Consider the following 115,343-nt stretch of genomic DNA (forward strand, 5'->3'; position numbering starts at 1 on the left):
TTTTGGGGTTTCATTGGCCCCAGTTGGGCCGTTGACGGTTTTGGTAGTCATTGGTTGGAATACGATTTTAAACGATTGACAAAAACACGGATAACGGCCACGGTAGCCAGGTAGAAAAACAGGTGAAACACCAGTAAAAGAATGGCCAGGACTGGAAACCAAAGTGGCGCAAACAGCCAGAACCAGGAGACATCAATGAAGGCTAACGCATTCAGTAGAATCGCTACCAAAAAGGCGAATTCCAATCCGCCCAGGATCAACAACGTTTTAAAATTCATAGCACATAAAAAGGATTAGAGGGATCGTTTTTCGGCCGCCGAACGTGGCCCGATTCAACCGGCGCGACGTACAAATCGGAAGTGTAGTAAAGCGGGAAGACCGTGGCCGAAGCCTGGGCGTTCAGGCAGTTTCGGAGTTCGGCGGCTTTTTCGTGGCCAGCCGCCAGGGCGTTACTGCGGATGATGTTCAGCCGTTCACCCGTTAGGGCGTTTTCGTTCACAATCCCATCCGTTTCCGACACCAGGCGCAGATCCGTATTCATGTTCAGATACGGAACCGCCAGAGCGAAACCAAACTGAACCACGGCTTTCCGGGCCAGCGCCAGCACTTCTTTTTCTTCGGGCGAAAACAGCACTTCCGGAGCCGCCAGTTTTCCCTTCAGGTAATTTTCAAAGGCCGCGCCCAGCACCGGCCGGATAAACTCTTCTTCGGCGGCATTGAAATAATCCCGAATCGACAGATACAACCGGCGGCTTTTCTGGATGGCCGGAAAATATTTCGTGGCTTCGCTGGCCGAACTGATCAGCTGGCTTTTCTGGATCAGGAACGAAGCGGATCCCTTCCAGGTCGGAAACCAATCCGCCTTCCATTCCAGCCAGGCCAGGGCCGCTTCCAGGTAGCGATCCGCCTTTTCTTGGTGGCTTTTGACCGTGGCCACAAACAACCATTTGGGCATAGCCTGGGTATTGGGAACCGAATTCATCACCATACCGCCGTCGCCCGTTACTGTGATCAGCGACGGCATGGCATCCAGGTACGCATACCAGGCCAGCGCCATCCGAAGTTTATCCTTCAGCTGTTTCTGGGCCGCATCCAGGCCCGCCGTGGGCTGGGAAAGTTCATCGTACAACTCCTGGCCGATGGCCGGAATGATAAACGTCAGTTCCGCCCCGGCCACGAACGGCTTCCAGGTCTTCCAGTCCATTGTTTTCTGGATCCCGCCCAGGTACTCTTTCAGGCCGCCTTCATCGCCGACCGTTGCAGTGTTGTTAAACAGCATCTTCTTTGTCGTTTTCGGTGGTGGAAGATTTGGATGAATTCGGATTTTGACCCGCCCCGCCTGGCGTCACATCGTAGGTATAGAGCGAAATATTACGGATATCGAAATCCATTTCGGCAGGCCAGCCGTTGATCCGTTTGGTGATGTAGAGCACCTGAAGCAAAACCAGCCGATCGACGTACGTTAAAAAACCTTGCTGGTAATTGGCGGCCGCTTCCAGTTCTTTCCCCGATCCGCCCAGCTTGCCGCCCGTATCGATCCCCGCCAGCGTTGGAAGGACACCGTGGCCGCTGGCCTGGGCTACGTTGGCCGTGTTAAACAGGCTCATGTAGGCATCATCCGACATGGTGTTTTTCAACGGCGTAATGATCACCCCGACCATCGGCTGGCCGGTTAAATTGCTGGCGTGAAACGTAAACAGGGCTTTTTCGGCGTTGTCGGTTCCCGCCAGGCTTTCTCCCATTTCCTTCAAAACCGATTCCTTCAGCGCGTCTTTTTCTTCGTCGGTCAAGCCATCCTTATCGAAATACGTGTCCGGGATCGAAATGTGGTATTTGATATTGTACCCATTGTCCAGGCCGTTATCGTGAAATTTCGGGATCTTGTTGGCCACCTTGGCCCAGGTTTCGGTGGACCACCATTCCGGAAACGAATAGTAATCCTGGCCGGGCATTCGATCCATCAGCTGGAGAATACAAACCGGATACTTCGTCGGATCTTTCGGATCGAAAGCCGGAATGGTTTTCGTATCAGCCGCTTTATAGGCCTTCGTTCCGAAGTTGGGATTCACCAGGAAGGCCGACTTCTTCAATTCGCCCGCCTTCAGTTTGCGAACCCGGCATTTGAAGGCGTCGATCATTTCCACCCCCACCAGCTTCTTCGATACATCCAGCGTCAGCTGAAGAAAACCGTTCGCACAAAACGAATACTGGAGTGCCAGCGAAACAAATTCCAGATCCCAGCCCACCAGCTCTTTCCATTCCAGGAATTCCGGAAAAACCACCGGTTCAAACCGCGTCGGCTGGCCTTTGATCTCCTTTCCGGCATGGGTGTAAACGCCCAGGCCGGTCGTAAAATCCCGGCGTGTTTTGATCAGCCGCCACTTGTTGGGCGATTCGCTGGCCAGCTTGTGCATTTTGGTTAGCTGATCATCCTTCGCCCCCCAGGGAACGTACTCCGATCGGGACTTAAACCCCGCCCCGGCCGTATGCGTTGTTATGTCCGCTTCGCCGAACGTCACCAGGGCCGCTTCTTTTTTTGATCCGAACGATACCGTATACACGTTACCGGCCAGCTTGCGAATGTTGGACATCGTTAGTAGTTGTGAAAAATTGTATAGCCATTGTACGCCACCAGCAATTCGATTTTGACTTCAAACGTGTGGCGATTTTTGCAGTCGTAGAGCAGCAGCGCCCCGGCCTGGTTCATGTTCCGGCGAATCGAATGCAAATCCTTTTTCTGGCCGCCGTCAGCGGATCCAGTGGGAACCGTGGCCTTCGTTGGGTTTTTCTTCACCTGGCCTTTGAAGCTGATCGATCCATCCAGCTTCCGAAACTTCAGGCTGAAGACGGTTCCGGCTTCCTGGATTTCGTGCAGTACGGTTTTGAGGGTAATTGTCTGGTTTGCCATCGGCTTTTCTAAGTCGATACAAGGATAAACCACCGAATTGATAGCGGATAGGACACTTTTTCCCCATTTTGTGGCCCCCGAAAACGGGTTTTGCAGTCACAAAAAAGGCGATCCGCCTGATACAAAATCAGTTAGATCGCCTTTGAGCCAAAAAATGGTGTTCTGTTTCCCGATGGCCCATACCGCCCTTTACCGCCGACCGCCGTGGCGGTATCAGAAAAACGGAATATAACTTCGTAAACTCACCCGGATCGGGCTGGTTCTGCAACAATCCCGTACGAATTCGCGGGATAAATTGGAAGGATTAACCCCGATACACGAACAACTGGTTTTGCTGTTTGGGGTGGCTGTTGGGCATCAGCTTTCGATACTTGCCCCAGATCAGGTAATCGAAAGCGTCGGTTCCATCGGTGGCATACTCCCGAATCTTGGCGCTTTGTTCGCTCGACTTGTCCTTCTTGAAGTCGCCTTCAACGGGTGCCATCTGGGTTGCAATGATCAGCGCCTTGTTGTGGTTCTGATTGAAGCGGATCTTCGGCGTTCGCTCGCTCGCTTCTTCAAGCAGGTAGTTGATCAGGATATACTTGTCCTTGTGGCTGGGGTACGTGAAGCGTAGATATTCGCGTCTGACCTTCCAACCCTTCTTAATGAGTACATCACAGAACTGATCGAAGAAGGGCTTGTTTTCTAATGAGGTGGCCGCTGATCGGGAGCGCCCACTAGGATCCCCCCATACAGCCACCTCTTTCCCAGGGTGCTTTTCGTACGTCTGATCGAAGGCTTCGGCCAGCTGGATCAAGAGGTTTTTATCGATGTTCAGAACGGGCTTCCGGAACAGGCTGTTTATTACTCTTAATTCAGCCCCTACTTCCTGGGCGATCACCATCCAGCAAATGGCCGCGTTAAAATCCAGGCTTACTTCCAGTAATTTCCCATCCCGATAATCGTTCGACAGGTGCAAATGCAATTTGGTTTTATCGTCGTATTCGTACCGAAAGCTTTCAAAATAGCAGTGTTTCAGGGTGGAAAAGGCGAAATAAAAGCCGTTCGGCAGACGGCCAAACCGGCGATTGAATACTTCCACATCCAGCGTAATCGGATCCAGGCTTTCTTCCAGGGTCTTCAAATAGTTCGGCGGAAGTACGTCCTGATTGTCTTCAAAAGTCGATTCCAGGAAAAGTGTTTCGGGTGGCGTCAGGTCTTTTTCAGAATCGCTCATCCGGCCGCGTTTCTCCAGATCGGCCTTCCACTGGTCTTCCGTTTCGTAGATCCACATCCCTTCCTGGCTCCAGGCCGCCGACGAAAAATCGTAGTACGCCAGGTGCAAATGGGATTTGGCAAAACCGGCGTAACGGTTGGCCCGTTTGGCCGGTAGCAAAACGGTTTTGATGAATTCGTGTTTCATCGTGGCCGATTCATCCACCAGGATCCCATCGCTGTTTATTCCCCGCTGGGATTCGGGTCGATCCTGGGAAACCAGTTGAATCGTAAAGCCATTAATGAAGCAAATACAATACTGCCAGCCGCGTTTTCCGGGACTGGAGTAGGGTTTGTACCAGTGATCAGGCGGAATCTGGCCGATCACGTAAACGCCCGCTGGATCTACCTTCGAATATTCCCGGTAGCCCATACGGGAAAGGGCGTTTTTCACTTCCGGTAAAACGATCAGATCCAGCTGGATATACGTCAAACCGGCCAGCACCACTTTGGCCCTGGGCAAGTGCTCGAACATCATTCCGGCCACGTTGCCCAGGGTTGTCGTTTTGCCCGATCCCCGGCCACCCTGGAAGGTCTTCCGGTTGGCCCTGGAGCGCAGGAACTTCAACTGTTTGGCGTTGGCGTAGATCTGGCGCGATGTGTCGGATTTATTCATCGTCGGCGCGTTTTTGCTGATTGATCAAAACGTTGATATTGTCCGTAAAGACGAATTTGGCCGCCCGTAAGAAATCATCCGGATTCAGTCCGATCTTATCATCTTCGTGTAGGCCTTCCAGTTTGTCCGCCCGTTCCCAGGCTCGGCTGGCCGCTTCGATATCGCCGTTCGCCCTGGCGATGTTCGACAAAAGGCGGTAATAGTTGGCGCTGGCCATTTTCTTCGCCTGTTTGTCGATGGTTTGAACGTGGCCGAAGATCAGGGCAGCTTCGGCGATGATGTACCGCGCCTGGCGTTCCTGAATCTGGTAATCCTTCATCAGCATGGCCAGCGCCATTTCGTACGTCCGGCCCAATGATAGAAAGCTCCAGGCCTTCCGGTACTTCTCCAGCATCAACTGATCATCCTTCGATAAGGCCGTATTTTCGTGGTAGTACGCCAGGAATTTATCCAGCTTGTGTTCATCAATTTTCAGGGATTTCTTCATCCGCTGAAGCGCCGTGGTTTTTGCCATTTCTCCAGAAAAATTTTCCGTTTTGGCAATGATAATCCCGGAAAAACCGGGTTGGTAGGACGTAAAAAAGCCCGATCCATTGAATCGGGCCTAATGTTCGATTGACGTTAATATTATTTTTTCTCCCCAAAGACCTAGAAAACACTTAATTTAAAGCATCCTGCTTATCTACTTCCCAGCCATCATACGTATCTACTGAACAATAATTGGCTAACTCATTAAACGCAAGATTTCTCCGATGAAGCTTATCAGGGGTTAGTACCTCTATTTTGCTTACCTTCAATTGCCAAAGGCCATCCTCCGTTTCATTGAGATAATCCAAGTGGTAAGAATGGTCTTTTAACTCTGCATAAACGTCTTGAAGTTCTCCGCTATTGGTATGTACAAAATAAAAACTCCATTTTAAAGGGCTTTTAGTATTAAACCCCTCCAATTCCATTTTTTGGAAGTACTCCTCTACTCGATGTAAATAAAATCCCATATTGGTCTGACTAAGACATTACGAACCCAAATTACACAAATTCACTTGTTTAACTTCATGTGTATAGAGCCGAAAGATAAAACCCACATTTCTCCAGAAAAATTTTCCGTTTTGGCAATGATAATCCCGGAAAAACCGGGTTGGTAGGACGTAAAAACCCGATATGGCAGATCTGGTTTTCGATTGGGTCTAAAAATAATATTCACTTCAAGAACTTTCGTGAGATATTTTAAATAAATTATGTGTAACTACCTAAAAGAAAAAGCTTTGAGAATGTCCCGTTACTTACTGAAATCCAACCTGATAAACTTACTTGGCTATGTAGGCACTTTAATATCAATGAATATTTCCCTTTCCATCGCCAAACTCAACAGTGCCTTTTTAACTCACTTAAATGAAGTCTTCTATTCGATTGCCGATCTTGTTTCGATAACATTCGTGGCCGTGATTTATACTTCTGTTTTTTGGCTTCCAGCTTTATTACTGCTTTGGGGGTTTGATAGTTTGTTGATGCTTGAGTTTGGTTTTAAAAGAAGATCAGCCCTGTTTATTGAGTGGGTAATTATCTGCATACCCCTGATTTTATTATTCATTGACGATTTCACGACCGATTCGTATGCTAGATGGATACCTTACCCATTTTTGATAGTGGGCTTTGCAATCTCTCAATTTTACAAAGGCAAATACCTTAAAAAGGTCAGCGACCTACCATAAATAAGACTCTCCTACGCCAGCGCCGACAACTGATTTTTAGCCAGATCCACGGCCGCCTGGCACTTTGCCACCTCTTTCCGGTAGTGGGCGATCCAGATTTCCGTTTTCGCTTTCTCCAGGCCTTTCTTCGCCCGCCACAGCTTCGGCTTAAGCTGATTCACCAGTAGCTTGTTCAGATCGTACCGATCGGCGGGCAAGTTGGCCAGGAAGGCCGATTTCATGGCATCTGAACCATGATCGGCCACAGGATCGGCCGATGGCTGGGGAAGTCTGCCGTTTAGGCGCAAATAGGCTATTTTCTCCGCCACGGCGTTCCGCTTCGCCTTCCATTCTTGGATTTCATTCACCAGATCCTTCAGATTCGTTTCATCCGGATAATCGCCCAGGCGATTCGACCGTAAACACATTTGTTTTAAGGCTTCGTGGCGCTCGATCGTCAGATCTTCGATCAACTGGGTAAATTCCGAAACGGCCATCGCAGGAATCACCACGGCGGCCACCGTGGCTACTGGCGTACGACCTTCCTGGGCTGGCACACTGGCCAGCATCGGATCGGGTTTATAATCCCGCAAGGCTTCGTAAATCCGTTTAGCTTCAGCCACTTCGTCGGCCGTGGCCCGATTGGCCTTCAGATACATTTTCTTCAGCTCGTAACTGGCCAGGGCTTTGTTTCGCTGGGCTTTTAGATCCTGTTCATTCATCATCGACATCGATTGAAATTCGTTCAGAAAGCGGGTAAATCTTCGGCAACAACGCCAGGAAGTCATTCACCGTTTTTTGCATATCCATCACTTCCAGCCATTCGATCGGGTGTTCATACTGATCATAGTTCAATTCGACAAACTGGCGAAACGATTCGGCGTACTGTTCGAGTGCCTGGTGAAGCTGGGCCGGATCGATTTCCAGGCGATCCAGTTCATCATTTAAGGCGGGAATAAAATTGATCTTCATAAGGCGAATCAATAGCAAAAGGCGGCCTGAATCCAGACCGCCTTTTGTTCATAAACTGGCTTATTTATTGCGCCGATCGGGCTGGGCTTCCTGAGTTTCTTTCACGGCCTTAACGACTCGCAAAACCGAATCCAGCTTCATTTCCATTAATTCCCGGCTGGCGGATTTTCGGATCCGGATCGTTCGTTCCATATCTTCAATCAATGATTCTTCATCGGGCGTTTCTTCAGCTTGATCCGCTTCCGGTTCCACAGCGGGCGAATCCACGCCGGGCGTGTTGGCTTTCGATCGCTCTTTTAGCTGATCCAGTTCGGCCTGGGCGTTCTCCCGAATGCGGGCCGCCCGCTGGGCTTCTAGTTCATCGATTTCTTCTTCAGCTGATTCCGGATCCAGGGTTTCAGATTCTTCCGGATCCGTGGCCGGTTCATTCGGCTTTGGCAAATTGTCCACCGGCTTTCCGGCTTCTTTTAGGGCTTTGTCGGCCGCTCGTTGTGCTTTGGTCAGTCCCATCAGCTGAAGGGTTTAAATCGTTGGAAATTTCTTGAAAGTACGGTAAGCCAGCGGCCATTAATGCTTCCGCTTGCTGGTCGGTTAGTCGATGGTCGATCCGTACCCGAACGCCATCCAACAAATGATCCACGCCCCCGCTGGGAACGTGGATCAGGGTATACTTCGTAAGCATCGAAGGGATCTATTCTTCGTCTTCAGCATCAGGCAATAAGACCAGCGCCGTTACTGCCGTTTCTTTCAGCGGCAGAATGCCCCACATGAAGCCATCCTGTTCGCCTTTCAGCGTGTAGCCCCGTTTATCTCCGCCTTTCTTACCCGACTTAAAACCGGGCTTAATGAAGATCGGGTTATCGGAAGATCCGCCCACGACGTGCTGGCCGTCGTTATGTTCCAGGATTACCACACAGCCCGCGTTCAGGTGTTTCCTTACTTCGGCGGCCAGTTCCTTGCTGAAGCCCGCCATCATCAGATCCAGCGAATGCTTATAGGATTGAAAGCCCGGATCCCCACCCGCGTCATCATCCAGCGAACACGTTCCGTCCGGGAATTCATATTGCGCCCATTTTTTGCCCGTCACCATTGTCGGGCCGGTTTGAATCTCACCGTCCACGATCAGGCTTTCCTTCGGCCAGATCCCCACGATATCTTTCCGAAGGGCAATCAACAACTTCCGGATCCCGCCAGGGTTGGGCTTCTGGTAACTGGTGGCGTCGATGTTGGCCAGGCTCACCAGGCCGACCGTTACCGCCGTGGGCGAAACCAGCACATCCTGGAGAAACGCCAGGCTATCGACCGACGAAACGGCCAGCGCCACCTGATCGGGAAACACCACAAAGGCCAGGGTGGCCAGGGCAAAAACGGCATACTTCAAAAACGACTTCATAGAAAAAAGAAATTAAAGGATGAATGAAAAAAGTGAATGGTACACTTGAAAAGGATCGGGAAGCCCATCCGAACCGAATGGCTTCCCGATGGTCTAAACGCCGTCGTTGGTCCAGATCCGGCTGGGCTGGGCAATGCCCGTACCCACCTGGGCATCCATCAACCACGCCAGATCCCGCGTCCGCTTTTGGTAATCTACTGCCAGCGAATCCGATCCATCCATATCATCATACAGATAGACCAGGTTGCCCTTCGGCGTGAACAACGGCCGGGCAAAACCCGACAGACCCGGTTCGACCACAAACCGGATATTCGTTCCCACGATCACATTCTTACTTTGCCCATCGTTGTACGGAAGCGTACCGTATAGGGCGCGGTAATTCAGTTCGTAGAACGTCTTCAGCTGGCGCGAGGTGACACAAACCAGATCGCCGTAAAGTTCAGCATCGGGTAAAGCCGCCACAATCTTCTCGAATTCCGCCACCGCATTACTGACCGTAATTACGGCCGTATCGATGATGTTTCCCGATGGAATCCCACCGCTCGTAATTTCGGCCAGAATCTGGGTACGAATCCCATCCATCACATCCAGTGGCGTCGTTCCGGCGGCATTATAAACCCCGTTGAACAGCGTTTTTACCCGAATATTTTCCCGGTATTTGGCCAGGATCCCCGCCGTAATGTATTCTTCCAGCGGCACTTCTTCGGGATTGATCCGCTTCGCTTTCACCTTGCCCAGCCACGATTTGTAAAGCGCCATAATCTTCGTGTGGCTGAAAAGCACATCGATTTTTACCTGGCGAACCTTTCCGATCCGGGCGTTCGGCTTGACCGCGTTAATGGTCGGATTAAACGTATCCTTCCCGCCTGGCTGGGCCACGTCGCCGATTTCCAGTTCCGACAAAACCACTTCGTCCGACGTCTGGATCGACGTCATGTAATCATCGATTGGCACAATGGCCGATCCTTCCACGCCCTGATCCACGCCTGGGATCATGGCACGACCATAAATGTTGTCGTAATTTTCGCGGGCGTAAGCTTCCAGCGATCCCGACAGGTTAGTAAGATTTAATGAATCTGCCACTAGTGTAAATGAAATTAAAGGATGAATGAAAGATTGAACGGGTAAAACGTTGAGAAACAGAATAGATAAAGCGATTTGATCAGACGTTTTTCACGCCTTTTCCGTACGCTTCGGAAGCCTTCTTATTCCACGGTTGTTCCGATACCGACGAACCCGTTTTATCGTGTTGCGTCGAAGTATCTTCTTTGCCGGGAATGTTGGCCCCGGCGTCCTGCATGGATTTGTGCCAGGCGGTCAGGGTGGCAAACTGGCCTTTGTTTTTATTCCACTCGGCGGCATCGGCTTTCATTTTTTTCAACTCGGCCGCATTGATGCCCACCTGGCCCGCTTTTAAGATGCCCGCCGACTTTGAATCCGTTTTGCCGGTAGTGGAGTCGGCCGCCGTGGATTCCGTTCCTTCCGATTCGGTTTCGTCTGATCCATCAGACTCCGTTTCGTCGGCCGCCGTGGATTCCGTATCGTCCGTTTCGGCCACGGGAACGGTTGTTTCTTTTTTTTCGTCTTCGGCCTGTTTACGGGCGAAGCTTTTCAACGTTTTGGTAGTCATTATATGAAAATTAAAGGATGAATGAATACAGTTTTAAGCCGCCAGCGCCAGCCGATCGGCTTCGGCGATGGCATCGCCCAGGAAGCCAATTTTATCGGCCATTTTCAGCGCCAGGGCGTCGCGGCCGATGTACATCTTTCCGGAAAAAACATCTTCCGAAATCCCCGGCCGCCCTGCTTTTACTTTGTCCACGAACGTTTCCCGAATCGCATCCAGGATTTGTTTCGTTTCGGCCAGTACGGTTTCGGATAGCGGTTCGATGGAGTTAAACAGGGCTTTATCCGTGGATCCGGTAGCCCTTACGATCGTGACTTTGTAGCCCTCTTTTTCGTAGGCTTTGGAAGCATCTACGTGCATCGCCAAAACGCCGATGGATCCCACTTCTGAACTGGTGGCCGATTCCATCACGATCAGCTTCGCCTGGCTGGCGATCCAGTAAGCCGCCGAAGCCGCCATTCCGGCCACAAAGGCCACGATGGGCTTCTGGCTCTGGCGGATCACTTCGCCCAAAAATTCGGTTCCGTCCACCTGGCCACCGGGCGAATTCAGTTCCAGCACAATCGCCGAAATGGAAGGATCATCGTTCGCTTCCAGGATCCAGCTGGCATAATCTTCGGATCCATACGTGCAGTAATCCCCGTACCGGCTCATCGTTCCCAGAATGGGCAGCACCACGATCCGGCCGGATTCGGCTTTCGGTTTGTAAAGCGATCCGTACGCCCACGATTCAGCCACTTTCGGCTGGGCGGGATACATCGAAACGAAGTAGGGTTCTTTCCGATTCCGATCGACACCTTCAGCCGTGGCCGCGAAGGGTGTATGGCCGCTTAAAACCCGATCCAGGGCGATCTTTCCCATCCGATCGTGGAAGGTTGGTTCCAGCGCCCACTTTGCATTTAAGTACGTTTCTAGCATTACCTGAAGTCGAATAAGTCTTACAAGGTTATTCGACGGTTTGGCGCTGGCATAGGACATAAAAAAGCCCGAACAACTAATCGTTCGGGCTTCTTCAACTCCAGTCGTCTTCCTTAATTCACCCACCACCCGCGGGCAAACCACCGACAGGCCAAATACATCAATCGGTTCCGAAGTTTACGTTTGGGTTCGGCCTGGTCCATCCGGATCCAGTATTCCAGATCGGCCAGCCGACGGGCTTCTTTTTCGCCCCATTGGGCCACACCCAGGCGGTTATCGTACCAATAATCGTGGAGCAAACTACCCCGATTGTGCCGCCCGATCGGCGGAAATAGCCCCCAGAATAAAGTGGGTACACTGGCAAAATCCGTCACAAAGCCTTCCGGAACAATGATTTCCCCGATCAGGGTATCGAACCGGATCGGTTGGGTAGTGATCCACCGATCCGGTTTTTCCGGGTCTTCTTCCAGGTAGCGAACGTAGATACCGTTTTCCATCTTAGAATTCGCCCAGGGCGTTTTTTTCGCGGATGATATTGGCCAGCATCAGGTAAACAACCACCAGGTACGGTTCGGATCCATCCAGTGGCAACCCCTGGGCCTGAAGGTGCGGAAGGGCCATCGACTGAAAAAACTGAATTTCCGGAATGGCGTTCGTGGCATCGAAGGCCACCAGCGCCCCGGATTGGGCGTCCCGAAACGAATCCCGCGTCGTTCGGGGAATTTCCAGCGGTTGCACCAGCGCCAGCCGCCCCCGGTTGGCCGATGGAGCAACCGCGTCATCCTGGCTGTACAATTGAAACAAATCTTTTCCAGAAGCATCATAGATACGCATCTCGAAAATGACAGTGATTTCAAGATCTTCATCAAACGTCAGGCGTTTCATTTTAACCCGGCGTTGCAGCCCTTCAGCCAGAATTGTACTTCCAGTAATGGGGATTTCAATCCCGGAAACGGCTCCTGATTCGTTGAATAGCAGCCCAAGCGTTTTAAGTAGGTTCGTATTCATTGTTGGATGTTAAGCAATCACGATATAATCAAGTAGGTAGGTGGTAGAAGCGGCTGGGGCAACATCCGTCGAAAACAGGGTAAAGGTCGAAGCCGTTTTCGCGTTGATATAAAACCGGCCAATCGCCATGCCGGTCTGATTGTTACGGGCGCTGATCACAATTCCCTTAGGAGCCGCAGCAAAGGCCGATGAAAAGGTAATGGTAGCAATCAGCTGGTTTGTTGGCGGACTGGTTCCTATGTTCACCGTAATCGTTCCCGCCATATCCGTCGAACCCGCCAAAATGGAAACCGTTCCGCCCGATCCCGCGCCCGTTCCAGCGGCCGCACTGGGTGATGTTCCGGAAGCAATAATTCGCTTGATGGTCTGATCGGCCGAAAAGGTATTCAGGCCCGTAAAGGCATTGTTTGCCGCCAGCAGCGTCGAAGGATCAAAGGATGATTCCCGAATGTCCAGCATCGTAAAATAGAACGTGGTGGAAGCCGCTGGCGCGTTGTAATTGATCAGGATGATCGGCCGGATGAAAGCGGTTCCTGGGCGGAACATCATGTTTGCCGGATCTTCCGTATTACCTGGATTAACGCCCTGAATGTAGGCATCGTAGAGCGTCCAGGCATTCGGCACCAGGGCATTAATTAAGGCCGATGAATACAAATACGTACCGCCTTCCATCACGTTCGCCACCTTCGTTCCAGCGGCCAGGGCCGGGCCAGCCCAGGGCGATCGGAGTGTAATCACGTTACCAGCAATTCCACCGGATAGCCAGGTTCCGCCGTTGCTCTGCCAGTATACCGGATAGTTTGAAGATAAATTCCGCGAATAACCGTAATCGGGAAACAATTGGCCCAGGGCATTCGTATAGGGATACCAGGCAAAACCCCGGTTTGCCGCCGTAGCTCCAGTATGCCATCCGGCCGCACTCGTTAACGTTAATGTCGTATCCCCTGGATTGAGCGCCACCGCCAGGGTGGTCTGGGCGGCTCCGCTTACTTTCGCAAAATGGGGTGGCGTAATTTCCAGCCCATCCGCATCGTAACAAATGATCCCGAAATACCCCCGCGCGTTGGCATCGTAATTGGCCCCGTTTGCGTCTCCCGTACGGGCCACCATCGAAATCCGATGCCGACGTAACAGGTTCACCGGAATCAAATCCGTGGTTCTGACAAAAGCCGCCAGACCCGTATATTTGAAAGCCCCCTTCCCGCCCGCTGGTACGCTTTGCGTCGGATCAAAGATTAATTTCGTCGGATCGCTGGGCGTCATATTGCTCAAATCCCCGAATTCGCTGTTTCCGTTGGCAACCAAATTCCCCGTAACTAACGGTTGACCGCCCGCCATCTGATACAGGTTCACTTTCTCCAGAACGCCATCGCCCCGCTGAACCACCAGCTTATCCAGGGCGCGATTGATCGGCGTCGTACGGGCCGGTAAGGCGCTGGAAGTCAGCGTTCCGGTATCGCCTTTGGCCCCCGTGTCGCCTTTTAAACCCTGAAGGCCACGCAATTCGACATAATTACCCGGCGTACCGTCCGCCCTGGTAAAGCGCAATTTGGTACCGTTCCAATCGTGTTCCGGCGTATAGTCCTGGGCGGCCAGCTGATCCACGAACGCCTTCAGGAAGTTCCGCATCGATTCGGCCGTATTAATTTTAGCGGGTGGCGCACTGATAATGCCCGCGTCGATCATTGCTTTAATGACAACTGTATTAAATCCCATTGTTATCAAATAGTTACGAGTTAAAATCGAACGAAAAAGATTCATCAAAATCCGCCAGCGGGTTGATCAAATCCGCATCTTCAATGCCTTCCAGGTAATAAGCCGGTTGTTGAACCCGGCCCGAAATAGTCAACGTGGTTTGGTTTCGGCCCGATCCGGCTCCCGTTCCCTGGCTGATCTCCAGCCGAAGCGGTTGTTCGGGCGTACCGACACACCGAAAAAATCCGTTCCGATCGGCGATAAAAGCAATCCACCGAACTTCCTGGTTCCGATGGATCCAGATCGATACGGCCGGGCGAATTTTGGGAAGCAGTAGCTGGATGGCCGGTTTGTAAAACGTGCCGTGGGAATCCGAATCGGCGTCTTCTTTAAAATCGGCATAGGCGGGAATGATTTCGATTTCCGTCAGGCTGGCACCGGCCCCAAAAATCAAGTGCTGATCCGACAGCGTATAATCCGGATAGCCCGCCAAACCCGGTAACGGAAACCGATCAGGCCGGATGATTTGCAGCTGATCCGCCTGGATCAATCGAAGCCGACGAATACCGCCCGCGTTCAGTTGGCCTTCCGCCGATTCCAGGCCATCGGCGGGCGTGTCATAGATCTGTAAGTACATGGAGCGAAGGACGCCCGAACCGATCTAAAAAAGTAGGACACGAAAAATGGGGTGAAAGGCGGATTTGTAGGCCCAAATTCGGCGGGAACCGAACATTTTGGCGGGCAATAGGCACAAAAAAAACCGCTGGACAAGTCAGCGGTTTTCCGGACATTTTTTCCCCAAAATAGGACACCTATTCGGCAAAACTGGCCACGTTTCTTTTTTCGTTGACGGACAGTTTCGTATAAACGGTATCGTTTTCGTGGGTGGATCGGGTAACAAGTTTGCGAACGGCATCGGCCGTATAGTGCTCTTCGCTGATCTGGTGGCGATCCGTAAAGCGGACAGCCGCCCCATTCATGGATGGGAAAATATCCATCCGACCTTTACACCAGCCGATGGCGTAAAACTCGAACAGCACTTCCAGCAATTTACCCAGCTGAAGCAATCGATCGTCCGTTACCAGGCAAGGCCGAAGCGGGAATTTCAGCTTCAGGTGAAGCCGATCCGGATTCAGAAAATCGACCACCGCCAGATCTTCCTGATCCACTTCCTGAAGCGGATAAAAGGAGAACACAGCGGCCACCAGTTCGCCCAGGCGGGAGTTCCGTCGAACGTCGATCGCTTCACTGCCCAATACGTGGGATGATTGGTAAAACTCCTTAACGTGCGGTTTAACCGGGATAATTAAGATCATAAAGGATGAATGGTGAAAATAAATGGATTTAGTATATTTGCTTGCACATCACCCATTTATCCCGTAGTTAAGCCCCTGTTCTCAGCAGGGGCTTTTTTTATTTACTCACTCAACAAAACCAGTTAGTGAGTCTGATAAATGTATGGCTATTTTCTCAAACCAGAATTAAGCCCAGGAAGAAAATTTGTGAGGAACGTAAAACCCTCCTATCCGCTACAATCCGCGTAGCATTTGTATTTTCCAAAGTCCGCCCGCTGGCGCGTATCCTGGCCAGCACCGCCTTCCAACCGCTGACATTCCGCAACAGCCGTAGGTGAAAGTTGGGAAATTTCTTTAACTTTTTAACTTCCTAAACGAGCCATTTAAATAACTCATTTTCAACCATTTACCGGTTAAAGAATCGTTACTAATTCTTTAACCGGTAGTGATAAATTCTTTAACCAGGCCATTTTCTCTAAAAATGAGTCCCCCATCCTATTTCTTAACTCTTTATTTTCTTTAACTTCTTAAACCGGGTTAAAGAAATAATAAAAAGTTTAACGGTTGATAGCCAGCTAATTATCGGTAAAATTCGGTTAGGTTTAAGAAGTTAAAGAATTTTGCAAAAATTCTTCTTGGAAGGTTGCAAGGAAACCCAAAGGCTAGGAAAGGAGCAAAAAACCGCAAAAATTGAAGTTTCATGGTTGACCTTCCCTTGTACAATTTAAAGATTTAAGCCATATAAAAATTTAGTGGAAAAAATTTGAAAACTACTTAGTAGATTTAGCAGCTTTTATTGTCCGATCTTTTAAAGTGAAATTTTCAACCATTCGAACAATCAAGACTAAAATTAAAGCCTATAAACGAATAATTATCTATGGTATTATATAGCTATGAGAGTAATGATCAACAATTAAATTTCGTTGATCAACAACGTATAATTGATGGAAAGAATATTTTCACTGTCATTGTTGGAAAAAACGGCACTGGGAAAAGCAGCCTTCTTAATAGAATTGTAAGAGAATTTTTAGGCACAAGTGAAAAACAAGTATATTTTGATACAGAATTAGGTTTAAAAACAAATCTTTGGAGAGGGAGAATAAGAAGTGATAATTTCCCAAATCATATAATAGCCGTTTCTACTAGCCCATTTGACAAATTCCCCATAAGTAGAAGGTTTAGTGAAGTTTCTCAGTATACATACTTAGGCTTACGGGACTTAATGAGTTCAAATTTTGGTCTCGCTTATATGAGTAAAATTTTTGCTTCATTGGTTCAAAGTGTATTAGATAAAGAATACCAGGCATTTGCAATAAGTAGGGTACTAGACTATTTGGGGTATAATGAGAATATCCATGCAAGTTTAAGTTTGTTTCAATCGAGGAGAATACTAGAAGAATTAGTAAAAAGTGAATCACCCTTAGACACTATTCTATCTAACAGGGTCGGTATTAATAGACCTTTTAATAGAAGATTTATCATTAGAGATGATGGTGAAATCGATTTCGAAAAACTTGAGCGATTAATATTTATAGCGAAAACAATTCATGAAAACGCATTAAAAAACGACTTCAATTTGACTATAAGTAGTGCAGGAATTGAATTAGATAGGGATTATAACTTACATAAAGAAGATATTTTATTTTTACTGTATTCGGGCATTTTAAAGCTAAAAGACATTGATCTTGAATCAAAAAATAATGGAAGAATATTTTCTATAAGAGATGCTAGTTCAGGCGAGCAAAGTGTAATATTAAGTATTCTTGGCATTGCAAGTAAAATTCAGGAGAATTCTTTAATTTGTATTGATGAACCTGAGATATGTCTACATCCAGAATGGCAAGAAAAATATATACAAATGCTTATTAATACTTTTTCCAGTTTTAACAATTGTCATTTTATTATTGCAACTCACTCGCCCCAAATAATTTCAAAATTAGAACCTGACAATTGTTTTATTTCATCAATTGAAACTGAGGAACTATTGCTTGCAGCTGATTACATAAAGCATTCGGTGGATTTCCAACTAGCTAATATTTTCAATTCTCCAGGTTATAAAAACGAATATTTAAGCAGAATTGCATTAAATATATTTACAAAAGTTAGTAGAAATAAAAAATTTGATACAGATGATAATCAAAAGTTCAAGTTACTCAAAAGGCAAGCTTCCAATATGGATATAAATGATCCTCTTATTGACCTTGTTAATACTATCATAGAAATGCATAATCTATATGCCTGAAATTGACGTACCTGTAGTGTACACTCCTGAAATTAATGCAATCATTGCTAATAAAAAATTGCAAGAAGGATTTTCCCATCTTTCATGGGCGGATGAGGATTTAGAGGCAATGAGAATATTCATCAGAAGATACTATTATCAAATTCAAAAAGGTATCTGTTCTTACTGTAGACAGAGAGTTTCTACTCAATCTGCATTGAATTGCCATGTTGAACATATTGTTCCAAAATCTAAACATTTAGACTTTATGTTTACACCGAAAAATCTATGCGTTATTTGCGCAGATTGTAACCAAATAAAACGTGAACAAGAAACTTTGGGACAAGAAATTGATACTGTAAATAATCCGAATCGAATAATACAATATCCACGAGTTTCAAATTCTTTTAAAATTGTCCATCCCCACTTTGATAATTATAATGAACATATAGTTGAAATTAATGGCTTTTACTTAGATCAAACTGATAAAGGACATTTTACAATTGGAGCCTGTAAGTTGAACCGAAAGCTCCGAGAATTTGGATGGGAATCAATTGAAATTAATGATGCAATGATTACTGAACTAATGAATAGATACTTAGATGAACCTGACCCCCTAAAAAGAGCGGCTATTTTGCAGTCATTGAAAAGACATTTAATTTTTTTATAAATTTGTTTTATTTACAATTCAATTTATATATAGAGATATGCATCATTTCAATTTATTTGTTCAATCACATAAGTGAAATAGCATAGCGAAAATCCGTTATCTTCCATCCAAGCTTCTGCCAGAAAAGCCGCTTCATCCATTGAAGCGGCTTTCAATTCAAATTCCCAGACCAAGGCAAAATGGGCGTGGGTAGCAATCTCGACCGAATATCCGTTCATTCCAATTTCGGTTCATCGGCTCCAGGAATCATTTCAATCATCGACCCCTTATCCACCAGCTGGAAGAATTCATCCAGGGCGTGATAGAATGGATTGGCATCACCTACTTCCAGAAGTTTTATTCCGATCGTTCGGAAGTCCCTTCCTACGCCTTTGAAGATCTTATCGACCACAGCAAACTTTCGTTTACCGTCTTTGCTTTTCCACCAACTCCACAGCATCACCGTACGTTTTGGGGCTTCTTCGGGCGTCAGAACTGCGGGCGCTGCCGTCGCTTCAGTTTCCGGATCCGTTTCCATCCTGGGCGTTTAGTTGGGCTTGCAAATAGTCTCCAGTTGCATCATCCACGATCAGGATCCGGCCAGCGATCAGTTCTTCCATCAGGTGTTCCGTGGCAATCAGTTCATCGATGGATTGACAGTTCACCAGCTTTTTCGTCAGCTTTAACAGGATGTTACGCATCAGAAAAATCGGATCGTGTTCATCCTTCGACAGTTCCGTAAACAGCTTTATCCGATGGGCTTCGGCGGCCTTCCGGATCGAAGGTTCCGATTCGGTTTCGGCCAGCATCACCAGGGCGACATTTTGCACCAGGTAGGTAACGACTTTGTTTTTTTGGCTTGCTTTCATCAGATCACCTTTTTAAAAATATGGTAGATCCCGTAAATAGACGCCAGCAGGAGCGCCAAAAGAATCAGCCCTGGCAGGATCGCCAGGATGGCTAGCGAAAGGCTGGCGACAACAATAGATTGAAGGATAATCATGGAGAGGTTAATTAAAGGATGAAAGGGTAGTGGAAAATTGTGGGATAATTTTCCACCGTTTTAAAAAAATAATAGGCGTTTAAACTAGATTCTGAAGCGATTCGATATTCAGGCGGGCATTCGGTAAGGCCCGATCCACTTCCCGAATCTGTTCCCAGAAATCAGCATCGCCGTGGGAATCGGGAATTTTATCGACGAAGTGATTCCATAAACCTTCCGCTTCTTTGAGGATGGCGATAATATCTTTCATTTGGGCTTTCTGAAGTACAGACATTATCGAAGGATTTAATGGTTAAGGGCGTTTTTCGCTTTGATCTTTGCCGATGGTTTATCACTTCCAGCGGATTGAATAATGATTTCCTGGCGATGGATCGGCGCATCAGTCAGCCAGACATTCACCGCCGACGTCCGCGGGTTATCCGCGCAATACCAACGATATTCATTTTTAAGCATCATCAGGAAGGCCGTCAGGGAAACGGGTTTCATATGGCCTTCGCCTTTGGCCCAGGCTTTGGCCGTGGCAATCAGGTGAGCTTCCAGGCCGTTCATCTTGGGAATCGGCAGAAGGATTTCTACAGAAAATAGGGGCATACTTTTCGATCAATTAAAGGAAGTGGTAAAACAGAAGATTATTCGGTGCCGGCGGCCGGCCGGTGGGCCATTTTGGGCCGGATCCGGCGCTGCAGCGAGCTGGCCAGGCCGTTTTTTGCGATACCCAACCAAAGAATGTTCTGTTTTTATGGGCTTCTGGCAAAATGGTTTTTCATGGTTTGATCAATTAAAGGATGAAAAAAGAGTACTGGTTAATGCTTTTTGATTTCGTTAATAGCCGCTTCAGGCGTCCGGATGTAGATGAATTCTTTCGTGGAATCATCGGCATCCTTCCGGATAATCAAGCCCTGTTTGTTCAGCAGTTCTTTCGGATTGTATTCGTAGCCATTGAACCCACACCAGGCTTTTAGCCCGCGCTTAAATTGCTGACTACTCATCTTGATTTTTGACGATCGAAACAGATCTTCCTGGGCGTCCAGCTTATTGATCAGCTGATCCAGGCGGCCGCCTTCGATGGATAGGTAGGCATCCGCCCAGGCTCGGAAGTGATCCCCCATCACGGCGATCAGATTCCGCTTCGATATGTTCTGTAGGGGCGCTTCGATTTTATCCTGGCAACCCAGATAAAACTTCAGGCATTGGGCCATAAAATTGTAGAACAGGTTCCATTCGGCTTCATCGAAATCATCAAACAGGTTCATTCCGAATTCATCGAATGGGCTTCGGCTCTCCCGATAATCGCCCGTATTTTCGTGGTAATAGTCCGAAAACGCCACGTAAAGTTTCCGCCGTCGGCTGGATGAATCCGTGTAGCGATCGCCGAAATTCGTATCGAACAACCACTTGGGGCTAACGGCGTACTCCAGTTCAAACGACCGCTTTTGTTTGGGGTTGATCGTCGTGGCCGACGTCAAGGGCGCAAAGAAGAAACCGAACGGAAGCCCCTCGTAAGCATCTTCAACGTGAACCAGATCCGTATCCTGATCGACGTTTTCCAGTAAGTGGCGATTCTCCACCAGGGCCGGATTCCGGCCGTCCAGTTGAACTTTCGACAGCAGTTTATAAACGCCTTTGGCCAGGATCCCTTTCCCCGCCCCGCCGTGGCTCTCGCTGTTCTCGCTGATCTTGGCATCCATCACAAACACCGCCCAGGGCTTCGCTGGGTTTTTGTAGCGATGGAGTAAATACCCGATGGCGTAGATCTTATTGATCAGGTGAAGCTTTTGTTCCTGGATTTCGTCTTCCGTCAACAATCCGCCATCGATGGCGAACTGGTTCGCTTTCCGGTATTCGATTTGCCGTTCCGGATTGCTCCAGTAAAGCATCGATTTTAAATCTTCCGGCGCAAAGCCGTGATCGCTGCAATACTCCAGCTGGGCCGCCTTATCCAGCAAACCCAGATCCAGCCGATCTTCCATTTCTTTCCGCCAGTGGGTACGGCTCGATTGGATCAGGAATTTCAAAAACATCGCTGAATCCTTCCCGATCTGAATATCATACTGGCCATCGGTTTTTGTAACCGTGAACATATCTTCCAGGATCTTCACCGGCCGATCGATCACTTTATGTTCCCAGATATGTTTGTCCAGGGTACCAGCCTTTTCTTCGACAATTCCGGAAGCGGTTATTTTCCAGGTGTTTTTTGCAAAGAATAAGTACTGGTAATCGTGGCCGTAGGTCTTAAAATCGCCATCAAAAAAGCCCAGGTTTGATATACTGGAATCCGATAGATACGGCGTTTTATACATCGCATTCCGCAAATCCACCGCAAAGCGCCGATCTTCCAGGAAGTTGTGGATGTAGTCTTTTACGGCCGATCCTTCAATTTTCGATACGATGTTATTTTGTTCCCGAACAAAGCAAAAACCGTCCTTTTCCTTTGGCGATCGGTAGCGGGCAAAACCGTTCAGCCGTAGGAAGTTGTAGGCGTGAACGTTGTTGAATTTATATTCCATCAACAACTTGCCGAACTTCATTCGCGGTTCACCATCCCGATCCAGCGCCACATCCTGATCCCAGAACTGATACGGAAGCGCCACTTTAACCAGTTCGGCGAACTCCAATTTTCGGTGGTATTTCAAATAATCCCGTACGTCCTTGCAGGGATTTCCGTTGGCATCCAGGCACTTTTTCAGGGATTCCGGAAGGCAAATCGTTCGGATATCCAGGTAGGTCATGGCCAGTTTGTGGGCTTCACGACGGCCGGTAATGTCGATATCCGGAAGGTTATAAATCTTGTCGGCCAGGCGGCAAAGTGTTTTATAATCCGATGGCGACAGAAGCGCCGTTTCGCTGTTTTGCCATATGACAGCATAGCCCAGGGCCGCCACATTCAGGGCGTCGGATCCGCCCGTACAAAGGATAATTTCATCCAGTTTTTCCTTCGCCTTTTTCTTCTTTTTGGCCGGTTTGCCATCCGCATCGCCGTCGTCGTCCACGCTGGCCAGATTGTCCGGATCCGAAGCCACCAGTTCGGCCACTTTCTTCTGGGCCTGGGCCAGTCCGTGGATGAAGTTTTCGGGTTTGTTGCCCGTTGACTGAAACCGGAATTTCTTTTCGGCCTTCGGTTTATAGAGCTTTTTCCATTCGCCTTCATCGATCAGGAACATCGGAAACAGATCCGTACTGATAAACTGATGAGTCTTCCCGCCTTTGGTTTGTGTGTAGGAAGCCAGGCTTTTATAATGGTAGTAGGAGCAAATTCGGAATCCTTCGGCGATTCGGGCTTCGTCATTGGTCCCCAGGGCGTTCCAGGCATTGATCGAAAACAAGGCCTTCAGATCGTGGATCGTGAACTCTTTGAAGACGAAATCCATCTGGCCTTCACCTTCGTCGGGCTTCGCGGGCCAGCTTTTATAATCCGGTTTGACTTCCGGAACGTCCGATCCTTCAAACTTATAGAAAGCGGCCACGGCCTTCAAGGCCGTCACAAAATCGGATCCGTCCAGGAATTGCGCCACCGCCACGGCGTTCATGGCCGGATCCGAACTTCCAAAATCCTTTACGATGTAGGTTCCGGTTTGACCATCTTTTTTAAGGCTGGCGCTGGCCGTTTTTTCATCTGTCCGAAGCTTGAACTTTCGGTTTTTATGGGAAACACTTTCTTCAGCATCTGGGAAACGGTAGGTGATATACGCAAGGCCGCCATCGATGGCCAGCAATTCGTTTATCTCGATTTTCTTCTTCATGGACAATAAGGATGAATGCGTTTGTAGCAAGCGGCAATGCCTGGCCAGCGGTATGCTGGCAAGATTAACGCTTCCTATTTTCCCCTACTTGGACGCCGAAGGCTGGGCGTCTAAAGGGTGCGGTTTGGAAGAAAGACGGAATCAGATAAAATCCCTGTACAGAAAGAAATGGGCGTCTAATCCATTCTCGTCAATGGATACGGTATTCATTTCCGCCCGAACGTCGGTTTTAAAAAGAGGAAGAAACTGGTCCGAGTGAACAAACCCGGATTGCTGTTTTACAGAAAAGGAGCTTTTGGATTCGTTGAATTCAACCGTCTGATTGACAAACAGCCCAGATAAAATGATTTCCTTGATTTCGGTAGTCAGTAGCGTATTCATGGCGTAGGGTGGGTTAATCGTTGCATCCGTAGCGGATCGTCAGCGTTTTGGTGATAGTGGATTCGATGGCAAACAAAGTTTGACGGAATTGCACCAGACCCGGAAGGTGTCGGGCCTGGTTAGCGGCTGACTCGACTAAAAGCCGGGCTTTCTCCAGATAAGGATCTGGTTGGCTCGGAAGCGTTTCGCTCTCGAACTGTTTGATAATTGTTTGTAGATTCATGGGTTATTAAAGGATGAATGGGTACTATCTCAGCCGGGTTAAATAATTCATTACCAGACTGTAATTACATAGACGGGGTGGCGGGGGATTTTGGCTTCGTTTATGATTCCATTACAATTTCCCTCTGACTCGCAGCCAAAAATTAACTCTCGCTTAGGTCAGCATCGGCACACTGTTGTTTTGATTGATAGCTCATTCCTGCCTTAAAAAATGCTTCCAGATCTAAGCTTGTTTCCTGATCATCAACATAAATGAGATCGTCGTCTTCTGGATGAACATCCTTCTTTTCCAGACTTTTCACAATCAGTTCCACAAGCTTCGTGAATTCCGGATCAGCGGATTTCATAAACCAGGCGTTTCGCCACCTGGTAGCATTTGTAAGAGTGTCTAAATGTGGTGCAAGGACGGTCAGTTCTTTTATTACATCTTGTTGGCCTATTCCTTCAGGCAGCTTCTTTTTTGCCGCATTCATGCGGTTTTTCCAATCTTGGGATGCAGTAACCTTTTGCATAAAGTTTAATTAAAGGATGAAAATCGGTATTGCGGACTGAGTCCTTTTACCGTACATTTACCACTATTAAGTACCACTTAGTTATGTGGTGTAGAATGGTAGTCGCAAATGTAGAATATATTTCTACAAACCAAAGACTACACGCTACATTTTACTTATTTTTTTAAATGGAGTCACTAGGAGACAGAATAAAGATGCGTCGTGAATTGCTAAAGATGTCCCAGGACACTTTAGCACAATTGATGAATAAAAAGCATCGCACGGCCGTTTCTGTCTGGGAAAAAGGGAAGTCAGAACCTTCACTGAGTGATATTAGAAAACTGGCTGAAATTCTGTCTACTACTACAATTTGGCTTATCGAGGGTATTGAAGAGAAACAAATAACTGTGATTGAACCACCGACAGGCTACGTAATGATGAAGGCGGAAGAAGTAATCGAGATGCAGCGCCAGTTACTTGAAAGTAAAGACCGTAAACTTGAAGAGAAAGACAGGGAGTTGGTTAAGAAAAGTGCGTGAGCGCTCTTGCGAGCTCTACTACTTATCCCCCTGATCGACAATTGATTGTACAAATTCTTTCTTGAACCGTAAAACGGGCCTGATTTTTTTGAAATGGAGAATTTGGGCCTTTTTTTCCTAATGGTTTCCGCTTTTTTTGTAACTAACTGGTTATCAGATATGTATTATTACCCTACGAGTGCACCAGAAACTTCTAAATTAGCCCCAAAAGCCCGTTTTTTACGGGCTTTTCTCGTTTTCTCCCCTAATTCGCTGACCAGCAATCCGTTCAAAAGTGTTACATTTTTGGGTACACTCCTATTGAAAAAGGGGTACACTCCAGATCATGACATTTTTTTATTTGAACATTCAAGCATTGGTTTGAAGATGCTAGTATTGCACCTTTTTTAACCAACCATATAAAAGGCCTGATTTGCATACGCAAGCTATTCGCAATTAAGGGCCGAAAAATCAACTTTCACAAGCGTATTAAGTAATCTCTTGCCTAAAAGGACTTTATGATTCTATTCAAACCGAAGCGATGAAGTCATTTTTCCTTTTAATCACCATTCTGTATGGTGGTATTGTTAATACACTGGGGCAATGTACAGTTACCAAAGACGTATATGGTCAGGTAATTACGACTTGTCAAATGAATTCTTTTCTGTCGGAAAACGCCCCGCTCAACAAACAGCTTACCTTTTTAGGAAGCGAATTTGCCAGCTTCCCAGTCTGGCAGGAAGGCCAAATTCGATTAGATCAATCGGGACAAGACCTGGCTTGCCTGCTTGCCTACAATGTAGTGAGTCACGAAGTTCTGTGCCGCTTTAAAGACGATTTAGTGGGAAAGGCTGTCACTCCCTATTCCTTCGTACTCAATGGGATTGAGTACGTTCGTCAGATAAAGAGTGTGATGGGTATCAATTACACGCTGTATACGACGGCACTTAGTCGTGGCCAAACGAAGCTATTAAAAAGTTGGAAGGGCCGTTTTGTTAAAACGCCGATTCGCAATGCGTATGATAAAGACCGCCCTTTTGCCGGTTATTATCAAATAGATCAACGGTATTACATTCAAAAAGGGGATGCCGTTCCACAGCCTATCAACTTGACGAAAAGCTCCATTTTGTCAGTTCTTGAAGATCAAAAAGAAATCATTGATTCCAAACTACCGCAGCGGCAGCTTACCGTCGAACAAGTAATCGGGGTGGTTGGCATGTACGACTCTCTGACGGTGTTTGCACAGCTTAGCTCAAGCTCCTTATCCACAGATGCGGTGTTTAAAGAGTTGCTTCGATCTCAAATTAAGTACCCCGTTCAGGCCTGGAATGCGCAAGTATACGCACGGGTGTACGTTGGCTTTGAGATTACGAGAGAGGGACAACTGACTAATATCCAGTTATTAAGTCCGGAAAATGTAGGGTTTGGATTTAAACAGGAGATTGAAAAAGCTTTAAGTAAGTTGGCTAAAACCAAACAGGAGTACGCGGGTCGGTACGCTTTACCGGTGAGCTTTACGTATACTAATGCATTAGATAAGCAAAGGAAATTTGTACCGGTGAATACGTTGTCGACTGACCTTTTGGTTGGACGGATCGTTTTAAATGAGTTTGTGGTAAATCAAATAATGGGGAAAGACGTGGCAAAAAATCGAGAGGTTTGGGGATATTATAAATAATATGGGTATAAGTAGGCATTAAAATTACGTCAGTCACAATTTTCTAGTTGACACAATTTTACTCTTTTCAGAATGGGTCACTATACATTTAATGTCCAGAAAACCTCCGAATAAAAAGCCCGATGGTATTCCCACCGGGCCAATAAAATAGAGCCGCTGAAGTTTCAAAAACTTATTGACAAGTAATTGTGTAATCCGTGACGACATACCTTGTCGGTAGATATTTTGTACCATCCGTTGTATACGAATTTGAAATTTCAATTCGGCGTTTTACCTGTCCATTCTGATCAAATACATACCGGTATTCTTGCTCACTGCGATAAGAAGCACCGATAGGGCCCTGATAACTGATGATTTTGGTGGGCAAATTTTTGCTGGTTCGGGCATAAAACGAGTAAATTACCGGGACATTCGGCTTAGAAAGATCGTATTCATAAAGGGTAGTAAAAGTAAACCCATTTTGAGGGCGCGTACTGATAGATTTTATGATATTTCCTCCTTCGATCGTATACTCATCAACACCGTCTTCGAACCACTCCTTTCCCGTAGAATAAGCTACTTTCGTCCTGATCACAAACCCATCGGCGTCATAGGTATTAGCGGATAGGTCCCAACTACCGAATTCATTTAGTTTAAACGTCGATTTCTCTTTTGTTCCGTCGGGTAAGGTTATTGTCTGGATGACCTGATTCGTAGCGTATTCGAAGGTATCCGTTCTCCCTTTTACTAAAGCCTCTGGAACTGGCACAAACACAACGCGGGATACTCTTCCCTGATTGTCATACTCATATTGTCGGTGATCTGTAATTCCTATAGGGACCTTGATTCCATCAATATCAAGTGTTTCCGTAGGGCTTTTTGGTGGGCCCCCTAAGATAGAAGCATTTTGATAAACCTCTTCAATAATATGGCAACTTGTGACCGGGATCAAGTGATCTTGAACCGAACAGGAGCCCAAAAAAAACAGTAAAGTAGCGGGAACAGCAAAACGGATAAAGAAAAATTTCATGTTGTAGCAATTTTTTGTTTTTAGATAAATGAGAGTTTTACATAAGAACCTAAAAGATTCCCCATGGTTGGAAATAGATTATGATTACCAGAAAATTTTACAAACATGTAATAGTGGTTGGTAAACCGATATGTTGAGCATATATCTGGCACTATAGCAAAAGGTGAATGACAAATTGAAAATTGTTTACTTTTTGAATTAATTATGTGAATCAGACCTTGAGTAGGTAATTTTCTGATCCTGAATTTTTATGAATATCGGGCCTTCATTTGACGCCACATTACTTTCTCCAAACTGAGCCAATAATCATTCAATTCAAGAAAACGTCCGTTTTTTGGACTAATACCAGTTCTACTTTTTTCGTCCTTTCCTACCCCCTCTGATCCTTTGAACTTCGGCTTTCATTTCAACCAAACCGAAGTTTTCATGGACAATCCAATTGCAACCAAGGCCCCCGCTGAAGAAGCCGCCCAGCAGATTTTCGACCTAATGTCCGAGGAAGGCTACTCGATCGAAGAGAAAATCGCCATTCGCCGGGATGTCGACACGCTGATCCGCAAGCAGATCGACGACAACATCCTCAAACTGCAAACCCTGCGTTCGTCGATCTGATGAAGCCCGCTTTTTCACTCCGCAAAACGGCCACCGCTCCGGCGTCTGATCCGGAGCCGGTGGACGACGTCTGGTAATACTCGAGAGAGAAATACAGTTTCGGAGGCAGGAAGCTCGTCCAGCGGTGCTTCCGGGCGTGAGCCAGAGCTTTTTCAATCTGCCGGAGCCGCATTAAATACAGCTCCGTGGCCTGATTTTCGGTGGGTTCGCTGGCAAAACGGCCGAAGACATCCCGCCAGATGATGTTGAGAATCTGGGCCGTGTGCCGATCAGATCGTCGGGCCAGAGCTGCGGCTGGACGTTATCCCAGAAGGCCACCACCAATTCTTTATAAAAATCCCGGAGTGGATGCTCTCGCAATGAAGGCTTTACCCTTAACGGAGCTGCGACCGGCTGCGGGGGTCTTAAGCCCTCAGTTGCTCCGGTCGCTTGCTGGCCCGCCTTATCGTCGGTGCCTAATCGGCATTTTGCTGCTCGATGACCTACCCCTCCCAGGAGGCTCCTGCCTAAGCATGTAATAACAGCGCGTCGGTCGACGACGTTCTTATGGCTACATCCCGTTTGCGGCCATAGATCGGCAGGGGAAGCACGTTCTGATAGTATAACTGAAAATGCACGAGCACAGCTTACAGATACGGAACGTAGATTTAATTGTGGAAAAACCGGGAAAAGCAGCTTATGTACTGTTTAGCAAACAACCGCCCTCAGATGTGAGTAAGCTAAATTCTTAACCGTCCATGAAAACCCTTCTTTTATAACCAGATTTTCCGGGTTAATGCCGCTTGCAACGAGTGTGCCGGCGTAGAAATTTCGACTGTCAACGCATCAACCGAACGTGCCCTTTCCAACCGGATTCGAAATTAGCCCAATCAGATGCCGGACAATGCCCTGGGTGGTACAGCAACACCGCCCCCAACGGATTTAAGCAAGAATGACATTCATGAAAACAACGGTTCTCTTTTTTCTTCTGCTCGCAACAAGTACCCTCATTTCTGCCGCAACCTGGCATGTTTCGGGTATAGGAAACGATGCAAACGATGGTAAAACCCCCGAAACGGCTTTCCGGAATCTGCAAAAAGCCGCCAATTTGGTGGAACCCGGTGATGTAGTCCTGATCAGCAACGGAACGTATACCAACGCTGATCTGTCGAACGGAAGCGCCGTCCTGAACATCACCCGCTCCGGTACTTCGGACGCCTGGATAACGTGGAAAGCCCGTCCGGGACATCATCCCGAAATTCGACCGGTTGGCTGGGCAGGCATTCAGATTTCCGGCTCCTACACCATCATCGACGGCCTGCGCGTCATCGGTCACAACGATTCCATCGTGTTGCTGAAAGCCCAGGAAGACGGAAAAAAACCGACGCCTGACCCCTACTACAATACGAACGGGATTTTCTTCAATGGACGGGGCAGAAAACCGGGCGAAAAACCGCACCATCTGATTATCCGCCATTGCGTCGTTGGGAAATGTCCCGGTGGAGGTATCGTTGGCATCGAAATCGATTATTTCACGGTCGAGGATTGCAAGGTTTTTGAAAATGCCTGGTTCATGCGCTACGGCGGCTCGGGCATAACAACGCTGAACAACTGGGCTTACGACGACGCACCGGGATACCACATCGTGATTCAGCGTAATTTTGTCTGGAACAACAAAACGCTGGTTCCCTGGGAAAAAATCGGGAAACTGAGCGACGGGAACGGCATTCTGCTAGACGTAACCGATCAGGAACAGGGTCAGGGTCCGACCAATCCCAATGCCGATGCCGTCGTAAAACCAGCCCCGAGTCAGCCGCCGGTGGCTACCGCTGGCGCTGCCAGGGCCTCAGAAAAACTCGGGCGGCCCGAATGGAAAGGGCGGGCGTTGATTGCCAATAATGTCAGTGCGTTCAATGGCGGTTCAGGAATTCACACCTTCCGCACAAAGCATGTCGATATCGTCAATAACACAACCTACTGGAATGGTGGAATTGTGGGGTATCAGGAACTGTTTCCCAATCGGTCAGCGGACGTGGTGATTCTGAATAACATCATTGTACCCCGACCGGGCGGACAAGTAACGTCCAACAACCGCAACACCGGTATCCGCTGGGACTATAACCTGTATCCGGCCGCTCAGACGGTTTTTGCCGGAGCCAATGACATCGTTGCCGACCCTGTATTCATCGACATTCAGCCCGACCCGACAAAAGGCGATTTCCGACTGGTGAAACGGAGCCGTGCTATCAATTCAGGTAGTAGTGACATTCCCCTGGCCGATGATATTCGGGGTAAGGCCCGACCCCAACGTATCGGACGGGATCGGGGTGCGTTTGAACAGTAGGCGCGGATCTACTCAACTTATAAGATGGACATACCATGCTCAACTACCTGCCTATCAGTCTATTGGTATTGGTGAACGTCGCTTTTGCAAACGCTCAGACTCCACTCCTGCCCACGGAGTTGATTGCCTTCAAAACCAGTGCAAAATATTCGTCCGCATCAACGCTTACGCTGGTGGAGGTGGACGGTCAGCCGTTTACAAAAGCCTATCGGATCTCTACCCGGGACCAAACGAATAGTGATCGGTTTACGTTACGTTATTCCGTTGATTCTGTGGTTCATAAAGGGGATGTGCTGCTGTTGTCTTTTTATAGCCGGTCGCTTCAGAGCAAAAAAGAAACCGGGGAATCCTTTATTGAAATTTCGCTGGATCGGATCATTGCAGGCAAGTATTCGTGGCCCCCTTTGCTGGAGCGGGGCATGTCGTTCGGATCATCGTGGCATTTGACCCAAATACCGTTTGTAGCGGCCCATGATGTGGCGAAGGGCGAGTTGTCACTGGTGATCCAATGTGGCCGTTTTCCGCAGCAATTCGAGCTGGGTAATTTTTCCCTGATCAACTACAAACAGTCGGCCAGCGTAGCCGATTTGCCGCGGAGTATCGTTCACTATGACGGCGACGCGCCCAATGCGCCCTGGCGCAAGGCGGCCGCCGAACGAATTGAAAAATACCGCAAAGGCAACCTGATGGTCACAGTGCTCGACGGTAGCGGCAAGCCCCTGGCTGATGCGTCGGTTGCGGTTCGCATGAAGAAAATTGCGTTCGGCTGGGGCACCGCAACGAATTCGACCTTAATTTTAGACACGCTAAATCCCGATGCAAAAACCTATCGCGATACGCTGCTGCGGTATTTTAATAAGGTGGTTTTCGAGAACGAAATGAAGTCGAAAAACTGGGAAAGGGCAAACCACGACCAGACGAAAAAAGCGGCCGGCTGGTTTCGGGCGCATGGTATTCCGGTACGTGGTCACGTCATGGTTTGGCCATCCTGGCAGCACTCTCCCCACCTGATCCAATTCAGGCAGGATACGGCGGCTTTGGGCGCGTTTATCATGAATCAGATTGCGGAACAAACAACCGTAATGAATGGCCAGTTTACGGAATGGGATGTGGTCAACGAACCCTACGCCCACCACGCAATTATGGATTCCCTGGGCGGCAAAGCCGTTATGGCTGACTGGTTTAAAGCCGCCCGAAAAAACGCCCCGGGCGTGAAATTATTCCTGAACGAATACACCATGTTTCATGCGGATGGCGCAGGTAGCGACAGTTTTTACAACCATATAAAATTCCTTCAGGAGCAGAACGCGCCCCTTGATGGAATCGGTGAACAGGGCCACATTGGCGGAACACCACCCGGTATCGACCTTGTCCTGAAACGGCTGGATCATTTTGCCGGATTTGGCCTGCCTATTCAGATCAGTGAATTCGATATTACCAGCGATGACGACGATTTTAAAGCACGCTATTTAGGCGATTTTATGACGGCAATTTTTAGTCACCCGGCCACCACGGGCTTCATGCAATGGGGTTTCTGGGAAAAAGCGCACTGGATCCCAGCGGGGGCTTTGTGGGATAAAAACTGGAAACTACGCGCTCACGGCAAGGTATTTACCAATCTCGTATCCAACGTCTGGACAACAAATGCCAGGGGTACATCCGGGAAAAATGGACAGTTCGCAGTTCGGGGCTTCAAGGGCGAGTATGAGATCATTGTCAGGAAAGGGAACCGACAAGTTATTCAACGGACGGTTCTTGCTTCTGATGGGCAAGGGGTTACGGTTCGGTTAGGTGATTCGAAACCTTAAAACAGTCTCGATCTATGAAAATTCTGCTTCCATCCTTCATTGGTCTGCTGATCCGGGTTGGACAGTTGTGTGCTCAGGACGTATTGATTGTTGCCGATGAAATTCCGGCCATGGAGGTGCTGGCTCGTAGAATGCAACAGCGGGAAGGCCTGACTTCTAAAATTGTGACGCAGACCAACCTGCCCGCAACCCTGGCCAACTTCCGGGCGGTTATTGTCTACATCCACCAGGATCTGGACTCGATACCCGAAAAGGCGTTTGTCAGCTACACCCAAAAAGGAGGCAAGCTACTTTGTCTGCATCACTCCATTAGTTCGGCAAAACGGAAAAACAAGTTGTGGTTTTCGTTTCTGGGTATTGATCTGCCCAAAAAAGACGCATCGGAAGGCGGCTACCAATACGTGGGCGATGTGGATATGGCGGTCGTCAATCTGGCTCCTCAGCACTTCATTACCACGCACAAGATCACGTATCCCGAGCTGATTGCGTACACGCAGGAAGGCGAGCCAAAAGGCAAACCGGTTCCAGGCTTTGTTCTGTCCAAAACAGAGGGCTTCCTGAACCACCAGTTCCTTAGCCCCCGAACCCGTTTGCTGGGTTTTAAATTTACGGATGCCTCCGGACAGGTATGGATGCAGGACCGTTCGGCCTGGTGTATGCCCGTCGGGAAAGGATGGCTATTCTACAGTCAGCCGGGACACGCGGTCAGTGATTTCGACAATCCCATCTATACCCAACTCATTGCGAATGCCATTCTCTTTACACCCTGACTGATACCGCCCATTCAAAAGTCATTCCCGGTAGCTCATATGCGCATCAACTTTTTTGCACTTCATTTCGCACTTCCGTTTCTCCTGATCCTGTCGGACCAGGTAGTATCTCAACCGTTGCAAAGTTGCCGGGCCACGCTGAACAATGATACGCTGGTACTCGAAAACAACCTCATTGCCCGGCGATTCCGCTGGAACAACGGCCAGTTGATTACCCTGAATCTGACCGATAAGAAACGAAAACAAACCTGGGATTGGGTTAGCAAAGACCCCGACTACGCGTTTCCCGGCCATGCAACCCCGTCTGGCAAAGGTGAGCTGGCAACCCGGCAGATCCAGCGTCAGCCCAACCAGACCGATCACCTGGAAGTTAGCGTAACCACCCGGCTCGGCACGCTGGATGTTCGACGGGTGTTCCGGATTTATCCTGACCTGGGTACGCTGAGTTGTACGTTCTACCTACGCGGCAAACCGTCGGACGAGTGGCAACAGGCCGCTGGTCAGGCCGCTGCCGGGCTGGATTTCAAGAACATCGAGTCGCAGGCCGATCTAAACAAACGTACCGCTACCGTGCCGGCGATGGACAGGCTGGCACTGGCGGGTAATCACTGGCGGGCGCGGGCCGTCGAATTTGCCGACATGACCGACCGCAACAATACGCTGGTTACTGAAGTGCCTTACAATCTGTACCGTCAGCCGGGTTTTCTGAAAGGGAACCTGTTGTGGCTGACCGACGGGCTGACCGGTTCTTCTCTGTTCGTGCTGAAAGAATCGCCTGTTTCCGTCATTCAACTGGCCAATCCCGGTTTCGATTTTCTGGTTAAAAATGGCAGCGTTCAAACCGTAGGCGCAGGTATTCTGCCGACAGACCTATCGGAAACGGATTGGGTGAGGGGCTATGGCTATACGCTCGGGCTGGGTGGGGCAACGGAACTGGAAGGGCTGCGCACCTTGCGTAGCTATCAGGATGCCCATCGCCCCCGCCGGGCCGACCGCGACGAAATGATCCTGATGAATACCTGGGGCGACCGCAACAAAGACACAAAGATCAGGGAGCAGTTTATCATTACCGAGTTGCAGAAAGCGGCCCAGCTGGGAATTACCCGGTTTCAGATCGACGATGGCTGGGAATGGGGCAAGTCGGTCAATTCGGCAACGCCGGGCGGCAGCAGCCAGGATATCTGGAAAAATCCGAAGTACTGGACCCCCGATCCTGACCGGTTTCCCAATGGCCTGAAACCCGTTATCGACGCAGCCAAAAAACTGAATATCGAGTTGGGCTTGTGGTTCAGCCCGAGTGTGGATAGCAGTTTTAAGCACTGGGACAACGACGCCCAGACACTTATCGGGCTTTATAAGCAATACGGTATTCGCACGTTCAAAATCGACCTCGTTCAGATCAATGACAAAACCGCCGAAGTGAATTTCCGCAAATTTCTCGATACCGTTCTGGCTGCAACCAACTATGAGGTGATTTTCAATATGGACGTAACGGCGGGTCGGCGCAACGGGTATCATTTCATGAATGAATACGGCAACCTGTTTCTGGAAAACCGCTACACCGACTGGACCAACTATTATCCGTACTGGACGTTGCGTAACCTCTGGAATCTGTCGAAATACGTACCGCCCCAGAACCTCCAAATCGAGTTTCTGAACAAGTGGCGAAATGCCGATAAGTACCCGCCCGGCGACCGTTTTGCCCCGGCCAATTATTCATTCGATTATCTGTTTGCCATTACGATGATGGCCCAGCCGCTGGCCTGGTTTGAGGCCACGGGCTTGCCTGCCGAAGCCTTCCGGACGGCAAAACTCATTCAGACCTACCGGACGAATCAGACCCGGATTCATGCCGGGCACATCCTTCCCATCGGTGACGAACCCAGCGGGAAAGGCTGGACCGGATTTCAGTCGGTTGTGACGGACCAGGACGGTTTTCTGCTGATTTTCCGGGAAGATACGCCCTTCACGAAGGCGGTGATCAGAACGTGGTTGCCAGCGGGCAAACGCGTGAGTCTACAACCGATGGCCGGAGCCGGGAAAGCCGTTGAACAAATCGTAGCCCAAGCGGGTAAATTGTTGATAACCCTGCCTTCTGCCAATAACTTTGCCTTGTACCGGTACACGGTTTTGAAGTAAGGATACAGGTGTGCTAACCAACCGATACGTTTTTTCTACACGACGATGCAACAGGATTGGACAACCATGCGGACGGCCTTTGATCAGCTAGTTCCCCTGCCTGATGGGATTTGGGAAGCGGTTTTGGCCGTTGCACATCCGGCTTTGTATCAAAAAAAGAAAATTCTGCTGGAACCGGGCCAGATTTGCGACCGAATGCTGTTCATCCATCAGGGTGCTATGCGGTCCTATCGCATCCAGGAGGGGCTCGATATTACCTATTTCTTTTTCTTCCCTGATTTATTCGCATTTGCCACGGATTTCGCCAGTTTCAAAACCGACCAGCCGACCCATTATTACCTGGAATGCATCGACGATTGCCGGGTTACGATGTTCCATCGTTCGGATATCTTTGCCTTATATGAACGCTATCCGGAGATGCAGAAATTTGGGCGGTTAATGGCTGAATACGCTTATTTGATGATGGACCGGCGAATGAGCCATTTTCAGTTTCATAATCTGGAAACCCGTTATCTGGCCTTACTACAGGAGGAACCAGCTCTGCTCCAGCGAGTGCCTCAACACCTGATTGCCACCTATCTGGGCGTGACACCTGAGAGCTTAAGCCGAATTAAACAGCAGGTGGTCCGTTAAAAAAAATAGATCCGTTCGCTTCTTATCCTACATCAATGCACCGGTTTTGAGGGCAGACTACTTTTGTATCAGTCATTTACAATTAAACGGATACAGAAAATGAAAACAGCCCAACTTCGAACGTTAACGCGGTGGATTCATCTGCTTGGTGCAGCAGCCATTGGTATTTATGTCTACGCGCCCTGGCATACCATCCGTTGGTTTACCCTACTGATGCAGATCCTGGTGATACCAGCCCTGAGCCTGACTGGCCTTTGGTTGTGGAAAGGGCATTTACTGCGCCGAAAAAAAGATACCCGTTCATTTCCAGTTCACACCTTTCATTCATAGCCCCATGTATCATACCCTTGTCAAAAGACGGGCCCTCCAAAGTTTCGGGCATTTAAATCGGGGAGACTATGAAACGGTACTCAAAAGTATTTCTCCGTCCATCACGCACACTTTCAGTGGACATCATGCATTGGGTGGCACACGTCATAGTATTGGGGCCATGCGCCAGTGGTTCCAGCGCCTGTTCCGGCTTTCCCCGGGGCTGGCTTTCGAAATTCAGAACGTGGCCGTCAGCGGCTGGCCCTGGAACACAACCATCGCCGTGGAGTGGATCGACCGGGCTACCCCCGCCGATGGATCGGACTACGTGAACGAAGGCGTACACGTCATAAAAATGCGTTGGGGCAAAGTTGTTTATTTACATGCCTACCTGGATACTGCCTTGACCGTTGCCATGTGTGAACGGCTGACAGCTTATGGGATGGCAGAAGCAGCAGCCCCGCCCATTGAGGACTGACATTTCGGACAGCGTCAGGTACTTACAGGAATCCTGTTGTAGGGCTCTGTGGCACCTGATTTCTGGCCCTAATTCCGGTTTAAATCTCCCCGATGAATTCCTTCACTCTTCCTGTAAGCAGCGGGCGAAATGCCCATTTGTTTTTTGAACAGTCTCGAAAAGTAGAATGGATCGTCGATGCCCAGTTGAGAGGCTACTTCATTGATGCGTAAATCGCTGAAATGAAGTAGCTGACAAGCTTTTTGGATTCGGAGGTGGTTAAAATACTCCATGGGCGAATAACCGGTGTCCTGCCTGAACTTTCGGGAGAAAAACGAGGTAGACAGGTTGACAAATTGAGCAATATTATCCAGTGTCACCGCGGTCGACAGGTTATTCTGCATATAGAGTATGGCCCTGTTTGTCGGCGTGACGGTGCTGCTGGCATGGATTTCCTTCTGAAAGTTTTCCGGCAAAATAAACGAGGCCAGGAAAAACGGAAGGGTCAGGTTCGCAAACAGCAGGTTCGAGGTACTGTAGCCCTTCAAAAACGTATCGAACATCTGATCGAATAAGGCAATGCGATCATCGGAATACGGCACACGGACGGCCTGCGGGCCCTGGTCACGCTCTTCCATAATCGCACGCACAACGTCGTGACAATGCGTACCACGGAAGTGAAACCAGTAAATCGTCCAGGGATTATCGGCATCTGCACCGTAGGTATGCGGTTTTCCGGGCGAAATGGCGAACACTTCCCCCGCCTGTATGATGATCCGGTTGGTCCCCAGTTGAAGCCATCCCTGCCCATCGGTACAGTACAGCAGAATCACCTGCGAAATACCAGCCGGACGCTGGTAATAGTGGTATAGTGCTTTCGGATAAAAACCCATCCGGGTAATATAGAGACTGCTGATCAGCGGCATCGACAGACATTTTTCGATGGTTTCCTTCGGAACCTCAATGATCCGCTCCCCGGCGAATCCACTGCTTTTTCGGGTTAATGGGCTCATTCAATCAGGCTTAATCGATAAAATGATTCAAAGATAAAATAATCCATGTTTATGCTAAAATACTACATCTGCTTCTTCTTGGAAAAACCGAGTTTTGTTCATGTTAAATGCAATTTAATACCGCCGGTTTATACGCCACCGCTGACATCAAATGGCCTTTTATGACGCAACCTCTTTCCCACCGATTAGTGAATTATCTGAGGTCTGGCCTGGTGCTCGCGGTTTCAGTGGCCGCCACCATTGGGCAGGCGCAAAGCCAGCCGTTTGCCAAATGGACCCGTTCGGAACTGATCCTGAACAACGGAATCGTTCAGCGGACCATCAAACTACCTGCTCCCGACGGCCACTTTCTAACGACGGAGTACAAACCGGTTGCGGGCGGGTTCAAGTACTTTCAGAAAACGAATCCCGACTTTCAATTCGAACTCAACGGGACCGTTTATTCGGGTTCCGGCGACTGGAAACTGGTCGCGGTTCAGCAAATGGCCGACACCAAACAGGGCAACGGAGCGGCTGTGACGCTGCAAAGCAGCGATGGAAAAGTGGAACTGACGATAAACTTTTTACTCTATCCCAACCTGCCGGTTATCCGCAAAAGCCTGCGGGTTAAAAACCTCAGCAGGGAGCCCGTTCGTCTGGAGTCGATCGATATCGAGAAGTTGGTCGTAACCAATTACAATGCCACTACGTTTAGCTGGATTTGCCACGACTATGGCCGAAGACGCTCAATCGGCCCTTACGACGGCAATTTTCAGGATGCCTTGCTGACGGTTCATAACAGCGACTGGCAGCAGGGAATTGTGATCGGAAATGAGGCTGCCGGTGTCGTTAAACATACGTCGGTTTTTTGGGATGAACCTGTCATTCTCAGCGGACTGACACACCGAAACGCGCGCTTCCCCTTTCGGAAATACCTGGCGGCAGATGAGTCGTTTACGACCCCACAGGTTTTCACGATGGTGTATAACGACCACAAAGATCCGGACGAAATATTGAATACGGCAGTTCCGGATTTTGTGCGGAAACACATGGGCATACGCCTTTCTGAGCTAAAGCAGAAACCCACCTTTGTTTATAATACCTGGGTTCCGTTCCGCAAGGAGATTGATGAGAAGCTGGTCATGGAACTGGCTAAAGCGGCAGCGGATGCCGGTATGAAAGAGTTTATCATCGATGATGGCTGGGCCGACAATTATGGCGACTGGATTATCGACAGGAAGAAATTTCCGAATGGCCTGAAACCGGTATTCGATTACATCAAATCACTGGGGATGAAGCCGGGCCTGTGGGTTAGCGTGGGCAGTGCCTCCCCGGATAGTAAAGTCTACCAGGCACACCCGGACTGGTTTGTTCTGGACGAAAACCAGCAACCGGCCAATCTGCACGAAGATGACCTGAAAATGCGCACCGCCTGCTTTGGTACCGAATGGCGTGGCTACATCAGGGACATCTTGCTAAAGCTGGCGCTGGAGTACGGCCTGGAATACTTAAAACTGGATTTTACGGTCGTAACCAGTACGTACCGGTTCGGAAACAAGGTAACGGGCTGTTATGCCAACCACCATAAAGGGCATAAAGACCACCACGAATCGTTATCCGCCAATTATGAAGAGGTCTGGAAACTGTTTGACGAATTGCATGCTGCGAAGCCCGGGCTGTTTATCGACTGTACATTCGAAACAATGGGCGGTTTGCAGTTGATTGACTACGCCATGCTGAAACATGCCGAAGGCGACTGGCTGTCGAATTTCTATGGTCCACCCGATGCCAATGTGGATCTGCGGGTCAGAAATATGGCCTGGTGGCGTTCTCCGGCCATGCCCGCCACGGCGCTGGTCATCGGCAATCCGGAAATGCAGGATGCGGGTTGGGAAATGCACATCAAATCATTGGCCGGTGCCTTGCCCATCATGCTGGGCGATCCCCGAAAATTAGCCCCGGCTGACCTGAAAAAATACAGAAACTACGCCGATTGGCTGCAACGGATGGAAAACAAGTACCAGATTATGAGCTATCGGCAGGATCTTCCCGGTTTTGGCGAACCCATGAACGGTATGTGGGACGGTTTCCAGCGAATCAATACGGAGACGAAAGCGGGCGGCATCATTGGCGTATTCCGGCACGGCGCAACGGAGCAGAGTCGGCAGGTTACCGTCCGGTATCTTGATCCGGCCAAACGCTATCAGATCAAATCCATAGATGGGAACGTGGTTTCGTCTTTAACCGGGCAGGCCCTCCAAACGACAGGCTTTACCGTCAGTCTGACCGGGTCGTATTCCGGAGAACTTTTTGAAATTACTACGAACTGAGAAAAACCTAAATCATCAATCACTATGACAAACAAAGCCTTAACACCGGATCAGATTCGGCAGTACAATCAGGATGGCTACCTGATTGTTACCGGTTTTTTGAACGCCGACGAAGTGGCAAAGCTTTACCACGTAGCCATTGAAGATCGTGCGATCAGCAAGCATGCCATCAATATCAACGATAGCTCGGGCAAACGCAGCAAACTGTCGCTCTGGTACAAACCCGGCGATGATGTGTATGGGTTGCTCACCCGGAGCAAACAGCTCGTCGATTCCGTTGATTCGTTGCTGGATAATCGGGGTTCCCCGGTTTGTCATTTTCATTCAAAACTGATGCAAAAAGAACCCCGGGTGGGCGGTGCCTGGGAGTGGCATCAGGATTACGGCTATTGGTATAAAAACGAATTTCTGTTGCCCGATCAGATGATGTCCGTGATGGTTGCCATCACGGATGCGAATCAGGAAAATGGCTGTTTGCAGGTGATCAAAGGATCGCACAAAATGGGGCGCGTCGAGCACGGTTTCGCGGGCGAGCAGGTAGGTGCCTCCCAACGCTACGTCGATCTGGCGCTGGAAACGATGGATCGGGTTTTTGTGGAGTTGAAAGCGGGTGACGTGCTGTTTTTCCACAGCAACATTCTCCACCGATCCGAAGCCAATTTGTCGGATAAGCCACGCTGGTCGATGATTTCGTGTTACAACCGCCAGTCCAACATGGGCTACAACGAATCGTCGTCTTCGTCGGCGAGCATCACCCCCATCGCTGTGGTGCCCAACGAAGCCTTGCTAACCTGGGATGCAACCGGTCTGGTTGAAGAAGGTGCCGGTTTCCTGCGTAAAGAAGCGGACGTATCGCTGAAATAACCCGACGGTCATTGCATCGTTGATGACCTTTCTAAACCTTTACCGATCCGATCATGGCAGTTAGTATTCACGCCCAACCCGAAGTCAGCGGGGTCGATGCAGCGGTCAACCCCCGTTATGTCTATCTCATCAGTGCGATTGCGGCCTTAGGTGGCGTTTTGTTTGGTTTCGATTTGGTGATCATCTCCGGCACCGTCCCTTTTTTTACCCGCTATTTTCAACTGGATGAATTTGAGACGGGCTGGGCCGTAGGCTGCATCAATCTGGGGGCAGCTATGGGGGCCTTGATGGGGGGCCGACTGAGCGATACGCTGGGCCGAAAAAAGCTGCTGATGGGGTGCGCGGTGCTGTTCGCCCTGACGGGTGCGGGTACGGGCTGGGCCGGTAGCTTCCCTTTGTTTATTGCGTTTAGAATGTTGAGCGGGGTGGCCGTGGGCGCTGCAGCTTTGGTATGCCCGATGTATGTAGCCGAAATTTCGCCCGCGCCCATGCGGGGGCGCATGGTGTCTTTCTACCAACTCTCGATTGTGGCTGGTATTCTGCTGGCTTATCTGTCCAATTACCTGCTCCTGAATACCGGCTTAAACAACTGGCGGTGGATGTTCTCTTCCCAGTCGGGGCCTTCGCTGTTGTTCTTCCTGGGCCTGTTTTTTGTCGCTGAAAGTCCGCGGTGGCTCATCCGAAAACACCGCATCGACGAAGCTGAGGCCATTTTAACCCGCATTGGTGGCCCAAAGTACGCCACTGCCGAAGCCTCGCAGATCAAGGCCAGTTTTTCGCAGGAAACCCGCGAATCGGTCAGCGATCTGTTTCGGAAAGACCTGTGGCCCATCGTCTTTATTGGCATCGTGGTAGCGGTTTTCTCGCAGGCTGTCGGGCAGAATTCCCTGTTTTCTTACGCTCCGGAATTGTTCAGACAGGCGGGTATGGCGCAGGATTCGGCCTTTTTGCAATCGATTATTATCGGCGTGATCAACTTCATTTTTACGTTCATCGCCATCGGTACAATTGATAAAATTGGGCGAAAGAAATTGCTGCAGTACGGATCGATTTTACTTGGTTTGGACGCCCTCGCCTTATCGGCCCCATTTTACTGGCACTTACCGGGTGCCTGGGTACTGGTTTTCGTGCTGGCCTTCATCGCCATTTATTCGGCAACCTTAGGACCCGTTACCTGGGTTTGTCTCTCGGAAATTTTTCCGAACCACATTCGGGGCAATGCCCTGGCGCTGGCAACACTGGCGCTTTGGATTACCAACTTCTTCACCACGGCCTCTTTTCCAGTCATGAAACAGTACTGGGGATTGCCGTTAACGTTTGGTTTTCACGCCGTTTTGTGTTTTGCCTACTTTCTGTTTATTTGGGGGCGAATTCCGGAAACGAAAGGGAAATCACTGGAAGAGATCGAAAAAGAGTTGACTCAGCACTAATTATCTGCATGAACTCCCCACTCACTCCTGCCGAACACACGCTTCTTTGGAATGACTTTCGGAACGGAAGCCAGGCTGCTTTTTCCCAACTGTATGAGTTGTTTTCGGCCGACCTGTATCGGTATGGGTATAACCTGATCCGAAACCGGCAACTGGTGGAAGACGGTCTGCACGAACTATTCCTTCATTTACACGAAAAACGCCATCGGCTGGGCCCAACCGACAACATCCGATTCTACCTGTACCGGGCCTTACGACGTCGGCTTTTAGATACCGTTACCCGATTGAACAAGCTGGATTCCGACGATTACCTGTTTAATCAGGCCGAATTTTTGATTAAGCCGTATGAGCAGACGCTGGTTGAAGAACAATTGATCGAGCAGCAAAAACTGTTGGTCATTGCTCAATTGAATAAATTACCCAAACGCCAGAAAGAGATTTTATACCTGATCTATATGAAAGGGTTAACGTATCAGCAGGCGGCCGAAATAATGGAGATTACCATAAAAAGCGTTTACAATACCGTTAATGTTGCCTTGACGACCCTGAGAGCCCATGTGCGTACATCGTTTGATCAGGGTGGCGCGTTGTGGAGCCTGACGATAGGCCTTCTGATTTACTTTACAAAGATTTTATTGGGATAACGCCGGGAAAAAATACATTGTAGGCTGTTTAACGAGTACGACTATGATACCTATACGATGCCGAATCCCGCTTTTACCGTAGAAGACTTTTGCAAAGACCCTACATTCATTCGCTGGGTATTGACCCCCACCGACGAGTCGAACCGGTTTTGGCAAACCTTTATGGCCGATCATCCCCATAAAGTACCCGATATTCAGCTTGCAATCGAGTACATTAAAACAATTCAGTTTAGCGAAACCGACCCTTCTCCGGCAGACCTCGCCCAGTTAAAGCAACGAATCTGGAATGATATCGAAAACCCGGTGCACCCTCCCTACCGCCGTACGGAATTTCGACCGGACTCCCCGGTCCGGAAGACAGCCTGGTATCAGCGACCCTATTGGGTTGCGGCTGCAGCCATCGTGCTGATCCTGTCGTTGGGTATTGGCTGGTGGGCCTATAATTCAACTACCGGGTTGACCTACCAGACGGCTTACGGGAAGATTCAGGAAATAAAATTAGCCGATGGGTCACTCGTGACGCTCAATGCCAACTCGTCACTGAAAGTGGCCGATAACATGGGCGATCGGGCGATTCGGGAAGTGTGGTTGCGTGGTGAAGCTTATTTTGACATTGCGAAACGAAAGGGTTCAAAATTTATCGTTCACACCCCCGAAGCCCAGGTCGAGGTGTTGGGTACGGAATTTAATGTGAACACCCGACGGGAGCAGACGAATGTGGTTTTACACGAGGGGAAAGTGCAGTTAAGCACGGAAAACCAGTCGTCGCTGGTGATGAAGCCTGGCGACATGGCCATTGTTTCTCCCAAAAATCAACAGATTCAATTGAAACGGGTGCAGCCTGAGCTTTATGACGCCTGGAAAAAATCATACCTCATTCTGGATGGAAAAAGTCTCCCGGAGATCATTGCCAGTCTGGAAGACACATTCGGCGTAACGATCAAACTGGCTGATGGGAAATTGGCCGAAAAGACCCTGACCGGAAAGCTTCGGACCGAAGTAGCCGAAGACTGTATCGACAATCTGGCCATTATTCTGGACGCCGAGGTTATAAAAACAGGTGATACCTACCTGTTTGAGTAGCTAAAATTAGGGTTAGCTTACTGGGCCCCCTGAGCGATCCAAACGCTCAGGGGGCTTTTTTTATGTTCATAAGCGTCTATTCCGGGCGATCACCCCTGCGCTACGATGGTGTTCACTTCTGATAAAAAGATTTAAAAATTAACAGAAAATAATGATAGAAAAGACGGGAAAAGCGGCATTACCGTCTGTTTGACTATCATCTACGGCATACCAACCAACGACCTTTTTAACTTATGAAAAGACGTATACTCTTTTTTGCAACCTTGTGGTTATCCTGTTTATGCGGGACTCAGGAGGGAGTTGCCCAACAGACCTTTGCCTCGGTGCCGAGAGCTGCTGAAGGCATACGGGTACAGGGTACTAGCACGAGTATAATCGCACTGCTTAAAAAACTCGAGCTAGCCCATCGAACCAGTTTCGTGTACCAGAGAGAATTACTGGAAAACAAGACTTTTTCGGGAACTATCAATGAAAACGATAAATTAGAACACGTCCTCGATCGTGTATTGACGCCCGCAAATCTGCGTTTTCGTAAACTGAAAGGCGGTGGCTATACCATCCTGCCCCGCAAATCTTCCAGAAGCCTGCCCGCAGAAACTGACTTGTTAAAAACATCAGGCACCCAGTCAGTCGAACCGGAAGCGGATCGGGTGCTGGCTCAGGATTTACTGGCCTCAAGAGCCGATTTACAGGCCACATCCGTTGAAAAACCGGCTGATATAGTTGTGAAAGGGCGAGTAACCGACAGCGAAAAAGGGGAACCCATTCCCGGCGCCAGCATTGTGCTCAAAGGGGCAACCCGGGGTACAACGACGGATGCCACTGGCTCGTATTCGCTTTCCGTACCGAATCAAAATGCCGTTTTAGTCTTCAGCTTCGTCGGGTTTGAAAAACAGGAACTTACGGTCGGAAACCGCACGCAGATAAACGTGGTGCTAAAAAATGACCTGAACGAACTGAATGAGGTGGTTGTCGTGGGCTTTGGCACCCAGAAAAAGATCAATGCTACGGGTGCCATTTCAACCATTGGCACGAAAGAACTGGTCCAATCGCCGGTAGCCAATATCAGCAACTCGCTGGTGGGCCGCATGCCGGGCCTGTTTGCCACACAATCCGGTGGCGAACCGGGAAATGATGCATCGAAACTTAGAATCAGAGGGGTTGGGACGTTTTCGGGAAGCACCGACCCCCTCACGCTGGTCGACGGTATACAGGTCGATAATTACAACAACATCGATCCCAATGAGATCGAATCGGTGACGATCCTGAAAGATGCTTCATCGACGGCGGTTTATGGCATTCGGGGTGCCAACGGTGTCCTGATCATTACGACCAAACGGGGCAAGGTTGGGCCACCCAAAGTGAGTTACACCTTTAACCAGGGGTTCAACTCGTTTACCGACCTGCGGCAAATGATGAACAGTGGCGACTATGCCACGCATTTCAATGAAGCCCTGAAAGCAGATTCCTATGTTACGGGTGCCACGTATGTGCCCAGATACACCGACCAGGATATTGAACTCTATCGGAATGGGCAGGACCCGGTTTTCCACCCCAACGTGAACTGGTTTGAAGAGATGTTCAGGAAAGTGTCAAAACAGTCCCAGCATAATATCAACATCAGTGGGGGGCAGAACAAGGTACGGTATTTTGTTTCGGCGGGCTACTTCAGACAGGAGGGCTTGTTCAAAGACACCAAAGATGTGGTCGACGCGTTTTCGCCACAGTCCCTTTTTCAACGCTATAACATTCGGTCTAATTTTAATTTCGACGTAACCAGCCGTTTACGGATGACGCTCGACCTGTCGTCGCAGACGGAGGTGAGAAGCGGCAACAATGGCAGCAGTACCGAGCGGGTTGTTGGCGATATTGCCCGGGCCAGCCCATTGAGTACGCCCGGTGTCGTGGATGGAAAAGTGGTCAATATTCTTACGGGCGCACAAAATAACCCCTACGTCAGTCTGTTGTATCCGAACCTGGCCGGTGGGCTCAAACGGTCTTACCGGAATTACCTGAATGGTAATTTTCGGATGGATTACGACCTCGGCTCCTGGATCAAAGGACTGTCTGTTCACGGAAACGTGGCCATGCAAACTTACAATGACCAGCAGATCGTCAACACCAAAACCCTGATCACGTATTTAGCGGTAAGGCTTCCCGACGGTTCTATCAACTATGTGCCGTCTACGACCGAAGCGCAGTTTGGTTTCAGCCAGACAGGAACCTTCAACCGACGCATTACGGCCGAAGCCGGTATTGATTACAAACGAAGTTTCGGGGTCCATAATCTAACGGGCTTATTACTGTATAATCAGCAAAAAACGTTTGATCCCTCACTGGCTTTTCTGGTGCCGAAAGGTTACCAGAGCTATGTCGGTCGGGCGACGTACGATTATAACGGCCGTTACCTGGCCGAAATAAACGTAGGCTATAATGGGACAGAGAATTTCGCTCCCGGCAAACGTTTCGGCCTTTTTCCCGCCTATTCGCTGGGTTGGGTTGCGTCTCAGGAATCGTTTTTTCCGAAGTCGGGATTCGTCACCTTCCTCAAGGTCAGGGGCTCTTATGGCGAAGTTGGTAACGACAACATTGGCGGAACCCGTTTCCTGTACCGGGAAACCAGCTACTCATCGGTGGCCAATATGTATTATTTCGGAAATGTGGGTTCAACATTTAGTGGCTTTCCGGGCATCCGGGAAGGAGCCACCGGCAATCCGAACGTAACCTGGGAGCGGGCTGTCAAGCAGAATCTGGGCCTGGAGCTGTCGCTGTGGAAAGATAAAATCAAATTTACGGGCGACGTATTCAGCGAAAAACGCAGCGATATTCTGGCAACACCCCAAACCATTTCGTCCATCGTAGGCCTGTCGCAGCCCGCCAGCAACCTGGGCAAAATGCAGAACAGAGGGTATGAGGCCGATATAACGTATATGGATCGGATTGGAAATTTTGGCTACCGCATTTCGGGTAATTTTAGTTTCGCCCGCAACAAGGTCCTTTTCAGGGATGAGGTTCCCAATCAGTACGCTTACCAAAACCGTACGGGTCAACGGTTAGGGCAAAATTTCGGACTGATTGCCGAAGGTCTTTTCAACACCCGGGAAGAGATCGATGCCCCCGGTCGGCCCGTGTATTCCTATTCAAATAACCGAATTCAACCGGGCGACATCCGATACAAAGATTACAACGGGGATGGTATCATCAACAACTTTGATGCGGTTCCGATCGGCTATTCCAATTTGCCGGAAAAAACATTTGGGGCATCTATAGGGCTCAATTACAAAGGGTTCGATTTCTCCATCCTGTTTCAGGGCGTCGGTAACGTGTCGCATTATTACACCCGTTTCCAGCGCGGTACGGGTTACGGAGCGGCCCCGCCCGAAGGGTCACCGAGCTACCTGAACGAAAGCTGGACCCAGGAACGGTATGACGCCGGCTTACCCATCCGGTTTCCCCGTTTTTCGGTGAACAGCAGTCCAAACAATGAGGGATCCTCCTACTGGCTGGCAGATGCCAGCTATCTGCGGATAAAAAATGCAGAAATAGGCTACCGGCTTAGCGACGTACTCGTCAAGAAGCTGGGCATCAGTTCATGCCGCATTTATGTGAACGCCAACAACCTCTTTACCTGGAAAAATATGTATCCGGGAATTGACCCGGAAAATACCGCCACTGGAGACACCAATACGGAGCCTTACCCACTGGTCCGTACCATCAACACCGGGATAAACCTTAGCTTCTAATGACCGCCGATATGAAAAAGATCGTATCCTTCACTACGGTACTCTTCTGCAGCCTTTTTACAACCGCCTGTAACAAAGACTTTTTGGATAAAGCGCCCGGCGTGGATCTGACAGAAGACAATACTTTTCTGAACAAAGCCAATCTGGAGACCTTCATCACGACGATTTATCGCTATGGTGTTCATTCCAATTTCCGTTATCGGGTCCAGGGCGACGCAGTTACCTCTCCTGACCGAAACTACATTCCCTTCTCGGGCGTAAACGCCACCGACTGTATTCACCCCAGCTCCAGCATCAGCGACGAAGGCGATGCCTCGGAGGCCGCCTTTGTGAACAATAACCGCTGGAATGAAGGCACGGTGCTACCATCTACGATCGTGAATGTTGAAGACTTTCGGTATTATATTCGGTGGATCGCTTTGCGTCAGATCAATCTTGTGCTGGAACGAATCGACGAAGTGCCCGATGCCGATGAGGTCTACAAAAAACAGGTTATGGCTGAGGTCAGGACCCTGCGCGCCCTGAATTATCTGGAAATGCTCAAACGATATGGGGGCGTTCCTATTGTCGACAAGGTGTATGACGCCGGCCAGAAAGTGGATGTTCCCAGAAGTTCCTTCAGGGATTGCGTCAACTTTATCGTAAAAGATATTGATGAATCGGTTCCCAATCTTCCAGCGGCTTATTCGGCTTCTCAAACCGGCCGAGTCACGGGCCTGGTCGCTTTGGCCATCAAATCGGAAGTGTTGCTGTATGCCGCCAGTCCGCAGTACAATACCGCAACACCCGTGTTGGGGATGACCAATGCGGCCGATAATGCCCTGATTTGCTATGGCAATTATGACCCAAACCGTTGGCAGTTAGCCGCCGATGCGGCTAAAGCAGCGCTCGACTATGCCCTGGCGAATGGCTATGAACTCATTGATGAGCCGGCGAATCGGAATCCAAAAGAACTGGATAATGGCACCGTAGGGCCGCTGGGCAATTACCGGGTATCCTGGGAAACCAACAACAATAAAGAACTGATATTCATGTATCAGGGTGGCGCGAACAATACGAATGCCATTACGAATATTGGCAATGCGCCCCTGACCTTCTGGAACGCATCCTGCTTTGGGTCCTTCTGGAGTGGGATTAGTGTGCCACTGAATTTTGTGAAGAAATACGAGAAACTCGACGGTACTCCCCAGACCTGGGACGCTGCCGGCGGAACCGACTTGCTGGCAAAATATGCGGAGCTGGACCCCCGCTTCAAGCAGTCGGTGATCTATACGAACGGGTATTATACAGCCCGCGATCCGATTGCCCAGATCTACAGCGGTGGCAAAGATTATGTGAACTGCAAGGGCGGTTTCTGGCTGCGGAAGTACATCCCCCGGAATGCGACCAGTGCCAATTTTGTGATGAACGATGTGCTGTTTCGGGTCAACGAATTGTACCTCAATTACGCCGAAGCCTTGAATGAAGCAGCAGGGCCGGTGCCGGCCGCTTATGACGCCGTCAATGCCATTCGCACCCGCTCGGGCATGCCGAATCTGCCGCAGGGACTCACCAGGGAGCAATTCAGACAGCGCGTGCGCAACGAGATCGCCATCGAAATGCTCAATGACGATCACCGGTTTTGGGATGTCAAACGCTGGTTGATTGCCGAAGAAGAGGGCGTAATGAAGGGAAATATGGAAGGGTTGCAGATTACCCGGACCGGTACCGCACCTAACTATAAATATGCCTGGAAGCCGTACACCTTTGAAACGAGGACATTCAATAAAAATATGTACCTGCATCCTTTCCCACTGACTGAAGTACTGAAAGGAAATTTAGTCCAGAACCCCGGTTGGTAAGCGTGGAATTTGCCGCTGGGCGGCATCCCGCATACTCCTCCCATTTCTAACCAATTTCCTTCGCTGCCATGAAACGACACTATACCTTAACCATTTTTCCTATCTTACTTTTAACCCTGCTCCTGCGTAAAAACGGACAGGCGCAAGAAAGAAGCGGTCAAGAGTATGCCCTGGATACCGTTGCCGTTCTGCCCAGGTCGACCGTTAAAAATATCGGATTTGGCACCCAGCCTGGGCAACGAATCACGAGCGCCATTTCAACCGTATACGGGGCTGATCTGGAAAAAAACTTTACCCTGAATCTCGGCAACACCCTCTATGGACGCCTGGCCGGTTTATCGGTTACACAGGGCGGATCGGAGCCGGGGCTTTCTACCCCCGGACTCTTTGTGCGGGGCCTAAACACGTTCGGTGCCGCCGGCAATTCCCCGCTGCTGGTGATCGATGGCTACATCAGCAATGGTGCCGGTACGTCGAATGCCTTTATGCAACTGGTACCCGAAGAAATTGAAACCATTACGGTTTTGAAAGATGCATCGGCAACGGCCATCTACGGTGCCCGGGGAGCCAATGGTGTGGTGTTGGTAACGACCAAAACCGGTCAGGAAGGGCCATTGAGAATTTCGTTTTCTACCAAACAGGGTTTCAATCAGGCGCAATACCTGCCGAAGTTTTTAAACGCCTATCAGTATGGCGTGTTGTATAACGAAGCACTGGCAAACGATGGGTTACCCGCCCGCTATACGAATGCCGACCTGGAAGCCTACCGGACGGGCAGTGATCCTGTTTTCCATCCGGATGTAAATTGGTACGATCAGGTATTGAGGCCCGCGGCACCCGTCTCCAGTTACAACCTGACGTTTGGTGGGGGCGATAAATTCGTCCGGTACTTTGTCACGCTGAATGCGATAAAGAGCCAGGGGCTTTTCAAAAAATTCGGCGATAGGAATGATGAAAGCGCCAATTCAAACTACTCCAAATATAATTTTCGGACAAATCTGGATGTAAACCTCACGAATCGGCTGTCTGCTGAATTTAAGATTGCCGGTTCATTCGAACAGACCAACAACCCGAATAACTATACAACGGGCTCTACCTTTAATTTACTGGCCCAACTCCCTCCCAATGCCTTTCCGGTGTATAACCCTGACGGGAGTTATGGGGGAAATGCGTTATACGCCAATCCGGTGGCCAATCTGCTGTCGACGGGATTTTATACCAACAACTCCCGTACGGTTTTGTCGTCGTTAAAACTGACCGAGCAACTGGATGGACTGGTGAAAGGGCTGAGCGCTTCCGTTGCCGTTTCGATCAATAATTATTTTGAGTCAGGGTCCCGAAAATCCAAGCAATACCCCCGTTATTCTATTTCAAAAGGCGCGGCTGGCGACACCATTTACAGCCCTGCCGTCGGGCAGTTAACCTCCCTGGCCGGTTCGGAGGAAACGCTGGATCAATACCGGAATCTGATCGTTCAGGCTTTTCTGAATTATAAACGAACCGTTGGCAAAAGTGACCTCTCGGCGATGCTGATGTTCAATACCGATAATGTGACGGTTTTTGGTCCGGCTTCCGACCCTACCACGCCGACGGCCAACTCCACAGACCCTTATAAGCACAACGGTGGAGCTGGTCGATTTACCTATGCCTACGCGAACAAATACATAGCTGAATTCTCGGCGGGGTATATGGGGAGCGAGCTTTTTGCGCCCGGCAAACGGTACGGATTTTTCCCGGCCGCTTCGCTGGGCTGGGTGCTGTCCGGCGAAAAATTCCTGACCAATCATAAAGCGATCAATTTTTTAAAACTGAGGGGTTCCTACGGCCTTGTCGGAAACGACAACATTGTGTCACAGGGTTTGTCGAGTCGCTATGCCTATACCGCGACATTTGGCGGTGGAGGCTACTTTTTTGGAACGGGTAATACACCCGTTGGCGGATTAGCCGAAAATGCCATTGCCAACCCCAACGTTACCTGGGAAAAAGAAAAATCACTCAATGTCGGCGTCGACGCTACGCTCTTTAAGCACTTCGATCTTTCGTTTGATTATTTCAACCGCGACCGTTACGACATTATGGTGGCTTCGGCCAGCACGACACCTTTGTTTGCCGGGATTGTTACCCCGAACCTGAACAACGGTAAAGCAACCAATACAGGGTTTGATTTAGCGCTGCGGTATACTACCACCCAGAAAAAGAACCTGCACTTCTTTGTCGAGAGTAATCTGTCCTACTTCAAAAATAAAGTGGTTTTTAATGCCGAGGCTGTTCAGTTAAACACCCGGTTATATGCTACAGGGGCCGCCATTGGTCAGCCGTTTGGTCTCAAAGCCATTGGTTTTTACAGCCTGGAAGACATCGCCCGGCGACAGATCGACCCAGGAAGTGTTCCCGGCGTGTTAAGTGAGGTCATAAAAGCCGGTGATATTAAATACCAGGATGTTGGCGGACCCGACGGCAAACCTGATGGCATTATTGATGCCAATGACCGAATGCCTATCGGTAACCCGGGCTTGCCAACCCTGTCGCTTGGCGTGCACACCGGTTTCCGCTACAAAGGGTTTGATGCGGATCTGGTCTTTCAGGCGGTTTCGGGCAACACGGTGTATTTAGGTGGCAATTATTTTCAGGCGTTTCAGGGTAACGGTCAGGTCGCTCCCATTGCCCTCACCCGCTGGACCCCGGAAACGGCAGCCACGGCCGACTATCCACGGCTGTCGTCGAAGGATAACCTGAACAATTATCAGTTTTCCAGTTTCTGGCAGCGCGATGGCCGTTTCGTCAAGTTACGCAGTGCCGAAATCGGCTATTCGCTCCCGGCGGGCTTAGCGGATAAAATTCGACTCAAAACCGTCCGGTTCTTTGTCAATGGCACAAACCTGTTCTCGCTCGACCGGATTCCCTACGGCGACCCCGAATCCCTAACCGGTTATCCGGTGATCAGGACCCTTACGCTGGGCCTGAAAGTCCAGTTGTAATTCATCCAAAACGAAGCTGACTTATGAAAAAATATACCTATATCCTAACCGTTTTGGCTGCGCTGGCGATGAGTGCCTGCCAGGACCTTGACCGTGAATTTGTAACCACAATTGGGCAAAAGGAAATTGAACAGTCATTCGGAAATGTCCAGTCTTTACTGAATGCCATTTACGCGGATATCCCCGATGGCACCCTGTATATTGGGGGTGCCGCCATGATGGCTTCGGCGACGGATGAAGCCGAATTTACGGCCGAAACAAATCCAATCCAGAGTTTCAATACCGGTAGTTGGAATGCCGTCAATAACCCCGACCTGGTTTGGGGCACCTATTATCGCAGTATTCGAAAAGTAAATCAGTTTCTGGCCTCCACGGGAAAAATCAACCTCGACCCCTGGAAACTCGACCCGTCAGCTTCAGCCCAGCAGGTTTATCAGACAAATCTGGCGGCTATAAAGCGGTGGACCTACGAAGCCCGATTCCTGCGGGCTTATTATTACTTTGAGCTGGTGAAACGCTACGGGGGCGTGCCGCTCATCAACAGAGCCCTGTCGCTGGACGAAGATTTCTCAAAAATGCAGCGCAACAGCCTCAACGAATGCCTCCAGTTTATCACGGCGGAGTGTGATTCGGCAGCGGCCCAATTGCCCCTCAATGCATCGACCTTTCCCTATGTGGCCGCCACCGATTTGGGGCGGGTAACGAAACTCACGGCGCTGTCGCTCAAGAGCCGGGTTCTGTTGTATGCCGCCAGTGATTTATTCAACACCCCCGGCTGGGCAGGCGGGTATGGCAAGCCGGAGCTGATTTCGGTATCAGGGGGTGACCGAATGAGCCGCTGGAAAGCCGCTTCCGATGCCGCCAAAGCCGTCATCGATGCGGCTGCCTTACCGACGCTGGGGGCTTATAAATCGCTGTTCAATACGTTCAACAATGCCGAAATCATCTTTTCCCGGAGTAATGCGGCCAGTAATCAGTTTGAAAGAAATAACTCACCCATTGGCTTCAATTTAGGGCAAAGCGGCAATACGCCTTCGCAGGATTTAGTGGATGCCTACGAGGTGAAAGTCAGTGCGACCACGGCGGCTAAATTCGACTGGAACAACCCGGCCATGGCCGCTGACCCCTACGCCAACCGCGACCCTCGTTTGGGATTTACCATTGTAGTCAATAACACGCCATTCGGTACACCAGCCCGAAATGTGCAGTTGTGGACGGGCGGACTTGACGCCAAACCAATTCCGTTTGCTTCCAAAACCGGTTATTATCTCCGAAAATACCAGATTGAGAGCCTGAACCTGATCAATGGCAATACCGGGGTACACAGTTGGATTCTGTTTCGGTATCCCGAAATTTACCTCAACTACGCCGAAGCACTGAACGAATGGAGCCCGGGCAATGCCGATATCAAGGCCTATTATGACCGGGTCAGAAGCCGGACCGGCGTCACCATGCCCCTCTTGCCAACCGGCCTGTCGCAGGCCGACGTGCGGGAAAAAATACGGAATGAACGACGGGTGGAATTTGCTTTTGAAGACCACCGTTTCTGGGACGTCCGCCGATGGATGCAGGGCCCCACGTATTTCAATACGCCACTACGCGGAGTCGACATCACCAGGAACGCTGATGCGACGTTCAGCTACAAGCCCGTTCCCGTTGAAGACCGGGTATTTACCCCGAAAATGTATCTGTATCCCATTCCGCAGAGCGATATAAATATTGCAGGGGGATTGGCACAAAACCCACTTTGGTAAGCATACAGTCATAGATTCTTTGCCATCATAGGACTAAAAACGAAACTCACGATGATGAAAACTCTCCTTTTCGCTGAATTGCCCCGTATTTTCCAGGTGGCCAGCGGGTTGGCCTACAATCGGTTGCCCCTATTTTTCATCCACAAAAAACGCCTGCTTTTCGGTTTGTTTTTCCTGACGCTGCCAGGGCTGGCTCATTCCCAGTCCCTTTCGGTGAGCATGACTTACCCGGCGTTCCGGTCTTCCTTTATCACCGGAACGCCAGTGAACATTCAGGCAACTGCCACGGCTCCTGCCGGTGAAACTGTGGCTAAAGTTGAGTTTTTCCTGGCTACGTTCGCAACGGGGCCCAAAACGACCACCAAACTTGGCGAAGATCTGACGGCTCCTTTTTCCTACACCTGGACCATTCCGGCGGGTCAGATTTCGTACAACGAACTGAGTGTGAAAGTGACCAGTTCATCGGGTGCCACGGCGGTTCAGGGCGGAACCGGCTATATCCGTGTCGACGTGTATCCGCCTGATCACAACGGTGGCAAAAAATACTATGTTCAGGCCAGCGCATCGGCAGGCAATACGGCCGGAACGCTGGTGGCCCCTTTCAACACCATTCAGAAAGCGGTGGACGTAGCCACACCCGGCGACAGTATTTTTGTGATGGCAGGAACCTATACCAATACCGGAACGGGTGATGTTGCTACTATCCGGCGCACCGGAACGGCCGATCATTGGATTGCCTTTACCAATTACCAGAACGACAGACCTAAATTGTCGTTCTCGGGCTGGCAGGGATTTAACCTGGTTCCCGGATCGGCCTACATCAGCATACAGGGCTTTGAGATCGAAGGGAATAATAAAAACGTAACGCTGGCAGAGGCCCAGCAACAACCCGGTGCCTGTGAGGGGCCCAACCCAACCGCAACGGGATCGGCATTGGCTAAGTTCAATGGAAACGGCATCTCCATCAGTGGTCGTACGGGCGGCAATCTGCGTCCGCACCACATCGTCATTGCCAATAACAGTGTTCACGATTGTGGCGGAGGAGGAATCTCGGCCATCGAAAGCGATTACATTACGATTGAGAACAATACGGTCTACAATACTTCCTGGTACACGATTTTTGGCACCAGCGGCATCAGTATACTCAATAGCTGGAACTACGATACCAATTCCGGGGTACCCCGAACCATCATCCGTAATAATCGCTGCTACGATAACCGGCTGTTTATCAAATGGAACAACAACGGGTTGTGCAAGATCACCGATGGGAACGGTATCATTCTCGATAATAACAACGACCGGTTTGGTGCAAACCCACTGGGGGCGTATACCGGCCAGTTTCTGCTGGAAAACAACGTTGCTTACCGGAATGGCGGTCGGGGTATCAACCTCAATTATAGCAATAATGTGACGTTGCTCAACAACACCTGTTACCAGAATGCGGCCAGTCCTGAAATCGAGTCGGATTTTACGATGCGCTACGCCGACAATACCCGCTTTTATAACAACATCTTTTATGGGCGGCCGGATAAACCGCTTACCCTGGTGGTAAACTCACTCAATCTTCAGCAGAACAACAACCTTTCGTTTGGTGGTTCTGAGCCCTCCTATTTCACCGGTGGCCTGAATAAAACGGGCGTTGATCCGCAGTTTATCGACCCCGCCGGTGGCAACTTTCAACTCGCCGGCAGCAGCCCGGCTATCAACGCAGGCAGTTCGATACCGGGTCAATATGCGATCAAAGACAGGCTTGGCATAAACCGCCCGCAGGGATCGGGAGTCGATATGGGGGCCTACGAACTTCAGGGGGCGCCCCTTTCATTCAGCCAGCAGCCCGCCAGTGACTCGGCCGTTTGTGTCGGCGCTGATGTGCGTGTTTCGGTGAGCGTCGATGGCGCCGTGCAGACCTATCAATGGTATAAGGATGGCACCGCCCTGACCGGCTTGACTTCGGCAAACACGGCTACACTCACGCTGCCAGCCGTGCGTGCCGACCAGCAGGGCAGTTATTACGTCGTAGTCACCGGCTTCAACAGCCTGACCTCAACGGCTTTTAACCTGACGGTCAATGCGGCCCCCTCGGTTGCATTAACCGCCAGTGGTACAATCAGTTGTACGACCCCAACCGTTACCCTGACCGCTGCGTCCGGTTCGGACGTAACGTACAGTTTCAGCAACGGTGTCACCCAGATTGGAACGGGCAACACGGCAACGGTCTCTCAGGCAGGAAGCTATTCCGTAGTCGTCACCTCCGCCGAAGGATGCACGGCATCAGCCTCTGTTGACGTATCGGGGATTCCGGCGACGCCCGATGCTCCGGATGTCAGCAGTGTATCGGCCACCCAGGGAGGGGAAAATGTCACCCTGACGGTTTCCAACTGCCCGGGTACGGTCAACTGGAACGGCACTGACGGCAGTAGTTCGCTGGTAGTCTCCACTTCCGCCGTTGGCGAGTTCGTCTACTCCGCAATCTGCAAAGTTGGCGTCTGTGTCAGCCCGGTCACCAGCCTGACAGTGAGCGTGAAAGCGTACCCCGCAACATTGAGCGTTTTGTCCCGGGATGGTGACAACAACCAACCGACCAACAATGTCATCCGGCCTTATCTCAAACTGAATAATGAGGGCACTACCTCCGTGTCGTATGGTGACATCACGATCCGCTACTGGCTGACGGTGGAAGACTTTGCCCCCCTGACGAACCTGTCGGTGTATTGGGCGCAACTGGGGAGCAACCAGGTTCGGATGAGGTATGTGCCCTTGTCTCAACCACGTCAGGGCGCATTGGGTTACATCGAGTATAGCTTCGATGCCTCGGCGGGAACGCTGTCACCAGGCAGTAATTCGGGGGAAATTCAGACCGGGATTGGCAAGCAAAACTGGACGAACGTATCGGAAGCGGACGACTATTCGTTTGCTTCGACGACCGGCTATACCAAAAACGACCGCATCACCATCTATAAAAACGGGGTGCTGGTAGGGGGGTTTGAACCCGTTCCTATCGACCCGGTGATCGCGCTAAACGTGTATTCGGAGAATAAGAACGGCAGCCCGACCACGAATCAGATCAGAACGTATCTGAAACTGTCCAATACGGGCAACCTGCCGGTTGACTACAGCCAGCTAACCGTCCGTTACTGGTTTAGTGCGGAGGGGGCGTCTCCGATGGTTTATAACCTGGATTATGCGGAGATCGGTAGTGGTAACGTCAGGAGCCGATTTGTCAGAGAGAATCGTGCGGGTACGGATACGTATCTGGAGTTGAGTTTCCCGTCGACACTGGGTCAACTGAACCCGCTGAGTTCAACGGGAGTCATTCAGCAGCGGATCAACAAGTCAGACTGGTCGAATTTTAACGAGTCGAACGACTATTCATACAAGCCAGCGGGTGCATTGGCGGAGAATCCCAACGTGACGGCGTATCTGAACGGGGTGCTGGTGTATGGTCAGGAACCGGGCCCGGTAGGAGCCCGCGTTGGGGTCGAATCCAACGGTCTTCGGGTGGCGTTGCTGGGCAATCCGATCCGGGGTGATGCCGTGGAACTAGACGTATCGGGTGCGGAAGGACAATCCCTGCGCATAGAACTAACCGACATTCGCGGGCAACTCACGGCAAAGCATCAGGTCGGGCAGGCTGGTGCGGTGGAGCATATCCGGTTGCCGGTTAACCGAACGACGGCAGGCGTGTTGTTGCTGCGAGTCAGTACGATAACGGAAAGTCAGCTACTCAAAGTAGTAAAACCGTAAGCTAGCAAGGCACGGACCTGGGCCAGGAAGTGATCGATGCTCGTTCGGGTTGACAAGTTGCTGGTGTTCTCAGGCAGATGCTTATCGCTGCAACTCAAGGCGATAGGTGTTGATCTGAAAAGGAGCCAATTCAATAGCCGGACCGCCCTGCGTCGTATTCAACCGGCGTTCATTCGTTTCGAGGTGCGTGGTTTGCCAGGCGCTGCGAATCGGTTGAGGTAATTGTACTTTCGGCGCAACGGCGGAATTCTTCAGGTTCCAGAACCGGACAATCACGCCCGAATTGGCTCCTTCTTCGCCCGGTTTCAAGGCCCAGAGCAAAACATTTTTGTCTGATATCCGCAACAGTGAATGCGTCACCGGGGGAAAGTTGCCGATAGAACCGGTGACTTCTCCCGTTGCCAGCGGGTTCTGGTGTTCAAGGGAAAACCGCATAGCCGCCAAGGGGTCAAAAGCGGTCGCGTGGGTGGTCAGGGCAAACTGATACCGGAATGCGGTGGCTCCGTTCTGCTGCTGGATTCCCAGCTTTTCACCATCGACCTGACCACCCGCCAACGCACTGAGTTGGGGCGATTGCTCCCAGAGTGAATCCGGTGTGCTTTGCCCCAGTTTGAAAAAACTGCAATCCTGGTTGGACAGCGTTACGCCGTAATTCGATTCGCTCAAATCAGCGAAGTGATTGAACGTCAGCCAGTCGTATCGGGCATTTTCGTTGGCGTAGTGTCCTCCCCGCGCTTCTTTTCTGGCCGTCAGAATGGCCCCCAGTTCTTCGTGGTGTGAGGTTGGCTGGGCAAGATTGAACGAAAACGCCCAGGTTTTTACGTCGCCAAAATTGGCGTCGATGCGGTTTTCAATGTCAATCCGGGGCGGTCCGGCGTCCCGGCTATTTTTAAACAACGTCACCCGAACCGTGTGCGCAATCGGATCATTGGAAACCGCCTTTAACGTGACCGAAACCGGCCCTTCGTTTTCAATCTCCAGCGGGTTTCCGGCATCCGGGTTGACTGATCCAAGATCATTGAAAAACCGCCCATCCACCGGGCTGACAACGGCCCGGTTGCCAGCCCGGAGATCGACCAGCTCACTGATAACCCCCGATTTACGCAGCCGAAGCCGGTAATACGCATTCTGGATCAACTCGTCTTTTACCTGAGCCGCCACCGGTTTTCGGGCCGGAACACCGGGCTGAATTTCAAAAACTTTGTAGCCAACCGATGGAATATTCTCGGCCCAAATCCGCAGATACGACTTCCCTTCTTTGCGAATCACCTGACTGGCAACTTCTGTATTCGTTTGTAAATCAATTACTTTAACCGGATTAGTTCCTAAAAACAGGAAATCGGCCACATCGCTGCGAACCCAGCTCAACGGATTGAACACATAAAACCGGGTTTGATTAGCCTTTTTTATCTGATTACCCATTGCTGCCAAAGCCCGGTGGTAGAGGGTATCCGCGTAGCTCGTGATGGCGTTCTTTTGTTTGATCTGCCACGCGGCCCGTTCCTGGCGGGAAACCGGCCCGTCGGCGGTCCAGTCGTGTTCCCAATACAGGCCGTAGGCTTCCCAGGCCGCCTGCCGGGCTGATGTCAGTTCAGAAAAAAATGTACTGTCTTTCAACGAAACGAATGCAGCCAGCGCTTCGGCCGTGCGGAGCTTTTCAGTGGCCCGCCGAACCTCGGCGGTGGTTTCGTTCATTGATGCCGGATACACATCCCATTCATTACCAAAGGAAACCGACTGCGCCGGGATGTTTTGGTAACTCCGCTCCACATCCCGGAAAAAATCCTCTTCGTTCGACACACGAACCTTCCGCAGCGGGGTGGTCGTGTTTTGGGCGGCCGCAACAAACGCAGGAGCCTGAAACGTCGCCAGATCGTCCCAGCCATAGCCAAAGGCTCCGGCCACGTTGTAGGGATAGGCTGATTGGGGCGAAATGGTATCGCACAAAGCCTCCAGAACCGGAACCCGGCTGCTAATATCCGGCAGTGGATTCTGAATTTTTTTCTCGGTGCGGGCTTCGGCATAGCCCCCCAGATCGACAGACTGCGGGCTTCGGTTGTACCATTTCATCAAGACACTGCGGTTGTCGAAACCCCGATACCGATACAACTGGTGCTTGCGAATCTTGAGCTTCGACTCAATTTTGGAGGCACAACTGCACACGCCCCGCCAACTGTATCGGGCTCCCGAACCCGCCCAGAGCGAGCTTAAACCGAACGGCAGGGTCTGATTTTCCATGCAAACCGCCAGCGGAAAGCGCAGGTCGTGCTTCCGTTCGAGTTGCCCGGCGTAATACATACCCCGCAAAACGGCCTCGGTCGGTTGTCCGCCGTAGGTGCTGACCAGCGTATTTAACGGGCTGCTGATGTGCCCCGATCGTATGTACTCAAGGAGCTTGTTAAACTGGGCCGGAGGCCGGTATTTCTGGTAAATTTTCAACCAGTAACTGCCGTCGCAATTGAAACGGGTCTGAAAATCAGCGGGGTTATTTTTCGTCGAATCGATTTGCCGGATGTAATAATCCAGCATCCGGACAAAGGCCGTATCGTATTGGGCTTCGTTGCCCGTCCACATGTAGTCGGTGTGGTCGTCGTTGGCCAGGTAAAGACGTTTGACGGGCTGGGCCTGTAGGGCGGAAAAACAAGCCAGCAAAAAAACGGTGTGTAATCCTCTTTTCATGCGCTGCTGATTGTCAAATCGCTTCCGTCACTTTGCCGCCGACCACAAAGGTCTCGCCGATGTTCAGCTTCAGCGCCAGGTAATACGCCATAAAATTAAACGGAATGATGTTGGGCAGAATCGACTGGTTTTCGTCCACATCCGGTTCTTCGATCATCAACACATGCCCGCCTGAACCGGCGATCAATTCCGATAGCCGCCGGGTTCGTTCGTAGGCCGGGCCTTTCGCCAGAATCTGAATCACGATGCTGTTTCTGGCGGTTTCTTTCGGACCGTGATCGTACTGCGCCATCGGCAATCCGTGAAAATTCAGTTTGGTGCTTTCGCTTAAAATCAGAGCGGCTTCGCAGGCCGTTGCGATGTTGGGGCCACTTCCCGTTATATACATGCCGTGAATGCGGTGTTGCGTCAACACACTAAAAACCGCATCCGCCAGTTGTTCGCCCTGTTCCCGGTAGCGGTTCATGGACTTAGTGATCCGTTCTACGGAGGCCGCAGGCGACAAACCGAACCCTTTGAACAGGGCAATCAAGGTGTTGACGTACGTTTTTGACGAGGAATACTGCTCCGCTCCCGCCCGAATCGGCACAACCTGCGACACGTTCGATGCCGTACACAACGCACTGCCGGTGTCATTGGAAACGGCCACGTACTGATCGAACAACGCCCGACACCAGAGCACTTCGCTGCTCCGGCCCGACTGCGACAACAGAACCGCCAGCGGTTTTTTCGCCCCTTTGGCCAGGTAGTAAAAATAGTCGGAGGCCAGTTCCGGGTAAATCGGTAGTCCCATGTATTTGAACGCCAGTGGGGCAAAGTACGACGAGCCCATGCCCAGATACGGAACCTGCAACGGAAGCGGTTCTGTCGCGCTCTGTAGCACATCGGCAGCCCGGGTCGGTATTTCTAAAATCTCACTCAAAATTGGATTCATAGTCAAGTTTTGATGGGTTGAAGGATGGGAACACGGATGGAACGGATGCAACGGATTTTCACGGATAAAATCTGTTTTAATCCGTTGCATCCGTTCCATCCGTGTTCCCATCCCATTGCTTAAAAGTCTCGTAGTTAAGCTTGATTGATGGCAGGTTTCGGTTCTGTTTTTTCTTTTTCATACGACAAGGTCAACGCGCCGACGATGGCGAGCAGAATGCCCAGCGTTTCAATCAGGGATAGACTTTCGGACAGAAAAATCAGGGCTAAAATAATGGTAAAAACCGGTTGCAGCGCACCGGCAATCGTGGTGACTTTCGAGGCTTTTCCTTCGGCGCTGTAGGCCGCAAAACTCGCCAGAACGCCCAGCCCGTTGAGCATCCCGGCCAGCGAACCCAGCATCAGCGTTTTCGTAGACATCGCAAAATCGGCCCAGCCGAAACCGACAAAAACCAGGGCGATCAAAACCGATGACACGATGAAACTGACGTAGGACCATTCCGCCGAAATGTGGTTGGTCGTCTCTTTCTGGGCCGCACTGAAAACGCCCCAGAAAAACAGGGCCACCAGTGAATACAACAACCACCGACGGTCGGCCCCGGAATTCTGCCCGATGGTCTGGAAAAAAGCCGCCGGGTTATCAAACAACAACGACTCGCCCGACAGCATCACCACGGCCGGAATGGCCAGCAAAATACCGATGGCATTGATCCCGTTCAGTTTTTCCCTGAACACCAGCAGGGCAATGACGATGGTAACGAGCGGATACAGATTGGTGACCGGAATGACGATGGCCGCCAGACCGCCCGCACTGAAGGCCTTGTAAACCGCCACATTGCCCGTCACGGCCAGCACGCCCGCTACCAGTCCCCAACCAATGCCTTTGCGACCGGGTTTTTCAGTCCGGACTTTCCTGACCACCAGGGGCAGGGTCAGCAGCATGCCTACGCTGAATAAAACGTGGTTCGTAAAGGGGCTGACCTCGTCCGAAATCAGCTTTGCCACCACACCCCAGGTTCCCCAGAAAAAAGCTGCGGCAATCGAGTACAAAATCCATCCTCCGTATTTCGTCTTCATCGTTTCTGTGGGTCGTTGACGCGTGACAATCATTCCAAAAACCGCTAGTTGAATAGCGCAGCACTGCCCAGAATACCGGCTTCTTCTTCCAGAACGGAGAGCGTAAGCACGGTTTTATACGCTTTATAGGGATTCAATAAGCCGGGATTATGCAGCGAACCGATTTCCGGTTTCAACCCTTTGGCAATGCCTCCGCCCAGTACGATGCAATCAGGCGCATAAAGGTTGACGTAGTTGTCGATCCCGGTTTTCAAATACCCGGTGTATTCCCGAACGATGGCTTCGGCATCGGAATTTCCGCGCTGTTTTTCGGCAAAGATGGTTTCAGCGGTCATCGGCAGATGCGGGTATTTCTGCGACCAGCCCAACCGGTTGGCCATCAGCGCGATACCGGAAGCCGCGACCAGCGATTCGAGACACCCGGTTTTGCCACAATAACAAACCGTATCGTTCGTGGTGATCGTCAGGTGACCGCCCATGTGAGCGAACGGCAACGATCCGTCGAGTTGGCCATCGATGGTAAATCCCAGTCCCAAACCGGTTCCCAGCGTCAGCACCAGAACGCGACGATAGCCCCGGCCCTGCCCGTACAGCGATTCACCCAGGGCTACCAGCCGCGCATCGTTGTCGACCCGGCAGGGCAACTGGTGCTGCTCCTGAATTTTCCCGGCCAGCGGATAATCTTCCATAAATTCGAGAAAACCGTAGGTCGAATCCACGGTTCCATTGGCAAACACAAAGCTCGGTACACCAATTCCAACCCCGGCGATGGACAACTGTTCCGTTTCAGCCCGGGCCTTGAACTGTTCGATTGCTTCGCCGATTTCCTGCAAAAACCGCGTGTCGTCCTGAGTTTCGGTGGGCCGGATCACCCGATCCGCGACCCGCCCGGTTTCCAGATCGACCAGTCCGATTTTGGTGCGGGTTCCCCCGATGTCGATGCCTATGGCAAGTTTTTTCACGTACGAATCAGTTAGCGAGTTGAAGCCGGTACGAGTTGAGTTGATGCGGGGCAAACCGGATCGGCAAGGTGTGGTTGTCGGGTTTCAAAAGCTGTTCGTTGGTTTCGATGTGGGTGGTTTTCCACGCCCGGCGAATCGGTTTTGCTACGGTTATGGTTGGCGTCACCGGTTTTCCATTGAAATTCCAGAACCGGGCCATCAACCCCGCTCCGATTCCGTCTTCGCTGGGTTTCAGGCTCCAGAGCAGCACATTCGGATCGCTGGTGGTCAACAGCGAAAAGGTTGACTGAGGATCGGAATTCCGGTTACCCGTTACGGCTCCCGTTACCAGCGGATTCTGGTGTTCCAGGGCAAACTTCATGGCAACAACCGGCTCAAAATCACCCTGATGCGGATGGAGGGCAAATTGATACAAAAAATTGGTTTGACCATTCTGTCCAAAAATGCCCAGCACGCCCTGGTCTTCCCGCTTCGTATCGACCTGCCCACCGGCCAGCGCATTCAACTGCGGAGATTGCTCCCAGAGCGAATCGACCGTACTGTGTCCCAATTTAAAAAAACTACAATCCAGATTCGATAGGGTCACGCCATAATTTCTCTCACTCAAATCGGCGAAGTGATTGAAGGTCTGCCAGTCGAGTCGGGCGTTCTGAGCCGCGTAGTGACCGCCCCGCGTTTCTTTTTTAGCAGTTAGAATGGCGCCCAGCTCTTCGTGCCGGGTGGTTGGCTGGTTCAGATTAAACGAAAACGCCCAGGTTTTTACGTCGCTGAAATTAGCCTGAATCCGGTTCTCGATCTCGATGCGGGGCGTTCCGGCGTCCCGGCTGTTGGCAAAAACCGTCACCCGAACCGTGTGCGGCACCGGAACCGGCGAAACCGCTTTCAACGTCACCGACACCGGACCCGCGTTTTCGACCACAACCGGGCTGCCTTCGTCGACGTTCGGAGCGCCCAGGTCATTGAGGTACTTCCCATCCATCGGTTTCACCAGTTGCCGGTTGGCCAGACTGTCGTACAGGTCGGTGATGGCCCCCGACGGGCTAAGCCGAATGCGATACCGGGCCGTTCGAATGGTTTCGCCGACAACCGCAGCGGCCACCGGCAAGGAGGGCGATGGACCGGTTTTGATCTCGAAAACTTTGTAACCCACCGACGGCACCCCTTCGGCGAAGATGCGAAGAAACCGCTTCCCCTCTTGCGTAATCAACTGGCTGGCAACGGTTTTTCCGGTAGAAACATCGACCACCTGAATGGAACCCGAACCGGCATAAGCAAAATCCGCGACATCGCTCCGGCTCCAGTTCAGTGGATTGAACACATAAAACCGGGGGTTTGCAGTCTGGCGGATTTGCCTGCCCAGCGTTGTTGCCGAAAGCAAAAACAACGAGTCGACATACCCACTGATCTGCCGCTGAATTTTGATCTGCCACTGCGCCCGCACCGGCTGTTTGACCGGGCCGTCGGCGGTCCAGTTGTGTTCCCAATACATCCCGAACGACTCCCAGGCCAAATTCCGGGCGGTAGTCAGGCGGCTGGCAAAACCGGGGGTTTTCAAGGCCACCAGCGACGCCAGGGCTTCGGCAGCCCGGAGTTTTTCGGTCGAACGGCGAACCTGGGCGGTGGTTTCGTTCATCGACGCACAGTATAGATCCCACTCGTTGCCGTAGCTTACCGATTCGAAAGGCAGCTTTGGGTAACTCCGGGCAACGTCCTGAAAAAAGTCTTCCTCGTTCGAAACCCGCACCTTTCGGGTGGGCGTCGTTTCGGCTTTGGCCGCATCTACAAAAGGCTGAGACACATAGGTATTCAGGTCGTCGTGACCATATCCAAACGCGCCGGCGACATTATAGGGATACGCTGAATTTGGGGAGATCGTATCACACATCGCATCCAGCCCGTTGACAATCTGCCGCAGTTCCTTCATCGTATTGACCGATTTAATGACCAGCCGACATTCCGCATAGCCTCCAAACGCCGTGTGGGCTTTGGGCCGACCGTCATACCGGTACCATTTCATCAACACGCCGGACGAATCCAAACCGGTGTAGCGGTACAACTGGTGACGGCGGTTGGCCCGGTATTCGTAGGTCATCTGACTGCCGTAGCCGCCAATGCCTTTCCAGCTATATTTCGCACCCGACCCGGCCCACAGTGAGCTTAATCCCAACGGCAAGGTGTTGTTTTCCATCGCTTCGGCCAGTGTAAACCGCAGGCCGTAAGCGCGTTCCAGTTGCCCGGCATAAAACATACCCCGGAGTACGGCTTCGGTCGGCTGGGCACCATAGGTGCTGACCAGCGTGTTCAACGGGCTGCCGATGTGGCCGGACCGGATGGCCGCAATGAGCCGGTTAAACCGGGCCGGTGAGCGGTATTTCTGATACGCCCGCAGCCAGTAGCTGCCGTCGCAATTGAACCGTGCCTGAAAATCGGACGGATTCGACCGGGTGGCGTCGATCTGGTCGAGGTAATAATCAAGCATCTTGACAAAAGCCGTGTCGTAGTTGGCTTCGTTGGCCGTCCACATGTAATCGGTGTGATCGTCATTGGCCAGATACAGGCGTTTCACCGGCTGGGCGTTTGCGGCCGAAAAGCAAAGCAGCGTAAAAAAGAGAAAGTATCGCACAAATGTGGGAGGTTGTTCCACTGTAAAACGGATTCGGGGTTCAATATCCCGGGTTTTGGGTTAAAATTGAGTTCAGACTGATTTCCCGGAAAGGAATCGGAAACAGTTTGCGGTCGGCCGTAACGCTCATGTTGGTCAGGGCAATGTCGAGCGGAGTGTACTTCGCCTTGAAAGCCTGCATGGTCGATACCTCTTTTCCCCACCGAATCAGATCATGCCAGCGGTGTCCTTCGAAACACAGCTCCAGGCGTCGTTCTTTCTCAATCGCCAGTTGTGCGTTGGCCTGGGAAAGACCGCTCAGGCTGGCCAGAGCCGCCCGGTTGCGGATGCTATTGACCTGCGTCAGCGCCTGGGGTGTTTTGCCATTCTGATTGAGCGCTTCAGCATAGAGCAAAACCACATCGGCATACCGCAAAACCGGCCAGTCGTTCTCCCCTTCGTTCAGTTGCGTAATTTTGTAGACGAATTTCTTCGCGTAATAATAGATGTTGGGGTTGGTGCCAAATTTATAAACGCCCAGGTAAGCCTCCCGACGCAGGTCACCGGGTTCAAAAGCATCGTATAAATCCTGCGTGCCGATGTTGGTGCCGCCTGCCGTGACACCCACAAACTGGGTTCCTGAATTGCCCGGCGCAAAGGTGTAGGCAAACGAGTTGCCCTCGCCAAAACCGCTGCTGACGTACTGGACGGCGAAAATGATCTCGTCGTTGTTGTCTTTCCCGACGCCAAACACATCCGCCGGATTGGGCAGAATCCGGTAGGTTCCGCTGTTGACCACCTCGGCCAGTTTGGTTTCTGCTTCGGCGTATTTTTTCTCCTGAACGTAGACTTTCCCCAGCAGGGCTTTGGCCGCTCCGGCCGTGGCCCGGCCCACATTGACGCCCGTATAGCGGGCAGGAAGCACTTTTTCGGCGTCCAGCAAATCTTTTTCGATCTGGGCATACACGTCCGCCGTTGTGTTGCGCGAAAACGTGTATGACTCGGCTTCGGTAGCGATTTCCTTCAAAATCAAAGGCACGCCGTTAAACATCCGAACCAGGTTGAAATACATCAGGGCCCGCAGAAATTTGGCTTCGCCGATGTACTGGTTTTTCAGCGTCGCGTCCATCGTCACCCCCTCGATCCGCGCCAGAATCACATTGGCCCCCGCAATGGTTCGGTAGGCGTCGTTCCAGGCTGTCGAAATACCGGTGGAGGTAGAACGCCAGGTCAGTTTGTCGTATTCGCCGGAACCGGCCTCGCTTTCCGGAAACGACTGGGTATTGTCGGAAGGCAACTCGGTATATTGCCAGAAGCTGTTGTAAATGCCCCGCAGGTTTCCGTAGGTTCCGGTGAGGGCCGACCGAATGTCGGACTCGGTTTTATAAAACTGCTGAACCGGAATGACATCCTGGGGAGTCAGGTCGACGAATTTTTCGCCACAACTGCTGGTCATCAAAACCAGACCGGCCATCAGAAACGTGTGGTGCAGGCGGTAGTATGTTTTCATTTCGTTAGTCGTTTAATGGTCTGACTGTTCGTTTCAAAATCCGATGTTTACGCCCACCGTAACCGTCCGGTTGGCGGGATACGTCCCCTGATCCACCCCCGGTTGATACACCGAATCGCCGTTCAGACTGGCTTCGGGATTGTACCAGATGTATTTGGTGACGGTGAACAGATTCTGGCCGGTGGCAAACACCCGCGCCGTCTGAAGTTTGATCCGTTGCAAAACCGTCGCGGGAATGGTGTACCCGAGCGTGATGTTGCGAACCCGCAGAAACGAGCCATTGAAAACCGCCCGGTCGGTCAGGTTGTTGCCGATGTTGACCCCGCTGGCGCCCGGCATGTGGAACGTCACCTCCCGGTTTGGGTTGGCCGGATCGAACATGTTGTTGTAAAACAGGTTGATGCTGCCGTAGTCGATGTTGCCCGCCGGATGCCGGAGGTTGCCATTGATCAGGTTGGCTCCCTGAACGCCCTGCACCAGCAGACTCAGGTCAAAACCGCCGTAGCGGAACGTATTCGTCACGCCGTAGATAAAATTCGGAAAGCCTTTTCCGATCACAACCCGGTCATTTTCATCCACTTTGCCATCAGCATTCTGGTCTTTGATAATCCAGTTGCCCACCTTGTCGCCGTTCACCCACTGCGGATACCGGGTCAAATCGTCCTGTGATTTGAAGATGCCCTGCACCTGGTAGCCATACATGTACCCCAGCGGATCGCCCACCTTGATCTGAAAGACGTTGTTCCAGCCAAACACCGCCGACTGGGGCGGCAGCGATTGCGGCCCGCCCAGATTGAGCACCTTCGTCCGGTTGGCCGATAGGTTGGCGTCGATGGTCCAGAAAACGCGGTTGATTTTCAGGTTGGCTTTCCCGGTAATTTCCACGCCCCGGTTGCGGAGTTCGCCCAGATTCGTCCGGAACGTATTGGCGTAGCCGACGATACCGGGCAGGTCTTTCTGAAAAAGCATGCCCGTGGTGGTCCGATCGTACAGATCGACCGCCAGCGAAAATTTATCATTCAGGAACCCGGCTTCAATGCCCAGATCAGTTTGCCGGTTGCGCTCCCAGGTCAGATTATAATTGGCAAAACCGGATTGGGCGTACCCGAACGTCCGCTGTCCTCCGAAGCTGTAGTTACGGCCCACGACCGAGTTCAGCCATGTAAAACTGCCGATGTTGGCATTCCCGGTTTCGCCATAACTAGCCCTGATTTTCAGTTCGTTGACGACTGATTTCAGCGATTGCAGGAACGGTTCTTCCGTCAGACGCCAGGCCGCCGAAAAAGAAGGAAAAGTAGCAAACCGGTTGTTGGGGCCAAACCGCGACGAGGCATCCCGGCGCAAAGCCGCCGACAGAATGTACTTGCTTTTAAAATCGTAGGTAACCCGCCCGCCGTACGACAAAAAGGCATTCTGGTCGTATTGCAACTCGCCAACGCGGTCGGGCGATGCCAGCGGATTCGTCAGCAAATCCGTGGTAAACGTACCGGTTCGGCCACTGGTTCCGGTAAATTTCGACTGGAATTTCTGGAGCGAATACAGCGCCAGCACGGTGAAATTATGATTTTGCGCAACGGTTTTGCTGTAGGTGGCGGTGTTTTCCCAAAGCCAGTCGAGGGCGAGTTGCTGGGTTTCGCGGGCGAAAATCTGCCCAAAAACCGGGTTGGACGCATTGGCGCGGGGCGCCAACTGATTGGCCAGTGTGGCCGGAACGTAGGCGTATCCATCTTCCAGGTTCAGCGTCGACCCCAGCGACGATCTGATTTTCAAATCCTTGATGGGCTCGTATTCCAGAAACCCGTTACCAAAAAGCCGGTAATTGCGAAGCCGGTTTTTATTCAGTTCAACAATGGCCAGCGGACTGAACATGTTATCGGCAAAAAACGAAGAGCCATCGTCGTTCCGCACACCGTCGAAGTTCTGGGCGTAATCGCCGGTGGCCGTGTAGAGCGGAATCACGGCGGGCATCAGCGTGGCCGAGGTAACCGGATTGGGCAGCGCCCGCCCGCCGGAAATCTCGGTGCCGGTCGCGTTGTTGTAGGGCCCGCCGGCGGGTTGCCGGAACTGCTGCGAATACGAAGGCGCCACCGAAACGCCAATCCGGAGTTTGGGGCTCAGGTCCGCATCGAGATTAAACCGCAGGTTGTAGCGATCATACGACGTTCCCTTCATGGTACCTTCCTGCGTAAAGTAAGCCCCCGAAACCGCATACCGCACCCGGTCGGAGCCACCCGACGCCGAGAGTTGGTACTCGGAAATGGGGGCCTGCCGGAAAACCGCATCCTGCCAGTCGGTGTTGGGCAGACTCTGGGGATTGGTATCAAAAATGGATGGATAGGCCTGGTTTCGGACTCTGGCAACAAACTTGATGTAATCAAGGTATTCATCCCGGTTCAGGGCGTCCACTTTTTTGGCAATTTGCTGCAGGCCGGTATAGGCCGAGAAATTGAAGCTGGTTTTGCCGGCTTTCCCCCGTTTGGTCGTTACGATCACCACGCCGTTGCCCGCACGGGACCCGTAAATGGCAGCCGAAGCGGCATCTTTCAAAATTTCGATCGACTCGATATCCGACGGATTGATGAGGTTAAACTGGCTTGGTTCCTGCAAGGGATACCCATCCACGACGTAGAGCGGATTGCTGTTGGTACCGAGTGAGCCAATGCCCCGAATCCGGATCGTGGGGGCTTCGCCGGGAAAACCGCCCCGGCCCGACTGCACCTGCACGCCCGACGACAAACCGGCCAGGGCTTCGCCGGGTGTGCTGACGGGCTGGTTGGCAATCGACTTGCCTTCCACTTTGGAAATGGCCGTCGAAATGGTTTTCCGCGACTGCGCCCCGTAGCCAATCACGACCACTTCGCTCAGCGACTTCGTATCGGGTTTCAGACGGATGTTAATGACGGTCTGGTTATTAACCGTAACTTCCTGAGGCAGATAGCCCACAAAACTAAACACCAGCACCGAACCGGTTTCGGCCACGGCCAGCGAATAGTTGCCCCGGCTGTCGGTGGTCGTGCCTTTCTGGGAGTTTTTCAAAACCACACTGACGCCCGGTAAGCCCTCCCCTTTTTCGGCATCCGTAACGACGCCTTTCACCGTCACATCGGCCACCCGATCAAGTTCCGTTTCCGGCTCTTTGGGAAGGATCTGCCCGGTAGTTTCCGCCCGAAAATCGCTCAGCAGGATGTATTTTCCCGCGATTTCGTATTGAATATGGAGGGGGCGGAGCAATTTCTCCAGCACCATTCCAAACCGCTCATTTTCAATCGATATGGTTACTTTCTGCCCCGATTTAATCACCTGCGGGCTGAAAACGAACTTAATGTCGGCCAGTTTTTCCAACCGCTGAAGTACCACGGCCACCTCCTGGTTTTCGATTCGGAGCGATACTTTTTTATTCAACACCTGCGCTTTCGAATCGACGGCGTAGGTCATGCTGGTAAACAAAACCAGCAGCAGCCCCTGCGTAAATGTCACTTTCATGGCGTTAATCCAAAAAGCATGATTTCTAAACGTTTTCTTCATAGCTTTACTCCGTTTTGTAGGTGAAAAATACAGGACAAACCACCCCCGCCTTGCCTGAAAAGCAAGTAATTGTGCCAACGATTGGGGGTTATTCCGGCCCGATCATGTTACAGCATGGCCGGGCCTTTATTTTTTTTGATGCGTATTCGGCCTGGTGCGGGTATTACTTACAGCCTTTACTGGTGATGATGATCTGCGCATCCACGACTTCATAGGTGGCCCGGATCACTTTGCAGATAATATCCAGTTTTTCGTACAGCGATTCACTGCCCAGAGGGGCCGTAACCGTACAGTTTTTCAGTACTTCTTCGTCGTAAAGAATCGGAACCCCGTAGCCTTTTTCCAGGACTTCAAACGTTTGGGAAACGGGCGTATTCTGAAAATTAAATGGATTGGAATCGATTGGCTGCGGAACGATCATTTTCGGATTTTCAACCAGCGTTTTTGTCAGCTTATCAGGCGTCCGTTCGTAGATCACCATCTGGTTGGGCATCAAAATAACCCCATCGGTCTGGCTGAAGGGCTGGCTGGCGGTATGCACCGCTTCCTTCCCCGACAGCACGGATACTTTGCCCGTAAACACCTTCACGACCACGTCTTTGTCTTTTTCAAAAGCGCGAATCGAGAAACTGGTTCCCAGTACCTTGGTGACCAGTTCATTGGCATAGACCAGGAACGGTTTCCGGGGGTTTTTCGCAATGTCGAAAAAACCTTCTCCCGACAAAAAAACCGTTCGGGCTTCTTTAGCAAACGTCTCGGGATAACTCAGCTTGCTTTTGGGTTGCAAGGTAATGATCGAACCATCGCTGAGGCTGATTTTAATCGGCTGGTTCGAGTTGTTAACCTTCTCGATGGTTGGATTCGCCTGCGCCATCACCAGCTCATCATACCGCGTGGGATTGAGCAACTTCTGGTTTAGAAAATACCCGCTTATGCCCAAAACCAAAACGACCGCAGCGGCCAGTTTCCACCAGTTTGTGGCCCAAAACGAACGTTCTACAGTCAATTGCGCGTCGGTTTCTTCCAGCATCTGCCGGACTTTATCACTGACTTTTGCATCGGTAATGGGGATGTGCTTCATTTCCAGGGCTTTCAAAACGAATTTGGCCTGACTGATTAACGCTTCCTTCTCCGGATGATGCCTAACCCATTCCGGCCAGAAGGTGTCCTCCTGAGGTAGCTGACCATTTACCCATTTTCGAAAATAGTCGTCAACGATAAAATCTTCAGCGCTATAGTGGATATAGTCCATGATGCAATCGGTTTCTACTAACAACAGGTGAAAACCTCCTCCTTGTACTGGTATTTTTTGAAAAAATTATCCGTCATGTTGCCAGGCACTTTTAAGGCCTTTTAGAGCATTGTAAATCAGGTTTCGGGCCGATTGGTAATTAATGGCCATCAGACTCGCAATCTGTTCGTAGTCCAGTTCCTGATAAAATTTGAGGTAAATCACTTCCCTTTCCCGTTTGCTGAGCTGGGTCAGAACCTGATTGAGTTTCTTCAGATGCTGCTCCGTTGTTTCCAGTTCGATGATGCGGGATTCAATTGAAAATTCGCCGATAAAATCAATGTCGTCGGTGTTTTCAATGAATTGGTGCAGCCGTTTGTCACTGGTTTTCTTTTCCAGAAATAGCTTTCTGCGCAAGGCTTTCAGCAAGTAAAACCGTACGTGTTCTGTCTCGCCCAAAAATTCCCTTCGTTTCCACATTTCAAGAAACAAATCCTGAATGCAGTCTTCCACCAGGGTATAATCGGTGGTGAGCTTCGTGCCGTAGTTATAGAGGGTTTTATAGAATACCGTTGCGAGACTACCGAATGCTCCCTTATCACCTTTTTTGAAGGCCAGCCAAAGTTCCGCTACTTCGGTGTCATTGGGCATACCGGGTTAGAATTGGACGAGTTTACTACTGACAATAGAAGGGAATAGCACTTCTGTACTGAAAAAATTTGCTAAAGTTTTAACCTATACAGAAATGGTGAGTCAACATCGAAACGGATAAACTCCCGAAACAGGGTTGGTTGCATGGCAAGCGTGATTTTGTAGTAATCGGTAGCAGCACATCAAGCTCAGTGTGGGGTGATCCGGGGAGGCCGTAATGATCGTACGCTTCTTTCCAGGTACCGGACGATCCGTCTGCCCTGGCCCTCTCAGCCGACACGAGCCCGTGTTCAGCCTGATTGATTCCCAATTTAATAAAAAAGGACTGTTTTAGGGACAAAGAAAACGTAAGAATCAATGGTATGAACGACAAGGGTAAGCAACTCAGACACTGGCTGCTTCAGTTAGCTCAACACGCGGCTATGCTTCCCGGCCACACCTACACGGTGGTGGCTAATGCTTCCATGTGCGGCAATGAAGCGCTGCTGTTCTGTCAGCAGCTCAATGTGTCGGGGTCGGTTGCCGGGTTGCTGGCCGATTTTCGTCTTAAAATGGAGCATTCCAAGAGATTACGTTTAACGACTACAAACCTGTTTTTGAAAGCCTGAATTCTCCAATAAAAGTTAGCAAGTTCTGTATGATTGCAACGGTTGGAGCGTAAACATAGGGTTGCTTCGGCGCTCCGACTGTTTTTCTATCCTGGCCGTCGGAGCGGTCGGTAGTGATAGACGACCCGTTGATGGGACTATTCATCAATCACTATTTTTTCACTCTTCAATAGTGGTAAGCACCACCGCTTCGTTTAGTAGATTTCCATAAACTATGCTTTATTTGAAAACAATACTCATTCCCAAAGGCATAGATTATGAACCGAAAATATAAATACCTATTGCCGTTGATATCGTTTATCGTTTTATCAGGCTTACCAATAAGTGGCCTTACCGCTTTTGCTCAGGGGATGGGTCCGCAACAAAGAATACCGCTCCCCCCCATACCGATAAAAGGCGATACAACACATACCCTATCCAAACACTTCATACTGGCCTCAGCTGCCAAAAAAGCACCTGATGCCAAGGGGTTTATTCAACGCTGGCTAGTGCTGGAACCGGTGAAGAAAGATATTGTCAGGAACAATATTTTCACGGACCACTACCTCAAAACCGCATTTGCAACCGATAACTTTTCCAGCGATTACACCGCCGTCCCCAAAAATGGCGAAATGGTAAAAGTGGGAAACCAGGACCTGAAGTGGTATGCGTTGGACAGCAAGGCATTCAACGTTAATCTATACCATTTCACCTACGCCATTAACAAACCGAGATACGGAATACTTGTCTGGCTGGTCACAGTCATCGATAGCCCCGAAGAAATCCAAAACGTCAGGCTGGCTGCCGGATGTAATTCCGGCAGCCAGTGGTGGTTGAACGGCCAGGAAGCCTTGCTGCTTTCCGGTGATCGGGATATGATTGCCGATAATGGTACGTCAGCCCGTTTAACGCTCAAAAAGGGAAGGAACATCATCCGCGGGGCCGTCATAAACGGACCGGGTATGGCTAATTTCTGCGTTCGTTTTCTAGATGAAAAAGGATCGCCCGTCAAGAACCTCACTATCCGTTACGAATAAAATGTATCCGCCTGTTAAAGCTAATCAAAACAAATCAGTACATGAAAAGAAGGAACGTAACCGGCCTTACAACCCTATTCGCTTTATTGATAACACAACCAGGAGTAGCACAGATCGGCAAACCCTTTATCCATGATCCCTCAACCGTCGCTGAATGTGAAGGCAAGTATTACACCTTTGGCACGGGCGGGGGCGGCTTAATTTCCAATGATGGCTGGACCTGGCATGGGGGCGGGGTGAGACCAGGTGGCGGAGCGGCCCCTGATGTGATCAAAATTGGGGATCGTTACCTGGTCATCTATGGCGCAACCGGTGGTTCGCCCAACCACAAAGGCGCCATCCTGACCATGTGGAACAAGACACTGGACCCAAAATCCTCTGATTTTAAATATTCTGAACCGATTGTCGTGGCCACTTCGGATGGCTATGAAGAGAATGACGCTATTGACCCCGGCGTTATGTTGGATCCTACTACCGGGCGTCTGTGGTTAACCTACGGCACCTATTTTGGCTTCACCCGCCTGATCGAATTAGATCCCAAAACCGGAAAACTCAAAGCAGGTAATAAACCTGTCGATGTAGCCATCGTATGTGAAGCCAGCACCTTAGTCTACCGCGATGGTTGGTACTACCTGCTGGCCACGCACGGCAGTTGTTGCGATGGAGCCAACTCGACCTACAATGTGGTGGTGGGCCGATCCAAAAAAATAACGGGTCCCTACCTCGATAATGTAGGCAGAAGCATGTTGGAAGGAGGTGGTAAAATGGTAGTTGCTACGCGCGGAGGATTAATTGGCCCCGGGCATTTCGGCCATATCATTCTTGAGCAAGGCGTTGAAAAAATGTCTATCCATTATGAAGCTGATTTAGAGCAGGGCGGTCGAAGCGTGTTAGGCATACTTCCTGTGGTTTGGAAAGATGGCTGGCCTGTTGCCGGTGCGAAGTTTAAGGAGGGCACGTATGAAATTGAATCCGTACGAAGAGGATACGGCTTAGAGTTGGCCGTTGATTTCACCAGAATGCCCGTTACCCCAAGGAGATTTAACCAACCCGACAATGAACCCATAAAACCCGTTCCGGCCCAGCAGCTGGCTGCTGTCATGAAAACCTGGCCAGCCGGGACTATTAATGTGAGAATAGGAGACTACATGGCCCGTCCCCATCAACAATGGACCATTACCGATGCTCCTGATACGACCGGCTATTTAGGCGGCCCCTATTACAAAATTGTGTTGGCAGGAACCGATCGGGCCTTGGCAGCAACTGCCGAAGCAGAAGTACTAACTGTACCGGCATTTACCGGAGCCCCCGAACAGCTATGGCGAATTGATCAATTGACGGATGGCACCTACCGGATAATGCCTAAGGTAGTACCAAATTCAGGAAAGAAGCTCGCGCTGGTTTCGTCCGGAGATAGCACACCGACATTAGCAGAATTTGATTTTAACAGCGATAATTCTAAATGGAATTTTAGGGATCACTAAGGATAATCTTTACAACGTTGTTGCTATGAGGCTCGTTCATGGTGTTACTTCCTTCATCGTTCTGTTCGATGCTGAATATTTAGTAACGGTTATTACGTGGGATTAAAGCTACTTTACGGATGGCTCGTCCGTCTCTGAGTAAACAGCCAGGCCCGTATGCCGGGCTTGGTGTTCAAGCCAGGATTGAGACAGTTCCCTACTTCCGCAAACTCGGTATACTTTAAGGGTCCACCCGCTTGTTGGCTGGCCTTGATGATAGTCCGTGATCCGTTCACCGGTACATATCGGTCCTTTTCTCGGTGGAATGCCCAGATGGCTATATCTACCATGTTGGGTAATATGCGCAATGCCAAAGGGAGGAAGTATGGGCCAAATTTAGCCCCATCTCGGTAAAAAGCGGTTGCCGGACTATGTCGCCCTGAAAACCGGACACCGATTTAGTGGGAGTAATTACCGGAATCATTATGACAATCTCCTCAAGAAAAAGGCTGATATCAATGCGAATCCGGAGTTCTTTCTGGCACTGGCCAAAACGCTGGGTTATCTGGATTTCAACGCGTATAAAATTGCCCATGAGTCGGAGCGGCATGCTGTACACCATGAAAACGAAAAAGCTGACGATGACGCTAAACGCACCATTCAAAGCCTGACGGCCACCAATCAGCGTTTACGGATTCACGTCCGTTGGATGAAAGTAATTATCATTGGAACGGGCGGTATGCTGGTAATCCTCAGTTGGCTATTGTTTACGAAACAATCCTCCGCCCTTCCCAAAGGGCATATCGTTCGAAAAAGAGCGCATCGTTCTACGTTGGCCAAAGGCATCATCGGTAATTGGTACAGCTATAATCGGACGAATGAAGCCCGGGGAAAAAAGGATCCCTATATTTTCAACCGGATTGCCTGGACGATAGGCTCCGATCAAGACGGTTATCTGACCTTTGAACGCTACTGGAAAGCGATGGAATTCGCCGGTTGGATTGAATTTATCGGTGGCGCGACTCCCCAACTCCATTTTTTCATGGGCGTTTACCAAAATGGGAACGGTCGAAGAGAGGCCATCGGCTATCGGCATTTCAATTGTGGTCTGTGGGGAGAAAACCACGATTGGCTTCAAACGGATACGCTCATCTGCGTTTGCACGACTTACGATTTTAGGGGTAGTAGTCTGGGTGTACCATTAGCCAGTCGGGAATTACTGATTCGACAACCCGGTATTTCCTTCGATTCGCTCAAAAAGGGGGCTACCACCCTGACCATTCAGCAGATGAGCTGGTTAGATAAAATCTTACCTAAGCAGAACAGCTATATTTTTCAAAAGCCCGGCGAAATTGAGTAGCCCCATTTCTGTACCAGACCGTTTGAGGGAAACTCCCACTCAGGCTTATTCATTAATCACGTCCTGCTTTTCACACTATATTGACTTTGGCAAAATACTCTCGACCGGTGTTTATACTGCTTTTTAGCTAAAAAAGTGCATTTATTTTTGGTTATTAATCTAAAATACAATAGATTAACTTGTATAATGTAAATTTATCCATGCATATCCAAACCCTATTATCTATGAACCTCAAAAAAATGCCCCTATTCCCTCTACTCATTTTAGGGTTTATCCTGCTTTCATGTCAAGATCACCAAAATACATCCATTACCCTGAAAGCTACGCTTGATGGCAAAACGGTGAAGCCATTAGCGATCCCTACGGCGGCTACGGGTCTGTTTACGGGTAAACTGGATCTAACAACAAATATATTAGCCTATTCCCTTTCCTATACGGATTTATCGGCCCCTTCCGTAGTGGCTCACTTGCACCAGGCTTCAGGAGTAAACGGCACGGGTCTGGTTGATATTATTATTGCAACGGGGAGTAACACATCGGGTAGTATTACAGGAACCACATTTCCGCTTCGGCAGGCTCAAGTTGACAGTCTGGTGGCAGGCTTTTACTATGTTGATCTGCACACGGTAGCCTATCCTGCTGGTGAAATTCGCGGAGAGGTCATAAAACAATAAAATAACCATTCTGCCAAAAGTGAATGGCCCGTTAGTAGGTCTAACAGGTCGTTTTGGGAGCATTTCAAAAAGATATAGCTTTTTGAACCGATCATGTCTCTATGGAGAAAAAGATACCCTCTGGGTTCAACATGTCCGTTCAAAAATAGGTATACTACTGAAATACTTTGAACCTGTTTGTGTAGAGCTGTTTCACGGTTATACACACTACTTCACTCGGATAAATACCTGGTCTAAATCATTTCTCCACGTTTTGCCGTCTTCACACAATTCCCCTTTTCCAATGATGGTATTGCCCTTATCCGTGATGGTCCAACGGTAGCGTTGCGAAAATCCAGGGACATTTCGCCACCACTTTACTACGTTGTCTTCGACCGAAACCGCATACTTTCTTGAAATCTTCCGCTCATCAAAGAAGAGCATGAAAAATTCGCCCGTTGCATCGTCACTACCGAAGATGCCAATGCCAACCGGAAAACCTTCTTCTTCTACCTCCAGATACCACCTCAGAAAGGCGCCGCCCTCAATCCATTCGAAGGAGGCTTTTCCGGCCAAAACTCTGCCGGGAACAGCGGGGTGGGTGCTAGCCGTTTTCCATTCACCGACTAAGCTGCCGAATCCTTTCAAGGCAGGATTGGGGATTTGTGCTTTATGAACACCGTGCTTTTTCATTATCGTGTTAGGGCTGGTCGTATAGTCGTCCGTGTAGAGCCCCCTCCTCTGAGTCCAGTTTGCCTTCTTAAAAGGTAGGGGGTTCTGGTTTTAAATCAGATTCCAGAAAATCAGTAATCATGGGTACGAGCCAATCCGTCCGCTGCATCATGCCAATATGCGTGGTACCCGGCAGGATGGCCAGCCGCGATTTGGGCAGCCCGTGGAGATCACCCATCTTGCCACCGCCTTTGGCGCGAAACAACTCCAGGGCATGTTCATAGCGTACCCCGTCCGCATCGCCAATAGCCATGAATACGGGAGCTTGTAGGTTTTTTACATCCCTCGACCAATCATAGGGCTTCAGGTCAATCTGAATTACTCGCTTGACGAATTCCGGGAAATGGGCCGGATCATGGCCCAGGCTCTCGTATTGCTGTTGTATCGGAGTGCCCATGAACATAGCGGGAGTAAACGTCGCATAACTGGCCTCTACATCGGGCCACCATCCGTCATGCGCATAGGTGCCCGACAGCACCACCAGCCTGCGTACCTGTTCCGGATGGCGCACGGCTACCTGAAAGGCGATGCCACCACCCATGCTATAGCCCATGATGTCGGCCTGATCGATGTTGAGATACCCGAGCAAACCGGCTACATCGTCGGCCATGCCTTCATAACTAATTGCGCGCGGTATATCCCGGGTGCGGCCGTGGCCCTGCATTTCCGCTACGATAACTTTGCGGCCTTTAGCCAGCAGAGGGATGATATGCGACCAGTTCAGGGGTATGGTCATGTAGGAGCCATGCAGCAGTACAAGGGGGTTGCCTTCCCCGTACACTTCATAGTACAGTTGCAGCCCATTTACGTCGGCATAGCCACTTTCGGTAGGCGGTAGGTTCTGGGTTTCATTCATGTCTTTCGATGCGGCTGAATGATTCTGGTCTTGTTGTGAGTCGGGTTGACAGGATGCCCCAGGGATAAAACAAAGACCGCCAACCGACTGTTTAGCAAGTGCTTCGTTATAAATAACTTGGTTTAAATAGAAAACGAAAAAATCAATGGATCACTTTAGGTAATCCCTTGCTTTTGGACACTTATTTTAATGGGGTCGTTTCTTATCGGATCACCTACCGTTTACTTCCTAAGTCACCTTGCTAAAGGGAAGGTAAGTGGTAGCCAGCGATCCGTGGTATTGCATCTGGTGGATGCAGGGGTAAATGGACAGCCCATTTTATTCTCGGCCGTTAATAAAATGCCATTCACCACAGCTTCAATGGAGATCCTGGCTGAATCTGCGTGGCCTGATAGGCTCTCTGGTCTGGTTTGCTAAATGGTTAGGGCTGCAGAGCTTTTAATTGAATAACGGCCTGCTCATTAACCGGATTTAATTCAAGAGCCCGTTGATACATCGCTTTGGCTGCACGGAGTTGCCCCTCTTTGACGAGCAGTGCTGCGTAGGCCGAATAACAACCCGAAGAGCTTGGGAATTCTTCCGTTGCAAATTGCAATACGGTATGCCCGTCGTTGATTCGCCCTTGTTGCGCCAAAAAATTTCCTAAATCGATTAAAATGGATTCGGCACGAGACACATCATAGACTGACTTCTGGGCTTTCATCGTCTTATAATAAGCAATTAAGTCGGCTCCACTGCTCTTATGGACCCGTTCAGTTATTGCTACCTGCATCGATTCGACCAATGGGACCCCTGATTTATGGAGAAGAATATGGACCAGGCCCAGCGTTATGTTTTCCAAATTTCCACGCCGTTCAGCCCGCGTGTTATCTAAAAGGATTACCAGAATATCATCCTCCAAATACCGCAGCATACTCGAGGAAAAACCGCTAATACTGCCGTTATGCCCGATGACGGTGGTTACTTGACCTGGCTGACCCGATGGCAGTCGGTTGATGTAAAACCCATAGCCGTAGTTGCCCCGATTCGGCGTAAACATGATCGCTTTATTTTCTTTGGTGACCAGTTTGTCTTCGCTCAGGGCTTTTTGCCACAAAGACAAATCCCCAACGGTCGAATACATCCCCCCGGCCGAAAAGGTGGCCGTAGCAGGGTTAATATAACTGGCATGGGCAAACCCGTCAAATGTATAGCTATAGCCCTCAGCCCGATTCGTCAGTATGGCTTCCGGGGAATCCATACCAGAATGCGTCATTCCGGCAGGTTGCAGAATGTTTTCCCGCAGTACGTCAACGTACCTTTTCCGGGTCAGTGTTTCGATAATGACCCCTAATAAAAAATAGCCCGTGTTGCAGTACCGAAATTGAGTACCGGGTTCAAATTCAAGCGGGGAAACGCAATATTTTCGGGCAATTTCATCGGGTGAATAGGCGTGGGTGTTGATATCATCAATGGCCGCTGCCTGGTTGGTATAATTGATGAGCCCCGACGAATGGGTTAACAGGTGATGGATGGTAATCTGATCGCCAATTTCTTTTGGGTACCACGGCAAGTAGTGGGTGATTTTGTGGTGCAAGTCAAGTTTGCCTTGCTCTTTTAGCTGCATGATCAACAGGGCGGTAAATTGTTTGGTAAGGGAGCCAATCCGAAACTTCGTATCCGCCTGATGCGCCTGATTCCATTCCAGGCTAGCCAAGCCATACGATTTTGAAAAAACCGTATTCCCTTTTTCTATGATCAGCACATTCCCATTAAACAGCTGGTGGTTATGGTATTGCTGCATAAATTGATCCAGTTGACCGGTCTTGGATTGGGCCATTGCTGAACCCAATGCCAGGAGGATACATGTAAAAAAGCAAAGCGGTTTCTGCTGCCCCATAGCTAGTGCTGACACCATTTAGTGGTGGTGCTGGAAACTCTCCTTGCTTTAAAAGGTTACGGCGAATAAAAACAAATCCGGAAAGCCTAAAGATTCTGTATACTGAGGAAGGCAGCGCCGAAAAATCCAAGAGCACTTGAGGTAGTCAAATTAAACCTGATTGCCCAGAGAACTCACCGGGCAATAGGGTTTTTAGTGGTTAGAAAGAGATAAAGAGCAGGGGGCTCGATCAGCAATTTCATGGCTTTCTGAACCGATCACACCTCAATGGAAATGACGAGCCTAGTTTGGGTCAACACGTCAGTTCACAAGTATATGGAAATTTGTCTGTCAACAAATATGACAATTGAAACATTCTCTGTCGCAAATAATGCTCGTGGCTGTTGCACAACTCTAACTGGCCATCTGACAGATGGCAGCTGAAGGTGATTGAAGCCATTACCTCGATTAATTTGTTAATTTCTGGACCAATTGGCGATCAGATTTGAGGCCAGCCTCTGTCACAAAATGGTTGTGCAACAGCCACGAGCATTATTTGAGCTAAAAATTACCAAGGAGTTATTGAGTAAATCTATTCCTGGTTACTGTTTCGCCGAATAAGCATGTTTCTCCTACTGCGACTTTGTCGGCATAAGCTGTGATCGGTGGAGCATCCCCCAATCGATCATCGAATCGATCACCGTGGCAATGTCTCGGCCGGATTCTGTTAGCCGGTATTCAATCAGAACAGGGGTCTGATCATACACGATCCGCTGCACAATACCGTTGATTTCAAGCTCTTTAAGTTCCTTTGACAACATTCTCGGCGTTATCTTTTCGCTACTCGCCAGCAAATCTTTAAACCGATTCATACCCCGCAGCAGCGATGCGATGATGGGCAGCTTCCACTTCCCTTGGATTACATTGAGCGTGTCGGTTAATGCCAGAATGTAACTTCGTGGACATTGTGGGCCCTTCTCTTCCCCAACAAAATCTTTAAACTTGCTCATAACTAGTAACTTAACGTAGGCAGTATACAAAAGTATACTGCTAATTTATAAGAATAAAGTATATTTAGTATAGTTGCTACTGTAGTTTTGTGCGTCATTAAATAAACGGAACATGATTTTAGTTACAGGTGCAACCGGTCAATTTGGCACCAAGGCCATTGACCATTTACTAGAAAAAGGAATTAACCCTTCTGGTATTTCAGCATTAGTGCGAGATGCAGCCAAAGCCAAAGGGCTTCAAGAAAAAGGCATTGCCAGTAGACTGGGCGATTACTCCAATCACCACTCACTCATGGATGCGCTTAGGGGCGTAGATAAGCTATTGCTGGTATCGAGTAATGACCGGCAGGCTGTCGAAAACCGAACCGCGCATCACATCAATGTGATCAAAGCCGCAAAAGAGGCTCAGGTTAATCACATTGTTTACACCTCTTTTGTCAGAAAACCGGACTTTGAGCATTCCGCCATCGCTGCCTTTCAACAGTCGCATGTTGAATCGGAAGCCTTTCTAAAGAACAGCGGGATTGCTTATACCATTCTTCAAAACGGTATGTATCAGGAGATGATACCTATTTTTTCTGGCCAACAGGTTGCCGAGACGGGCACCATTTTCTTTCCTGCCGGGGATGGTAAAGCCAGCTATGTACTTCGTGAGGAATTGGCCGAAGCCGCAGCGCACGTGTTGACTACGGACGGTCACCTGAACCAGGTGTACCAGTTGACCAATACGGCTTCGGTTTCATTTACCGATATCGCTCGTGAATTTGCCAGTGTCCTGCGGAAAGACGTCTCCTACCAATCGCCTTCGGTCAGCGAATTTGAATCGACGTTAAAAAGTGTGGGTGTTCCTGATCAATACATTGGTATATTTAGCATGTGGGCTGTGGCTTTATCACAAGCGACAATGGATGTAGAGGACCCTACCTTAGCAAACTTTTTGGGACGAAAACCAACGACAGTGCAGCAATTTATTCGCCGAACGTATGCCCAAAACTAAACCGTACCCCCATAAATTATCCATTTTACCAGCTCTCCCTCATGATGGTAACTGAAAGGAGATGACACAAATTAATTGTTAAAAAATGAGTGCAATTCGCGACTAACGAATTGCACTCATTTTTTTATATGTTTATTATTTCGGAGGCTTAGGTCATAGCTGGGTTTTCAAACGTCCTTATGAAGACGCGAATTCACATCGTCTCAAATGGGAGCGTTTTTGGGGATTGTGCACCACTCGACTTAACGACTTTACTGAGTAGTCTTATTTCTTGGCTGAGTCGTGCCCTACCTGTTAATATTGCCGAATTTCAGGCACCATAATCCGACTTTTGGATACGTTTGTCAATAGGAGTGTCGCCAATTTTGTGCAAATTATCATTAACAGCACAAACATGAAAACAGCATTAATTACCGGCGCTTCAGGTGGTATTGGAGAAGCCCTTGCCAGTAAGTTAGCCAGTAGAAAGCATAACCTGGTTTTGATCGCCAGAAACGAAGAAAAACTAGCCCAACTTTGTCAACAGCTTTCTACCCAATTCGGAATTCAGGCTCAATACATTGTGGCTGATTTAGCCAAGCCCGAAGCCGCCCAGCAAATTTTTCGGGAAACTCAAACGCGTAATCTGGAAATTGAAACCCTGATCAATAATGCAGGCATCGGTTCTGGAGGTGAATTTTCTGCACTGCCCTTACAGGGAGAGCTAGCCATGTTGCAGCTAAACAATAGCTCCTTGGTGGCTATGACGCATTACTTTTTGCCTCAAATGCAAAAAAGAAAAAGTGGTACCGTTATCAATGTAGCCTCAATGGCGGCTTTCATGCCAGTTCCCTATATGGCCGTTTATGCCGCCAGCAAAGTTTTTGTCCGTTCTTTCACCGAAGCGATTACCCAAGAATGCAAGCCGCACAACATTCATGTCATGTTACTTTGCCCAGGCCTGACAAAGACCAATTTTAACCAGGCCGCAGGAATCGAAAACCAAAAAGGAAAAGCATTGACTGAGGGGGCCAGTCTACAAACACCGGACCAAGTAGCGGATGAGCTCATGAACGGATTGGAACAAAAGAAACATGTTGTTATTTCAGGAGGCTCCAACCGAATGGGAGCAAAACTGACGGCATTAATCCCCAATTCACTAATTGCCAAACGAATGGCTGCTTCTTATCGCCAAAAAATGACTGATTATTAATTAAGTTTGTCAGCATGAAAAAAGAGGAAATGCAAACGGTAGTTGTCGAAACCGTTAGCCAACAGCATCAACTGATCGGGCTTGGTAAGCCTAAACATCCATTAGTGAGCTTGTTCCGCTTTGACCAGGTACCCCAAGCCGTACTAAACCAGAAGGTGAAATTCATTTCTCATTTGTATCAGATAACGCTGAAGAGAGACTGCCCTTGCAAAGTGCACTATGGTCAAACACCTTATGATTTCGATGAAGGCCTCATGTCTTTCTTCGCCCCGAATCAAGTACAACTTATTGAACCAGGCGCTTGGCAACCCCAATCAGGGTGGTGTCTGCTGATTCATCCTGATTTTATTCGAGGCCATCCCTTGCAGCAAAAGATTAAACAGTACGGTTACTTTGGCTATGCGCTGAATGAAGCCTTGGTCTTGTCGGAGGACGAGGAAACGATGATCGAAGCGATCCTGCTTCAACTGGTACAGGAAATTAAGCTACCCATTGATCATTTCAGTCAGGACATTACCCTGGCCAACATCGATTTGTTATTAGCCTACTGCCATCGGTATTATACCAGGCAATTCATAGTACGTAAGCCCCTGAGTACTTCCTTGATCCAAAAAGTTGAGGGCCTTTTGGCAAGCTATTTTGAACATACGGCTCAGACAATAGGCTTGCCTACCCCCAGCTCACTAGCTGCTCAACTGAACGTATCGCCCAAATACTTAAGTGACTGTTTAAAGAACCAGTCCGGACGAACGACCCAGCAGTTGATTCATGACAAACTGGTTGAACAGGCCAAAGACATTTTGGCCACCACCGACCTGACGGTGGCTGAAATTGCCTATCGATTGGGCTTTGAGTTTTCTCAGTCGTTGAGCAAATTATTTAAAAGCAAAACTCACCAAACTCCCACTGAATACCGGCGGTCCTTTAATTAAGGCTAACCCAATACAGACCCGCTTCGCTTGTCAATCAGATTGCCAGGCTGCGCCAGCTGTATCCGATCCCGATCCTTAAGTGCTACATGTGTGCCACACCAAGGTACAGTGTTTCATCAAACGCCCGTGGCTGCGGCCCGCCCGTTTTCCTATGCTATTAATTACCCTAACACCAAGCCCTTCTTCGCTTCATCCACCAGGCTCAAATTGGCATTCGCCGGGCGGCCCCGTCACGAATCTATGTAGCATTTTCAGCATCACATATGAGTTCGCGAATTGGAGACTTAAGAATCAACCAAGATGAAGGAGGCCCGGTTCTTTTTGTTTCAACTGGGATGCCTGCCACTACTGACGGTGCGGATCATGCTGCTATAGTTGGTGTTCGGTTATCCATAGCGTCCCCCGTTTACCAGAGCGACTCCTTAAACTAACTATAAACTATATTGCCTGATGGAATTCCTAATCGACAGAATCAACCAAATCATCAGCCTTTCGGAGCAGGAAGCGCAATTACTAAAACAGCTCTTCACGGAAAAGAGGATCAAAAAGGGGGAGCACTTTTTGCGGGAAGGCCAGGTATGCCATTCGGTTGCCCTAATCAGCGTTGGATTGGTTCGGTATTATATCAATGAGGATGGCCAGGAGGGCACCTATTATTTCAGCCGGGAGGGCGATTTTGTCTGCGATTATGAAAGCTTCCTGCCTCAGACACCATCCAGCAAAAATATTCAGGCCCTGGAGGACACCTCACTTTATGTTGTGAGCTATGCGGGTCTGCAACAACTTTATCAAAGCGTGAAGCAGGGGGAGCGCCTGGGCCGACTGGGTATCGAACAGGTTTTCGTCACGGTTCTCCAGCAACTAGCCTCATTTTACAAGGATTCGCCCGAGGTGCGTTACCAGCGTTTCCTGCACACATTTGCAGCCATCAGTCAGCGGGTATCCCAGTATTACATTGCCTCCTATGTCGGCATTAAACCCCAATCCTTATCCCGGATTCGGAAAAGACAAACCCACCCGCATTAATTAACCTGGGTGAATGAATAAAAAAAGTAGCCGGGCGACATTTGCTTAACAAATCAGATAAGCAAATGAAAACACAACCAATCCAGTACTGGGGGCCCCGTTCGGTCTCGTACTGGCTGACGGCACTCGCTGCGGTGGGTATTATTTTCCTGGGTTTGCGGTTTATAGTGGCCCCTGCCGCTGGTGCCGAAGGGTTCGGCATTCCGCTCGCCCCTACCAGGGAGGCCATGGCTTATGGCTGGATCAAAGGCATCCGGGATCTCTTTTCGGGGGTGGTGGTGCTCCTGTTCCTGATCCCACGGAAGCTCCAGGCAACGACCTTCGCCTTTGGCGCAGCCATCATTATTCCCCTGTCCGATTGTCTTACCATCCTGGCTGTCAACGGCACGCAGGATGTGACGCATTGGCTGATTCATGGGGGTACGGCTGGGTATATGATGATCACAACTTTCTTTTTAGTGCGGGCAGAACCTAAAAAGTAAACTCGGGTAGCGGATTAATAGCCTTTTTCCACAAAGTGAACCCACGCCGGATCTTCCTTACTGGTTTCCGGCCGTGGTACCACCCAATTGCCCGTATTTCTACACCATTTCCTGCATTTCGTTAGTCAAAAATTTATCCGTATGGAAACTAAAAATCATCCGTTAACCCGTGATCCGAAAGAGGGAAAGACGGTTTCAGTGGTGGGTGCCACGTATCGGATCCTGGTATCTGGGGACGACACCCAGGGGGCTTTTGCCACGATTGATATGATTGTCCCCCCCGGCGGTGGTCCAGGCCCTCATGCGCATGCTGCTTTCGCCGAGACATTTTATGTCATCGACGGCGAAATTGAGGTCAAATCAGAGGCAGGCCGTTATGTGGCCCGGAAGGGGTCCTTTATCCATATTCCCAAAGGCGGTATGGTTCATGGCTTCAAAAATAAGACCGGCGAAATGGCGCACCTGCTGTGTACCGTCGTTCCCGCTGGCCTGGAAAAATTTTTCGAGGAGATTGGCCAACCGGTTGAGTATGGGCAGTTCCTGCCCGCTCCACCGATGGATCAAGCCGATGTCAAAAAGTTGCAGGAAATAGCGGGCCGTTACGGTCAGCAAGTATTTCCGCCCGATTACCTGGATTAATCGCTATCCCCGAGGAAGAGGGCTTCCTGCCTTCAGTGAGACTTGCTACATTCCAGACCAGATTTTAGGGCCAGACTAGCAAGACCTTTGGACAAAATTAATAGCTTATTGAACCGTTCATTTCTCATAACAGAGGAGCTAAGCTGGGGTCAGGATATCTGTTCAGAAAATGAGTATCGATCGCCACTTTTAATGCGAGCAAATACCGCATTATTCATCTCTAAAATGATCGTATTGTGAATAGGAGCACAAACAAAGCTCAGTATTATCGACCTGTTCACTGGTAAACGTTGGCCTGGATTAGATCAAGAAGAAAGCACAAATCAGTCTTCAAAAAACGGAGAGAAATCGCAGAATAGCCCGCAAAAAGGCTACTATTCCTGTTTCTGTAAAAAATCCCTCTAAGAAGATGTTGGGAAATATTATTTGGTTATTTTGCTAATCGGTTCAACATCAAGGCACAATTAGCCCACAATATAAAGGTAAGAAGGCACCCTTTTTTTTACCTACTTATAAATTCCCCAACAACCTCTAAGAATCCCTGCGTTATTATTTAAGAAGTTCCCAAAAATGAATGCTCCTCAGGAAAATTGCACGGCGGGGAACCGCACGGCGATGCGGGTGCCAAAGCCAGGGGAGAAGGAAACCGGCTCCGGAATAATATTTATACCTTTTTGGCCCTATCATTCTCAACACAAAAATGGGGCTCTTGGGAGCCTGAAAAAGCGCTACTCTGGCGATCCCCCCAAAGCTTAAAAGAGCGGGCTTGGAATCGCAACGCTATTTATCCCACGGCTTTCCAGGCGTGAGGACGTACGTCTCTTGTTTAGGCCAGGGCCTTTTCACGGGCAAGCCGTTGGTACTTCTCAATGGCCGCGTCTTTGCCCGACTGAAGTTCTTCCAGCAAGCCAAGGTCGACGGCGGTCGGGCAATGCTTGGTTCCCCACAGAATAAGTGCAATAATAATGGGGACGGTATCGACACCTTTTTCTGTCAGACGGTAGGTGAACTTCGATTTCTTGTCGGCGGCCACAGCCTTGGTTAAGATGCCTTGCGACTCCAGGACCGCCAGGCGGTCGGCCAGAACGTTGGTCGCCATTTTTTCAGCCGACTGCAGGAATTGCCCATACGTAGACTTCCCCGCGAATACCATGTCCCGGAGAATGAGCAGAGTCCATTTGTCTCCCAGCACGTCGAGTGATGTGCTGACGGGGCAAGTGGAACGCTGTTTTACCTCTTTCATAAAAAGTGATTTATTTTTACTTGCTTTTTGCAAGTATTTTATTCTACCTTTACACTTGCAAATCGCAAGTAAATATACAAGTATTTTTATTTCTTTTTAACATGATTCTAGTAACGGGAGCTACCGGTGGGTTAGGCCACCAAACCATCGACTTTTTGCTCACTACCACCCCGGCCACCGAAATTGCCGCGCTGGTGCGCGACGTCAGCAAAGCCACGGACCTTTTGCAGCAGGGTGTTGACGTCCGGCAAGCCGACTACTTTGACTACTCCGCGCTGGTGCAAGCCTTTCGGGGCGTCGATAAGGTGCTGCTGGTTTCCGCCGTGGCCTTTACCGACCGGGTGCGCCAGCACCGGAACGTCATTGATGCCGCTACGGAAGCCGGGGTGAAGCATCTTTTTTACACCAGCATCCAGCGCAGCACAAATTTTGTGCTGCAGGAGGTCACCGAAAGCGACCTGGCCACGGAAGCCCACCTCAAAGCGTCCGGGCTGGTATACACCATTCTTAAAAACGGCTACTACTTTGAAGGCCTTGCGCACCTGATTGGAAGCGAGGTGCCGGACACGGAGATCCTTTTCCCGGCGGGGGAAGGCAAGATCGCTTTCGTCAAGCGGACCGAACTGGCCGCTGCCACGGCTGCCCTGCTGACCAGCGAAGGGCATGACAACCAGGAGTATACCCTGTCAGGAAGCGAAGCCTATTCGTTTCACGACATCGCCCGGGAATTCTCTGCGTTGGCGGGCCGGCCCATCGCTTACCAAAGCAGCGAGCTGGCGCCCTACATCGCGCAGAAAGTAGCCGCCGGCTTCCCTGAAGTCGTCGCCAACTTCCTGGCCCAGTGGGGTGCCGCCACAAAACACGGCATGCTGGCCGGGACGAACGATACCGTCGAGCGTCTGCTGGGCCACAAGCCAACTTCGCTGCGGGAGTACCTGAAAACGGCTTACTTCCCGGTTAGCTGACTGCTTGTAGCGGCCGATACCCCATGCCTCAATTCATCGGCAAGTGACTTCCCAGAGGAGCTCACTTGCTTGATGGTAGTCTGGCCAGCCCCGGTTGTTTCCCGCTTTCTGGCAAGCGAATTCGCCCCTCCTTCAAGACCCTACCAGGCCCTGGATCTGAAGCTGAGTCCAGGTGATGTGCCCCGTCAGGAGCCCAAGTAGCACAGGCAGCCAGTAGATTACACGAAGCGTCGGTACAAAAAAGGTGCTGATTGGCCGGTTGATCAAGTTACTAATTGTTAATCGATTGGCCAATTTAAATCGTTTCTCCTGACGTGCGCACCGTCGGCCCGGAGCCACGAGCGGTTTAATTAGTCACTTACAGACGGCCCTTATTGGTAGGTTAAGACCAGTAGTTTTCGAGCGCTTCTTCACTGGCAGACTATTGAATCTCAGATTGCCAGTTGGAAAGTTTTAGGTTATGATCAAATCTGCCTACTTTTAGGATGATATCCTGGCTCGTTTAATGTTTCCCTCTTTGCCTACTCCATCCGATACGCCCACTATTCTTCCACTGGCTGACGATTTGCCGATTATAGTTTGGGCGACCCGTCCCGATGGCCTTTGTACCTACCTGAATCAGCGGTGGTACGAGTATACGGGGCAACTACCAGAAGCCGCATTAGGAATGGGATGGCTACAGGCAGTCCATCCTGAGGACGCCCAGCCATCGGGTGATATTTTTTTAAAGGCTAATGAGCAGCAAAAGCCCTTCTCGATGGACTACCGCCTGCGGGCCATCGACGGCACCTATCGGTGGATGAAAGATACGGGTAGGCCCCGCTTTGATACAGATAATACGTTTCTGGGATTCGTCGGATCAGTCGTCGACATTCACGAGTTGAAGAACATGCAGGAGCGCCTGCGGATGGCCATTGAATCAACGGACCTGGGTACCTGGGATTTTGATCCGCGCAGTGGCGAGTTGATCTGGTCGGATCAATGCAAGGCGCTCTTTGGACTGCCGCCCAACGCGGAGATCGATTACTCGGTCTTTTTACAGGGGCTCCATCCTGACGACCGGGATACCACCGACGCCATCGTTCAGTCCGTTCTGCAGCCAGGTAGTTCGGGGTATTACGATATTGAATACCGGACAGTAGGAATAATGGACGGACAAGTGCGATGGATTCGGGCCAAGGGACAGGCGTTTTTCGATCAAAACGGCCAGGTTAACCGCTTCATCGGCACCGTCCTGGACACAACTCAAACCAAACTGACCAAGGAGTTACTGGAGCAGCAGGTGGCTCAGCAAACGCATCGGCTCCAACAGATCAATGCCGAACTTCAGAACTCCAACAGTAATCTGCAATCATTCGCATACGTCGCAAGTCACGATTTACAGGAGCCCTTACGGAAGATTCAATCGTTTGGTGATATTCTGAAGGGGCAGTATGCATCGGCCCTGGGAGCAGGCGTCGATTATTTGAATCGCATGCAGCTAGCCGCCGACCGGATGTCGGTTTTGATTCGGGATCTGCTGGCCTTTTCCCGGCTTTCCTCTCCGCTGGCCGAACCCTCGATTATCGCTCTGGATGACTTACTAAAGTCGGTTTTGGTTGACCTGGAACTGACCATCGCCGAAACAGGGGCCTTAATCAGGATCTCTCCTTTACCAACTGTCCAGGGGGATCCCACGCAACTTCGGCAGCTTTTCCAAAATCTGCTGGGCAATGCCTTGAAATTTCATCGGCCCGAAGTTCCACCGCTTATCGAGATTAAGGCCTCCTCTGTAACGCATCAAGCGTTACCCGCTGAGGTAAAACCCGTGCGGGATGCTGCAGGTTATCACCGGGTGGACGTCATCGACAACGGCATCGGATTTGATCAGAAATATGTACAGCGGATCTTCCAGGTTTTTCAGCGCCTGCACGGTCGAAGTGAATATTCCGGTACGGGCATTGGGTTAGCCATCTGTGAAAAAGTGGTCGCTAACCATGGGGGTGCTATCACCGTCCGCAGTCGTCCCGGCCAGGGTGCTGTTTTCCAAGTGTACCTGCCCATTACTTGATTTTTTCGGTGTGACTCCCAGGCTTTTTATTGGTAATTTGAAAATAAGAGCGAAGCCCAATCAGCAATTCATAGCTTTTTGGACTATTATTTTTCTCTATAAATAAAGGGCTCATTTTGGGTCAGAATATTAGTTCTGAAACTGTGCGTACTAATTACTTCGATACTCAAAAAATAGCATATTGATCGTCTTATAAATGAGGGTTATGGGAGAATCCACAATTTTACTCTAGTTTACCGGGACAGTATTCGACTGATGCTACTTAGCAGCTATTTGGAACACAGATAAGCCAATGGCGTAAGCCGGATTATTATACATTAGCAGAATATTTATCGCTATCAGGCAACAGGACTATATTCTTGGTTACAGTTCACGAGCCCATCAACCATGCAAAGCAAATTCATCATAACGCTCTTCGTCATGAGCAGTTATGCGGTTTGTCCCTCTTTTGCTCAGGCCCCAAAAGAGTACATCATCCTGGCAGGTAAAATCCAACATGTTGATCCCCTGCCTACGGGAGAAAAAACAATTGTACTTACTCCCCCATTCGGTTCAAACCAACCAAAAAAGTTGATCCCATTGACCGATGATGGGTCGTTTGTTGATACCCTTAGTACTGGCAGTGGGGAATACATTATCTGGGATGGGAAAAACCCTGTGCCACTCTATTTGAACCAATCAAAAAGATATACGATCAGCTATGATGCGGATACTTTCAGAAAGGGCACGGTCGAACTGGGTGGTGATGATGCACCCATCAATCAGTATTTCATTGCCAAACAGCAGCAACGCGTTTTTATCGACCGTCTAAATACCAAACGGTCAGAAGCCGAGTTCAGGCAACTTATTGGAGGTATCAGGCAGCAAGCCATGGCTCGATTACAAACAGCCCAACTACCTCACGAGTTACGCTCAGCCCAGGCAAAAGCGATTCAGTACGAGTATCTTTATGAACTCCACCATTTTCTTTACCTTAAAAAAGAAGCCAACTCGGCTTTTACGCCTTCAATAGAGTCCGAGAAGGAGTTGACCATTGATTACTTAAACGAGACGGATTACCGGCAGGATGGCTATTATAGAAATCTGGTCCATAACTATTACATGGTGCAGTTAAACCGTTTGGAGAACGAAAAAAAGAAAGCAAATCCCTCTTACTCCCCGTTACAAAACAGGCTAAAATTACTTTCTTTGATCGTACCCAATGAGTCGATCAAAAATGGCCTCATCACCGAAAGGGCCATGTATGAGCTGAAAGAAGTCAAGGATGTCGAAGCTTACTATCAGGACTTCCAAATTTATTACACCGGTGCTGACGAAGTATTCAAGGCCGACATGGCGGATGCCTATCTGCGATTAAGCAAGTTAAAAGTGGGCAAACCTTCTCCCGAGTTTGTCAATTACAGAAATTACCAGGGTGGTACGACCTCCCTGAAAGCGTTTAGAGGCAAGTACGTTTACATTGATCTATGGGCTAGCTGGTGTGGCAATTGTTGGGGAGAGATGCCTTTCCTGAAAAAACTGGAGCAAACTTACCAAGGCAAGAATATTGTTTTTGTGAGCATCTCGATAGATAAAGATGTTCACAAGTGGGCGGCTACCATAAAACAGAAAAAGATGGATGGTATTCAATTGCTGGCCAATCCGGCCGATCCATCCTTTACTAGAGAATATGCCGTAAACGGTATACCGAGATATATTTTGTTGGATCCGAATGGTGCCATCGTAGCCTACAGTGCCCCCCGCCCCTCCGAAACAGGCGAATTAGCGGCCTTGTTAGCAAAAGTGGGCTTATAATAGCTTGTTAGGTGATATAGCAGACAAAAACCTTGTCGCACGAGCCAATAGTCTCATATTGCCATCCGCCGGGCGGCCCAGACACGAATCAATCGCAACCACGCACCGTATACCATTTTCAGCATCCTAGGTGAGTTCGTGACCGGGGTGGAGCGCTACTGCGATGCCGACGCAGACAGTTTTACAAACGTAAAACCAACATCACACAGAAGTTATAAAATCCTGGAGTAGACTGTCGCATTAAACGCCCATTCCGGCGTTCACACCGTTTAATTCAGTTTCCTTGAAATTGGAAAAGGAAATAAGAGCGAAGCCCAATCAGCAATTCATACCTTTCTGGCCCTACCAACTATCGGAACAGATATGGGGCTCAACTTGGGTCAGCATACTGGTCAGAAAATGCATAGCCAGTACCTATATGGCTGACTAGTGTTGTCCTGTTATCCTGCTCCCCGGTATGGAACAAAACTCCAAAACAGCCTTTTCAAGCGGAAATTCAGTAGAAGAACCAGAAAAAGAAGGTACATTACTGCCAAACAGTATTGACCAGCTAAAACTTTAGTGAGATAATGGGTGATTAGGATTAGAAACAAAATTACAGGGTATATGAGCTTGATCCATTAACAGTACCATCTCCAGCTATTTGCCAGACAATATTAATTGGCTTTGTACCTTGAAAAGTGTAGCTATTCGATCTTAACTAAGTTTCCGAATTTATCGAATAATTCAAAGACAGTTATAGGACCGGAATAGCCCGTCCAAGTAACTTGAATAGAGCCATCCTGGTGATTGGAGTCTAAGTTAAGAATGTAAATTATTTGTGTAACTGAACGAAAATTTAGATGAGATTTCCATAGCAATCTCGTGATCGATCCCATCATCATTTTTAATCCCATCTATATAAACCGTCACATTACTTTTGCCGCATTCAATATATGCCGTTTGCCCATCGGTGTATCATCAATGTTCACTCCGGAAGGTCGTGCCCTGGCAACACGCATGGTTACTACTAGCAAGACGGGAAGAAAGTAGAACGTGTTTTTCATGATGTGTTGTCGGTTTTACATTAATTTGTTCGAATAATTTTACTTAGATGAACATGCACCCGTATTGAAATACTAGTATTTCAATACGGGTGCATTGTTTTTAATTCTTATTTAATCCCTGTATAATTTATTTAAAATGCTTTAAAAGCTTCGCAGAAACGACGCATCATGTTCGCCTTTTTGATGATTATATTTTTATAAATCAGGATATTAGTAAACAACTATCTGATTTTTATTTTTTTCTAAACACAACTTTAACCGACAGAACGCAACTACTTAAAGTCCGTCCCGATTGCTATTTTCAATTTATAGAAGAAAGAATTAATCTATAACTGAGGCTACTTCCTTCTTTCGGACGAAGCTTTTAACCAGCATGTTATTGCTCCAGTACCTTATTTTGTTCCTGAATCGCTACCCGCAGTTGTGCTAAATTAGTAAAGACCGCTCGGGCGGCCCCGTTGGTTCTTCCAGCTATGCTTTAGATAACTCCAGACCAGTTCTACCAAATTTAAGGTCCGGACTATCGGCCATCCAAAGTAAAAGCTGCCCAGAAAACCGGCTTTATTTTGATATAGCAGAAAAATAATTAATTTTTAAATACTCTAGGTAGGGAGAAGTTTCTCCTCGTCTGCTTTTGCGACATATGAACACCATTTTTCTTACTACCAATTAGTTTCCTATTTTATTATTCACCTTTATTCCTATTCACGTATGCCCAAAATCATTACCATCAAAAGAAAAGGATCCTTATTCCTTTTGTGCAACCTGCTTTTTAGCCTAGGCCTTTATGCACAGGTGAAGGTTTCCGGAAAGGTAACCGATGCCTCAGGGGCCACATTGCCCGGGGTGAGTGTGATCGTTAAAGAGACAACGATCGGCACTGTCACCAATTCCGATGGGATTTTTACCATCCCAAATGTTCCTAATGCAAATTCGACCCTGGTATTCTCCTTTATCGGATACACCACCCAGGAAACCGTTGTGGGCAACAGGAAAGTTATTAACATTAACCTGGCCGCGGCAGACAATCAGCTTAGCGAAGTAGTCGTTATCGGGTACGGTACCGCTAAGAAAAACACGCTTACTGGTGCGGTATCACAGGTTGATTCTAAAATTATTTCTGTGCAGGCAAACTCCACGGTTACCAGAGCCCTTGAAGGTGTGGTCCCCGGGATTCAGGTTGCTTCCATTGATGGCCAGCCCGGTCTGGACATGGGTATTCGTTTACGCGGAGCGGGCTCTACCAGCCAGAACAGTTCCAATGCCCTGATCGTGATCGATGGTGTGCCCACTGAATACCCCAATGCACTGTCTTCCATCAATCCAAAGGACATCGAAAGCATCAGCGTGCTGAAAGATGCCGCTTCCACTGCCGTTTACGGTTCGCGTGGAGCAAATGGGGTCGTGCTTGTGACTACTAAAAAAGGAGCAAGAGGCAAACCGAATATTTCGGTAGAAACCCGGGCTGGATTCAATTACCTGGGTGGATTGCGGTTTGATATTATTGATGATGCCAAAGACATTTATGAACATGCCTGGCTGGCCATCTACAACTCCGCACGCTACGGTGTGAACGGCGGATCATCTACCGACGGTAAATTCACGACGAATGTGGCCAATCCAAACATGTCTCATGAAGCGGCCGGTTTGTTTGCCAGTTCCCATTTATTCGATTACACGGGATCAAAGACAAACTTTGCCCAGAACCTGTTGGGGAACTACATGGCTTATGACGTGCCGGGCGCTGTGTATACCACCACCGGTAGCGGAGCCAATGCCAGTGCGACCATGTCGGGTGCGTACCTGATTGACCCTGTCACGGGCAAGTTGAATCCGAATGCAAGACCACTTTGGCAAGCCGGATCGTACAAGGATTACTTTTTCGAAAAAATGTTCCGTCAGGAGCATGCTATATCGGCAAGCGGTGGCTCCGATAAAATGGATTACTTTGTTTCGGTGGGCATGCTGGAAGATCCTTCTTATATCAGAGGGTCGGCATTCAAGCGTTACAACGCACGTACAAATGTTAATGCACAAATCACCAGCTGGCTGAAAGTAGGAACAAATCTGGGTTACAGTATGCGGAATACCCTATCTCCGGCTACCCGTTTCGGACGCAACCCCGGAACCGTGCAGCAAAACGTGTTCAGGTGGGTGAATGGGCAGAATCAACTCGTACCGTTGTTCGCCAGAGACCTTGCGGGAAATATCCGTAAAAATCCGAACGGCACCGACATGGTGTCTGATAATGCGAATGATAGCTATTCACCCCTTGGCGTTCAGCCCGGTACTTTCCCGAACGGAACCACCAGCCAACCGCTTTATGCAACCAACCTGATCGACCTGTTGGATAAAGACATCGATAACAGGGAATCGCACGACTTGAACCTTAAAGGGTATTTCACGGTGAATTTCCTCAAGAATTTCAGCTTTACAAACAACATTTCGTATGACCGCTTTACGGAAGTGCGGACGCGTTACGGTACGCCTGAGACGGGAGCTGTGGTGGGTATAGGTGCGATTGGAAAGTATTATACGAACACCGGCGTTTTCAACACGCAACAACTGCTGAACTGGGGTCAGGAATTTGGCCGCCACTCCGTTACGGCACTGGCTGCACATGAATTCTACCAATATAAAAGTGATCTGCTGAACTTTGCCTCTGCGTATTCTCTGATCAATGGGTTTACCGGCGCAGGTAACTTCACCAGCCGGTACAATACAGCGGGCGCACCCTTCGGTGTTCCGGGTTATGGTGGAGACATCACGGCCATGGATAGCTATTTTGGCCGGGCGGTGTACAACTATGACGAAAAGTATTTTGTGGAAGGCTCACTGCGCAGAGACGGTTCGTCTAAATTCCGATTTAAAGAGAATCGCTGGGGTACATTCTGGTCTGTTGGTGGTGGATGGCGTATTTCTCAGGAAAAATTCATGCAGAGATTCAATAACGTCATCAACGAATTGAAAGTACGGGCCAGCTATGGGGTGATCGGTAACCAGAGCGGTATCAGCAACTACTCGGGTTATCAGACCTGGAGCTACGGTGCGGTTTACACCAGTTCAACGGCTGGAGCAGGTGTTCCTGCAACGTACACACTTCAGCAAGGTGCTGCCGTAAATGATAAATTAACCTGGGAAAACACGCATACGTTTGATGCCGGTATCGATTTCACCCTTTTAAACAGGAGATTGAGTGGAACCATAGATGTCTACAACAAGAATACGGTAAACTCCGTGTTTGCACAGCCTATTGCCTCTTCAATGGGACAAGCTTCACTCACCCTGAACAGCGCTGAAATTGTCAACCGCGGTGTGGAAGTTGCCTTGGACATCAAACTCATCCAAAGCAAAAATTTCAACTGGAGCATCGGATTGAACGGTACCCACTACCGCACCATTCTGACTAAATTTCCCAAAAGTGTCGGTTCGCCATCACTGGGCGGAAACTTTACAGGCTCCATCGATGGCTGGGGAATTGCAAATGGCGGTGCTAACAACTCCGGCCAGATCATGTACCTGCGTGGTGAAAATAAGGATTACTACAACCTCTATCTCTACAAGTACGCAGGAGTGGAACAGAGCACCGGTTTGCCCTTGTTCAATCACACCGTTACGCAGGAAGACCAGGATGCAGGACGCTTTACGGATAGTAAAGTGGGATCCATTGTTAGCACAGCTAACTACACGCTGGCCAACCGGTATGAAATGGGTAGTGCCATTCCAAAAATTATTGGTGGCTTTACAACACGCTTACAATATAAAGGTTTCGACTTCACCGCTATCCTGGCCTACCAGCTGGGGGGGAAATTCCTGAGTGTGGAATATGCCAACAACCTGTACCGATCGGGGAACATCGGGAACGCATTGTCGAAAGAAGTCTTGGGAAATACCTGGACACCTGAGAACAAAGATGCCAAATTCCCGATGGCATTTTATGGGGATACGTTCTATACGGGCGGGTCTACCTTTGGGGCATGGCAGTATACCGATCTGGCTTTATTCAGCGCTTCTTATCTGAATATCAAAAACCTCGCCCTGGGTTATACGTTTAGTGGCCCCATTCTGGAAAGGTTGAAAACAAAAAGTATACGGGTGTATGCATCCGGCGACAACCTGACCATGTTGACGGCTCACTCCGGTATAGATCCGCGCATGTCGCTGGTTGGTGGAATGGAAGTAGGGGCCGCCGTGTATCTGCCTATGAGCACCTTTTCGGTGGGTATTAATTTAAACTTTTAATGAGTCGAATGATGAGAATTCTAACTAACTATATAACAGGTTTGGCAGTTTCGGGTATGCTGCTATTTTCTGGGTGTGCCGATAAGCTGGAAGTGGAGCCACCACACAGCATTTCCGACAAGCAAATAGCCGAACTTCTGGCGTCGGGTGACGAGGCCAAGATCCGGATCGTCATGGGTGGAATGGCCAACGGCATGCCCCTGCTGTTCAACAACGTGGGTGCCACAGGTGCGGGCGTTGCGGACATGTATTATTCCAATCAGGGACTGGATGTCAATCGCTCTATTGAAGGAAATGATATCATTCTGGGCGATCAGGAAGGGCTGAACGTACTCTCCGGTTCAATCGAATATCAGCTCGGTGATTTCATTGGATCTGCCAACGCAAAGAATTTTGCTTACTGGAAGTATGGCTGGTTTTGTATTACGACTGCTAACCAGATGCTCAATTATCTTCCGGATGAAACCGTAGCCAGCAACAACTTTCTGAAGGAATGTAAAGCCAGAGGATTGTTTGCCAGAGCCTATGGGTACAGCTACCTGATGGAAAATTATCAGAACGCCTTCCTGCAGGGCGGAAAGGACAAACTTGGCCTTCCGTTGTATGACCGGTTTCAACCCACGCAGGAAAACAAGCCCCGTTCATCGGCTGTAGAGACGTATGCCTTTATCAAAAATGACCTGAACCGTGCCCTTGCCTTGTTTAAAGAGGCTGGGATTGGCTATACTACTGATCTAACGGATATCGATCTGGCTGTGGTCAATTTCCTGCTGGCACGTGTATCGATATGGACTGGGGACTGGGCTACTGCGATCAGTGCGTGCAATGAGATTCTGGCAAAGTATCCAACGCTTCTGAGCCAGGCACAGTACGGAGGGAAGAACATAGGCACCGCAGCAGCGCCCGAAATAAGGCCGGAAACCAATGGCTTTCTCAATAATGCGCAAAATCCGGAGGTCATTTTAGGTTTCCCGCTTGGTGCTGCTAACCCTTACTTTCTTGCTTACATGAATCCTTTCGGCAGAGGGAACGGAGGGCTGGAAAGAGCTTACAAGCGGATTGATAACCGACTGTATGAAAAAATAGCACCCAATGATTTCCGTAAAGATGCATTTTCGCTGGAACCCATTGGCAACTACGCCTATCCGCCCAACAACACGGTTTCATTTATCCCTTCTTACACGAACCTGAAATTCGCAGCTACCCACGGATTGAACAGCAACAACAAAATTGATGTGGGGGCTTCAACGGCGTATTACATGCGTACGTCGGAAGTACTGCTTATGAAAGCGGAAGCTGAAGCGATGTCGCCAGCCACAGAAGCCGCTGCCAAAGCAACGCTCGACAGGCTGTTGGCTGCCCGTACCAGAACAGGAATGACACCGCTAACGACAGCTACTTATCCTGCGATGCAGGGGCTCACCACGTTACAAATGGTGCAGCTACAAACCCGCATCGAACTATGGGGTGAAGGCGGCCGCGAGTTCTACAATAACAAGCGCTGGAATATCCCTGTGGACAGAACCAGCTCTGCTAACCATGTTACCAAGTCCACTCTACCGGTAGCCAATATGACCCTTAAGATTCCCGAAGATGAAATTTTGTACAACCCGTTGGCTGTGCAGAATTAATCAATTTTTGACGTTAAGAAAGAGAGGTGTTCCGCAAGGGCCACCTCTCTTTTTTTGAGCTTTACAACATATTGAACCCCATAGGAAGATAGGGTCGTGATCCCTTTAACGTGAGCCAGTGAACAGGAGACAGGGTGGTACGCCACTGCGATATCGGCGCAGAAAGTTTTACCTGCGTAGGACCACCCTTATCCGGAAGTTAAAACTTAAAAAGCAACCTCTCGATCATACCTAAGCCACTCTTCTACGTATGCTCGCAGAAAGATAGTACCTCACCCTTTTCCATCTCTTGGAGTTTGAACACAATGGAAGGCAACCGCTAGACGGCTTAGCCAGAATAGCCCATCAGGAGACAAAACGAACAGAGATGCTTCACGTTAGCAAGCGTTTATCAACACCAGCTGGCATGCAAAAGGTCGTCAAACAAGTAGATTCTTGCAAATTTTGGTAGAACTGGTCTATCGGTCCCGTAGAGGGCCCTATTTTGCCTTCGAAAGAAAAGCCGCCACTTCGAAGAGATAGTTGACTTATCGCCTATTCACTTACCTTTTTCAAACCGGTTAAGCCAGTCCGAAAAAGAAGCTGCCATTTTATGGATGAGCAATAAATTGACTGCCAGTAATAAGAAACCAGCAAGCAGATACACGCCTGCAATCGGTAAAGTAAACGACATACGATTAAATCCAAGGTATAGGATGTAAAGACAAACTGGCAGAAACAAGAGGCTCGTAACCATTCCAGGTACATACCTGCGGAAAAATAGCCCTTGTCCAATATGCATGAGTAGGTGCACCGTGAACGCCAGAAACAGGGAATACCAGAGGTGAAACTGATTCGTCACTAAAGACAGCAGAGTGGTTAAACTGACAAGCAAAAACTCTTCGGCTACAGCCAGGGCAAAACCCTGCGTACTAAGCCGGTCAAAATGAGGCAGCAGCCGGTCGGCAAGCTTAGGTATTCGTTGCTTAATGACGTCCCGATTCCGGGTAATCCAGGCTTTTACGAAGAGTATTTCTTCAAAATCATGAATCATAAACAGAAACGGGAATGACCAGAATAACATTCGTTGAAAATCAACCGTTGATTGAAATGGCTCCATAGCATGTCCGTACTAAATTGTTAATTTACAACCCGCATAAACACAGCCGATTTCAGAGTAGTGGAACGGAAACCGTGAACCAATCGGCTGATCTACGGATACGCACCGGCTCTTCGCTCAGGTAGGCGTAGCGGGTCTCAATATTGGCCAGTCCCAGGCCCGAGGAGTAGGTGTGGTCGGTTTTGGGCTGAAACGAATTGCGGACGATCAGCGTCTTTTGTTCCGTTGAAATGTGGATGTACAGAGGCTTTTTGGCAGAAATAATGTTGTGTTTGACCGCATTTTCCACCAGCATCTGCACCACCAACGGGGGTACCTGCCGCTCCGGACCCTCACACCGGTTTATTGAAACCTGCAACGAATCGCCGAAGCGCATCTGCAACAGTGTCAGATAAGCTTCCAGAAACTGCATTTCCTGCTTCAGTGGCACCTGATCCACCTCCCGGTTTTCAAGCACATACCGGTACACCCGCGCCAGCAACTGAATGCACTCACGGGCGCGAACCGGATCCTGGTGGGTAAGTGAAGAAAGCGTGTTGAGGGTGTTGAATAAAAAATGGGGATTGATCTGACTTTTCAGGGCTTCGAGCTGGGCCAGGGCCTTTTCTTTTTCAAGGCGTTCACTGCGGAGCAAGTCATGACGCCAATAGGCAAACAGATCCGACGAATTGTAGATTGCGGCTGCAATCACCGTAATCAGAAACGCAAAAAACAGGTCGTGAAAATTGCGGCTGGGCTCGTTTTCGGGGTCATCGAAGAGAACGACAAACCCCAGCAGTTCAGCCCAGAGTACAATGACCGCTCCCAAACCGGACAGCAGGATCGTCAGCATGAACTTAGGATAGGGGGCCTGCCGCCAGCTGAGCCACCGGTCTGACAGCCGCTTGACCGGCTTGATGACCACCCAGAACACCACAATCGACAGCAAAAGGCTATTCAGGGTTAGAACTACCAGCAGATCAGGCTGCCAGCCCACGACGTTCACGTCACTGATGAACCCCATAACCACGGTTAGCGCAACCAATTGCCAGAGTAGCGAGTGGGTAGAAAAAAAACGCGATGAAGGTTCTTCTAGCATGAAGTGAAAAATAATCCGACTCGAAAGTACAAAAGCTGGATAGCTGCGGACAAGAAAAAAACGGACGAATCCGAAAAAAAACGGTTTTAATGCCCTCGTTTTCGAGACGAAAGCATAGTCCATACCGGTGGGGCGAAGAGCCTTGTTTTGGTGACTGGCAAAGGGCCTGCTTATGGTGGCAAATGCCTGCTTCGTCATTCATTTTCCCACCTTCATCCTGCTTTTACTGGTCGGCCACATTAACTTTAAGTAGGTTGGCTCCCAAAAGGATTTGTGTACCCGAACATGATTAGTCCGATGAGCGATCTGATTTCAAAAATGCGCCTGATTCTGTTCCAGTATCCGTTGCTTGCTTCAGGCTGGCTGGCCATGAGCATCACTATGGCCCAACTTCGGGCTCCGGCTTCGTATCATTGGGTAAAAAATACCATTAGCGACCTCGGAGCCCAGCACTATGAGAAGGGCTGGATGATGCAACTGGGCTTTATCGGATTTGGCCTCCTGCTGGTTGGCGGGGGGTTGGCCGACCTCGTCTCCGGCCAGTTAAGCCTGTTAAGAGCCAGCCCGGTCATCCTGTATGGACTGGCCGTCGCCCTGACGGGTATCTTTTGTACCCAACCATTTTGGACCGACGCCTTTTACTCGGTACAGGAATCCAGACTGCATTCAGTGCTGGCTCAGCTAGCGGGCCTGTCGTTTTCGGTCGCCATTGTGGTTCAGTTGCTGGCACCGCAGCGCCCTTCCGACCGGGCCATTCATGCCACCGTCCTGCTTTTAGTCCTTGGTTTGTCCGGTTCGTTCAAGTTTTTCAGCGAGTACGCCGGGCTTTTGCAGCGCGTCCTGTATCTGGTGAGTTTAACCTGGCTGTCGTTCATGTTTAAAGCGTAACCCGATTATCTGGTTTCTACGTATATGCTAACCATTCTAGTTACAGGGGGAGCCAGCGGTATAGGTCTGGCCACCGTCAACGGATTGCTGAAAGGAAAACATAGTGTTATTCTGGTAGACCAATATAATCCCGACCATCAGCCAGTTCTGGAGGACTTGTTTCGAAGGTATCCGGGACAAGTCAGTCATTATACCTGCGATTTACAAAAGCAGGCATCCGTCGCGGAACTCATCGATCACCTCCGGATGAATTTTACCTGCCTGGATGTGTTGATCAATAATGCCGGTCGGTTTCCGAAGGCAGAAGCTGAATTCTGCGATGACGTTGAAACAACGTTTGCCGTCAATGTCATGGCTCCCTACCTGCTGAGTGTAGGGCTGATGACCCTCTTGAGTAAGACGGGCCGGGGGCGAATCATTAACGTTAGTTCCATTGGCGAACGCTACGCCCGGTCCGACTGGTCGGATATCCAGTCTGTGAAGATGCCCTGGAATGCTAATCGGGTGTACAATAATTCGAAGTTTTACCTGACCCTGCTCACATACGCGCTGGCCGAACGATTTAAAGGCCGGAAGATTACCGTCAACTGTCTGCATCCCGGCCCAACGGCGACCAACCTCGTGCAATCCACCGGGGGGCTTAGCTGGCCCATGCGGATTCTGTTCGGACTCGTGAAACCATTCCGGCAAACGCCGGAGCATGCCGCTCGAACCAGCTTGTTTCTGGCCACGGACCCTTCGGTAGACGGCCTGACCGGGTGCTATTTCAGCAAATGCCACCGGGAGAACAGCTCGGTTCCTTCGCAGGACCCGGTGGCCCAGCAGCGGATCCTGGCCTATTGTGAACTGCTGCGTACTAAATCATCTCAACGACTCCCATGAATGTACTAGCCGAAAACCCTGTTTCTTTGTCGGTTAATGGCCAAACCGTTCAGGTATCCGTACCGCATCGGCCGTAGCCTTGATTCCGGCGAAAAAGGCCCCATCGACTCGGCTATGGAGGATACTATAGGCCGGAGCGGAACGTATGGGCGTATTTGCAAAGCCATTAAGCGTGCTGCCCAACTGAGCCAGCCGACCCGGTAAGCGGCTGAAAAACAGACGTGGACAAACCGTCATTATTCTGCCGGCCTACCCCCTGATCTCGCTTGGCGGGTTGAAAGCCGGGGCGGGTTTGGTGCCTGAGTAACTACGGTTTGATCTCCTACCATTCGTGTGGGTTCAGGCACGCTCTTCAGGAACGATTTAGCTTCGCTACCATTAAATCAGAATGTGCCTCTCCCGACCCCGCCCCTACTTTTGAGCCAATGCATTCCCGACTGCACCCGAGGGCTGATCCAGCCTGCTCCGGACTGCCAGCCGGTGTCAGCAGCCCACCCAAATTCTTCTTGCCATGATTACGGACTTACTAACGCTAAAAAACCGCATCCTCGCATCAGCTTTTCAAAAACCCGACGCGGTACGAACCGGCTGTCGAACGGTGGACAGCTGCACGACGCAGTACTACGAAGCCGAGCAAGCTGCTATGTACCTTCCTTGCGCCCGGCCCGACATCCTGCCCCATGCCTATGCGGGCCATGTGCCGTTTCTGGATCAGCCCGACGACTTCTGTCGGCTGATGAAGTCCTTCATTGCAAAACGCTGACGGCTGCGTCGGGGCCTGGGCAAGTAGCCGTTGGTACGGTATTGGTGTTTCCGGGTATCTCAACCCTTCGCACGCGGTGTAGTTAGGGTAACACGATCCGTTTTTTCCGGACCGAAGCTGTTCCAAAGAAGCCCAGCGCCGGTGGCGTGTTGGATGTGAGGGACCGGATGTTGCCAGGCGGGTTTGTCGGAATGGGGTCAAAGAGTCCACCCTGAGTGCCTTCTGTACGAACCCAGGCCAGAAAGTCATACGCTTCGGGTGTGATGCTGTGCAACTCCACCAAAAGGGTGTCTTTCGGGGAGAAAAGCTTGTTCACGTTGATGGCCTGCCGGATGGGTTCGGCAAAGGTCAGGCCATCGACGGCCAGTGAGGGCGACAGTCCGCCATCGTAGGAAAGGATCACATCGCCGGTATCGTCGTTATACAGGCGGCCATTTCGAAACACCTTTATCCAGTAACAATCCCCTATACCCACAAAGTCCCGGGCGTAGAACTGCGCCAGATACCCTTCGCGGGGTCCTTCCGTCTGTTCGATTCCCGCTTTTTTGTAAACGTAGGTTATGGAGTCGACAGCAGGTACCCGGCGTAGGGATGACGTGGCTTCGTAGTACATGGCGCCCCGGTGAATACGCAGAGTATAGGCTCGCCCGATGCGCCCCAGGGTGTCGGCTGGGGCTGCGGGCTGCCAGACGTACCAGCCATCGGGCTGCGCCACAAAACGGTAGCGGGTTCCCCGGTCGTCTTCTACGGTAACTTCCGCATCGGGCAGGGGGATGGCTGGCGAATTGTCGAGATAATCGGCCGACTCGGTCAGGCGAATGGCCTGAGGGCCAGGCTGGTCGGTTAACCAGGCTTCTACAACCAGGTGTTTATCGCCCTTTGGAAGCGTCAGATCGATCACATCCTGGCAGCCCGCCAACCCGGCGACGACGCTCAGGCAGGCCAGCAGGGAAAAGGATGATTGCCAGGTAACGCGCATAGAAAAAGTTAAAAATTAAAATTATAGGTAAGCGCGGGCACCACACTCCCGATGACTGAAAAGCGAACGGCTTCCGTCTGAAGGTTGTCGTTTTCGGTTTGCCGCGTGTATACTGAAAAGGCATTACGCCGGTTGTAGGCATTGTAGAGGCTGGCCACCCATTCGCCCCGTCCGTGAAACGGGGCTTTTTTTGTTTGCCAAGTCAGAGACAAATCCAATCGGTGCGTGGGGGGCATCCGGGCGGTATTGCGCCGGTCGCCTTCCTGGTAGGGCAACGCCCAGCCCGCCCATTCCCACCGGCTGGTCGGGAGGGTTACCGGGGCTCCAGAAGTAAGCGTGAACGTGGCAGATCCGGAAACCCGCTTGCTGAACGGGTATTGCGTAACCACATTCAGAACGTGCGTTCTGTCAAAGCGGGACACGAACCAGCGGTCGTTGTTGAGACCAGCGATGCGACGCTCGGTTCGCGAAAGCGTATAACTCAGCCAGCCGGTGAAGCGCCCTTTTTGCTTACGAACCAGCGCTTCGACTCCATAAGCCCGCCCTTTTCCAGCCAGCAAATCGCCTTCTACGTAGGGATTCAGCAACAGATTGGCGCCTTTGACATAATCAATCTGGTTGTGCAGTAATTTGTAGTATCCTTCCAGAGATACCTCATACCCTCCCGGCTCAATCTGCTGTACCCAGCCTGCCGTAAACTGATCGGAACGCTGGGGCCTGAGATTGGGCGAACTCAACCGCCAGACATCGACCGGCGAGGCTGCCGCCGTGTTGGAAAGCAGATGTAGATACTGTACCATCCGCTGGTAACCCAGTTTGAGCGAACCTTTGTCGAGAAGTTTCCAGCTGCCCGTGAAACGCGGTTCCCAATTGCCGTACTGATGCAGGATGCCGGATTGCTGTTGAACAGCAGGCAGGATTACGGGTCGACGCTGTCCGGGTCCGGCGGGTTCAAACTGGTAATAACTGCCGGGAGCCCGGTTTCGGAACAGCGAGTAGCGAATGCCATAGCTCAGTGACAACCGTTCGTTAACCACGTGCTCGTTTCCCACGTAAAAAGCAAGCTCGTCAGCGATCTGGCGTTCGAGGAGATAGATCTTCTCGTCCTGATTTGAGGTAATCGACGCCCTTCCGGGGGTGGTGTTGTACCGAATGTACTGACCGCCGAACGAGAGCGTATGACCGGGCATGAGGTAATAGGTAAAATCGGGTTTCAGGCTGTGCGTATCTATGTTAGATTGCCACCGAAATCCGTCCTGCTGTTTTTGAGCGTCGGAGTTGAACCCGTAATCGTACGCCGTTTTGTACAGCGTCAGGTTTAGAAAGAGCTTTTCGTTAAAGACGCGATTCCAGCGGGCCGTTGCAGTAGCGTTTCCCCAGTTTAACCCAAACCCGGCCCCAAACACGTCGCGGCCCAGATAGCCGGAGAGGTACAGGGTATTGGCCGCATTGACACGCAGGTTGGCTTTTGCGGTCAGGTCGTAGAAATAAAACCGGGATCCACTGAGTTCTTCTCTTAAAAATGGCCGTGCCAGGATATCGAGGTACGAACGGCGGGCTGCCACGATGAAAGACCCCCGCCCTCCCGCCAGTGGTTGCTCGTAGGTAAGGCGGGAGAAGATAGAGCCGATTCCCCCGCTGACGGACTGCTTGCGGCTGTTGCCTTCTTTGAGTCTGACATCGAGAATCGACGAAATACGCCCTCCATACGACACGGGAATACCGCCTTTCATCAGCCGGATGTCTTTGACGGCATCGGGATTGAAAATGAAAAAAAAACCGAATAGGTGGGCCGAGTTGTAGACCGGAGCTTCGTCGAGTAAAATCAGGTTTTGATCTACATTACCGCCCCGAACGTTGAAACCACTGGCCCCCTCGCCTACCGTCGTTATGCCGGGTAGCAACTGAATGCTGCGGATGACATCGGCCTCGCCGAACAGGGCAGGCATCTGCCGGATGGTCTGACTCTTTAGGGCGTTGGTCCACAGCGCAGAGACCCCAGCCGACGCACTATCCGGCAGAGCCCTTACAGAAACTTCCTGGAGTTGCGTCGCTGCGGCCGACAGCTCTACATTTTGCCGAACCGGAGTTTCGCCGAGGGTAACAGCCAACTCCCTGCTCGTGAAACCGACGAAACTAAAGCGCAACGTGTAGGTGCCGGGGGGCAGATTTAACGAATAAAAGCCGTAGTTGTTGGTAACAGTGCCGACCGTTCGATGGTCTACAGAAACGGTTACTCCGATGAGAACTTCCCCGTTGGCGAGGTCGCGCACGTAACCGCTCACGGTTTGCCGGTTCTGGGCGCAGGCAGCCGGACAATGACCTCCAAAGAAGAACAGGAAGAATCCGCTCAGCGCCAGCAGTCGGCCCGGCCGGCAAACACGGAGATGGTTGGTTCGATAACTCACGTATTTCATCAGTTGATGTGGGACCTTTACCGCCGGGGCGGCACATACATTCAGCAAGACTGCGTCAGCGTGGGGCTTCAAGCCCGATACTACCAATACGCACAGGCACCGGGTAACAGCCCCCGTGCTTATTGCCCTTCAAATTTCCAGGGTCTTGCCCGAATCCGCCATCGACGGCCGGACGAGTCCCGAAAAAATCAGGATAAACCCCGGAAAAAGGCGGGTAAACACCATCCGGCAGGCGAAGAAACAACGCCTTGGAACCGACTTCAGCCAAATCGGTTCCGCCGGTATGGATAGCTCGTCCGTTCTTTTTCGCCAGCCGCATTAAAATGCCGAATGGCCTCGTTCAACCCGTTTTTCCAGGCATTGATCCACTTTTGCCTACCCCTCGATCGCCCACGAACGTACCTTCGGCCACCTTGTTTACTACTGTTCTTCTTTGTTATGAAACGCTTATTGGTTGGTGTCCTGGCCAGTTGTCTTTTGCTGGCTGCGTGCGATCGGGACCTTCCCCCGACGCCGGTTATCTCGAACAATCCGATGCGGTCGACCCTGGATTCGACCGTAGAAACGGCCATGCGGCCTTACTTTGCCAACGCCAGGCACGTTGGCAGCCTGATTGGCATTTATCGGAAAGGGGCGGTTAGCTGGTATGGGTACGGTGAAACAAAACGGGGCTCCGGCCAGCTCCCGACGATGAATACCCTCTTTGAAATTGGCTCCGTTACCAAGCCGTTTACCGCAGCGCTGGTCCTCGACTGGTTACAGCGACATCAGCTCCCGGTCGATACGCCCATTGCCCGGTACCTGCCCGATTATTCGCGCCGGGGTGTTGCCTCCCTGACTTTCCGGCAGTTGCTGGACTATTCGAGCGGCCTACCCGAAGATGATGCTATTGCGGATCTGAAAACGGCACCGGGGTATACAAGCGCCAATCCTTACCAGCACTACGACAGCACCCGGGTCTACGCGTATCTAAAAAATTATGGGGTAAAATATCCGCCCGGAACCCGCTATACGTACTCGAATCTGGCTTTTGGACTGGCCGGATTGATTCTCGAACGCATGACCCATACATCGTTCGAAACCCTGGTTCGGGAGCGGATTGCCGCACCTCTGGAGCTTGCCAATACGGGCGTAACCCTGACGGCCGGGCAACAAAGTCAGGTGGCGCAGGGCTATCTGGAAACGGGAGAACCGGCCCCGCGCTGGGTGTCGCTGGGCGGATTCAATGGCGCGGGGGCTCTGGTCTCGACGGGTAGTGATTTGATGCGGTTCGGGCAGGCTCAGCTTCGGTCAGAAACGGCTCTGGAGAAACTATTTGCCCAAACCCGAACGCTATCCTTCGTTTCTCCGGAAGCGGGTCGGGAGGGTCTGGGCTGGGATCTGACGAGTCCGGAATTCGACGGCGTCGTGAAAACCGGCGGCACCGGGGGGTTCAGTTCGCTGATCATGGTCTCACAAGCCCGGCAACTCGTCGTTGTCGTGCTTTTCAACAACCACGAGACGGCCGCCATCGAGACGGCGGCTTCGCTCACGGCCGCTCTTTTAAAACAATGAGACGGGTCATCTTACGCGCTCTCTTCGAGCCACTGCCGGAACTCACGAATCCGGCTGGCGGAAACCAGAATGGGCTTGGGCGACTGGCAAACCAACCGAATGGCCAGCCGCCCACCCGGATACGATTCGATCTCCCGAATTGCTTTCACATTGACGATGTGCTGCCGCGAAACCCGAAAAAAATCGTTGGGAGCCAACAGGTTCGTCAGTTCTTCCATCCGGTAATCGACAATGAATTTCCGGGCTGCCACATCGTAGAGGGTAACGTAATTCCCTTCCACTTCAAAAAAACTGATCTGCCCTACATCGATTAGTTTGAGGCTCGTTCCCGTTCGGATCGTAAAGCGGGTCTTGTAAATGGGTTTTAAAAACTGCACCGCCTGCCGGATGTCCATCAGATCATGGCGCGTGAGCTGAACGGCTTTTTCTTCAACGTGAGCGATGCTTTGTTTCAGTTCCAGAGGGTCAATCGGCTTTAGCAGATAATCCACCCCTCTGACCTGAAACGCACGCAGAGCATACTGATCGAAGGCCGTCGTGAAAATGATCGGCGCGGAAAGCGTTATTTCGTCAAAAATGGAGAAACTTAATCCGTCCGACAGTTGAATATCCATGAAGATCAGATCGATGTTGGAGTTGTGTGGAAACCACTCGACCGCTTCCTCAATGCTGGTCAACTGTTTGACAACCTGACAATGGGGGGCTACCTGTTGGATCAGGCGGGACAGTTCCTGAAAAGCGGGCCACTCATCTTCGACAATTACGGCATTCATGCTAACGGCAGTTTATACCCTGTTCAGGGTACCTGTTTTTAAAGATAGGGAGTTGTGAGTCCACAAAAAAATTCGGCAAACGCTGGTTGCTGGCTGTCAACCCGGGGCTTCGTGCATACGGATCATGGTGTACTCGTGAAAATTGGACTGTTTCCCCGCCGTAATCCTGATTCCTCCCTACAACAGCGCCTGCAAGCCCCAGATCACACGGCCTTCCAGTTGCCCCCTTACCAGCGAAGGGTTAGATAACCCGGCCGCAGTCGGTGGCTATTGGCCCCCACCGGTTCGCCCACGTTTATGCCGTTACTTTGTCCTTGTGTTTTCGTCAGATATACAAAAGTGTGTATGACGCAGCAAGGCTTTGATTCTTGGTCTTTTACAAATCAACTAGAATTACTCTGGCAGAAAGGAAGGTACATTTCCAGTCGGTTTCAAAGCCGACTCTATAAACTCGTTTGGCTCGATAGTTTTTATGTTGAAGCTACCTACGCAAGTGATTTGGAAACGATTGAGCACTTAGAGGTAGTTACCGACCTCACAAAGTTAGCTCTGTACGAATCCCCGGAAACACCTAAACAGTAAACCGCTCGATAAATCCGTTGGTTTGTGGGTTACAAACCTTGGTTCGCCGATGGTCAATGTCATTCAGGACCCTATCAATCAGCAACCCGTTGACTCGACCACAGCCAAAAGAATTAGCTGTTTTTTCTGATCCCTATTCTGGCTTAGATGAATAGGAATAATTTGGGGCGACATCATACCTGATTGAAGATCATCATAAACTGCCTGCGAACGGGAATAAATTTGCAGAATAGATCATGTGGTCAACAAAAAGCCGGTATTGTGCGCGTCTATATACCTCCCGATGCCAACTGCCCGTTCTCGGTAATGGATCATTGCCTGCCGAGTCGGCATTACGGGCATGTGATCGTGGCGGGAAAACACCGTTTGATTTTCCGGTTTTGACTGTCCAAAAGTTGAGCCAAAGTTAATGGTTCACTTCGCTATTGGGAGCGGAAGGGTAGCCTATACGTTCCCCTCAAATAGAGATACCTGTCTTAGTAACGCGCCGTTTCATCGCTCATCGGGCTAGGGGCAATATGATCGCAACGGATGTTTCTCCAGCAGGCAGGCTGTCAATCGACAGAAGTCCATGGTTTAAATCCAATAGCTTTTTAACAATCGCCAATCCCACTCCTGAGCCCTGTTGTTCATACTGATGGCGGTCAAATTGCACAAAGGGAGCAATGCGGGCAACATCTTCTGCTTTAAAGGGCAGTCCCTGATTGGCAATGGTCAACTGATAGTTCAGGCCTGCCTGGCGACCGGTTATCTGAATGGGATGAGGCCCCCGCGAAAACTTGTGGGCATTGTCAAGCAGCTCATCTAAAATAATTCCCAGGTTGTGATCTGACAGGGCAATGTTGGCGCTTTCCACCTCAGGCTGACAACTTATGCTAGCATCCAGCCGATCATTTAAGGTGTGAATTTGCTGCTGCACCCGATCGGGATCGATCCGCGAAGCACCGTTGGTGAAAAAAGTGTATTCAGTCTGCCCTGGCTTCACCTGTTGTAACGTCTCCATCAATCGAAGGTTATCCAACGACCGTTTTAAGCGTAAGCTACAGGCTTTTATCATGGCCAGCATGGACAGGCTTTCTTCCCGATCGAACTCATCGTAATGGGCCATCATTAAGGAAGCAAAACCCAGAATACCGCCTAGGGGCGTGTTGTATTCATGATTCGAAACACGGGTCATGGTCTGGCGGAGTACTTCCACGCGGGCTTGCAGGTCGGCTTCCCGCAAGGTCTCGCGTTGAAGCCGACTTTCAACGGCCAGCAACAGGCTGTCCAATGTGAACGGCTTTTTCAGATAATCATCGGCTCCCAGGGCCATGCCCCGGCGCACATCGATTTCATCGGTTTTGGCCGACAGGAAAATGAACGGCACGGTCGCCAGAGGGCGATACTCCCGAATCGTATCCAGCACCTGATAGCCATCCAGGTGGGGCATCCGGATGTCACACAGGATCAGATCGGGTGGACTCAGCATCGCTTGACTGATGCCCTCGCGGCCATTGGCCGCCGTCGTAACGGCATACTCATGCAGTCGCAATAAATCAGCTGTGTTTTCCCGAATGTGGGTTTCGTCTTCAATATATAAGATTTTAGTCGCCATTTGGGAGGTAAATGTTTTTGAGTTAAAATGGAATAAGGTAACCCTGATCCGATTGCCTATGGCTGGGGGACGGTCGGTAAAGTGACGGTAAAAGTGGTTCCCCGCCCTTCTTCACTCTGAACGGTCAAGGTACCTCCGTGCAACTCCACAAATTGCCGGGCAATAACCAGTCCTAACCCCGTACCTTGTATGGAGGTGGTGTTAGAAGCCCGAAAAAACGTCTGAAAGAGGGCCGGAAGATCGCTGGCAGGAATGCCCATGCCGGTATCGATCACCAGAATGACGACCGCCTTGGGTTCAAAGCGCAGGACCAGTGTGGGGTCATTCTGGGAGAACTTAAAGGCGTTGGAGAGCAAATTGACCAGCACCTGCCCCATGAGTTTTTCATCCAGCAAGGTGGTTTGGGGCTCGCCTTCCAGCGAAAGATGGATCATCCGCCCATCGGGCTGGTGACTAAAATGGCTGGTGATGACCTGTCGGCAAAACGCCCCAGCATCGACCCAGCGCGGATTGAAAGCCACTTTGCCCGCATCGATGGTTCCCATGGTAAGCAAGTCCGTGAGTAGGCCTTCCACGTTCTGAATCTGCTCTTGAATCGTCCTTAGGTGTTTGTCGATGAGCGGCTTCGCGGTTTGAGGGGATTTCTCCAGATACAATTTGATGAGATCGGTACTGGTTTGGATCGTGGTCAGGGGGGTACGGAACTCGTGCGAAGCGGTGGAGACAAACTGGGACTTGAGTTGATTCAGATCCTGTTCCCGTTGCAGCGACTGTTGCAATACCAATTCTTTTTCTTTCTGACTGGTGATGTCGTTGACGATACCAATGTAGCGCAGGGGAGTTCCTTGCTCATCGCGCTTGACAAAGGTGCGAATTTGCAGCCATCGAATGTCTTTATCCAAACTCTGGACGCGGCACTGGACCATCACTTCCTGACCTTGCCGGTAGTGGTCAAATTCAGCCATCACCATCGCCCGATCATCGTCCACAATCGTCTCCAGAAAAAAGGTCGTATCGGCGGACAGTCGGGGGGGAGAAAGGCCAAAGACACGTTCGTAAGCCGAGTTAATATAGAGTAACTCGAAGGGCTCGACCGAATGAATCCAGAAGGCTTCATCGACCGTGCCGGCAATCTCGCGAAACCGCTGTTCACTGGCCTGATGGGCCGCTTCGGCCCGTTTTCGGTCGGTTATATCATAACTGGTGATAAAGATTTCTTCTTTCAGCAGATCGATACTGACCTGGGCTGCGGTCCATGACCACATCCCATTAGTATGCCTGATCCGCAGTTCAACCATCCGACTGATCCCCCACTCGATCACCTCCTTCAACACCGATACCCAGGCGGCTACATCGTCGGGATGAATAAAAGTAATGAAGGGTTTATCCAGGGTTTCTGCGACATCATACCCGTAGAGTCTGGACCAACTCGGAGCGACGTATCGCAGGAAACCCATCCGGTTGATGCTCAGGAGGGCCTCCCGGGTCGTACTCATCAAAACCGACAAATCATCTTCTACCCGGACTTTATCCGTCACGTCGTAGCCGATACAGAGGATCTCGATGGCCTGACTGATGGCCGATGCCTGCGCAATAAATTCCCATTGGGTATAGCGCAACTGTCCATCCTGGTGCGGCTTTCGCAGCCGCACTTTGCAGACCTGGCCCGGTTCCTGCAAGCACTGCAGAACGGCTTGCTGACAGAGGCCATGATCGTCAATATAAATCGTACTCAGGGCAGAGGTACCTAACAGGTCAAGTCGATTTAGCTCAAATGCTTGGCAGAAATAATCATTTACAAAGGTATAATTCCCATTCAGGTCCGTTTTAGCTACGTAGATCGATTGATTCCCCAACAGGCTTTGCGTTAAAACGTGTTGCTCATCGGCTACCGGCGGTTTTATTTTTTGGTGGGTTTGGGCACCGATCATCCGAACGGGCCTCCCCTGCGGGTCACATATGAGCCATCGCCGGTATTTGATCTGAACAATGGTATTATTTCGATGGATGTATCGAATCTCGG

Annotated in this window: 97 protein-coding genes (2 of these 97 running past the window's edge); 44 read left to right on the plus strand and 53 right to left on the minus strand. The window is 50.1% G+C overall.

Going from position 1 to position 115,343, the window contains the following annotated elements; translation table 11 throughout:
• The 8 genes from EHT87_RS16205 to EHT87_RS16240 form a co-directional block, all read right to left on the minus strand.
• Positions 1 to 51 carry the beginning of a hypothetical protein gene (locus EHT87_RS16205; RefSeq protein WP_124907698.1) on the minus strand. 756 nt of this gene lie to the left of the window's left edge, so the window shows 51 of its 807 coding nt (coding positions 1-51); it begins with the start codon at positions 49 to 51; the stop codon falls past the left edge of the window.
• Complete coding sequence (locus EHT87_RS16210; protein WP_124907699.1) at positions 48 to 278, minus strand: hypothetical protein; 231 nt, start codon at positions 276 to 278, stop codon at positions 48 to 50. The genes EHT87_RS16205 and EHT87_RS16210 overlap by 4 nt, the downstream gene beginning before the upstream one ends.
• Complete coding sequence (locus EHT87_RS16215) at positions 275 to 1,279, minus strand: DUF6712 family protein (RefSeq protein WP_124907700.1); 1,005 nt, start codon at positions 1,277 to 1,279, stop codon at positions 275 to 277. The genes EHT87_RS16210 and EHT87_RS16215 overlap by 4 nt, the downstream gene beginning before the upstream one ends.
• Positions 1,269 to 2,591 (minus strand): phage portal family protein, encoded by a 1,323-nt coding sequence (locus EHT87_RS16220; protein ID WP_124907701.1) that lies wholly within the window; start codon positions 2,589 to 2,591, stop codon positions 1,269 to 1,271. The genes EHT87_RS16215 and EHT87_RS16220 overlap by 11 nt, the downstream gene beginning before the upstream one ends.
• A 2-nt stretch (positions 2,592 to 2,593) precedes the next feature.
• Entirely contained in the window at positions 2,594 to 2,908 is a 315-nt protein-coding gene (locus tag EHT87_RS16225; RefSeq protein WP_124907702.1) for a hypothetical protein, read from the minus strand.
• Between the two features lie 304 nt (positions 2,909 to 3,212).
• Positions 3,213 to 4,781, minus strand: a complete 1,569-nt coding sequence (locus EHT87_RS16230) for a hypothetical protein (protein WP_124907703.1) — start codon at positions 4,779 to 4,781, stop codon at positions 3,213 to 3,215.
• Positions 4,774 to 5,295: a hypothetical protein gene (locus tag EHT87_RS16235; RefSeq protein WP_124907704.1), complete on the minus strand. Its 522-nt coding sequence runs from the start codon at positions 5,293 to 5,295 to the stop codon at positions 4,774 to 4,776. Before EHT87_RS16235 ends, EHT87_RS16230 begins: the two co-directional genes overlap by 8 nt.
• A gap of 145 nt (positions 5,296 to 5,440) precedes the next feature.
• Positions 5,441 to 5,776 carry a ribonuclease E inhibitor RraB gene (locus EHT87_RS16240; protein ID WP_124907705.1) on the minus strand — a complete coding sequence of 112 codons (336 nt, stop codon included), beginning with the start codon at positions 5,774 to 5,776 and terminating at the stop codon, positions 5,441 to 5,443.
• A 240-nt stretch (positions 5,777 to 6,016) separates the two neighbouring features.
• Between EHT87_RS16240 and EHT87_RS16245 the strand changes: the two genes are divergently transcribed.
• On the plus strand, positions 6,017 to 6,490 hold the full coding sequence (locus EHT87_RS16245; RefSeq protein ID WP_124907706.1) for a hypothetical protein: 474 nt from the start codon (positions 6,017 to 6,019) through the stop codon (positions 6,488 to 6,490).
• Between the two features lie 11 nt (positions 6,491 to 6,501).
• Here the strand turns inward: EHT87_RS16245 and EHT87_RS16250 are convergent, their stop codons facing one another.
• The 12 genes from EHT87_RS16250 to EHT87_RS16305 form a co-directional block, all read right to left on the minus strand.
• Positions 6,502 to 7,194, minus strand: a complete 693-nt coding sequence (locus tag EHT87_RS16250; RefSeq protein WP_124907707.1) for a hypothetical protein — start codon at positions 7,192 to 7,194, stop codon at positions 6,502 to 6,504.
• Positions 7,184 to 7,441, minus strand: coding sequence for a hypothetical protein (locus tag EHT87_RS16255; protein ID WP_124907708.1), 258 nt, complete (start codon positions 7,439 to 7,441; stop codon positions 7,184 to 7,186). The genes EHT87_RS16250 and EHT87_RS16255 overlap by 11 nt, the downstream gene beginning before the upstream one ends.
• A 60-nt stretch (positions 7,442 to 7,501) precedes the next feature.
• Positions 7,502 to 7,951, minus strand: a complete 450-nt coding sequence (locus tag EHT87_RS16260) for a hypothetical protein (protein WP_124907709.1) — start codon at positions 7,949 to 7,951, stop codon at positions 7,502 to 7,504.
• A gap of 181 nt (positions 7,952 to 8,132) precedes the next feature.
• Positions 8,133 to 8,834, minus strand: a complete 702-nt coding sequence (locus EHT87_RS16265; protein WP_124907710.1) for a hypothetical protein — start codon at positions 8,832 to 8,834, stop codon at positions 8,133 to 8,135.
• Positions 8,835 to 8,927: 93 nt separating this feature from the next.
• Positions 8,928 to 9,917, minus strand: a complete 990-nt coding sequence (locus tag EHT87_RS16270; protein ID WP_124907711.1) for a hypothetical protein — start codon at positions 9,915 to 9,917, stop codon at positions 8,928 to 8,930.
• Between the two features lie 79 nt (positions 9,918 to 9,996).
• Positions 9,997 to 10,464, minus strand: a complete 468-nt coding sequence (locus tag EHT87_RS16275; protein ID WP_124907712.1) for a hypothetical protein — start codon at positions 10,462 to 10,464, stop codon at positions 9,997 to 9,999.
• A 33-nt stretch (positions 10,465 to 10,497) separates the two neighbouring features.
• The gene (locus tag EHT87_RS16280; protein WP_221622028.1) at positions 10,498 to 11,379 is read right to left on the minus strand and encodes a S49 family peptidase; all 882 of its coding nucleotides are present in this window, start codon (positions 11,377 to 11,379) and stop codon (positions 10,498 to 10,500) included.
• A gap of 113 nt (positions 11,380 to 11,492) precedes the next feature.
• Positions 11,493 to 11,876 carry a DUF1353 domain-containing protein gene (locus EHT87_RS16285; RefSeq protein WP_124907714.1) on the minus strand — a complete coding sequence of 128 codons (384 nt, stop codon included), beginning with the start codon at positions 11,874 to 11,876 and terminating at the stop codon, positions 11,493 to 11,495.
• A gap of 1 nt (position 11,877) precedes the next feature.
• Entirely contained in the window at positions 11,878 to 12,387 is a 510-nt protein-coding gene (locus EHT87_RS16290) for a hypothetical protein (protein ID WP_124907715.1), read from the minus strand.
• 9 nt (positions 12,388 to 12,396) lie between these two features.
• A complete protein-coding gene (locus tag EHT87_RS16295; RefSeq protein WP_124907716.1) occupies positions 12,397 to 14,103 on the minus strand; it encodes a hypothetical protein in 1,707 nt (568 codons plus the stop codon).
• Positions 14,104 to 14,116: 13 nt separating this feature from the next.
• A complete protein-coding gene (locus EHT87_RS16300) occupies positions 14,117 to 14,719 on the minus strand; it encodes a hypothetical protein (RefSeq protein ID WP_124907717.1) in 603 nt (200 codons plus the stop codon).
• A 175-nt stretch (positions 14,720 to 14,894) separates the two neighbouring features.
• Complete coding sequence (locus EHT87_RS16305; RefSeq protein ID WP_124907718.1) at positions 14,895 to 15,398, minus strand: hypothetical protein; 504 nt, start codon at positions 15,396 to 15,398, stop codon at positions 14,895 to 14,897.
• An 856-nt stretch (positions 15,399 to 16,254) separates the two neighbouring features.
• Between EHT87_RS16305 and EHT87_RS16310 the strand changes: the two genes are divergently transcribed.
• Complete coding sequence (locus EHT87_RS16310) at positions 16,255 to 17,619, plus strand: AAA family ATPase (RefSeq protein WP_124907719.1); 1,365 nt, start codon at positions 16,255 to 16,257, stop codon at positions 17,617 to 17,619.
• On the plus strand, positions 17,612 to 18,268 hold the full coding sequence (locus tag EHT87_RS16315; protein WP_124907720.1) for an HNH endonuclease: 657 nt from the start codon (positions 17,612 to 17,614) through the stop codon (positions 18,266 to 18,268). Before EHT87_RS16310 ends, EHT87_RS16315 begins: the two co-directional genes overlap by 8 nt.
• Before the next feature lie 47 nt (positions 18,269 to 18,315).
• On the opposite strand, the gene EHT87_RS31330 is transcribed toward EHT87_RS16315, so the two are convergent.
• The 10 genes from EHT87_RS31330 to EHT87_RS16355 all read right to left on the minus strand — a co-directional run bounded on the left by EHT87_RS31330 (position 18,316) and on the right by EHT87_RS16355 (position 24,105).
• Positions 18,316 to 18,486 (minus strand): hypothetical protein, encoded by a 171-nt coding sequence (locus tag EHT87_RS31330; protein WP_185716247.1) that lies wholly within the window; start codon positions 18,484 to 18,486, stop codon positions 18,316 to 18,318.
• A complete protein-coding gene (locus tag EHT87_RS16320) occupies positions 18,483 to 18,785 on the minus strand; it encodes a hypothetical protein (RefSeq protein ID WP_124907721.1) in 303 nt (100 codons plus the stop codon). Before EHT87_RS16320 ends, EHT87_RS31330 begins: the two co-directional genes overlap by 4 nt.
• Positions 18,763 to 19,116, minus strand: a complete 354-nt coding sequence (locus EHT87_RS16325; protein ID WP_124907722.1) for a hypothetical protein — start codon at positions 19,114 to 19,116, stop codon at positions 18,763 to 18,765. Before EHT87_RS16325 ends, EHT87_RS16320 begins: the two co-directional genes overlap by 23 nt.
• Positions 19,116 to 19,250: a hypothetical protein gene (locus tag EHT87_RS31755; RefSeq protein ID WP_262707753.1), complete on the minus strand. Its 135-nt coding sequence runs from the start codon at positions 19,248 to 19,250 to the stop codon at positions 19,116 to 19,118. Before EHT87_RS31755 ends, EHT87_RS16325 begins: the two co-directional genes overlap by 1 nt.
• Before the next feature lie 79 nt (positions 19,251 to 19,329).
• Positions 19,330 to 19,524 (minus strand): hypothetical protein, encoded by a 195-nt coding sequence (locus EHT87_RS16330; RefSeq protein WP_124907723.1) that lies wholly within the window; start codon positions 19,522 to 19,524, stop codon positions 19,330 to 19,332.
• An 11-nt stretch (positions 19,525 to 19,535) separates the two neighbouring features.
• Complete coding sequence (locus tag EHT87_RS16335; RefSeq protein WP_124907724.1) at positions 19,536 to 19,841, minus strand: hypothetical protein; 306 nt, start codon at positions 19,839 to 19,841, stop codon at positions 19,536 to 19,538.
• A 212-nt stretch (positions 19,842 to 20,053) separates the two neighbouring features.
• Positions 20,054 to 22,990: a hypothetical protein gene (locus EHT87_RS16340; protein WP_124907725.1), complete on the minus strand. Its 2,937-nt coding sequence runs from the start codon at positions 22,988 to 22,990 to the stop codon at positions 20,054 to 20,056.
• A 141-nt stretch (positions 22,991 to 23,131) separates the two neighbouring features.
• Entirely contained in the window at positions 23,132 to 23,371 is a 240-nt protein-coding gene (locus EHT87_RS16345; RefSeq protein WP_124907726.1) for a hypothetical protein, read from the minus strand.
• A 13-nt stretch (positions 23,372 to 23,384) separates the two neighbouring features.
• On the minus strand, positions 23,385 to 23,594 hold the full coding sequence (locus tag EHT87_RS16350) for a hypothetical protein (protein WP_124907727.1): 210 nt from the start codon (positions 23,592 to 23,594) through the stop codon (positions 23,385 to 23,387).
• Between the two features lie 142 nt (positions 23,595 to 23,736).
• Positions 23,737 to 24,105: a hypothetical protein gene (locus EHT87_RS16355; protein WP_124907728.1), complete on the minus strand. Its 369-nt coding sequence runs from the start codon at positions 24,103 to 24,105 to the stop codon at positions 23,737 to 23,739.
• A 194-nt stretch (positions 24,106 to 24,299) separates the two neighbouring features.
• Between EHT87_RS16355 and EHT87_RS16360 the strand changes: the two genes are divergently transcribed.
• Entirely contained in the window at positions 24,300 to 24,623 is a 324-nt protein-coding gene (locus tag EHT87_RS16360) for a helix-turn-helix domain-containing protein (RefSeq protein ID WP_185716248.1), read from the plus strand.
• Positions 24,624 to 25,143: 520 nt separating this feature from the next.
• The gene (locus EHT87_RS16365) at positions 25,144 to 26,280 is read left to right on the plus strand and encodes a hypothetical protein (protein WP_124907730.1); all 1,137 of its coding nucleotides are present in this window, start codon (positions 25,144 to 25,146) and stop codon (positions 26,278 to 26,280) included.
• A 172-nt stretch (positions 26,281 to 26,452) separates the two neighbouring features.
• Here the strand turns inward: EHT87_RS16365 and EHT87_RS16370 are convergent, their stop codons facing one another.
• Positions 26,453 to 27,289, minus strand: a complete 837-nt coding sequence (locus EHT87_RS16370; protein ID WP_124907731.1) for a hypothetical protein — start codon at positions 27,287 to 27,289, stop codon at positions 26,453 to 26,455.
• Between the two features lie 426 nt (positions 27,290 to 27,715).
• On the opposite strand from EHT87_RS16370, the gene EHT87_RS16375 reads away from it, so the two are divergent.
• The 8 genes from EHT87_RS16375 to EHT87_RS16410 all read left to right on the plus strand — a co-directional run bounded on the left by EHT87_RS16375 (position 27,716) and on the right by EHT87_RS16410 (position 36,361).
• On the plus strand, positions 27,716 to 27,901 hold the full coding sequence (locus tag EHT87_RS16375) for a hypothetical protein (RefSeq protein WP_124907732.1): 186 nt from the start codon (positions 27,716 to 27,718) through the stop codon (positions 27,899 to 27,901).
• 940 nt (positions 27,902 to 28,841) lie between these two features.
• Positions 28,842 to 30,224: a choice-of-anchor Q domain-containing protein gene (locus tag EHT87_RS16380; protein ID WP_124907733.1), complete on the plus strand. Its 1,383-nt coding sequence runs from the start codon at positions 28,842 to 28,844 to the stop codon at positions 30,222 to 30,224.
• 35 nt (positions 30,225 to 30,259) lie between these two features.
• Positions 30,260 to 32,032, plus strand: coding sequence for an endo-1,4-beta-xylanase (locus EHT87_RS16385; protein WP_124907734.1), 1,773 nt, complete (start codon positions 30,260 to 30,262; stop codon positions 32,030 to 32,032).
• A gap of 14 nt (positions 32,033 to 32,046) precedes the next feature.
• The gene (locus EHT87_RS16390; protein WP_124907735.1) at positions 32,047 to 32,802 is read left to right on the plus strand and encodes a ThuA domain-containing protein; all 756 of its coding nucleotides are present in this window, start codon (positions 32,047 to 32,049) and stop codon (positions 32,800 to 32,802) included.
• Between the two features lie 39 nt (positions 32,803 to 32,841).
• Positions 32,842 to 34,941, plus strand: a complete 2,100-nt coding sequence (locus EHT87_RS16395) for an alpha-galactosidase (protein WP_124907736.1) — start codon at positions 32,842 to 32,844, stop codon at positions 34,939 to 34,941.
• Positions 34,942 to 34,986: 45 nt separating this feature from the next.
• Positions 34,987 to 35,574: a Crp/Fnr family transcriptional regulator gene (locus tag EHT87_RS16400; protein WP_124907737.1), complete on the plus strand. Its 588-nt coding sequence runs from the start codon at positions 34,987 to 34,989 to the stop codon at positions 35,572 to 35,574.
• Positions 35,575 to 35,673: 99 nt separating this feature from the next.
• On the plus strand, positions 35,674 to 35,904 hold the full coding sequence (locus EHT87_RS16405) for a hypothetical protein (protein ID WP_124907738.1): 231 nt from the start codon (positions 35,674 to 35,676) through the stop codon (positions 35,902 to 35,904).
• Between the two features lie 4 nt (positions 35,905 to 35,908).
• The gene (locus tag EHT87_RS16410; RefSeq protein ID WP_124907739.1) at positions 35,909 to 36,361 is read left to right on the plus strand and encodes a nuclear transport factor 2 family protein; all 453 of its coding nucleotides are present in this window, start codon (positions 35,909 to 35,911) and stop codon (positions 36,359 to 36,361) included.
• A 68-nt stretch (positions 36,362 to 36,429) separates the two neighbouring features.
• Here EHT87_RS16410 and EHT87_RS16415 read toward each other — a convergent pair whose 3' ends face one another.
• Positions 36,430 to 37,353 carry an AraC family transcriptional regulator gene (locus EHT87_RS16415; protein ID WP_124907740.1) on the minus strand — a complete coding sequence of 308 codons (924 nt, stop codon included), beginning with the start codon at positions 37,351 to 37,353 and terminating at the stop codon, positions 36,430 to 36,432.
• Positions 37,354 to 37,514: 161 nt separating this feature from the next.
• On the opposite strand from EHT87_RS16415, the gene EHT87_RS16420 reads away from it, so the two are divergent.
• The 10 genes from EHT87_RS16420 (at position 37,515) to EHT87_RS16465 (ending at position 57,743) form a co-directional block, all read left to right on the plus strand.
• Positions 37,515 to 39,662: an alpha-galactosidase gene (locus EHT87_RS16420; RefSeq protein ID WP_124908136.1), complete on the plus strand. Its 2,148-nt coding sequence runs from the start codon at positions 37,515 to 37,517 to the stop codon at positions 39,660 to 39,662.
• Positions 39,663 to 39,686: 24 nt separating this feature from the next.
• Positions 39,687 to 40,526, plus strand: coding sequence for a phytanoyl-CoA dioxygenase family protein (locus tag EHT87_RS16425; protein WP_124907741.1), 840 nt, complete (start codon positions 39,687 to 39,689; stop codon positions 40,524 to 40,526).
• Positions 40,527 to 40,579: 53 nt separating this feature from the next.
• Positions 40,580 to 41,956: a sugar porter family MFS transporter gene (locus EHT87_RS16430; protein WP_124907742.1), complete on the plus strand. Its 1,377-nt coding sequence runs from the start codon at positions 40,580 to 40,582 to the stop codon at positions 41,954 to 41,956.
• 8 nt (positions 41,957 to 41,964) lie between these two features.
• Positions 41,965 to 42,600, plus strand: coding sequence for an RNA polymerase sigma factor (locus EHT87_RS16435; RefSeq protein WP_124907743.1), 636 nt, complete (start codon positions 41,965 to 41,967; stop codon positions 42,598 to 42,600).
• Positions 42,601 to 42,657: 57 nt separating this feature from the next.
• Positions 42,658 to 43,683 carry a FecR family protein gene (locus EHT87_RS16440; RefSeq protein ID WP_124907744.1) on the plus strand — a complete coding sequence of 342 codons (1,026 nt, stop codon included), beginning with the start codon at positions 42,658 to 42,660 and terminating at the stop codon, positions 43,681 to 43,683.
• 419 nt (positions 43,684 to 44,102) lie between these two features.
• A complete protein-coding gene (locus EHT87_RS16445; protein ID WP_229321128.1) occupies positions 44,103 to 47,426 on the plus strand; it encodes a SusC/RagA family TonB-linked outer membrane protein in 3,324 nt (1,107 codons plus the stop codon).
• Positions 47,427 to 47,437: 11 nt separating this feature from the next.
• Positions 47,438 to 49,267 carry a RagB/SusD family nutrient uptake outer membrane protein gene (locus EHT87_RS16450; RefSeq protein WP_124907746.1) on the plus strand — a complete coding sequence of 610 codons (1,830 nt, stop codon included), beginning with the start codon at positions 47,438 to 47,440 and terminating at the stop codon, positions 49,265 to 49,267.
• Positions 49,268 to 49,335: 68 nt separating this feature from the next.
• Positions 49,336 to 52,245, plus strand: coding sequence for a SusC/RagA family TonB-linked outer membrane protein (locus tag EHT87_RS16455; protein WP_124907747.1), 2,910 nt, complete (start codon positions 49,336 to 49,338; stop codon positions 52,243 to 52,245).
• Between the two features lie 23 nt (positions 52,246 to 52,268).
• Entirely contained in the window at positions 52,269 to 53,999 is a 1,731-nt protein-coding gene (locus tag EHT87_RS16460; protein ID WP_124907748.1) for a RagB/SusD family nutrient uptake outer membrane protein, read from the plus strand.
• A 51-nt stretch (positions 54,000 to 54,050) separates the two neighbouring features.
• A complete protein-coding gene (locus EHT87_RS16465) occupies positions 54,051 to 57,743 on the plus strand; it encodes a cellulose binding domain-containing protein (protein WP_124907749.1) in 3,693 nt (1,230 codons plus the stop codon).
• 81 nt (positions 57,744 to 57,824) lie between these two features.
• On the opposite strand, the gene EHT87_RS16470 is transcribed toward EHT87_RS16465, so the two are convergent.
• The 9 genes from EHT87_RS16470 to EHT87_RS16510 all read right to left on the minus strand — a co-directional run bounded on the left by EHT87_RS16470 (position 57,825) and on the right by EHT87_RS16510 (position 72,913).
• The gene (locus EHT87_RS16470) at positions 57,825 to 60,422 is read right to left on the minus strand and encodes a glycosyl hydrolase-related protein (RefSeq protein ID WP_124907750.1); all 2,598 of its coding nucleotides are present in this window, start codon (positions 60,420 to 60,422) and stop codon (positions 57,825 to 57,827) included.
• A gap of 13 nt (positions 60,423 to 60,435) precedes the next feature.
• Complete coding sequence (locus EHT87_RS16475; protein WP_124907751.1) at positions 60,436 to 61,356, minus strand: SIS domain-containing protein; 921 nt, start codon at positions 61,354 to 61,356, stop codon at positions 60,436 to 60,438.
• A 134-nt stretch (positions 61,357 to 61,490) separates the two neighbouring features.
• A complete protein-coding gene (locus tag EHT87_RS16480; protein WP_124907752.1) occupies positions 61,491 to 62,432 on the minus strand; it encodes a DMT family transporter in 942 nt (313 codons plus the stop codon).
• A 44-nt stretch (positions 62,433 to 62,476) separates the two neighbouring features.
• On the minus strand, positions 62,477 to 63,394 hold the full coding sequence (locus EHT87_RS16485) for an ROK family protein (protein ID WP_124907753.1): 918 nt from the start codon (positions 63,392 to 63,394) through the stop codon (positions 62,477 to 62,479).
• A gap of 7 nt (positions 63,395 to 63,401) precedes the next feature.
• Positions 63,402 to 66,017, minus strand: coding sequence for a glycosyl hydrolase-related protein (locus EHT87_RS16490; protein ID WP_229321130.1), 2,616 nt, complete (start codon positions 66,015 to 66,017; stop codon positions 63,402 to 63,404).
• A gap of 40 nt (positions 66,018 to 66,057) precedes the next feature.
• Entirely contained in the window at positions 66,058 to 67,506 is a 1,449-nt protein-coding gene (locus EHT87_RS16495; RefSeq protein WP_124907754.1) for a RagB/SusD family nutrient uptake outer membrane protein, read from the minus strand.
• Between the two features lie 33 nt (positions 67,507 to 67,539).
• Complete coding sequence (locus EHT87_RS16500) at positions 67,540 to 70,989, minus strand: TonB-dependent receptor (protein WP_185716249.1); 3,450 nt, start codon at positions 70,987 to 70,989, stop codon at positions 67,540 to 67,542.
• A 205-nt stretch (positions 70,990 to 71,194) separates the two neighbouring features.
• Positions 71,195 to 72,283 (minus strand): FecR family protein, encoded by a 1,089-nt coding sequence (locus EHT87_RS16505; RefSeq protein WP_124907756.1) that lies wholly within the window; start codon positions 72,281 to 72,283, stop codon positions 71,195 to 71,197.
• Positions 72,284 to 72,349: 66 nt separating this feature from the next.
• Positions 72,350 to 72,913, minus strand: coding sequence for an RNA polymerase sigma factor (locus EHT87_RS16510; protein WP_124907757.1), 564 nt, complete (start codon positions 72,911 to 72,913; stop codon positions 72,350 to 72,352).
• A gap of 362 nt (positions 72,914 to 73,275) precedes the next feature.
• Between EHT87_RS16510 and EHT87_RS16515 the strand changes: the two genes are divergently transcribed.
• From EHT87_RS16515 to EHT87_RS16535, 5 genes are all read left to right on the plus strand, one after another.
• Entirely contained in the window at positions 73,276 to 73,521 is a 246-nt protein-coding gene (locus EHT87_RS16515; RefSeq protein ID WP_124907758.1) for a hypothetical protein, read from the plus strand.
• A 257-nt stretch (positions 73,522 to 73,778) separates the two neighbouring features.
• Positions 73,779 to 74,537, plus strand: coding sequence for an acetylxylan esterase (locus tag EHT87_RS16520; RefSeq protein ID WP_124907759.1), 759 nt, complete (start codon positions 73,779 to 73,781; stop codon positions 74,535 to 74,537).
• A 41-nt stretch (positions 74,538 to 74,578) separates the two neighbouring features.
• Complete coding sequence (locus tag EHT87_RS16525) at positions 74,579 to 76,021, plus strand: family 43 glycosylhydrolase (protein WP_124907760.1); 1,443 nt, start codon at positions 74,579 to 74,581, stop codon at positions 76,019 to 76,021.
• A 400-nt stretch (positions 76,022 to 76,421) separates the two neighbouring features.
• Complete coding sequence (locus tag EHT87_RS16530) at positions 76,422 to 77,360, plus strand: hypothetical protein (protein WP_124907761.1); 939 nt, start codon at positions 76,422 to 76,424, stop codon at positions 77,358 to 77,360.
• Positions 77,361 to 77,584: 224 nt separating this feature from the next.
• Entirely contained in the window at positions 77,585 to 78,034 is a 450-nt protein-coding gene (locus EHT87_RS16535) for a CHRD domain-containing protein (protein WP_124907762.1), read from the plus strand.
• 207 nt (positions 78,035 to 78,241) lie between these two features.
• Here EHT87_RS16535 and EHT87_RS16540 read toward each other — a convergent pair whose 3' ends face one another.
• The 4 genes from EHT87_RS16540 to EHT87_RS16555 all read right to left on the minus strand — a co-directional run bounded on the left by EHT87_RS16540 (position 78,242) and on the right by EHT87_RS16555 (position 82,469).
• A complete protein-coding gene (locus EHT87_RS16540) occupies positions 78,242 to 78,706 on the minus strand; it encodes a hypothetical protein (RefSeq protein WP_124907763.1) in 465 nt (154 codons plus the stop codon).
• Positions 78,707 to 78,773: 67 nt separating this feature from the next.
• Positions 78,774 to 79,601, minus strand: coding sequence for an alpha/beta fold hydrolase (locus EHT87_RS16545; protein ID WP_124907764.1), 828 nt, complete (start codon positions 79,599 to 79,601; stop codon positions 78,774 to 78,776).
• Between the two features lie 421 nt (positions 79,602 to 80,022).
• Complete coding sequence (locus EHT87_RS16550; RefSeq protein ID WP_185716250.1) at positions 80,023 to 81,420, minus strand: serine hydrolase domain-containing protein; 1,398 nt, start codon at positions 81,418 to 81,420, stop codon at positions 80,023 to 80,025.
• 671 nt (positions 81,421 to 82,091) lie between these two features.
• Positions 82,092 to 82,469: a winged helix-turn-helix transcriptional regulator gene (locus EHT87_RS16555; RefSeq protein WP_124907766.1), complete on the minus strand. Its 378-nt coding sequence runs from the start codon at positions 82,467 to 82,469 to the stop codon at positions 82,092 to 82,094.
• A gap of 112 nt (positions 82,470 to 82,581) precedes the next feature.
• Here EHT87_RS16555 and EHT87_RS16560 point away from each other — a divergent pair, with 112 nt between their 5' ends.
• The 6 genes from EHT87_RS16560 to EHT87_RS16585 all read left to right on the plus strand — a co-directional run bounded on the left by EHT87_RS16560 (position 82,582) and on the right by EHT87_RS16585 (position 87,737).
• Positions 82,582 to 83,466 carry an SDR family oxidoreductase gene (locus EHT87_RS16560; RefSeq protein ID WP_124907767.1) on the plus strand — a complete coding sequence of 295 codons (885 nt, stop codon included), beginning with the start codon at positions 82,582 to 82,584 and terminating at the stop codon, positions 83,464 to 83,466.
• Positions 83,467 to 83,860: 394 nt separating this feature from the next.
• A complete protein-coding gene (locus EHT87_RS16565) occupies positions 83,861 to 84,658 on the plus strand; it encodes an SDR family NAD(P)-dependent oxidoreductase (protein ID WP_124907768.1) in 798 nt (265 codons plus the stop codon).
• Between the two features lie 14 nt (positions 84,659 to 84,672).
• The gene (locus tag EHT87_RS16570; RefSeq protein WP_124907769.1) at positions 84,673 to 85,590 is read left to right on the plus strand and encodes a helix-turn-helix domain-containing protein; all 918 of its coding nucleotides are present in this window, start codon (positions 84,673 to 84,675) and stop codon (positions 85,588 to 85,590) included.
• A gap of 450 nt (positions 85,591 to 86,040) precedes the next feature.
• The gene (locus EHT87_RS16575; protein ID WP_124907770.1) at positions 86,041 to 86,616 is read left to right on the plus strand and encodes a Crp/Fnr family transcriptional regulator; all 576 of its coding nucleotides are present in this window, start codon (positions 86,041 to 86,043) and stop codon (positions 86,614 to 86,616) included.
• Between the two features lie 65 nt (positions 86,617 to 86,681).
• Positions 86,682 to 87,098, plus strand: coding sequence for a DUF4267 domain-containing protein (locus EHT87_RS16580; RefSeq protein ID WP_124907771.1), 417 nt, complete (start codon positions 86,682 to 86,684; stop codon positions 87,096 to 87,098).
• 141 nt (positions 87,099 to 87,239) lie between these two features.
• Positions 87,240 to 87,737 carry a cupin domain-containing protein gene (locus tag EHT87_RS16585; RefSeq protein WP_124907772.1) on the plus strand — a complete coding sequence of 166 codons (498 nt, stop codon included), beginning with the start codon at positions 87,240 to 87,242 and terminating at the stop codon, positions 87,735 to 87,737.
• Between the two features lie 826 nt (positions 87,738 to 88,563).
• On the opposite strand, the gene EHT87_RS16590 is transcribed toward EHT87_RS16585, so the two are convergent.
• Positions 88,564 to 88,980: a winged helix-turn-helix transcriptional regulator gene (locus EHT87_RS16590; protein WP_124907773.1), complete on the minus strand. Its 417-nt coding sequence runs from the start codon at positions 88,978 to 88,980 to the stop codon at positions 88,564 to 88,566.
• A 101-nt stretch (positions 88,981 to 89,081) separates the two neighbouring features.
• Between EHT87_RS16590 and EHT87_RS16595 the strand changes: the two genes are divergently transcribed.
• The 5 genes from EHT87_RS16595 (at position 89,082) to EHT87_RS16615 (ending at position 100,708) form a co-directional block, all read left to right on the plus strand.
• Positions 89,082 to 89,945: an SDR family oxidoreductase gene (locus EHT87_RS16595; RefSeq protein ID WP_124907774.1), complete on the plus strand. Its 864-nt coding sequence runs from the start codon at positions 89,082 to 89,084 to the stop codon at positions 89,943 to 89,945.
• Positions 89,946 to 90,462: 517 nt separating this feature from the next.
• Positions 90,463 to 91,995: a sensor histidine kinase gene (locus tag EHT87_RS16600; protein ID WP_185716251.1), complete on the plus strand. Its 1,533-nt coding sequence runs from the start codon at positions 90,463 to 90,465 to the stop codon at positions 91,993 to 91,995.
• 420 nt (positions 91,996 to 92,415) lie between these two features.
• Positions 92,416 to 93,789, plus strand: a complete 1,374-nt coding sequence (locus EHT87_RS16605) for a TlpA family protein disulfide reductase (protein ID WP_221622029.1) — start codon at positions 92,416 to 92,418, stop codon at positions 93,787 to 93,789.
• Between the two features lie 1,757 nt (positions 93,790 to 95,546).
• The gene (locus tag EHT87_RS16610; protein WP_185716252.1) at positions 95,547 to 99,077 is read left to right on the plus strand and encodes a SusC/RagA family TonB-linked outer membrane protein; all 3,531 of its coding nucleotides are present in this window, start codon (positions 95,547 to 95,549) and stop codon (positions 99,075 to 99,077) included.
• An 8-nt stretch (positions 99,078 to 99,085) separates the two neighbouring features.
• Positions 99,086 to 100,708, plus strand: a complete 1,623-nt coding sequence (locus EHT87_RS16615; protein ID WP_124907777.1) for a RagB/SusD family nutrient uptake outer membrane protein — start codon at positions 99,086 to 99,088, stop codon at positions 100,706 to 100,708.
• Between the two features lie 538 nt (positions 100,709 to 101,246).
• Here EHT87_RS16615 and EHT87_RS16620 read toward each other — a convergent pair.
• A complete protein-coding gene (locus tag EHT87_RS16620) occupies positions 101,247 to 101,807 on the minus strand; it encodes an HXXEE domain-containing protein (RefSeq protein ID WP_124907778.1) in 561 nt (186 codons plus the stop codon).
• 52 nt (positions 101,808 to 101,859) lie between these two features.
• Positions 101,860 to 102,810 (minus strand): sensor histidine kinase, encoded by a 951-nt coding sequence (locus EHT87_RS16625; RefSeq protein ID WP_221622030.1) that lies wholly within the window; start codon positions 102,808 to 102,810, stop codon positions 101,860 to 101,862.
• A gap of 372 nt (positions 102,811 to 103,182) precedes the next feature.
• On the opposite strand from EHT87_RS16625, the gene EHT87_RS16630 reads away from it, so the two are divergent.
• The 3 genes from EHT87_RS16630 (at position 103,183) to EHT87_RS16640 (ending at position 105,418) form a co-directional block, all read left to right on the plus strand.
• Entirely contained in the window at positions 103,183 to 103,773 is a 591-nt protein-coding gene (locus tag EHT87_RS16630; protein ID WP_185716254.1) for a DUF998 domain-containing protein, read from the plus strand.
• Positions 103,774 to 103,797: 24 nt separating this feature from the next.
• Complete coding sequence (locus EHT87_RS16635; protein ID WP_124907781.1) at positions 103,798 to 104,655, plus strand: SDR family NAD(P)-dependent oxidoreductase; 858 nt, start codon at positions 103,798 to 103,800, stop codon at positions 104,653 to 104,655.
• 511 nt (positions 104,656 to 105,166) lie between these two features.
• Positions 105,167 to 105,418, plus strand: coding sequence for an alpha/beta fold hydrolase (locus EHT87_RS16640; protein ID WP_124907782.1), 252 nt, complete (start codon positions 105,167 to 105,169; stop codon positions 105,416 to 105,418).
• An 82-nt stretch (positions 105,419 to 105,500) separates the two neighbouring features.
• On the opposite strand, the gene EHT87_RS16645 is transcribed toward EHT87_RS16640, so the two are convergent.
• Positions 105,501 to 106,397, minus strand: coding sequence for a DUF4249 domain-containing protein (locus EHT87_RS16645; RefSeq protein ID WP_124907783.1), 897 nt, complete (start codon positions 106,395 to 106,397; stop codon positions 105,501 to 105,503).
• Positions 106,398 to 106,405: 8 nt separating this feature from the next.
• A complete protein-coding gene (locus EHT87_RS16650; protein ID WP_124907784.1) occupies positions 106,406 to 108,814 on the minus strand; it encodes a TonB-dependent receptor in 2,409 nt (802 codons plus the stop codon).
• Positions 108,815 to 109,252: 438 nt separating this feature from the next.
• Between EHT87_RS16650 and EHT87_RS16660 the strand changes: the two genes are divergently transcribed.
• Positions 109,253 to 110,368, plus strand: coding sequence for a serine hydrolase domain-containing protein (locus EHT87_RS16660; RefSeq protein ID WP_185716255.1), 1,116 nt, complete (start codon positions 109,253 to 109,255; stop codon positions 110,366 to 110,368).
• Between the two features lie 11 nt (positions 110,369 to 110,379).
• Here the strand turns inward: EHT87_RS16660 and EHT87_RS16665 are convergent, their stop codons facing one another.
• Positions 110,380 to 111,141 (minus strand): LytR/AlgR family response regulator transcription factor, encoded by a 762-nt coding sequence (locus EHT87_RS16665; protein WP_124907787.1) that lies wholly within the window; start codon positions 111,139 to 111,141, stop codon positions 110,380 to 110,382.
• Between the two features lie 843 nt (positions 111,142 to 111,984).
• Here EHT87_RS16665 and EHT87_RS31845 point away from each other — a divergent pair.
• Positions 111,985 to 112,107 carry a hypothetical protein gene (locus EHT87_RS31845; RefSeq protein WP_374756031.1) on the plus strand — a complete coding sequence of 41 codons (123 nt, stop codon included), beginning with the start codon at positions 111,985 to 111,987 and terminating at the stop codon, positions 112,105 to 112,107.
• A gap of 115 nt (positions 112,108 to 112,222) precedes the next feature.
• Here the strand turns inward: EHT87_RS31845 and EHT87_RS16675 are convergent, their stop codons facing one another.
• Complete coding sequence (locus tag EHT87_RS16675) at positions 112,223 to 113,320, minus strand: hybrid sensor histidine kinase/response regulator (RefSeq protein WP_124907789.1); 1,098 nt, start codon at positions 113,318 to 113,320, stop codon at positions 112,223 to 112,225.
• Between the two features lie 56 nt (positions 113,321 to 113,376).
• Positions 113,377 to 115,343 carry the 3' portion of a PAS domain-containing sensor histidine kinase gene (locus EHT87_RS16680; protein ID WP_124907790.1) on the minus strand. Its footprint extends 268 nt past the window's final position, so 1,967 of the gene's 2,235 nt are visible here — the last part of the coding sequence; the start codon falls outside the window, past its right edge; its stop codon occupies positions 113,377 to 113,379.

This window comes from Larkinella knui (genome assembly GCF_003858645.1).
Classification (GTDB): domain Bacteria; phylum Bacteroidota; class Bacteroidia; order Cytophagales; family Spirosomataceae; genus Larkinella; species Larkinella knui.

Excerpts from the sequence above, each read along its gene's own strand:
- EHT87_RS16215 (WP_124907700.1), bottom strand. The coding sequence starts at position 1,279 with ATGCTGTTTAACAACACTGCAACGGTCGGCGATGAAGGCGGCCTGAAA.
- EHT87_RS16295 (WP_124907716.1), bottom strand. The coding sequence starts at position 14,103 with ATGGGATTTAATACAGTTGTCATTAAAGCAATGATCGACGCGGGCATT.
- EHT87_RS16275 (WP_124907712.1), bottom strand. The coding sequence starts at position 10,464 with ATGACTACCAAAACGTTGAAAAGCTTCGCCCGTAAACAGGCCGAAGAC.
- EHT87_RS16635 (WP_124907781.1), top strand. The coding sequence starts at position 103,798 with ATGCTAACCATTCTAGTTACAGGGGGAGCCAGCGGTATAGGTCTGGCC.
- EHT87_RS16345 (WP_124907726.1), bottom strand. The coding sequence starts at position 23,371 with ATGAATACGCTACTGACTACCGAAATCAAGGAAATCATTTTATCTGGG.
- EHT87_RS16395 (WP_124907736.1), top strand. The coding sequence starts at position 32,842 with ATGCGCATCAACTTTTTTGCACTTCATTTCGCACTTCCGTTTCTCCTG.
- EHT87_RS16320 (WP_124907721.1), bottom strand. The coding sequence starts at position 18,785 with ATGGAAACGGATCCGGAAACTGAAGCGACGGCAGCGCCCGCAGTTCTG.
- EHT87_RS16325 (WP_124907722.1), bottom strand. The coding sequence starts at position 19,116 with ATGAAAGCAAGCCAAAAAAACAAAGTCGTTACCTACCTGGTGCAAAAT.
- EHT87_RS16475 (WP_124907751.1), bottom strand. The coding sequence starts at position 61,356 with ATGAATCCAATTTTGAGTGAGATTTTAGAAATACCGACCCGGGCTGCC.
- EHT87_RS16570 (WP_124907769.1), top strand. The coding sequence starts at position 84,673 with ATGAAAAAAGAGGAAATGCAAACGGTAGTTGTCGAAACCGTTAGCCAA.
- EHT87_RS16240 (WP_124907705.1), bottom strand. The coding sequence starts at position 5,776 with ATGGGATTTTATTTACATCGAGTAGAGGAGTACTTCCAAAAAATGGAA.
- EHT87_RS16265 (WP_124907710.1), bottom strand. The coding sequence starts at position 8,834 with ATGAAGTCGTTTTTGAAGTATGCCGTTTTTGCCCTGGCCACCCTGGCC.
- EHT87_RS16650 (WP_124907784.1), bottom strand. The coding sequence starts at position 108,814 with ATGAAATACGTGAGTTATCGAACCAACCATCTCCGTGTTTGCCGGCCG.
- EHT87_RS16375 (WP_124907732.1), top strand. The coding sequence starts at position 27,716 with ATGGACAATCCAATTGCAACCAAGGCCCCCGCTGAAGAAGCCGCCCAG.
- EHT87_RS16645 (WP_124907783.1), bottom strand. The coding sequence starts at position 106,397 with ATGCGCGTTACCTGGCAATCATCCTTTTCCCTGCTGGCCTGCCTGAGC.
- EHT87_RS16605 (WP_221622029.1), top strand. The coding sequence starts at position 92,416 with ATGAGCAGTTATGCGGTTTGTCCCTCTTTTGCTCAGGCCCCAAAAGAG.
- EHT87_RS16435 (WP_124907743.1), top strand. The coding sequence starts at position 41,965 with ATGAACTCCCCACTCACTCCTGCCGAACACACGCTTCTTTGGAATGAC.
- EHT87_RS16250 (WP_124907707.1), bottom strand. The coding sequence starts at position 7,194 with ATGATGAATGAACAGGATCTAAAAGCCCAGCGAAACAAAGCCCTGGCC.
- EHT87_RS16500 (WP_185716249.1), bottom strand. The coding sequence starts at position 70,989 with ATGAAAGTGACATTTACGCAGGGGCTGCTGCTGGTTTTGTTTACCAGC.
- EHT87_RS16220 (WP_124907701.1), bottom strand. The coding sequence starts at position 2,591 with ATGTCCAACATTCGCAAGCTGGCCGGTAACGTGTATACGGTATCGTTC.
- EHT87_RS16615 (WP_124907777.1), top strand. The coding sequence starts at position 99,086 with ATGATGAGAATTCTAACTAACTATATAACAGGTTTGGCAGTTTCGGGT.
- EHT87_RS16675 (WP_124907789.1), bottom strand. The coding sequence starts at position 113,320 with ATGGCGACTAAAATCTTATATATTGAAGACGAAACCCACATTCGGGAA.
- EHT87_RS16360 (WP_185716248.1), top strand. The coding sequence starts at position 24,300 with ATGCGTCGTGAATTGCTAAAGATGTCCCAGGACACTTTAGCACAATTG.
- EHT87_RS16455 (WP_124907747.1), top strand. The coding sequence starts at position 49,336 with ATGAAACGACACTATACCTTAACCATTTTTCCTATCTTACTTTTAACC.
- EHT87_RS16355 (WP_124907728.1), bottom strand. The coding sequence starts at position 24,105 with ATGCAAAAGGTTACTGCATCCCAAGATTGGAAAAACCGCATGAATGCG.
- EHT87_RS16640 (WP_124907782.1), top strand. The coding sequence starts at position 105,167 with ATGATTACGGACTTACTAACGCTAAAAAACCGCATCCTCGCATCAGCT.
- EHT87_RS16285 (WP_124907714.1), bottom strand. The coding sequence starts at position 11,876 with ATGGAAAACGGTATCTACGTTCGCTACCTGGAAGAAGACCCGGAAAAA.
- EHT87_RS16660 (WP_185716255.1), top strand. The coding sequence starts at position 109,253 with ATGAAACGCTTATTGGTTGGTGTCCTGGCCAGTTGTCTTTTGCTGGCT.
- EHT87_RS16450 (WP_124907746.1), top strand. The coding sequence starts at position 47,438 with ATGAAAAAGATCGTATCCTTCACTACGGTACTCTTCTGCAGCCTTTTT.
- EHT87_RS16515 (WP_124907758.1), top strand. The coding sequence starts at position 73,276 with ATGAACGACAAGGGTAAGCAACTCAGACACTGGCTGCTTCAGTTAGCT.
- EHT87_RS16625 (WP_221622030.1), bottom strand. The coding sequence starts at position 102,810 with ATGGGGTTCATCAGTGACGTGAACGTCGTGGGCTGGCAGCCTGATCTG.
- EHT87_RS16260 (WP_124907709.1), bottom strand. The coding sequence starts at position 7,951 with ATGGGACTGACCAAAGCACAACGAGCGGCCGACAAAGCCCTAAAAGAA.
- EHT87_RS16465 (WP_124907749.1), top strand. The coding sequence starts at position 54,051 with ATGATGAAAACTCTCCTTTTCGCTGAATTGCCCCGTATTTTCCAGGTG.
- EHT87_RS16365 (WP_124907730.1), top strand. The coding sequence starts at position 25,144 with ATGAAGTCATTTTTCCTTTTAATCACCATTCTGTATGGTGGTATTGTT.
- EHT87_RS16340 (WP_124907725.1), bottom strand. The coding sequence starts at position 22,990 with ATGAAGAAGAAAATCGAGATAAACGAATTGCTGGCCATCGATGGCGGC.
- EHT87_RS16280 (WP_221622028.1), bottom strand. The coding sequence starts at position 11,379 with ATGCTAGAAACGTACTTAAATGCAAAGTGGGCGCTGGAACCAACCTTC.
- EHT87_RS31755 (WP_262707753.1), bottom strand. The coding sequence starts at position 19,250 with ATGATTATCCTTCAATCTATTGTTGTCGCCAGCCTTTCGCTAGCCATC.
- EHT87_RS16310 (WP_124907719.1), top strand. The coding sequence starts at position 16,255 with ATGGTATTATATAGCTATGAGAGTAATGATCAACAATTAAATTTCGTT.
- EHT87_RS16580 (WP_124907771.1), top strand. The coding sequence starts at position 86,682 with ATGAAAACACAACCAATCCAGTACTGGGGGCCCCGTTCGGTCTCGTAC.
- EHT87_RS16550 (WP_185716250.1), bottom strand. The coding sequence starts at position 81,420 with ATGGCCCAATCCAAGACCGGTCAACTGGATCAATTTATGCAGCAATAC.
- EHT87_RS16385 (WP_124907734.1), top strand. The coding sequence starts at position 30,260 with ATGCTCAACTACCTGCCTATCAGTCTATTGGTATTGGTGAACGTCGCT.
- EHT87_RS16470 (WP_124907750.1), bottom strand. The coding sequence starts at position 60,422 with ATGAAAAGAGGATTACACACCGTTTTTTTGCTGGCTTGTTTTTCCGCC.
- EHT87_RS16585 (WP_124907772.1), top strand. The coding sequence starts at position 87,240 with ATGGAAACTAAAAATCATCCGTTAACCCGTGATCCGAAAGAGGGAAAG.
- EHT87_RS16245 (WP_124907706.1), top strand. The coding sequence starts at position 6,017 with ATGTGTAACTACCTAAAAGAAAAAGCTTTGAGAATGTCCCGTTACTTA.
- EHT87_RS16505 (WP_124907756.1), bottom strand. The coding sequence starts at position 72,283 with ATGGACTATATCCACTATAGCGCTGAAGATTTTATCGTTGACGACTAT.
- EHT87_RS16305 (WP_124907718.1), bottom strand. The coding sequence starts at position 15,398 with ATGATCTTAATTATCCCGGTTAAACCGCACGTTAAGGAGTTTTACCAA.
- EHT87_RS16590 (WP_124907773.1), bottom strand. The coding sequence starts at position 88,980 with ATGAAAGAGGTAAAACAGCGTTCCACTTGCCCCGTCAGCACATCACTC.
- EHT87_RS16540 (WP_124907763.1), bottom strand. The coding sequence starts at position 78,706 with ATGAAAAAGCACGGTGTTCATAAAGCACAAATCCCCAATCCTGCCTTG.
- EHT87_RS16560 (WP_124907767.1), top strand. The coding sequence starts at position 82,582 with ATGATTTTAGTTACAGGTGCAACCGGTCAATTTGGCACCAAGGCCATT.
- EHT87_RS16620 (WP_124907778.1), bottom strand. The coding sequence starts at position 101,807 with ATGGAGCCATTTCAATCAACGGTTGATTTTCAACGAATGTTATTCTGG.
- EHT87_RS16525 (WP_124907760.1), top strand. The coding sequence starts at position 74,579 with ATGAAAAGAAGGAACGTAACCGGCCTTACAACCCTATTCGCTTTATTG.
- EHT87_RS16595 (WP_124907774.1), top strand. The coding sequence starts at position 89,082 with ATGATTCTAGTAACGGGAGCTACCGGTGGGTTAGGCCACCAAACCATC.
- EHT87_RS16555 (WP_124907766.1), bottom strand. The coding sequence starts at position 82,469 with ATGAGCAAGTTTAAAGATTTTGTTGGGGAAGAGAAGGGCCCACAATGT.
- EHT87_RS16520 (WP_124907759.1), top strand. The coding sequence starts at position 73,779 with ATGAACCGAAAATATAAATACCTATTGCCGTTGATATCGTTTATCGTT.
- EHT87_RS31330 (WP_185716247.1), bottom strand. The coding sequence starts at position 18,486 with ATGAACGGATATTCGGTCGAGATTGCTACCCACGCCCATTTTGCCTTG.
- EHT87_RS16380 (WP_124907733.1), top strand. The coding sequence starts at position 28,842 with ATGAAAACAACGGTTCTCTTTTTTCTTCTGCTCGCAACAAGTACCCTC.
- EHT87_RS16415 (WP_124907740.1), bottom strand. The coding sequence starts at position 37,353 with ATGAGCCCATTAACCCGAAAAAGCAGTGGATTCGCCGGGGAGCGGATC.
- EHT87_RS16315 (WP_124907720.1), top strand. The coding sequence starts at position 17,612 with ATGCCTGAAATTGACGTACCTGTAGTGTACACTCCTGAAATTAATGCA.
- EHT87_RS16210 (WP_124907699.1), bottom strand. The coding sequence starts at position 278 with ATGAATTTTAAAACGTTGTTGATCCTGGGCGGATTGGAATTCGCCTTT.
- EHT87_RS16425 (WP_124907741.1), top strand. The coding sequence starts at position 39,687 with ATGACAAACAAAGCCTTAACACCGGATCAGATTCGGCAGTACAATCAG.
- EHT87_RS16235 (WP_124907704.1), bottom strand. The coding sequence starts at position 5,295 with ATGGCAAAAACCACGGCGCTTCAGCGGATGAAGAAATCCCTGAAAATT.
- EHT87_RS16370 (WP_124907731.1), bottom strand. The coding sequence starts at position 27,289 with ATGAAATTTTTCTTTATCCGTTTTGCTGTTCCCGCTACTTTACTGTTT.
- EHT87_RS16610 (WP_185716252.1), top strand. The coding sequence starts at position 95,547 with ATGCCCAAAATCATTACCATCAAAAGAAAAGGATCCTTATTCCTTTTG.
- EHT87_RS16390 (WP_124907735.1), top strand. The coding sequence starts at position 32,047 with ATGAAAATTCTGCTTCCATCCTTCATTGGTCTGCTGATCCGGGTTGGA.
- EHT87_RS16665 (WP_124907787.1), bottom strand. The coding sequence starts at position 111,141 with ATGAATGCCGTAATTGTCGAAGATGAGTGGCCCGCTTTTCAGGAACTG.
- EHT87_RS16330 (WP_124907723.1), bottom strand. The coding sequence starts at position 19,524 with ATGTCTGTACTTCAGAAAGCCCAAATGAAAGATATTATCGCCATCCTC.
- EHT87_RS16225 (WP_124907702.1), bottom strand. The coding sequence starts at position 2,908 with ATGGCAAACCAGACAATTACCCTCAAAACCGTACTGCACGAAATCCAG.
- EHT87_RS16510 (WP_124907757.1), bottom strand. The coding sequence starts at position 72,913 with ATGCCCAATGACACCGAAGTAGCGGAACTTTGGCTGGCCTTCAAAAAA.
- EHT87_RS16535 (WP_124907762.1), top strand. The coding sequence starts at position 77,585 with ATGAACCTCAAAAAAATGCCCCTATTCCCTCTACTCATTTTAGGGTTT.
- EHT87_RS16410 (WP_124907739.1), top strand. The coding sequence starts at position 35,909 with ATGTATCATACCCTTGTCAAAAGACGGGCCCTCCAAAGTTTCGGGCAT.
- EHT87_RS16630 (WP_185716254.1), top strand. The coding sequence starts at position 103,183 with ATGAGCGATCTGATTTCAAAAATGCGCCTGATTCTGTTCCAGTATCCG.
- EHT87_RS16400 (WP_124907737.1), top strand. The coding sequence starts at position 34,987 with ATGCAACAGGATTGGACAACCATGCGGACGGCCTTTGATCAGCTAGTT.
- EHT87_RS16420 (WP_124908136.1), top strand. The coding sequence starts at position 37,515 with ATGACGCAACCTCTTTCCCACCGATTAGTGAATTATCTGAGGTCTGGC.
- EHT87_RS16405 (WP_124907738.1), top strand. The coding sequence starts at position 35,674 with ATGAAAACAGCCCAACTTCGAACGTTAACGCGGTGGATTCATCTGCTT.
- EHT87_RS16495 (WP_124907754.1), bottom strand. The coding sequence starts at position 67,506 with ATGAAAACATACTACCGCCTGCACCACACGTTTCTGATGGCCGGTCTG.
- EHT87_RS16335 (WP_124907724.1), bottom strand. The coding sequence starts at position 19,841 with ATGCCCCTATTTTCTGTAGAAATCCTTCTGCCGATTCCCAAGATGAAC.
- EHT87_RS16545 (WP_124907764.1), bottom strand. The coding sequence starts at position 79,601 with ATGAATGAAACCCAGAACCTACCGCCTACCGAAAGTGGCTATGCCGAC.
- EHT87_RS16480 (WP_124907752.1), bottom strand. The coding sequence starts at position 62,432 with ATGAAGACGAAATACGGAGGATGGATTTTGTACTCGATTGCCGCAGCT.
- EHT87_RS16430 (WP_124907742.1), top strand. The coding sequence starts at position 40,580 with ATGGCAGTTAGTATTCACGCCCAACCCGAAGTCAGCGGGGTCGATGCA.
- EHT87_RS16255 (WP_124907708.1), bottom strand. The coding sequence starts at position 7,441 with ATGAAGATCAATTTTATTCCCGCCTTAAATGATGAACTGGATCGCCTG.
- EHT87_RS16230 (WP_124907703.1), bottom strand. The coding sequence starts at position 4,781 with ATGAATAAATCCGACACATCGCGCCAGATCTACGCCAACGCCAAACAG.
- EHT87_RS16460 (WP_124907748.1), top strand. The coding sequence starts at position 52,269 with ATGAAAAAATATACCTATATCCTAACCGTTTTGGCTGCGCTGGCGATG.
- EHT87_RS16575 (WP_124907770.1), top strand. The coding sequence starts at position 86,041 with ATGGAATTCCTAATCGACAGAATCAACCAAATCATCAGCCTTTCGGAG.
- EHT87_RS16350 (WP_124907727.1), bottom strand. The coding sequence starts at position 23,594 with ATGAATCTACAAACAATTATCAAACAGTTCGAGAGCGAAACGCTTCCG.
- EHT87_RS16290 (WP_124907715.1), bottom strand. The coding sequence starts at position 12,387 with ATGAATACGAACCTACTTAAAACGCTTGGGCTGCTATTCAACGAATCA.
- EHT87_RS16565 (WP_124907768.1), top strand. The coding sequence starts at position 83,861 with ATGAAAACAGCATTAATTACCGGCGCTTCAGGTGGTATTGGAGAAGCC.
- EHT87_RS16440 (WP_124907744.1), top strand. The coding sequence starts at position 42,658 with ATGCCGAATCCCGCTTTTACCGTAGAAGACTTTTGCAAAGACCCTACA.
- EHT87_RS16300 (WP_124907717.1), bottom strand. The coding sequence starts at position 14,719 with ATGTACTTACAGATCTATGACACGCCCGCCGATGGCCTGGAATCGGCG.